Annotated in this window: 100 protein-coding genes, 1 tRNA gene, 7 pseudogenes and 1 riboswitch (1 of these 109 cut by a window edge); of the genes and pseudogenes, 63 read left to right on the top strand and 45 right to left on the bottom strand. The window is 70.9% G+C overall.

The window, feature by feature from the left end; all coding sequences use genetic code 11:
- On the bottom strand, positions 1-274 hold the 5' portion of the coding sequence (locus D581_RS0132845; protein WP_032753457.1) for a hypothetical protein. 86 nt of this gene lie to the left of the window's left edge; only the first 274 of its 360 coding nucleotides appear in the window; its start codon is at positions 272-274; its stop codon lies beyond the left edge, outside the window.
- 144 nt (positions 275-418) lie between these two features.
- On the bottom strand, positions 419-1,096 hold the full coding sequence (locus D581_RS0132840; RefSeq protein WP_018961359.1) for a response regulator transcription factor: 678 nt from the start codon (positions 1,094-1,096) through the stop codon (positions 419-421).
- Between the two features lie 630 nt (positions 1,097-1,726).
- On the opposite strand from D581_RS0132840, the gene mfd reads away from it, so the two are divergent.
- Positions 1,727-5,260: a transcription-repair coupling factor gene (mfd, locus tag D581_RS0132835; RefSeq protein ID WP_018961358.1), complete on the top strand. Its 3,534-nt coding sequence runs from the start codon at positions 1,727-1,729 to the stop codon at positions 5,258-5,260.
- 73 nt (positions 5,261-5,333) lie between these two features.
- On the opposite strand, the gene D581_RS0132830 is transcribed toward mfd, so the two are convergent.
- Positions 5,334-5,726 carry an ATP-binding protein gene (locus tag D581_RS0132830; RefSeq protein ID WP_018961357.1) on the bottom strand — a complete coding sequence of 131 codons (393 nt, stop codon included), beginning with the start codon at positions 5,724-5,726 and terminating at the stop codon, positions 5,334-5,336.
- Between the two features lie 143 nt (positions 5,727-5,869).
- Here D581_RS0132830 and D581_RS0132825 point away from each other — a divergent pair, with 143 nt between their 5' ends.
- Together D581_RS0132825 and D581_RS0132820 are read left to right on the top strand one after the other, a co-directional pair.
- On the top strand, positions 5,870-6,409 hold the full coding sequence (locus D581_RS0132825) for a UTRA domain-containing protein (protein WP_026291116.1): 540 nt from the start codon (positions 5,870-5,872) through the stop codon (positions 6,407-6,409).
- Positions 6,406-7,191: a GntR family transcriptional regulator gene (locus D581_RS0132820; RefSeq protein ID WP_018961355.1), complete on the top strand. Its 786-nt coding sequence runs from the start codon at positions 6,406-6,408 to the stop codon at positions 7,189-7,191. Before D581_RS0132825 ends, D581_RS0132820 begins: the two co-directional genes overlap by 4 nt.
- Before the next feature lie 156 nt (positions 7,192-7,347).
- On the opposite strand, the gene D581_RS0132815 is transcribed toward D581_RS0132820, so the two are convergent.
- From D581_RS0132815 to D581_RS0132810, 3 genes and pseudogenes are all read right to left on the bottom strand, one after another.
- Entirely contained in the window at positions 7,348-7,734 is a 387-nt protein-coding gene (locus tag D581_RS0132815) for a VOC family protein (RefSeq protein WP_018961354.1), read from the bottom strand.
- A 99-nt stretch (positions 7,735-7,833) separates the two neighbouring features.
- Positions 7,834-8,170: pseudogene (locus D581_RS1000000140315) on the bottom strand (ATP-binding protein); the annotation flags it as partial.
- Between the two features lie 9 nt (positions 8,171-8,179).
- Positions 8,180-9,262, bottom strand: a complete 1,083-nt coding sequence (locus tag D581_RS0132810; protein ID WP_018961353.1) for a barstar family protein — start codon at positions 9,260-9,262, stop codon at positions 8,180-8,182.
- Positions 9,263-9,386: 124 nt separating this feature from the next.
- Here D581_RS0132810 and D581_RS1000000142360 point away from each other — a divergent pair.
- The 3 genes and pseudogenes from D581_RS1000000142360 to D581_RS0132795 form a co-directional block, all read left to right on the top strand.
- Positions 9,387-9,573, top strand: a pseudogene (locus tag D581_RS1000000142360) (helix-turn-helix domain-containing protein); the annotation flags it as partial.
- Positions 9,574-9,690: 117 nt separating this feature from the next.
- Positions 9,691-10,110, top strand: a pseudogene (locus D581_RS01000000138070) (HNH endonuclease); the annotation flags it as partial.
- 82 nt (positions 10,111-10,192) lie between these two features.
- Positions 10,193-10,963: an HNH endonuclease family protein gene (locus tag D581_RS0132795; RefSeq protein WP_026291115.1), complete on the top strand. Its 771-nt coding sequence runs from the start codon at positions 10,193-10,195 to the stop codon at positions 10,961-10,963.
- Between the two features lie 44 nt (positions 10,964-11,007).
- Here D581_RS0132795 and D581_RS0132790 read toward each other — a convergent pair whose 3' ends face one another.
- The 4 genes from D581_RS0132790 to D581_RS1000000138755 form a co-directional block, all read right to left on the bottom strand.
- Complete coding sequence (locus D581_RS0132790) at positions 11,008-11,718, bottom strand: N-acyl homoserine lactonase family protein (RefSeq protein WP_018961349.1); 711 nt, start codon at positions 11,716-11,718, stop codon at positions 11,008-11,010.
- A gap of 149 nt (positions 11,719-11,867) precedes the next feature.
- A complete protein-coding gene (locus D581_RS01000000138065; protein ID WP_018961348.1) occupies positions 11,868-12,467 on the bottom strand; it encodes a DUF6262 family protein in 600 nt (199 codons plus the stop codon).
- Positions 12,464-14,491: a site-specific integrase gene (locus D581_RS1000000139065; RefSeq protein ID WP_158688653.1), complete on the bottom strand. Its 2,028-nt coding sequence runs from the start codon at positions 14,489-14,491 to the stop codon at positions 12,464-12,466. The genes D581_RS01000000138065 and D581_RS1000000139065 overlap by 4 nt, the downstream gene beginning before the upstream one ends.
- Positions 14,492-14,664: 173 nt before the next feature.
- Entirely contained in the window at positions 14,665-15,555 is an 891-nt protein-coding gene (locus D581_RS1000000138755) for a tyrosine-type recombinase/integrase (protein ID WP_018961345.1), read from the bottom strand.
- 353 nt (positions 15,556-15,908) lie between these two features.
- Between D581_RS1000000138755 and D581_RS01000000138050 the strand changes: the two are divergent.
- Positions 15,909-16,331, top strand: a pseudogene (locus D581_RS01000000138050) (HNH endonuclease family protein); the annotation flags it as partial.
- Between the two features lie 55 nt (positions 16,332-16,386).
- Here D581_RS01000000138050 and D581_RS0132760 read toward each other — a convergent pair.
- Positions 16,387-17,052 carry a hypothetical protein gene (locus D581_RS0132760; RefSeq protein WP_018961342.1) on the bottom strand — a complete coding sequence of 222 codons (666 nt, stop codon included), beginning with the start codon at positions 17,050-17,052 and terminating at the stop codon, positions 16,387-16,389.
- A 230-nt stretch (positions 17,053-17,282) separates the two neighbouring features.
- Between D581_RS0132760 and D581_RS0132755 the strand changes: the two genes are divergently transcribed.
- The 14 genes and pseudogenes from D581_RS0132755 (at position 17,283) to D581_RS0132690 (ending at position 32,611) form a co-directional block, all read left to right on the top strand.
- Positions 17,283-18,029 (top strand): hypothetical protein, encoded by a 747-nt coding sequence (locus D581_RS0132755; RefSeq protein ID WP_018961341.1) that lies wholly within the window; start codon positions 17,283-17,285, stop codon positions 18,027-18,029.
- 68 nt (positions 18,030-18,097) lie between these two features.
- Positions 18,098-18,412 (top strand): annotated as a pseudogene (locus D581_RS01000000138045) (cysteine hydrolase family protein); the annotation flags it as partial.
- A gap of 123 nt (positions 18,413-18,535) precedes the next feature.
- On the top strand, positions 18,536-19,180 hold the full coding sequence (locus D581_RS0132745; protein ID WP_018961339.1) for a hypothetical protein: 645 nt from the start codon (positions 18,536-18,538) through the stop codon (positions 19,178-19,180).
- Positions 19,177-20,832: a serine/threonine-protein kinase gene (locus D581_RS0132740; RefSeq protein ID WP_018961338.1), complete on the top strand. Its 1,656-nt coding sequence runs from the start codon at positions 19,177-19,179 to the stop codon at positions 20,830-20,832. Before D581_RS0132745 ends, D581_RS0132740 begins: the two co-directional genes overlap by 4 nt.
- 231 nt (positions 20,833-21,063) lie before the next feature.
- Entirely contained in the window at positions 21,064-21,720 is a 657-nt protein-coding gene (locus D581_RS0132735) for a SurA N-terminal domain-containing protein (RefSeq protein WP_018961337.1), read from the top strand.
- Positions 21,721-21,891: 171 nt separating this feature from the next.
- Positions 21,892-22,887: a nucleoside triphosphate pyrophosphohydrolase gene (locus tag D581_RS0132730; RefSeq protein WP_018961336.1), complete on the top strand. Its 996-nt coding sequence runs from the start codon at positions 21,892-21,894 to the stop codon at positions 22,885-22,887.
- A gap of 178 nt (positions 22,888-23,065) precedes the next feature.
- On the top strand, positions 23,066-24,844 hold the full coding sequence (locus D581_RS01000000138040; RefSeq protein WP_158688652.1) for an SEL1-like repeat protein: 1,779 nt from the start codon (positions 23,066-23,068) through the stop codon (positions 24,842-24,844).
- Positions 24,841-26,166 carry a cytochrome P450 gene (locus tag D581_RS0132720; protein ID WP_018961335.1) on the top strand — a complete coding sequence of 442 codons (1,326 nt, stop codon included), beginning with the start codon at positions 24,841-24,843 and terminating at the stop codon, positions 26,164-26,166. The genes D581_RS01000000138040 and D581_RS0132720 overlap by 4 nt, the downstream gene beginning before the upstream one ends.
- 187 nt (positions 26,167-26,353) lie before the next feature.
- A complete protein-coding gene (locus D581_RS0132715) occupies positions 26,354-27,457 on the top strand; it encodes a transglycosylase family protein (protein ID WP_018961334.1) in 1,104 nt (367 codons plus the stop codon).
- Positions 27,458-27,744: 287 nt separating this feature from the next.
- A riboswitch (cyclic di-AMP (ydaO/yuaA leader) is annotated at positions 27,745-27,927 on the top strand.
- A 5-nt stretch (positions 27,928-27,932) separates the two neighbouring features.
- Positions 27,933-28,643, top strand: coding sequence for a LysM peptidoglycan-binding domain-containing protein (locus D581_RS0132710; protein WP_018961333.1), 711 nt, complete (start codon positions 27,933-27,935; stop codon positions 28,641-28,643).
- A 321-nt stretch (positions 28,644-28,964) separates the two neighbouring features.
- On the top strand, positions 28,965-30,245 hold the full coding sequence (eno, locus tag D581_RS0132705; protein ID WP_007456034.1) for a phosphopyruvate hydratase: 1,281 nt from the start codon (positions 28,965-28,967) through the stop codon (positions 30,243-30,245).
- A 264-nt stretch (positions 30,246-30,509) separates the two neighbouring features.
- Entirely contained in the window at positions 30,510-30,992 is a 483-nt protein-coding gene (locus tag D581_RS0132700) for an FtsB family cell division protein (RefSeq protein ID WP_018961332.1), read from the top strand.
- A gap of 72 nt (positions 30,993-31,064) precedes the next feature.
- Positions 31,065-31,673: a DUF501 domain-containing protein gene (locus D581_RS0132695; RefSeq protein WP_018961331.1), complete on the top strand. Its 609-nt coding sequence runs from the start codon at positions 31,065-31,067 to the stop codon at positions 31,671-31,673.
- Complete coding sequence (locus tag D581_RS0132690) at positions 31,670-32,611, top strand: Ppx/GppA phosphatase family protein (RefSeq protein WP_018961330.1); 942 nt, start codon at positions 31,670-31,672, stop codon at positions 32,609-32,611. The genes D581_RS0132695 and D581_RS0132690 overlap by 4 nt, the downstream gene beginning before the upstream one ends.
- A gap of 140 nt (positions 32,612-32,751) precedes the next feature.
- Here the strand turns inward: D581_RS0132690 and D581_RS0132685 are convergent, their stop codons facing one another.
- A complete protein-coding gene (locus D581_RS0132685; protein WP_018961329.1) occupies positions 32,752-33,021 on the bottom strand; it encodes a type II toxin-antitoxin system RelE family toxin in 270 nt (89 codons plus the stop codon).
- Positions 33,018-33,290, bottom strand: a complete 273-nt coding sequence (locus D581_RS0132680) for a type II toxin-antitoxin system Phd/YefM family antitoxin (protein WP_018961328.1) — start codon at positions 33,288-33,290, stop codon at positions 33,018-33,020. The genes D581_RS0132685 and D581_RS0132680 overlap by 4 nt, the downstream gene beginning before the upstream one ends.
- A gap of 536 nt (positions 33,291-33,826) precedes the next feature.
- On the opposite strand from D581_RS0132680, the gene D581_RS0132675 reads away from it, so the two are divergent.
- On the top strand, positions 33,827-35,212 hold the full coding sequence (locus D581_RS0132675; RefSeq protein WP_026291114.1) for an NAD(P)/FAD-dependent oxidoreductase: 1,386 nt from the start codon (positions 33,827-33,829) through the stop codon (positions 35,210-35,212).
- A gap of 336 nt (positions 35,213-35,548) precedes the next feature.
- Positions 35,549-36,862, top strand: a complete 1,314-nt coding sequence (locus D581_RS0132670) for an SAM-dependent methyltransferase (protein ID WP_018961326.1) — start codon at positions 35,549-35,551, stop codon at positions 36,860-36,862.
- A gap of 109 nt (positions 36,863-36,971) precedes the next feature.
- On the opposite strand, the gene D581_RS0132665 is transcribed toward D581_RS0132670, so the two are convergent.
- Both D581_RS0132665 and D581_RS0132660 read right to left on the bottom strand, forming a co-directional pair.
- Positions 36,972-39,506, bottom strand: a complete 2,535-nt coding sequence (locus tag D581_RS0132665) for an ABC transporter permease (protein WP_018961325.1) — start codon at positions 39,504-39,506, stop codon at positions 36,972-36,974.
- Between the two features lie 121 nt (positions 39,507-39,627).
- Positions 39,628-40,398, bottom strand: coding sequence for an ABC transporter ATP-binding protein (locus tag D581_RS0132660; protein ID WP_018961324.1), 771 nt, complete (start codon positions 40,396-40,398; stop codon positions 39,628-39,630).
- Positions 40,399-40,996: 598 nt separating this feature from the next.
- On the opposite strand from D581_RS0132660, the gene D581_RS0132655 reads away from it, so the two are divergent.
- The 3 genes from D581_RS0132655 (at position 40,997) to D581_RS0132645 (ending at position 43,074) form a co-directional block, all read left to right on the top strand.
- A tRNA-Leu gene (locus tag D581_RS0132655) sits at positions 40,997-41,079 on the top strand.
- A gap of 654 nt (positions 41,080-41,733) precedes the next feature.
- Positions 41,734-42,615 (top strand): Bax inhibitor-1/YccA family protein, encoded by an 882-nt coding sequence (locus D581_RS0132650; protein WP_018961323.1) that lies wholly within the window; start codon positions 41,734-41,736, stop codon positions 42,613-42,615.
- Positions 42,616-42,756: 141 nt separating this feature from the next.
- Entirely contained in the window at positions 42,757-43,074 is a 318-nt protein-coding gene (locus D581_RS0132645; RefSeq protein WP_018961322.1) for a hypothetical protein, read from the top strand.
- 27 nt (positions 43,075-43,101) lie between these two features.
- Here the strand turns inward: D581_RS0132645 and D581_RS0132640 are convergent, their stop codons facing one another.
- The 3 genes from D581_RS0132640 to D581_RS0132630 all read right to left on the bottom strand — a co-directional run bounded on the left by D581_RS0132640 (position 43,102) and on the right by D581_RS0132630 (position 46,796).
- Positions 43,102-43,968, bottom strand: coding sequence for a hypothetical protein (locus D581_RS0132640; protein ID WP_486585907.1), 867 nt, complete (start codon positions 43,966-43,968; stop codon positions 43,102-43,104).
- A gap of 421 nt (positions 43,969-44,389) precedes the next feature.
- Positions 44,390-45,610: an acetyl-CoA C-acetyltransferase gene (locus D581_RS0132635; protein WP_018961320.1), complete on the bottom strand. Its 1,221-nt coding sequence runs from the start codon at positions 45,608-45,610 to the stop codon at positions 44,390-44,392.
- A 178-nt stretch (positions 45,611-45,788) separates the two neighbouring features.
- Positions 45,789-46,796, bottom strand: a complete 1,008-nt coding sequence (locus D581_RS0132630) for an SGNH/GDSL hydrolase family protein (RefSeq protein WP_018961319.1) — start codon at positions 46,794-46,796, stop codon at positions 45,789-45,791.
- Between the two features lie 159 nt (positions 46,797-46,955).
- On the opposite strand from D581_RS0132630, the gene D581_RS0132625 reads away from it, so the two are divergent.
- Positions 46,956-48,362 carry a cystathionine beta-synthase gene (locus tag D581_RS0132625; RefSeq protein ID WP_018961318.1) on the top strand — a complete coding sequence of 469 codons (1,407 nt, stop codon included), beginning with the start codon at positions 46,956-46,958 and terminating at the stop codon, positions 48,360-48,362.
- 474 nt (positions 48,363-48,836) lie between these two features.
- Here D581_RS0132625 and D581_RS0132620 read toward each other — a convergent pair whose 3' ends face one another.
- On the bottom strand, positions 48,837-49,253 hold the full coding sequence (locus D581_RS0132620) for a hypothetical protein (RefSeq protein ID WP_018961317.1): 417 nt from the start codon (positions 49,251-49,253) through the stop codon (positions 48,837-48,839).
- Between the two features lie 184 nt (positions 49,254-49,437).
- Here D581_RS0132620 and D581_RS0132615 point away from each other — a divergent pair, with 184 nt between their 5' ends.
- The 3 genes from D581_RS0132615 to D581_RS0132605 all read left to right on the top strand — a co-directional run bounded on the left by D581_RS0132615 (position 49,438) and on the right by D581_RS0132605 (position 51,499).
- On the top strand, positions 49,438-49,776 hold the full coding sequence (locus tag D581_RS0132615) for a hypothetical protein (RefSeq protein ID WP_018961316.1): 339 nt from the start codon (positions 49,438-49,440) through the stop codon (positions 49,774-49,776).
- Positions 49,777-49,914: 138 nt separating this feature from the next.
- Complete coding sequence (locus tag D581_RS0132610) at positions 49,915-50,760, top strand: MurR/RpiR family transcriptional regulator (protein WP_032753441.1); 846 nt, start codon at positions 49,915-49,917, stop codon at positions 50,758-50,760.
- A 199-nt stretch (positions 50,761-50,959) separates the two neighbouring features.
- On the top strand, positions 50,960-51,499 hold the full coding sequence (locus D581_RS0132605) for a hypothetical protein (protein WP_018961314.1): 540 nt from the start codon (positions 50,960-50,962) through the stop codon (positions 51,497-51,499).
- Between the two features lie 101 nt (positions 51,500-51,600).
- Here D581_RS0132605 and D581_RS0132600 read toward each other — a convergent pair whose 3' ends face one another.
- The 5 genes from D581_RS0132600 to D581_RS0132580 all read right to left on the bottom strand — a co-directional run bounded on the left by D581_RS0132600 (position 51,601) and on the right by D581_RS0132580 (position 55,372).
- Positions 51,601-51,975: a hypothetical protein gene (locus D581_RS0132600; RefSeq protein ID WP_018961313.1), complete on the bottom strand. Its 375-nt coding sequence runs from the start codon at positions 51,973-51,975 to the stop codon at positions 51,601-51,603.
- Between the two features lie 140 nt (positions 51,976-52,115).
- Positions 52,116-52,580 (bottom strand): roadblock/LC7 domain-containing protein, encoded by a 465-nt coding sequence (locus D581_RS0132595; protein WP_018961312.1) that lies wholly within the window; start codon positions 52,578-52,580, stop codon positions 52,116-52,118.
- A 38-nt stretch (positions 52,581-52,618) separates the two neighbouring features.
- Positions 52,619-53,428, bottom strand: coding sequence for a helix-turn-helix domain-containing protein (locus tag D581_RS0132590; protein ID WP_018961311.1), 810 nt, complete (start codon positions 53,426-53,428; stop codon positions 52,619-52,621).
- The gene (locus tag D581_RS0132585) at positions 53,425-53,838 is read right to left on the bottom strand and encodes a hypothetical protein (RefSeq protein ID WP_018961310.1); all 414 of its coding nucleotides are present in this window, start codon (positions 53,836-53,838) and stop codon (positions 53,425-53,427) included. The genes D581_RS0132590 and D581_RS0132585 overlap by 4 nt, the downstream gene beginning before the upstream one ends.
- A gap of 151 nt (positions 53,839-53,989) precedes the next feature.
- A complete protein-coding gene (locus D581_RS0132580) occupies positions 53,990-55,372 on the bottom strand; it encodes an APC family permease (protein WP_018961309.1) in 1,383 nt (460 codons plus the stop codon).
- Between the two features lie 134 nt (positions 55,373-55,506).
- Here D581_RS0132580 and hutU point away from each other — a divergent pair, with 134 nt between their 5' ends.
- The 5 genes from hutU to D581_RS0132555 all read left to right on the top strand — a co-directional run bounded on the left by hutU (position 55,507) and on the right by D581_RS0132555 (position 61,844).
- Positions 55,507-57,165: a urocanate hydratase gene (gene hutU, locus D581_RS0132575; RefSeq protein WP_018961308.1), complete on the top strand. Its 1,659-nt coding sequence runs from the start codon at positions 55,507-55,509 to the stop codon at positions 57,163-57,165.
- Between the two features lie 215 nt (positions 57,166-57,380).
- A complete protein-coding gene (locus tag D581_RS0132570) occupies positions 57,381-58,589 on the top strand; it encodes an allantoate amidohydrolase (RefSeq protein WP_026291112.1) in 1,209 nt (402 codons plus the stop codon).
- Positions 58,580-59,947: a formimidoylglutamate deiminase gene (locus tag D581_RS0132565; protein WP_018961306.1), complete on the top strand. Its 1,368-nt coding sequence runs from the start codon at positions 58,580-58,582 to the stop codon at positions 59,945-59,947. Before D581_RS0132570 ends, D581_RS0132565 begins: the two co-directional genes overlap by 10 nt.
- Before the next feature lie 182 nt (positions 59,948-60,129).
- On the top strand, positions 60,130-61,302 hold the full coding sequence (gene hutI / locus D581_RS0132560) for an imidazolonepropionase (protein ID WP_018961305.1): 1,173 nt from the start codon (positions 60,130-60,132) through the stop codon (positions 61,300-61,302).
- A gap of 149 nt (positions 61,303-61,451) precedes the next feature.
- The gene (locus tag D581_RS0132555; protein ID WP_018961304.1) at positions 61,452-61,844 is read left to right on the top strand and encodes a DUF6086 family protein; all 393 of its coding nucleotides are present in this window, start codon (positions 61,452-61,454) and stop codon (positions 61,842-61,844) included.
- A gap of 194 nt (positions 61,845-62,038) precedes the next feature.
- On the opposite strand, the gene D581_RS0132550 is transcribed toward D581_RS0132555, so the two are convergent.
- Positions 62,039-63,043, bottom strand: coding sequence for an RNA polymerase sigma factor SigF (locus D581_RS0132550; protein ID WP_018961303.1), 1,005 nt, complete (start codon positions 63,041-63,043; stop codon positions 62,039-62,041).
- 285 nt (positions 63,044-63,328) lie between these two features.
- Here D581_RS0132550 and D581_RS0132545 point away from each other — a divergent pair, with 285 nt between their 5' ends.
- The 6 genes from D581_RS0132545 (at position 63,329) to D581_RS0132520 (ending at position 69,009) form a co-directional block, all read left to right on the top strand.
- Positions 63,329-63,697, top strand: coding sequence for an STAS domain-containing protein (locus tag D581_RS0132545; RefSeq protein WP_026291111.1), 369 nt, complete (start codon positions 63,329-63,331; stop codon positions 63,695-63,697).
- A 202-nt stretch (positions 63,698-63,899) separates the two neighbouring features.
- Positions 63,900-64,391: an ATP-binding protein gene (locus D581_RS0132540; RefSeq protein ID WP_018961301.1), complete on the top strand. Its 492-nt coding sequence runs from the start codon at positions 63,900-63,902 to the stop codon at positions 64,389-64,391.
- 206 nt (positions 64,392-64,597) lie between these two features.
- Positions 64,598-65,356 (top strand): hypothetical protein, encoded by a 759-nt coding sequence (locus D581_RS0132535; RefSeq protein ID WP_018961300.1) that lies wholly within the window; start codon positions 64,598-64,600, stop codon positions 65,354-65,356.
- Between the two features lie 52 nt (positions 65,357-65,408).
- Positions 65,409-66,449 (top strand): hypothetical protein, encoded by a 1,041-nt coding sequence (locus D581_RS0132530; RefSeq protein ID WP_018961299.1) that lies wholly within the window; start codon positions 65,409-65,411, stop codon positions 66,447-66,449.
- On the top strand, positions 66,446-67,615 hold the full coding sequence (locus D581_RS0132525; RefSeq protein ID WP_018961298.1) for a hypothetical protein: 1,170 nt from the start codon (positions 66,446-66,448) through the stop codon (positions 67,613-67,615). Before D581_RS0132530 ends, D581_RS0132525 begins: the two co-directional genes overlap by 4 nt.
- A gap of 14 nt (positions 67,616-67,629) precedes the next feature.
- Entirely contained in the window at positions 67,630-69,009 is a 1,380-nt protein-coding gene (locus tag D581_RS0132520; protein WP_018961297.1) for a hypothetical protein, read from the top strand.
- 118 nt (positions 69,010-69,127) lie between these two features.
- Here the strand turns inward: D581_RS0132520 and D581_RS0132515 are convergent, their stop codons facing one another.
- Positions 69,128-70,627, bottom strand: coding sequence for a peptide MFS transporter (locus tag D581_RS0132515; protein WP_018961296.1), 1,500 nt, complete (start codon positions 70,625-70,627; stop codon positions 69,128-69,130).
- A 487-nt stretch (positions 70,628-71,114) separates the two neighbouring features.
- On the opposite strand from D581_RS0132515, the gene D581_RS0132510 reads away from it, so the two are divergent.
- Together D581_RS0132510 and D581_RS0132505 are read left to right on the top strand one after the other, a co-directional pair.
- Positions 71,115-71,792, top strand: coding sequence for a response regulator transcription factor (locus D581_RS0132510; RefSeq protein ID WP_007450117.1), 678 nt, complete (start codon positions 71,115-71,117; stop codon positions 71,790-71,792).
- Positions 71,793-71,951: 159 nt separating this feature from the next.
- A complete protein-coding gene (locus D581_RS0132505; RefSeq protein WP_018961295.1) occupies positions 71,952-73,217 on the top strand; it encodes an ATP-binding protein in 1,266 nt (421 codons plus the stop codon).
- A gap of 167 nt (positions 73,218-73,384) precedes the next feature.
- Here the strand turns inward: D581_RS0132505 and D581_RS0132500 are convergent, their stop codons facing one another.
- Positions 73,385-73,906 carry a GtrA family protein gene (locus D581_RS0132500; RefSeq protein WP_018961294.1) on the bottom strand — a complete coding sequence of 174 codons (522 nt, stop codon included), beginning with the start codon at positions 73,904-73,906 and terminating at the stop codon, positions 73,385-73,387.
- A gap of 178 nt (positions 73,907-74,084) precedes the next feature.
- On the opposite strand from D581_RS0132500, the gene D581_RS0132495 reads away from it, so the two are divergent.
- From D581_RS0132495 to D581_RS0132485, 3 genes are read left to right on the top strand one after another with little or no spacing between them, the layout of a single operon-like run.
- On the top strand, positions 74,085-75,236 hold the full coding sequence (locus D581_RS0132495; protein WP_018961293.1) for a 5-(carboxyamino)imidazole ribonucleotide synthase: 1,152 nt from the start codon (positions 74,085-74,087) through the stop codon (positions 75,234-75,236).
- Positions 75,233-75,781 (top strand): 5-(carboxyamino)imidazole ribonucleotide mutase, encoded by a 549-nt coding sequence (purE, locus tag D581_RS0132490; protein ID WP_007450124.1) that lies wholly within the window; start codon positions 75,233-75,235, stop codon positions 75,779-75,781. Before D581_RS0132495 ends, purE begins: the two co-directional genes overlap by 4 nt.
- An 11-nt stretch (positions 75,782-75,792) precedes the next feature.
- Positions 75,793-76,992 carry a dipeptidase gene (locus D581_RS0132485; protein WP_018961292.1) on the top strand — a complete coding sequence of 400 codons (1,200 nt, stop codon included), beginning with the start codon at positions 75,793-75,795 and terminating at the stop codon, positions 76,990-76,992.
- A 99-nt stretch (positions 76,993-77,091) separates the two neighbouring features.
- Here the strand turns inward: D581_RS0132485 and D581_RS0132480 are convergent, their stop codons facing one another.
- The gene (locus D581_RS0132480; RefSeq protein ID WP_018961291.1) at positions 77,092-78,435 is read right to left on the bottom strand and encodes a UDP-glucose dehydrogenase family protein; all 1,344 of its coding nucleotides are present in this window, start codon (positions 78,433-78,435) and stop codon (positions 77,092-77,094) included.
- 207 nt (positions 78,436-78,642) lie between these two features.
- On the opposite strand from D581_RS0132480, the gene D581_RS0132475 reads away from it, so the two are divergent.
- From D581_RS0132475 to D581_RS1000000141460, 3 genes are all read left to right on the top strand, one after another.
- The gene (locus D581_RS0132475) at positions 78,643-79,800 is read left to right on the top strand and encodes an acyl-CoA dehydrogenase (protein WP_018961290.1); all 1,158 of its coding nucleotides are present in this window, start codon (positions 78,643-78,645) and stop codon (positions 79,798-79,800) included.
- Positions 79,801-80,666: 866 nt separating this feature from the next.
- Positions 80,667-82,196, top strand: a complete 1,530-nt coding sequence (locus D581_RS0132465; protein ID WP_018961288.1) for an MFS transporter — start codon at positions 80,667-80,669, stop codon at positions 82,194-82,196.
- The gene (locus D581_RS1000000141460; protein ID WP_018961287.1) at positions 82,193-82,333 is read left to right on the top strand and encodes a hypothetical protein; all 141 of its coding nucleotides are present in this window, start codon (positions 82,193-82,195) and stop codon (positions 82,331-82,333) included. The genes D581_RS0132465 and D581_RS1000000141460 overlap by 4 nt, the downstream gene beginning before the upstream one ends.
- A gap of 83 nt (positions 82,334-82,416) precedes the next feature.
- Here the strand turns inward: D581_RS1000000141460 and D581_RS0132455 are convergent, their stop codons facing one another.
- Positions 82,417-82,989: a dihydrofolate reductase family protein gene (locus tag D581_RS0132455; RefSeq protein ID WP_018961286.1), complete on the bottom strand. Its 573-nt coding sequence runs from the start codon at positions 82,987-82,989 to the stop codon at positions 82,417-82,419.
- Between the two features lie 159 nt (positions 82,990-83,148).
- On the opposite strand from D581_RS0132455, the gene D581_RS0132450 reads away from it, so the two are divergent.
- Positions 83,149-83,619, top strand: coding sequence for a hypothetical protein (locus D581_RS0132450; RefSeq protein ID WP_018961285.1), 471 nt, complete (start codon positions 83,149-83,151; stop codon positions 83,617-83,619).
- Positions 83,620-83,715: 96 nt separating this feature from the next.
- On the opposite strand, the gene D581_RS0132445 is transcribed toward D581_RS0132450, so the two are convergent.
- Positions 83,716-84,345: a class I SAM-dependent methyltransferase gene (locus D581_RS0132445; RefSeq protein WP_018961284.1), complete on the bottom strand. Its 630-nt coding sequence runs from the start codon at positions 84,343-84,345 to the stop codon at positions 83,716-83,718.
- Positions 84,346-84,418: 73 nt separating this feature from the next.
- Positions 84,419-84,919, bottom strand: a complete 501-nt coding sequence (locus D581_RS0132440; RefSeq protein ID WP_486585906.1) for a glycine-rich domain-containing protein — start codon at positions 84,917-84,919, stop codon at positions 84,419-84,421.
- A gap of 321 nt (positions 84,920-85,240) precedes the next feature.
- Between D581_RS0132440 and D581_RS1000000138750 the strand changes: the two are divergent.
- Positions 85,241-86,013 (top strand): annotated as a pseudogene (locus D581_RS1000000138750) (helix-turn-helix domain-containing protein).
- Between the two features lie 265 nt (positions 86,014-86,278).
- On the opposite strand, the gene D581_RS0132430 reads toward D581_RS1000000138750, so the two are convergent.
- Positions 86,279-86,857: a maltokinase N-terminal cap-like domain-containing protein gene (locus tag D581_RS0132430; protein ID WP_018961281.1), complete on the bottom strand. Its 579-nt coding sequence runs from the start codon at positions 86,855-86,857 to the stop codon at positions 86,279-86,281.
- Between the two features lie 134 nt (positions 86,858-86,991).
- On the opposite strand from D581_RS0132430, the gene D581_RS0132425 reads away from it, so the two are divergent.
- Positions 86,992-87,516: a P-loop nucleotide/nucleoside kinase family protein gene (locus D581_RS0132425; protein ID WP_018961280.1), complete on the top strand. Its 525-nt coding sequence runs from the start codon at positions 86,992-86,994 to the stop codon at positions 87,514-87,516.
- Between the two features lie 54 nt (positions 87,517-87,570).
- Here D581_RS0132425 and D581_RS0132420 read toward each other — a convergent pair whose 3' ends face one another.
- Positions 87,571-88,545, bottom strand: a complete 975-nt coding sequence (locus tag D581_RS0132420) for an alpha/beta hydrolase family protein (RefSeq protein WP_018961279.1) — start codon at positions 88,543-88,545, stop codon at positions 87,571-87,573.
- A gap of 103 nt (positions 88,546-88,648) precedes the next feature.
- On the opposite strand from D581_RS0132420, the gene D581_RS0132415 reads away from it, so the two are divergent.
- Positions 88,649-89,218, top strand: a complete 570-nt coding sequence (locus D581_RS0132415; protein WP_018961278.1) for a TetR/AcrR family transcriptional regulator — start codon at positions 88,649-88,651, stop codon at positions 89,216-89,218.
- Positions 89,219-89,303: 85 nt separating this feature from the next.
- Here the strand turns inward: D581_RS0132415 and D581_RS0132410 are convergent, their stop codons facing one another.
- Positions 89,304-89,711, bottom strand: a complete 408-nt coding sequence (locus D581_RS0132410; protein ID WP_018961277.1) for a RidA family protein — start codon at positions 89,709-89,711, stop codon at positions 89,304-89,306.
- A gap of 80 nt (positions 89,712-89,791) precedes the next feature.
- Here D581_RS0132410 and D581_RS0132405 point away from each other — a divergent pair, with 80 nt between their 5' ends.
- Complete coding sequence (locus tag D581_RS0132405) at positions 89,792-90,427, top strand: TetR/AcrR family transcriptional regulator (protein ID WP_078625989.1); 636 nt, start codon at positions 89,792-89,794, stop codon at positions 90,425-90,427.
- Positions 90,428-90,455: 28 nt separating this feature from the next.
- Here D581_RS0132405 and D581_RS0132400 read toward each other — a convergent pair whose 3' ends face one another.
- The gene (locus tag D581_RS0132400) at positions 90,456-91,388 is read right to left on the bottom strand and encodes a hypothetical protein (protein WP_018961275.1); all 933 of its coding nucleotides are present in this window, start codon (positions 91,386-91,388) and stop codon (positions 90,456-90,458) included.
- A gap of 86 nt (positions 91,389-91,474) precedes the next feature.
- Positions 91,475-91,690, bottom strand: coding sequence for a hypothetical protein (locus tag D581_RS1000000141455; protein ID WP_158688651.1), 216 nt, complete (start codon positions 91,688-91,690; stop codon positions 91,475-91,477).
- A 9-nt stretch (positions 91,691-91,699) separates the two neighbouring features.
- On the opposite strand from D581_RS1000000141455, the pseudogene D581_RS0132395 reads away from it, so the two are divergent.
- The 3 genes and pseudogenes from D581_RS0132395 to D581_RS0132385 form a co-directional block, all read left to right on the top strand.
- Positions 91,700-91,999: pseudogene (locus tag D581_RS0132395) on the top strand (Scr1 family TA system antitoxin-like transcriptional regulator); the annotation flags it as partial.
- Positions 91,996-92,214, top strand: coding sequence for a DUF397 domain-containing protein (locus tag D581_RS0132390; protein ID WP_026291108.1), 219 nt, complete (start codon positions 91,996-91,998; stop codon positions 92,212-92,214). The pseudogene D581_RS0132395 and the gene D581_RS0132390, both read left to right, overlap by 4 nt.
- Positions 92,215-92,361: 147 nt before the next feature.
- Positions 92,362-93,408, top strand: coding sequence for a DUF5954 family protein (locus D581_RS0132385; protein ID WP_018961272.1), 1,047 nt, complete (start codon positions 92,362-92,364; stop codon positions 93,406-93,408).
- A 67-nt stretch (positions 93,409-93,475) separates the two neighbouring features.
- Here D581_RS0132385 and D581_RS0132380 read toward each other — a convergent pair whose 3' ends face one another.
- Positions 93,476-94,795, bottom strand: coding sequence for an LCP family protein (locus D581_RS0132380; protein ID WP_078625984.1), 1,320 nt, complete (start codon positions 94,793-94,795; stop codon positions 93,476-93,478).
- Between the two features lie 117 nt (positions 94,796-94,912).
- Here D581_RS0132380 and D581_RS0132375 point away from each other — a divergent pair, with 117 nt between their 5' ends.
- On the top strand, positions 94,913-95,461 hold the full coding sequence (locus D581_RS0132375; RefSeq protein WP_018961270.1) for an acyl-CoA thioesterase: 549 nt from the start codon (positions 94,913-94,915) through the stop codon (positions 95,459-95,461).
- 49 nt (positions 95,462-95,510) lie between these two features.
- Here D581_RS0132375 and D581_RS0132370 read toward each other — a convergent pair whose 3' ends face one another.
- Positions 95,511-97,007: an LCP family protein gene (locus D581_RS0132370; RefSeq protein WP_486585905.1), complete on the bottom strand. Its 1,497-nt coding sequence runs from the start codon at positions 97,005-97,007 to the stop codon at positions 95,511-95,513.
- Between the two features lie 219 nt (positions 97,008-97,226).
- On the opposite strand from D581_RS0132370, the gene D581_RS0132365 reads away from it, so the two are divergent.
- Positions 97,227-98,255: a glycosyltransferase family 2 protein gene (locus D581_RS0132365; protein ID WP_018961268.1), complete on the top strand. Its 1,029-nt coding sequence runs from the start codon at positions 97,227-97,229 to the stop codon at positions 98,253-98,255.
- Positions 98,256-98,336: 81 nt separating this feature from the next.
- Here the strand turns inward: D581_RS0132365 and D581_RS0132360 are convergent, their stop codons facing one another.
- From D581_RS0132360 to D581_RS0132345, 4 genes are all read right to left on the bottom strand, one after another.
- On the bottom strand, positions 98,337-100,127 hold the full coding sequence (locus D581_RS0132360; RefSeq protein WP_486585904.1) for an LCP family protein: 1,791 nt from the start codon (positions 100,125-100,127) through the stop codon (positions 98,337-98,339).
- 37 nt (positions 100,128-100,164) lie between these two features.
- Positions 100,165-101,955: an LCP family protein gene (locus tag D581_RS0132355; protein WP_469226304.1), complete on the bottom strand. Its 1,791-nt coding sequence runs from the start codon at positions 101,953-101,955 to the stop codon at positions 100,165-100,167.
- 224 nt (positions 101,956-102,179) lie between these two features.
- Positions 102,180-103,745, bottom strand: coding sequence for an LCP family protein (locus tag D581_RS0132350; protein WP_032753434.1), 1,566 nt, complete (start codon positions 103,743-103,745; stop codon positions 102,180-102,182).
- A gap of 177 nt (positions 103,746-103,922) precedes the next feature.
- Positions 103,923-104,675: a TIGR03089 family protein gene (locus D581_RS0132345; RefSeq protein ID WP_018961264.1), complete on the bottom strand. Its 753-nt coding sequence runs from the start codon at positions 104,673-104,675 to the stop codon at positions 103,923-103,925.
- Between the two features lie 119 nt (positions 104,676-104,794).
- Here D581_RS0132345 and D581_RS0132340 point away from each other — a divergent pair, with 119 nt between their 5' ends.
- The 3 genes from D581_RS0132340 (at position 104,795) to D581_RS0132330 (ending at position 108,751) form a co-directional block, all read left to right on the top strand.
- Positions 104,795-106,408 (top strand): N-acetylmuramoyl-L-alanine amidase, encoded by a 1,614-nt coding sequence (locus tag D581_RS0132340; protein ID WP_032753433.1) that lies wholly within the window; start codon positions 104,795-104,797, stop codon positions 106,406-106,408.
- 79 nt (positions 106,409-106,487) lie between these two features.
- Positions 106,488-107,579, top strand: a complete 1,092-nt coding sequence (manB, locus tag D581_RS0132335) for a mannose-1-phosphate guanylyltransferase (RefSeq protein WP_018961262.1) — start codon at positions 106,488-106,490, stop codon at positions 107,577-107,579.
- A 164-nt stretch (positions 107,580-107,743) separates the two neighbouring features.
- A complete protein-coding gene (locus tag D581_RS0132330; RefSeq protein WP_018961261.1) occupies positions 107,744-108,751 on the top strand; it encodes a DNA-3-methyladenine glycosylase in 1,008 nt (335 codons plus the stop codon).
- 260 nt (positions 108,752-109,011) lie between these two features.
- On the opposite strand, the gene D581_RS0132325 is transcribed toward D581_RS0132330, so the two are convergent.
- From D581_RS0132325 to D581_RS0132310, 3 genes are all read right to left on the bottom strand, one after another.
- A complete protein-coding gene (locus D581_RS0132325) occupies positions 109,012-110,355 on the bottom strand; it encodes a coenzyme F420-0:L-glutamate ligase (RefSeq protein WP_078625987.1) in 1,344 nt (447 codons plus the stop codon).
- 137 nt (positions 110,356-110,492) lie between these two features.
- The gene (cofD, locus tag D581_RS0132315; protein ID WP_018961258.1) at positions 110,493-111,449 is read right to left on the bottom strand and encodes a 2-phospho-L-lactate transferase; all 957 of its coding nucleotides are present in this window, start codon (positions 111,447-111,449) and stop codon (positions 110,493-110,495) included.
- A gap of 13 nt (positions 111,450-111,462) precedes the next feature.
- Positions 111,463-111,963 (bottom strand): cysteine dioxygenase, encoded by a 501-nt coding sequence (locus D581_RS0132310; RefSeq protein ID WP_018961257.1) that lies wholly within the window; start codon positions 111,961-111,963, stop codon positions 111,463-111,465.
- A 716-nt stretch (positions 111,964-112,679) separates the two neighbouring features.
- On the opposite strand from D581_RS0132310, the gene D581_RS0132305 reads away from it, so the two are divergent.
- Positions 112,680-112,943, top strand: a complete 264-nt coding sequence (locus D581_RS0132305; RefSeq protein ID WP_003968728.1) for a WhiB family transcriptional regulator — start codon at positions 112,680-112,682, stop codon at positions 112,941-112,943.
- Positions 112,944-113,386: the final 443 nt, after the last annotated feature.

Raw genomic sequence — 113,386 nt, 5'->3', positions numbered from 1 at the left:
CGGACATGCGTTTCACCGCCGGCGTCAGGCGGACCGCGACGAGCACGGCCGCACCACCGAACGGGCCGGCGAAGCAGTGCAGGAGGAAGCCCCCCACCGGCATGCCCTCCGCCGCGCTCCACAACGCTGTCATCCCGACCATGAAGCCCAGGAAAGCGAGGGACGACATCGTCAGCACCCACAGCCCTGCGGCAAGGAGCACCACGGGGGTGCGCCGACGCGGCGGAGGGATCCGGGCGGGTCCGTAGAGAGCGTCGTACGTGCGAGGGTCCATGCCCTGATCCTCGCCAGTTCCTCGCCGCCCGAGCATGAGGTGCATTACTCAAACCGAGCGCCACCTCGTGCTTACTCAGTCGTCCCGCTCAGACTGAGCTCAGGTGCAGCCGTGCCAGGTCCAGCCGTGCCAGGTCCAGCCGCGCTAGATCCAGCCGCGCTCCCGGGCCAGCAGTGCGGCCTGCGCCCGACTGGCCGCGCCGAGCGTCTGCAGCAGATCGGCGACGTGCCGCCGATAGGTGCGTACCGACACTCCCAGCTCCCGTGCGCCCGCCTCGTCCTTGCCGACCGTGCACATCGACACCAGTACCCGTCGCTCGATGCCGGAAGGGCGAGGGGCGGCAGCGCCCTCGGCGCTCCCCGGGCCGTCGCCCGCCCGGGGCAGCTCGTCGGCCGCCTGGTCCCAGATTCGTTCGCACAGGGAGACGATGCTGGAGACCAGGCCGCTGCGGTGGGCGAGAAGCGCTCCCCGCGAGGTGTCGGGAGGCGGCGTACCGGCCCCCTGCTCCGCGCGTAGACCGTCAATGACGTGCCGCGACCGGGTGACGCGACGCAGCTCCTGGTGGAGCGCGTGCAGCCGGAGGTCCACCAGCCGGGCGAGGGCCACCTCGGGATCCGCCGGGAAGATCCGCCGCTCGGCGTCCTCGTCGCGCAGCAGCCCCAGCTCCTGGAGCCGGGCGATCCGGGCGTGCGCCTCCCGGGGGCGGGAGTGCGACAGGAGGGGGAGGTCGTCGGCGTGGGTGCCGGGGTTGCGCAGGAAGTGCCGGTAGATCTCTTCCTCGGCCTCCGGGACCCCGAAAGCAGACAGCTCGTTCTCGCCCACGTACGCCCCCGATGCCTGGTGCCGTGGAGGCGTACGCCGAGGGGATCGCCCCGCGCCGCCCGTCCCGGCCGCTGCTCGCTCCGCCCGTGCCCCGTGCCGTTGACCGCGCCCTGTGCCCTGTGCTCCGTGCTCCGTGCTCCGTGCCGTTGACCGTGTCCCGTACCGCATGGGTGGCGCGCCGGTCGATGTATCCGTCCGCGTGTTCGTGCAATGGTCGGGCAAAGACTAGACGCTCGGGACACTCCTGTGAGGGCCCCCGGCAGAACTGCGCCCGGGCCGGAGACGAACGGTGCGCGACCGGCGACGAGCGGCGGTGACGGCGCGACGGGCGGCGGACCGGGCGTGAACCGGGCGCCCCGGACCGGGCGTGAACCGGGCGGCCCGTCCGGGGACACGGGCGGCGGGACGGGGGCGGGACGGCATCCGCACGGCGGTGGCACCGACCGCGGGCTCACCGGTTGCGGGCGCGGCTGTCGTCCCCGGGTCGTACTCTGGAAGCCACCCCGGCCCCCGGGGGTGCCCGGCGGTCCGGGCACTCCTGACGTGTCGGGCCCTTCGCGTTGCCCCGGTAGCAGCCGGCTGCCGGTGAACCCTGAGCCGCACCTGATCTGAACCCCGGACGGAAACTTCATGAGTCTGCACGGTCTGCTGGATGTCGTCGTTACGGACCCGGCGCTCGCCGAGGCGGTGAAGGCCGCCGGGGACGGGCACCGGGCCCACGTCGACCTGGTGGGCCCGCCCGGCGCGCGGCCGTTCGCCGTGGCCGCGCTGGCCCGGCAGACCGGCCGGACCGTGCTGGCCGTCACCGCGACGGGCCGGGAGGCCGAGGACCTGGCCGCCGCCCTGCGCACCCTGCTGCCGCCGGACACCATCGCCGAGTACCCGTCCTGGGAGACCCTGCCCCACGAGCGGCTCTCGCCCCGCTCGGACACCGTGGGTCGCCGCCTCGCCGTGCTGCGGCGCCTGGCGCACCCCCGCGAGGACGACCCGGAGACCGGCCCCGTCTCCGTCGTCGTCGCGCCGATCCGCTCCGTGCTCCAGCCGCAGGTCAAGGGGCTCGGCGAGCTGGAGCCCGTGGCGCTGGCCGGCGGGCAGAGCGCGGATCTGGGGGAGGTCGTCGACGCGCTGGCGGCCGCCGCGTACTCCCGGGTCGAACTGGTCGAGAAGCGCGGCGAGTTCGCCGTACGCGGCGGAATCCTGGACGTCTTCCCGCCCACCGAGGAGCACCCCCTTCGGGTGGAGTTCTGGGGCGACGAGGTCGAGGAGATCCGCTACTTCAAGATCGCCGACCAGCGGTCCCTGGAGGTCGCCGCGCACGGGCTGTGGGCCCCGCCCTGCCGCGAGCTGCTGCTGACCGACCAGGTGCGGGAGCGGGCCGCCGTGCTGGCGGAGGCCCACCCGGAGCTGGGTGAGCTGCTCGGCAAGATCGCGGAGGGCATCGCGGTCGAGGGCATGGAGTCCCTGGCCCCGGTCCTGGTCGACGACATGGAACTGCTGCTCGACGTCCTGCCGCGGGACGCGATGGCGATCGTCTGCGACCCGGAGCGGGTCCGCACCAGGGCGGCCGACCTGGTCGCCACGAGCCAGGAGTTCCTCCAGGCGTCGTGGGCGGCGAGCGCGGGCGGCGGCGAGGCCCCCATCGACGTGGGCGCGGCCTCGCTGTGGGGCATCGCGGACGTCCGGGACCGGGCCCGCGAGCTGGACATGATGTGGTGGTCGATCTCGCCGTTCGCGGCCGACGCCGCCGACCACGACGACGACACCCTCCAGCTCTCCATGCACGCCCCCGAGGCGTACCGGGGCGACACCGCCCGCGCGCTCGCCGACACCAAGGGCTGGCTGGCCGAGGGCTGGCGCACGGTGTACGTGACGGAGGGCCAGGGCCTCGCCACCCGTACGGTCGAGGTGCTGGGCGGCGAGGGCATCGCCGCCCGCCTCGACGCGGACCTGGCCGAGCTCACCCCGTCCCTGGTGCACGTCTCCTGCGGGGCCATCGAGCAGGGGTTCGTCGACCCGGCGCTGAAGCTCGCGGTGCTCACCGAGACGGACCTGACCGGTCAGCGCACCGCCACCAAGGACCTGGGCCGGATGCCGGCCCGCCGCCGCAAGACGATCGACCCCCTGACGCTGGAGGTCGGCGACTACATCGTCCACGAGCAGCACGGTGTCGGCCGGTACGTGGAGATGGTGCAGCGCACGGTCCAGGGCGCGACCCGCGAGTATCTGCTCGTCGAGTACGCCCCCGCCAAGCGCGGCCAGCCGGGCGACCGTCTCTACATCCCGACCGACCAGCTGGAGCAGGTCACCAAGTACGTCGGCGGCGAGGCCCCGACGCTGCACCGGCTCGGCGGCGCGGACTGGACGAAGACGAAGCAGCGGGCGAAGAAGGCGGTCAAGGAGATCGCCGCCGACCTGATCAAGCTCTACTCCGCCCGGATGGCGGCCCCCGGCCACGCCTTCGGCGCGGACACCCCCTGGCAGCGGGAGCTGGAGGACGCCTTCCCGTACGCGGAGACGCCCGACCAGCTGTCCACGATCGCCGAGGTCAAGGAGGACATGGAGAAGACGGTCCCGATGGACCGGCTGATCTGCGGCGACGTCGGCTACGGCAAGACGGAGATCGCGGTCCGGGCGGCGTTCAAGGCGGTCCAGGACGGCAAGCAGGTGGCGGTCCTGGTCCCGACGACTCTCCTGGTCCAGCAGCACTACGGCACGTTCACCGAGCGCTACTCCCAGTTCCCGGTCAACGTCCGCGCCCTGAGCCGCTTCCAGTCGGACACCGAGTCCAAGGCCACCCTCGAAGGCCTCAGGGACGGGGCGGTCGACCTGGTCATCGGCACCCACCGCCTCTTCTCTTCCGAGACGAAGTTCAAGGACCTCGGCCTGGTCATCGTGGACGAGGAACAGCGGTTCGGCGTCGAGCACAAGGAGCAGCTGAAGAAGCTCCGCGCCAACGTGGACGTGCTCACGATGTCAGCGACCCCCATCCCCCGTACGCTCGAAATGGCGGTCACCGGCATCCGCGAGATGTCCACGATCACCACCCCGCCGGAGGAGCGCCACCCGGTCCTCACGTTCGTCGGCCCGTACGAGGAGAAGCAGATCGGCGCGGCGGTCCGCCGTGAACTCCTGCGTGAGGGCCAGGTCTTCTACATCCACAACCGGGTCGAGTCCATCGACCGGGCCGCCGCCCGCCTCCGCGAGATCATCCCGGAGGCCAGGATCGCCACGGCCCACGGCCAGATGTCGGAGGCGTCCCTGGAACAGGTGGTGGTGGACTTCTGGGAGAAGAAGTTCGACGTCCTGGTCTCCACGACGATCGTCGAGTCCGGTATCGACATCTCCAACGCGAACACCCTGATCGTGGAGCGCGGCGACAACTTCGGCCTCTCCCAGCTGCACCAGCTGCGCGGCCGGGTGGGCCGAGGCCGCGACCGGGGCTACGCCTACTTCCTCTACCCGCCCGAGAAGCCCCTGACGGAGACGGCCCACGAACGCCTGGCCACCATCGCCCAGCACACGGAGATGGGCGCGGGCATGTACGTGGCGATGAAGGACCTGGAGATCCGCGGCGCGGGCAATCTGCTCGGCGGCGAGCAGTCCGGCCACATCGCGGGCGTCGGCTTCGACCTGTACGTCCGCATGGTCGGCGAGGCGGTCGCCGACTACCGGGCCCAGATGGAGGGCGGCGAGCAGGAGGAGCCTCCGCTGGAGGTCAAGATCGAGCTCCCGGTCGACGCGCACGTCCCGCACGACTACGCCCCCGGCGAGCGGCTGCGCCTCCAGGCCTACCGCTCGATCGCCGCGGCCTCATCGGAGGACGACATCCGCGCGGTCCGCGAGGAGCTGACCGACCGCTACGGCCCCCTGCCCGAACCGGTCGAGAACCTCCTCCTGGTCGCGGGCCTGCGCATGCTGGCCCGCGCCTGCGGCGTCGGCGAGATCGTCCTCCAGGGCTCCAACATCCGCTTCGCCCCGGTGGAGTTGCGCGAGTCCCAGGAGCTGCGGCTGAAGCGCCTGCACCCCAAGACGGTCATCAAGCCGACCGCCCACCAGATCCTGGTCCCGCGCCCGACCGCCGGGAAGATCGGCGGCAAGCCGGTCATCGGCCGCGAACTGCTGGCGTGGACGGGGGAGTTCCTGACGGCGATCCTGGGGTCGTAGCGCCGGGTGCTGCGTGAACGATCGGGCCCCGCCGGGCTGACCGGCGGGGCCCGATGCGTCTGGCCCGGGGCCGCTACGGCGTCGCGGGCCGCTTGAACGCGGCCCACACCGTCTTGCCCACGACGTGGTGGTCGATGCCGAAGTCTGCGGCGAGTTCACCGACGAGGAACAGCCCGCGTCCTGAGCAACTGCTCTCGTCCGCGTGCTGAATCTCTGGCCGCCCGTCGCCGCTGTCCCGGACCTCCAGTCGTACGAGGTCGTCCGTCAGGTCGAGCCGGACGGCGAATTCCCGTCCCGGTGGGACGCCGTGGAGCAGGGCGTTGGTCGTCAGCTCCGAGGCGCAGAGCTCTATGTCGTCGATCAGGTCCGTGAGCTGCCACTCCCTGAGGACATGGACGACGAAATCGCGTGAGGCACCGACGGATGTGCGCCGTCGGGGGAAGCGCCGTAACTGCGAAGAGGACACGGTGGTTCACCGCCTTGCTCGTGGGCCGTAACGAGATGACCGCACTGCTATTCGCGAAAGGCGGCAAGGTACTCTTTGGGGTGTTCGACGGAGTCGCCTACCGTGTGCACCGGCAAGGTCCGTCGTCGGCGAAGGAGGAGGCCATGGGCGAGGGTGAAGTGATCAGCGCGTCCGCTCACTACCTGACGACGGCGGAGGGCGGAAGCGACGTCTGGAGTGCCGAGGCGGCGTCGGCGGGGCGACGGGGCACGCAGAAGATCGTGAGTGCCGGTCAAGTCGTCGCCCCGGAGCGCGTGGCCGGCCTGCTCGCGGTGGAACAGGGCGGACAGGTCGTCGGGCGGCGGCGGATCATGTATCTCGACGGCGAACCGTGCGAGTTGACCGACACCTACTACCCCCTGGAGATCGCGCGGGGCACAGGGCTGGCCGGCACGACGAAGATCCGGGGAGGAGCCGTTCGGCTGCTCGCCGAACTCGGGCACGTGGGAGTCCGTGCCAGGGAAGACGTGGCCGCTCGCATGCCGTCCGAGAGTGAACGGGCGGAGCTGGCCCTGAGGATCGGTGAGCCGGTCCTCGAACTGACCCGGCTCACACTCGACGCGCACGACCGGCCGATCCAGGCCGATGTGATGGTCATGCCTTCCCGGGGTCAGAGGCTGCGGTACGAGATCAGGATCGGATGACGGTGCACGGACCTGAGGCGGGAGAAGCGGACGGCCGTCCGCTGCACGAGCGGATCGCTGCCGATCTGCGGGACGACATCATGTCCGGGGACCTGGCTCCGGGCGACAGCCTGCCGTCCACCGCGCAGTTGAAGGAGCGGTTCGGAGCGGCGAACGCCACGGTTCAGAAGGCCTTGCAGCTCCTCAAGGGCGAGCATCTCGTGGTCGGCAGGGCAGGCGCGTCGGTGACCGTACGCGAACATCGGCAGCGCACGATACGGCCCGCCGCGTACATGGCGCCGTCACCTTCGGGAGAGCCCTACCGCTGGCTGACCGAGGCGGCGAACTCCGTCACGCGCGCCCGCAGCACGCTCCTGGACGTTACGCAGACCGAACCGCCGGCGGACGTCGCGGACGCGCTGGCGCTCCAGCCGGGCGGCACGGCGATCCTCCGCCACCAACTCCTGTCGATCGACGACGAACCTGCGGAACTTGTCTCCTCGTACTACCCGCCGGACATCGCCGAAGGCACTGCCATCACCGAACGCCGCCGCATTCAGGGAGGCACGCCCACCCTCCTGGCCTCGCTCGGCCACCCTCCCCGGCTCAGCGTGGACCGGGTCTCGGCGCGTGTGGCGACGCAGGAGCAGTACCGGCTGCTCCGGCTTCCCGGGGACCATCCGGTCCTGCGTACGCTGCGGGTGGTGTTCAGCGACGACGACCGGCCCATCGAGGCCACGGTGATGGTCAAGGCGGGTCACCTGTACGAGGTTCAGTACGAGTTCGCGCCCGAAGCCGACTGATACCGCCGGCCCCGTCACCGGCTGTCCGTCCGCCGTCGCCCCGGCCCCTCCGGAGTGAAGATCAGGCCGGTGAGGGACCGGAAGCGGCACCGTACTGGGGTGAGCGCTCCACCCAGTACAGAGGAATGTGCACCAGCTTCAGAGGGACGGTCGTGCTCAGACCAAGGTGGAGATGCAGAACGGGTGGCCTGCGGGATCCAGCAGGACCCGCCACCGGTCGGGGTCCGGCTGGAATTCGGGCTTGACGGCCCCCAGAGCGAGCAGGCGAGCCTGAGCGGAGTCCAGGTCGTCGACACCTAGTTCTATATGGGCCTGCTTCTCCTGAGCGGGGTCCGGCCAAGTGGGGCGGCGGTAGTCGGTGAGCCGGTTGAATCCCAGTCCGGCAGCTCCCTCTTGGCCGAGCAGGGTGAAATCGTCGGTGGAGAAGACCACAGGCAGGCCGAGGGCCTTTCCGTAGAAGTGGGCCAGCTCGGCGGGGTCAGGGCAGTCGAAGGTGACAGCCGAGTAGCGGAACGTGGGTGCTGACGTGTCTTCATGGCTCATGAGGGGGAAGCTATGAGAGATCTAGGACAGGCTGGGTCCTATTCGCGATGGGGTCGGCACGTTCGCTCACCTACTGTGACTGGCCTCCAGGGTGTCCACTCAGGCCATGTCGGTGTCCCGCTCGATAGCTTGAGACGGTTCTTGAGCCGGTAGCTGTTGCCGTTGATGGAGACGACCTCGCAGTGGTGCAGGAGGCGGTCGAGGATCGCGGTGGCGGGACCAGTCGTCCGGCGGCTTCTGCGGTCTTGGGGTTGCGGACCGTGTCGTCGAGGGTCGTGAAGTAGATCGAGTAGCCGGCCCGGCAGGCCGCGACCGCGACCGCGACCGCGACCGCGAGGGCGAGGGCGACGGCGATATGCGTCTTGCCGGACCCGGGCTGCCCCAGCCGAGCCACGTGGGCCTTGGCCTCGACGAAGGAGAGGGTGGCGAGGTCCTTGGCAGCGGCTCAGACCAGGGTGACGTGCATGCCGCCCTGGGCCAGGACATCGAGGACCACGCTGAACAGGTCGTAGGGCCGGCCGTCCGGCGTCAGAGCCTGGGACAGATGCTCGCGTGCTGTCGCGGCTTCGCGCCAGAGCAGGGTTGCGGGGGCGGTGTAGCCGAAGGTGCCGCGCAGGCAGTCGTCGAGGGCGGCCAGGCAGCCGCCGAAGTAGCCGCCCGGACCGTTCACCGCCTCGCCGAGCGCCAGGTAGAGGCCCGGTAGGTCGGTGACGTGTCGGCCGTCGAGTTCGTAGGCCTGACCGGCCGGCCGGTCACGGTGGGTGCGCCGGCAGGCCCGCTCTCGGACGAGGTCGAGCCAGGCTCCGCGGTGCCGGGTGTCGAGGCCGGCCCAGGCACCCTGGGTGTCCGGCGGCCCGGCGAACCACCGTTCCCAGATGGGCCGGGCGTAGGGGGGCACGGGCGTGAAAAGCTCTCCTTCGAGCTCCAGGTCGATCCGGTCCGGCCCGTAGGACGATGGGCCCCAGGCGCTGACTCTGGCCCAGAGCAGGCGTTCGGTGAGCGGCTCGCCCTGGTCGTCCTGTATCTCCAGGGCGGCCATTTCCAGGTCCAACGCCCGCCGGGTGCCCTTCATCAGTGCCGCCCGCAGCTGATCACCCTGGGCGAGCCCCCGCAGGACGAGCGGGGACGCCGACTGTTCGGACGGCAGGACGCGGCCGAACTCTCGGCAGGAGCCCAGCCAGCGGTGCCCATCGTGCACGCGAACCCGGCCCCTGTATCCCTCGGGTGGGCCTTCGTAGTCGTCCAGGCCGGTGAGGACGAGACTGTCCGTCCCCAGGGGCCGGCCTACGCTCTCCGCGTCCTCCAGCAGCCAGGGATCGAGCGTCTCATCGTCCGGCACCAGCCACACGCGGTCGCCGACCCAACCGCGCACGTCCGCCTGTGGAACCCAGCCGAACAGCTCGTAGGTCCCCTGCTGGGGCTCCCCGAACAGCCCTTCCACCTCGGCGCAGAGGCCCCAGGCATGCCCGTGCTCCTCGTTGGCCAGCGTGTACCGCGGGCGCCCGCGACAGCCCTCGTCTTCATGCACAGAGGAATCATGCCGGGAGCAGGTTTCCACGGCGAAGGCATTTCTCGCGTGGACCGGTCGCGATGCCTCAAGGCAGCCTGGTCAGTGACCACCCGTACACACATCAGGAGCGGGGGTGCCGGGGGCCACGGACGCGGGGCGCGAGCTGCGCGTAAAGGTGGAGCTGCGTACCGACGAGGAGGCCGCCGGGCCGTGGCGGGCGCTGGGGGAGCAGGGGCGCGAGCGGCTGGGGGAGCTGCTGGGGGAGCCCTGGGCTGGTGGTCATCGGGTCGGGGATGCTGCCTGCCGAGAACACCCTGGGCATCGGGAAGGGGTCACCGGGCCGGGGCGCACTGCGTGCTGAAGCGCCGTCATGGAAACCCCTCCGGCGGGGAAGGCGCCCATAGGATTCTCGGCGTTCGGCTCTCTCCCCGTCAGGACGGCTTCACGTGATAGCTCCCCGTACGCACCGCCGCCGTACGCACCGCCGCCGTACGCACCGCCGCTGTACGCACCGGGCGGCGGCCCTGCCCGCCATCGGCGCTCTCGTCGCGATCGCCCTGGCGGGAGGCTGCGGCCCCGACGGCCTCGCGGCCGGCGGCGGGGACGGCACGAGCGGCGGGACCAACGGCGGCGCGCGGTCCGCCGAGGGCTTCGGCGCCAGCCCGCTGGACAACCCCGACGGTACGAAGGCGGGCCTGGCCCCCCTCACCACCGACGCGGACCGGGCCACCGCCCGGAGGATCATCGAGAAGGTGGCCACCAAGGGGCGCGGCCCGAAGACCGGCTACGAGCGGAAGAAGTTCGGCTACGCCTGGAAGGACGGGATCGACGGCATCCCGCTCGCCCGCAACGGCTGCGACACCCGCATTATCTCTATGGTTCGCGCTGTGGTGGGGCTGTTCTCGCAGCGTATACAGGGTGTGGTCGGCTGTGCGTACTGAGAGGCACATGAGTCACGGGCTCCTGCGGACGTGCGGGAAGAAAGCCGCGCTTACGGTCATCGTTGTCGCCGCGTTCGTCGCAGGCTGTGATGGGCTGGAGCCGGGAGGAAGCTCCGCAGGATCCGAACCGGACGCAGCTGCCGGCCAGGCGGTGAGCCCGCTGGCGAATCCCGAGGGGACGAAGCCGGGACTTGCGGCGCTCACCTCGGAGGCGGACAAGCTCAACGCGCGCAAGCTCATAGAAGGGCTCACCACGAAGGGCCGTGGTCCGAAGACGGGCTACGAACGGGCCGAGTTCGGCTATGCGTGGATGGACACGGCGGACGGGGTACCGCTCGCGAGGAACGGTTGTGACACGCGGAACGACTTGCTGAAACTCCACGGGCGCAAAGTCGAGTTCCGTACTGGTTCCGACTGCGTAGTCGTTTCGATGGACCTGTACGACCCGTACACCGGCAAGGACATCTCCTGGAAGAAGGCGAAGGCGTCCGAGGTGCAGATCGACCACGTGATCCCGCTGTCCTACAGCTGGCAGATGGGCGCCGCCGGATGGGCGGAGAGCAAACGCGAGCAGCTGGCGAACGACGTGCTCAATCTGCTTCCTGTCGAAGGCCGCGCCAACTCGGCGAAGCGGGACTCCGGGCCCGCGTCCTGGCTGCCGCCGAACAAGAGGATCCGATGTGCGTACGTCGTGCGGTTCGCGCAGGTCGCCGATAAATACGAGCTTCCGGTGACAAGAGCGGACAAGTCGATGATGCTCAACCAGTGTGATGACTGAAGCTGTTGTCCTGGTTGAGTGGGTAATGGTTGGGAGTGGTGGTATTAACCCCTGTGCTCGGGGGGCTCCCAGACTGAGGAGTCGTGGGCGAAAAGCACGCGGCGGGGATCGAATTCAGTGAGCCGCTCCAGCCATGGTTGATAGGTGGGAAGCGGTGGTTCGTCGCCTTGGAGGGCGGCCTGGCGGGCCAGGTGGTCCGAGGCGAAGTGCGACGCGAAGTCGTGGGCCTGGCCGGCGAGGACCAGAGTGCCGTCGCTCTGTTGGATCACGAGCGACTGGTGCCCGGCGGTATGCCCGGGGGTCGGGACGATCCGGACGCCCGGCCAGACCTCGGCTTCTCCAGTGATTTCCTTGTAGGTCGCGCCGGGAAAGTCGACGAGTTCCTCGATCGTGTAGCCGCCCTGGCGGGCGGTGGCGAGCTCCGTGGACTGCACGAGGATGGGCTTACCACCCAGCAGGGGATTCCCACCGCAGTGGTCGAAGTGGAGATGGCAGTTCACCACCAGGGAGATGTCCGTGAGGGTGACTCCTGCTGCCGCGAGGGCTGCCTCAAGCGGCCGGCGGCGAGGGCGATAGTGGGCTTCGGTTTCTGGGTCAGCAGCGCCGACTCCGGTGTCGAAGAGGAGTAGCCCTTCGTCGCGCTGCACGAGATAGGCGAGGACTGGTTCGACCCGTGGCTCCGGGCCGCCGGTTTCCGAAGCCGGCCGGATGAAGTAGCCCAGATCGAGCCGACGTACTGCCGTCTGCTTGTTCATCGGGTCATGCTGGCAGGCCGCGGTGCCCTTGTTAGTCTTTCTGCCGACAGCAGACTCGGTCCGGCCTTGGTCGTCGGCGACCCCGGGGCGCGCCGACGCACCGGAGGGGAAGGTGTCGCCGGAGGTCGGCCCCTGACGACAACTCGGCGTCAGCGGTTCGGAACTGACCGCATCGCTCTGCGGAGGCCTGCGCGGGCAGCGGTGAGTTCGTCCTCTGCGGTGTGCAGACGCTGCTCGAACGCGGTCTGGCGATCCTGGGACTCTGCCAGTTCTTGGACCAAGGCAGCGTTCTGACGCTCCAGCTCCTGAATCCTGTCGATCAGGCGGCTGCGGTTCGCTTCCTCCAGCTCCGCCCCCAGTGAGAGCTGGACGCGCTCCCGTAGCCGGTCGCGTTCCTTCTTGAGGTCCTTGATCTCTTCGCGGGCGAGGGCTAGATCCGTCCGCAGCCCGGCATGGGATACCTGCTGTGCTTCCGGAACGGTGGAGTTCCGACGTCCCTGCTCTCGCTGGGTGGTGATGCCGTCCTGAACGGCCCGGTGCACCTGGGGCTGGTTGTAGACGAACCAGGTGGACACCGCTGCCTCCCGTGCCACCTGGGTGACGGTGATACGCCGTCCCGAGCGGAGAAGGTCGTCCACCGCGTCGAGGGCGCTCCTGGTCTTGGCTTCGCTGTCTTTGGCGCGGCTGACGCGCAGGCGCTCGATCCGTGCGCTCCGGTCATTGGCGCCGGAGGTGGCAGGACGTTTCATTCAGAGCTCCGTGTCGTCAGCGCCTGCAGGGGGACGAAGGCCGCTGCGGAGCGTGCCTTGCGCAGCTCCCGTGAGGCGGATTCGACGGCGGCCCGTTCCTCGACGGGCAGGGCGTCGAGCTTCCGCCGCATCTCGTCGGCCGACTTCGAGTAGGCGCGGATCTGGTCATCGAGATTGCGTACGACCCAGTCGGCGGCCTCCATCGCGAGGGCGGCTTCCTTGTCGGCTCGCAGGTCCGCGACCTGCTGTTCCAGGGCGGGGAGGTAGGAGGGATCGGGGCGGTAGAAGTCGCATCCGGCGCACTGGAAGCGGATGCGGCAGTGCCCGCCGCCGGCCTTGACGTTGCTCGGCTCGGTGCAGCCGCCGTAGGGGACCCCGACGCTTTCCACCTCGTAGGCGAGGGGATCGCCGAATCCGCGGGCTGCTCCGTGCCGGTCGACGGCGAGTGCCGCGACCGTGCGTACGGCCTCCTGCTTTCGGCTGAGGGAGACGTTGTAGTACCCCATGGTCACGTCCAGTGAACGGTGGTCCATGACTTCCCGCAGGACGTCGGGGCGAGTGCCCGCGTCCGCATGCCGCTGGGCGTAAGCGTGGCGGAAGCCGTACGGGACGACCTGGGTCCGGTCGTAAGCGAGCGGGGCGCCGTCCTCGTCGAACCGGTCGTCCACAAGGTCTGGGATCAGTTCGTCGAGCCAGTTCCGGAAGATACGGTTGCAGTAGTGCGAAGTGTTCAGATGCCCGCGGCGCGGACGGTTTCGCTGGCCGGGCGAGGGAAACAGCCACTGGGCGCAGGCCGGTACGGCCGGTAGCGCATCGAGCTCCTTCTGCCAGGTTTCGATCAGCCGGGCGGTGCTCTCCGAGATCGGCAGCCGACGGCCGTGGCGTCGCCGTTTGTGGTTGTCGTAGATCAGCGTCGGTTTGCCGTCGACCCGCTCCAGGCAGTCGCGGCGCAGGCTGGTGGCCTCTCCCGGACGCCGGCCGGTGTCCCGGAGGACCGCGTAGACCACCTGGTACATCCGCGCGAAGTCGGCGGCCGCCCAGCCGTCGCTCGCGTACCCCGTCGAGGTGCCCAGCAGATCGAGGTGCGCGTCGAGTTGGGCGATGACATGCTCGGGGATCGCACGGCCGAGATCGTCCTCGGTCACCTCCACGGCGGCGATGCTGTGGAAGCGGGGGTTGAGCGCGAACCCGCCGGGAACGTGATCCATCATCCCGGCCTGACGGGCGTAGTCCAGGAACGCGCGCCAGTGCCGGAGCAGGGCTCTGCGGTGGCTGGTGGAGTAGTCGTGACCGTCCTCGGGACGCTTGGTGATTCGGAACATGTCCACTACGGCGTTCATGTCAGCCATGGCGAGGAGCCCGGGCTCATCCCCGTGGGGGCGGCCTGCCAGCGCGGAGGACGCGATGGTCGCCGCGTAGACGGTCTGCCGTAGGTCCATGACGTTGGGGCGTGCCGTGCGGCCGTACTCCTTGACCAGCTCCCGCAGCCAGTGCTGCCGTACCGGACGGAAGTCGATGTCGCCGTGGACAGCGGTGTACCTGCGACCGCGCCCTGCCGTCAGCCCGATGAGAGCGCACTCCCAAACGTCGCCCGAGGTCGGATCGGTGCCCTCGAACTCGATGCGTGCGCGTCGGACGTGCTGGAGAACGCCGTTCAGGACGCCGGAGGTCGCGGCTGGAAGCCCGGAGGAGAAGGAGGCGTCCAGATCGAGGAGCGAGCCGAGTCCGGCGGGGAGGCCGGCCACGATGCGGCGTACCCGCTGGGGGACCAGGCTGATTCCGGCGTCGTCGCGCTGTTGCAGTCCGTACAAGAGCTCCTGGCGGACCGCGGAGCCCACACCCGCGAGCGAGAACTGGGAGACGCCGGGCATCGCCCCGTTCGCGGAGGCGTTGGGCCTGCGGCGAGACGGATCCGGGGTGTGCGTGGTGTCGAAGGACGCAGGGTTCCCCAGGAGGTATCGGGCTTTCCGGCAGGCGTCGCAGCGGGAGCCGTTGCTCGCCACATGGGTGGTGCAGGAGGCCACGGAGCAGACGAACACGCTGGTCGTCGGGTTACCAGGATCGGCGGTGAACAGTGCCTGAACGGGGTCCCACTCATCTGTCCGCCAGCCTGACGGAAGGCGCGCCGCGAGCCATGACGACCACTCCGGTTCAACGGAGACGGAGGCAACGACAGCCGAGCGGAGAGGTGCAATGGTCATCGCGGCAGCTCCGAAGCGAGGCTGTCGACGGCCGCGCGGAGATCCTCGTCCTGGGCGTGCACGTACACGGCTGTGCTCGCCGACGAGGCATGGCCCAGGAGTGTCTGCACGACGTCCGGAGCGACCCCGTTGCGAATCCAGCGGGTGGCGGCCGTGTGCCGCATCATGTGCGGCCGGGCGGTCAGACCGCAGCGTCTCCCGATCCGTTCGACCACTTGCTTGGCGTTGGAGTACGACAAGGGCCGTCCCGCGTGCGTGCCGACGAGATTGACGAAGACGTAGTCACAGGCGGCGGAGCCGGCCACCTGTTCACGCTCGGCGAGATGATCGCGATACCGATGGACCGCCTCTGGCGTCAGCGGAACCATGCGAGGGCGCCCGGCCTTGGCCCGTGCCCCGTTGACGTTGTCCTGCCGAGGCCTGACGTGCAGGTGCGCGCCACCGATCCGGCAGCCGAGATGGCTGGAATCGGGGAGTAGATGCATGTCCTCGCGCCGCAGCCCGAGGGCTTCGCCGATGCGGAGGCCGGCTTCCAGGAGGACGATCAGCAGCAGCCGGTCACGCTCGGTGCGAGCGGCGTCGAGGATCTGATCCGTCTGGGCTCGGGTGAGCGTCTGCGGTGCCCGCTCGATCTCCGGTGCCTTCAGGACGCGGGCTTTGATCATCAGGTGTTGGCCGCCCTCACCGGGATCGAAGCCGGCCGGGGTGTGGGCGAGGAAGCGCGGCTCGCTGAGACGCGCGGCGACTTCGTGACCCACATGTCCCTGAACCGCGCAGAAGCGGAGGAACTCACACACCGCAGTGAGCGTGGCGTTGACCGTCTTGCCGGACGGAGGCCGCCCGTACTGGGTCGGTGTCCGCTCGACGTGGAACTTGAACAGACTCATGTCCCCGAGCCGGACGGTCCTCCAGTCGGTGCCCCGCTCTGCGCACCAATTGAGGAAGCGGCCGATTCTGGGGATGTACGCGCGCTGTGTCTGCGGTGACCGCCCGGCTCCGCGCAGCTACAGGGAGAACTCGCGGGCTTCGGGGTGGGGTGCGTACGTCTCCTCGTCGACCAGGAGCCAGGTGGTCTCGCCGGTGGTGGGCGAGACGGCCTTCTCCGTGCGTAACGTCATGGATCTGCTTCCTGTCTCCGTCGTTACTCATGTGCCTCATGGCATGGCTGATAACGATGAGGGCCAGGAGTGGGTTACGGCTGTGCCTCATGTGCATCGCGATCGGGAGAGGGATGGAGATAACCCGCAACGACCTGCTCGCCCGGGACGGCAAGGACATCGAGCACAAGGCGGGATCCGACTGCGTCGTCATGTCGATGACGCTCCAGGACCCCTACACCGGCGAGAGCATCGACTGGCGCAAGCGGCGGGCCACCGAGGTGCAGATCGACCATGTGATGCCGCTGTCCTACAACTGGCAGATGGGCGCCGCCCGCTGGAACGAGGCCAAGCGTGAGCGGATCGCCAACGACCCGCTCAACCTCATCCCGGTGGACGGCCCGGCCAACAACGCCAAACGGGACTCCGGCCCCGCCTCCTGGCTGCCGCCGTACAAGCCGGTCCGCTGCTCCTACGCCGTACGGTTCGCCCAGGTCTCGCTGAAGTACGAACTCCCGGTCACGGCCGCCGACAAGCGGACCATGCTCACCCAGTGCGGCGGCTGAGCGGCAACTGAGCGGCTGCTGGGCGGCAGCCACCGCACCGGGGAGCGGGCGGGTCTCAGACCTTGCCTCCGCAGATCACGTCGTACGGCCGGCCCATCGCCATCATCAGCTGCATCGGCTCCGTGGTCGCCGCCGGGCACTCGGTCTTCTCCTTGACGAGGCCGAGGACCTTGAAGGCGTCCGCCCCGGCCGAGGCGCAGGCGATCTCCTTGGCCGTCGCCGAGATGCAGTCGCCCTCGACCAGCTGGCCGCCGCCGGCGCCCGCGTCGCCGGGGTGGTCGCCGGTCAGGTTGCGGCCGCAGACCGTGTTGGTCGGGATGCCGCCGCCCTTCTTGCCGTCGCCGGAGCCGAAGACCCGGGAGACCTGGATGATCAGGTCCGTTCCGGCCGGGCACTGGATCGCGTTGGGCAGGAAGCTCGCGTCCTCGATCTTCAGGGCCTTGAAGGTCGCGCCCGACTCGTCGCATTCGTAGGCGCGGTAACCGTCCGGCTTGTTCTCCGGGTCGGGGCCTCCGCAGTCACCGATCTCCCACGAGCCGCCCTTGCCGTCCGACGCGGACGAGGAGGAAGAGGACGATTCCGAGGACCTCTTCGAGGAGTCGTCACCGAAGATCTTGGACGCCCCGTAGCCCAGGCCGAGGATCACCGCGAGCACGACGATGCTCTGGAGGCACCCGGCGGCTCTCCGGGGGCGGGGCGGTGTGGTGGCGGGCTGGGTCATGGTTCTGCTCCTCGACGAGTGGCGCCCCGGGTGCGACGTCACGGGCGCGAAGTCACGGGTACGAAGTCACGGGTGGGGACGCGGCATGAACACCTCATGGTTCCGGCTGGTCCCGGTCGGTTCCGGCCGGAACCAGCCGGCGGGCGCGCGGTGGGCGCGTGGTGGGCGCGCGGTGGTTCCGAGCCGATATTCGCTGGTCGGAGATGCTGCGGCTGTTTAGGGTCGCGCGTATGGACCTGAACATCACCACTCTCGCCGAGCGCCCGGAGCTGGCCGACGCCCTGGACCGGATGCCGGACACCTGGCCGGAGTTCATGCTGGAGGACCTGGTCGGCTGGGCGAACTTCCCCCGGATCGCCGTCGAGTTCCCCCAGTACGTGCTGGTCGCCACCGACCCCGAGGGCGTCGTGGTCGCGCGCGCGTTCAGCGTGCCCTTCCTGCTGGACACTCCGGGGCGCGGCGAACTGCCCGTCGGCGGCTGGGACCAGGTGATGCTGTGGGCGTTCTCGGACCTGCGGCGCGGGAACACCCCCGACACGGTCAGCGCGATCGACATCACGGTGGCCACCGGCCATCTGGGCAAGGGGATATCGGGCCGGATGCTCGCCGCGATGCGCGACAACGCGCGACGGCTCGGATTCGGACAGGTCGTCGCCCCGGTGCGGCCGAACGGCAAGCACCTGCGGTCCGGACTGCCGATGGAGGAGTACGCCCGGCTGACCCGCCCCGAGGACGGGCTGCCCGAGGACCCCTGGCTGCGGGTCCACGCCCGGGCGGGCGGCAAGGTGGACTCGGTCGCCACGGTGTCGATGACGGTGAGCGGTTCGCTCGCGCAGTGGCGGGAGTGGACCGGGCTGCCGTTCGACACGGACGGTCCGGTGGAGGTCCCGGGGGCGCTCCTCCCGGTGCACTGCGCGCTCGCGCACGGTTACGCGGTCTACGTCGAGCCCAACGTCTGGGTGCGGCACCAGCTGTGATGCCCGGGCCGGAAGGTCCGGGCACGGTGCCCACCAGCTTCCTCGACACGGAACTGGACGCGGTCCTGTTCCTCGACACGGAACTCGACGCGGTCCTGCGCGCCCGGGGGGTCACCGAGGTCGTCGTCACCGGGTTCGCCACCGAGATCTGCGTCGAGTCCACCGCCCGGCAGGCGCTGAGCCGGGGGTACGACGTGGTACTCGTCGCGGACGGCCACACCACGTCCGTCCGGCCGGGCCCCGGCCCGTACGCCGCACCGGAGGCTTCCGTCGCGCACCACAACGAGATCTACCGCAACCTCCGCTTCCCCGGACGGCGGGTGCGCGTACTGACGGCCGCCGAGGTGGACTTCACGGGCGGAGCCCCGGCACCGGCCGGGTGACCGGGGCCGCGGGGCCGCGGGCGGGGCGAAGCACAACGGTTGGGTACAACCCGGGGTCGGCCGGTCGGTGGAGGTGTATACGCTCACCCCACACGTCCGACATACGCGTCCCAGGAGCAGCACATGCACGGCTACGGCCCGACGCCGCAGCAGCAGACGACATCCCGGCCGTCCTCGGCGACGCTCACGGCGGTGCGCGTGATCCTCGTGACGGTGACCGTGCTGAGCTGCGGCCTGCTGGCCTGGGTGGCGATGCTGCGGCTGGCGATCGTCACCCGCAGGCCGCGGGACTGGTTCCTGCTCGCGGTCGTGATCGTCCTCAACGTCGCGCTGTTCGCCTTCATCATGGCCACACCGGACGACCCCGACGAGATGTCGGACGCGGCGGTGCTGTTCATGCTCCTCTGGATCGTCGCCCTGCTGGCCGGGGTGATCACCTATTACCTGTACGTGGAGATCCGCCACTACGGCTCCCTCGGCTACCCGGCCCCGTACACCGCTCCCGGGCGCCCCGCACCGCTCCTCCCGTACCAGCAACACCCCGCACAACAGCACCAGAACCAGCACCAGAACCAGCACCAGAACCAGCACCAGAACCAGCACCAGAACCAGCACCAGAACCAGCGCCCGCAGCCCAACCCGTACACCGTGCCGACCCCGCCGCCCACGCCCACCCCCGCGCCCCAGCGCCTCGACCAGGTCCGCGCCGAGCTGGACGAGCTGAGCGACTACCTCCGCAAGGAGAACCGGGAGGGCGAGGGCCGGTGAGCGGGCGGATCATCGCCGACCGGTACGAACTGGCGACCATCCTCGGCCAGGGCGGCATGGGACAGGTGTGGACGGCCTACGACCGGCGACTGGACCGCCGCGTCGCCGTGAAGCTGCTCCGCCCCGACCGGGTCGCCGGGCCCGCCGGCAGCGACGCCGCCGACGAACTGCGCCGCCGGTTCGTCCGCGAGTGCCGGGTCACCGCCCAGGTCGACCACCCCGGCCTGGTCACCGTCCACGACGCGGGCAGCGAGGACGACGACCTCTACCTCGTCATGCAGTACGTCGAGGGCGCCGACCTCGCCGACCATCTGGCCGAGCGGAACCCGTACCCCTGGCCGTGGGCCGTCGCGGTCGCCGCCCAGCTCTGTGCCGTCCTCTGCGCGGTGCACGCGGTGCCGATCGTCCACCGCGACCTGAAGCCCCGGAACGTGATGGTCCGGCCCGACGGCACCGTCACCGTTCTCGACCTCGGTGTCGCCTCCGTCCTCGACACGGACACCACCCGCCTCACCCACACCGGCTCACCCATCGGCTCCCCGGCCTACATGGCCCCCGAGCAGGCGATGGGCGGCGCGGTCGGCCCGTACACCGACCTGTACGCCCTCGGGGTGCTCCTGCACGAACTCCTCAGCGGTGACGTGCCGTTCGCCGGGTCCACCGCGCTCGGCGTCCTGCACCGCCACCTCTACGAGCCCCCGCTCCCGGTCCGGAAGACCCGCCCCGAGGTCCCCGCCGCGCTGGAGGCCCTCGTGCTGCGGCTCCTCGCCAAGGACCCCCAGGACCGGCCCGCCTCCGCCCAGGAGGTGTACGAGGACCTCGCCCCGCTGCTGCCCAAGCACGGGACCCCCGCCGAGCCGCTCGACCCGACGCGTCCGTTCCTGCGCCCGCACGCCCCCTGGCCGGACCGGGCGGCCACCCCGGCCTCCGTGCCCGCCCCCGCCACCTTCGCCGCGCCGCCCCCCTCCGCCGGCGCTCCGCCGTCCTTCACCCCGCCCCCGGCCGCCGCACCGGCCCCCGCGCGCCCCGCCCACCTGCCGCCGGGCACCCCGCCGCCGAGCACCCCGCCGCCGCCCGCCCGGCCGGACGTCGCGCGGGCCGTGGACGAGGTCAAGAAGCTGCTCGGCGAGGGCCGCATCACCCAGGCCGTGGACGTCCTCGGCGCCACGCTCCCGGCCGCCGCCGCCGAGCACGGCGAGCACTCACCGGTCGTCCGCATCCTGCGCAAGCAGTACGCCGCGACCCTGATGGACGACGGGCAGTACCGCCGCGCCCTGCCCGAGCTGCGCCGCCTCGCCGAGGACCGCACAGCCGAAGCGGGCCAGGCCGACGCCCAGGCCCTCCAGTTCCGCTACGACGCAGCCCAGTGCCTCGAACAGCTCGGCGAGGCCGGGGCCGCGCTGGTCGAGTACCGCGCGATCCTCCCGTACTACGAGAACGCCTACGGTCCGATCGCCTCCGACCCCGGCCGCGCACTCGACATCCGGCACCGCATCGGGCAACTGCTCCTGGCGGTCGGCGACCACACCGCGGGCCGGGCACAGCTCCAGGCCCTGCTGTACGACGCCGAGCGCACCTACGGGCCGCACCACCCGCTGCCGATGGACCTGCGCCGCCTGCTCAGCCACCAACGGGACGTCCGCGGGGGCTGACAGCGCCCCGTACAACACCCCGTACAACACCCCGTACAACACGCCGTACAGCACCCCGTGAAGACCCGGTGCACACCCGTACCGCCCCCGCACCGGGCCACATTCCCGCCCACATCCCCAACTCCTCCCGAATCGTTGGTCGAATCAGTGGCACCGGCCACCTCCACTGCCTAACATCGATCACCGCAAGGCTTTGTGCACTCATGCACAAACTCTCCCCGGGAGGCTCCTTTGCACCGCCGTCGTCGCACCGCGTTCGCCGTCCTCGCCGCGACACTCGTCGCCGCGCCACTCCTTTCGGCCTGCGGCAACCAGCCCCACCCCGGCGCCGCGGCCGTCGTGGGCGGCGAGCGGATCGAGGTGTCGACGGTCCAGGGCCGGGCCGCGGACGTCCGCAGCGCCCAGGAGAGCTCCCCGGAGGCCGCCCAGCTGGTGAACAAGTCGGGCCAGCTCAGCCGCGCCAAACTGCACGGGCTGATCTTCGGCCGGATCCTCGACCGCGCCGCCGCGGACGCGGGGGTCACGGTCACCCGCAAGGAGATCCAGGAGATGCGGAAGGCCAGCCGCGCCCAGCAGGGCGGCGAGGAGCGGTTCGAGGCGATGATGCTCCAGCAGCGCTGGGTCGCCCCGGACCAGATCGACGCCGACATGCGCCAGGAGGTCCAGCTCCCGAAGCTGGCCGAGGCGCTCGGCGCGGACCTCGGCACACCGGCCGGCCAGCAGGTCGTCGGCGAGGCCCTCACCAAGGCGTCGAAGGCCCTCGACATCGACGTCAACCCGCGCTTCGGCACCTGGGACGACCAGAAGATGCAGCTCGGCAACTACAGCGCGCCCTGGATCACCCAGGTCACCGAGTTCGCGCCGAAGGACGCCCCGGCCGGCGCCTGAACCGGCCGGCGCCTGAACCGGCGGGCGCCTGAACCGGCGGGCGCCTGAACCGGCGGGCGCCTGAGCCGACGGGTGCCCGAAGCGACGGGCGCCTGAACCGGCGAGTGCCCGAAGCGACCGGCGCCTGAACCGGCGGGCCGGGGACCCCGGGGCCGGAGGTAGGTTCGCAGGGTGAACGCCGAAGCCCCCGACGCCCCCGTCGAGACCCCCGCCGACCCCGGCCGCATCGTCCTGCTCACCGCCAGCCACCGGGTCGCGCCCGGCCTGCTGTCCTGGCCGGCCTGGCAGACGCTGCACGCCGCCGACCGGGTCCTCGTCGCCGGCCCGGACCACCCGCAGCTCCCCTACCTCCGCGAGGCGGGCGTAAGCGTCGAACACGCCACGCCCTCCGCCGACGAACTGGTCGCCGACTGCGCGGGCGGCCGGACCGTCGTCGTCCTGGTCGGCGGCGAGGGCGACAGCCGCCTGACGGACGGTCTGGCCCGCCTCGGCGGCTCGGGCCGGGTGGCCATGCCGGACCTGGAACTGCTCCCCGGCTCCTACGACCTGCCCGGCGCTCGCCTGCTGGACCTGGTCCAGGTCATGGACCGGATCCGCCGCGCGTGCCCCTGGACCTCGCGGAAGACACACCGGGGCCTCGCCAAGTACGCCATCGAGGAGGCGTACGAACTGGTCGAGGCGATCGAGGACGGCGACCGGGACGAACTGCGCGAGGAGCTCGGCGACGTCCTGCTCCAGGTCGTCTTCCACGCCAGGATCGCCGAGGAGGATGCCGAGGCGCCCTTCGCCATCGACGACGTCGCGGGCGGCCTGGTCGAGAAGCTGATCCACCGCCACCCGCACGTCTTCGGCGACGAGAGCGCCGAGACCCCCGAGGACGTCCACGCGCACTGGCTGCGCACCAAGGCGATCGAGAAGCAGCGGACCTCGGTCACCGAAGGCGTCCCCCTCGGCCAGCCCGGCCTGGCCCTCGCCGCGAAGCTCGCTAGCCGCGCCCGTACGGCGAACTTGGACGTCCCCCTCCCCACCGGCGACACCATCGGCTACGAACTCCTCGCCCTCGCGGTCTCCGCCGAGGCGAACGGCACCGACCCGGAGGCCGCCCTGCGCGCTGCCGCCCGCGCCTACCGCGACGCGATCCTGGCGGCGGAGGGCGGGGCTGGTTAGTACGGTGACCGTAGGGGTTCGAGGAGGGGCGGGGGCGGACGTGGACGCTGAACTGCATGCACTGGCCGAAATTCTGGGTCGAGCGGTAGCCGCGGGCGATTCCGACGTGCGCGAGCTACTGATCGAGACCTCGCACCGAAGCGCCACGGCCCCTTTGCTGGTGCCACGGTTGGACCAGGTGTTCAAGAGATACCAGGGGAACTCCGTCGCGGGGCCGCTGGTAGCCCGGGACCTGCTCGATGTTCTGAGTGTGACCCGGCGCCAGGACGCCATCGCGTACGAGGAGCTGAAGACGATCGCCGACGTCTTCGCCGAGGACAAGTGGGCACGCACGGGTCTCGTACCGCCACGACGCGCACCCGACGCCACCTCGACCAGCAACGCGATCTCGGGCGGCACGTTCAGCGAACCGGTCGTCCAGGCCGGGACCGTCAACGGTGGCATGCACACCTATTACGGGTCGGCGCAGCACACCGGCCTGCCCCCGGTCACCGACTGGCCGCGACTCGACGCGGCCGATCCGATCGCCTTCGGCGTGAGGCCTGCCCGGCGGATCGGCGACGAGGCGCCGTTGCCGCCGTACGTGGCACGGGACGTCGACGTCGTGCTGAAGGGGAGGGTCCGCACGGCCGCCGAGACGGGCGGACTGGTGCTGGTGACCGGCGAGCCCCTGTCCGGGAAGAGCCGGACCGCCTGGGCGGGGATGCTCACGAGCCTCCCGGGCTCGACCCGCCTCCTCGCCCCCGCGACCGGCACAGATCTGCGCGGTCTGCCTGGCGTGCTGCGGGGCCGGGGCGGGGAGCAGTGCGTGATCTGGCTGGACGAACTGGAGGGCCACCTCGGGGAACACGGCCTGACCCCGGCGCTCCTCGCCGAACTCGTCGGCCTGCGCGTTCCGGTGATCGCCACGATGAGCGACGAGGCCTACGACGGCCACCGCTTCGGCGGACAGGCGCGCGCCCGGGTGCTGGCCGGTGCCGACCCGGTGGAGCTGAGCTCGGACTGGACCGGGTCCGAGCTGCTGCGGCTGGAGGCCGGTTGCGGCGACTCCAGGCTGGAGGATGCCGACACCTGGTGTGAGGGCGCTCGTGTCACCGAGTACCTCGTTGTGGCACCGGAGCTGTGGGACGAGTGGTGGCGCGCCCGCCGCCTGAACGCCCACCCCCACGGGCACCTGCTGGTGCGGGCGGCCATCGACTTCGCCCGGTGCGGGACCGACGATGCTCCGATCCCCTTGGCCGTGCTGCGTGAGGCGTGCGCGCTGTACGAGCAGGAAGTGGCGCGGGCGGCCGGGGAGCCCCTCGAAGACGCGTTGGAGTGGGCGACGGCCCTCCGTCACCGGGTGGCCGGGATGCTGATCCCGGGGGGAGCCCCGGATACCTGGCGCGTCCACACCTCGTTGTTCAGCGAGGCGGAGACCCGGCCGGACACCCCGCCCGTACCGCTCGGCCTCTGGCTGCTCGCAGGGAAAGCGATGCGTGCGGTCCCTTCCTACCTGGGCGCCGTGGTGGCCACGGCAGAGGATGCGCTGGGTCATCTGGCAGACGGAGATCCGGAGGTCGCCCTGGTCCTCGGCCACCTGCACGAAGCGACCGGGCGGACCGAGGTCGCCGAGAAGTGGTACAGCCACTCCGCCGACGCGGGCGGCGTCGAAGCGGCGGGGATCGTGGGCCGGGCTCTCGCGGCCCGGGGGAAGACGGCCGAAGCCGTTCCGTACCTGGAGCGGGCGGCGGAGGTCGGGTACACCGACGCGCGGGACCACCTCGTGACCGTGCTCGTCGACCGGGCGTTGTTCTGGCTCGACCGCAGCGTCGAGGACGGGAGCCCGACGGCGGCGGACTACGCGAGAAGGCTGAGGGAGGCCATCAGGCTGCCGCCCGACCCCGTCACCTTGGAGCATCTCCGAGGAAGGCCGCAGCAAGCCCTTGACGCCGCGCCCGATACCGTCGAGAAGTGAACGACAGCCCTGCCCCCCGCACCCCCGAGCTCCCCGCCTGCCCCCACAGCGGGGCCACCCCGGCCGCCCCCACACTCTTCACCTGGGAGTTCGCCACCGACCCCTACCCCGCCTACGCCTGGCTCCGCGAGCACCGCCCCGTGCACCGCACCGCGCTGCCCAGCGGGGTCGAGGCCTGGCTCGTGACCCGGTACGGGGACGCCAAGGAGGCGCTCGCCGACGCGCGGCTCTCCAAGAACCCGGCCAACCACGCCGAGTCGCCGCACGCCAAGGGGAAGACGGGGATCCCGGGAGAGCGCAAAGCGGAGCTGATGACGCATCTGCTCAACATCGACCCGCCGGACCACACCCGGCTGCGCCGGCTCGTGTCCAAGGCGTTCACCCCGCGCCGGGTCGCGGAGTTCGCGCCCCGCGTGCAGGAGCTGGCGGACCGGCTCATCGACGACTTCGTGGAGAAGGGGAGCGCCGACCTCATCCACGACTTCGCCTTCCCGCTCCCCATCTACGCCATCTGCGACCTGCTCGGCGTCCCCGAGGAGGACCAGGACGACTTCCGTGACTGGGCGGGCATGATGATCCGGCACGGCGGCGGGCCGCGCGGCGGGGTCGCCCGGTCGGTGAAGAAGATGCGCGGCTACCTCGCCGAACTCATCCACCGCAAGAGGGAGAATCCGGGCGACGACCTGATCTCCGGGCTGATCCGGGCCAGCGACCACGGCGAGCACCTCACGGAGAACGAGGCGGCCGCCATGGCGTTCATCCTCTTGTTCGCCGGGTTCGAGACGACGGTCAACCTCATCGGCAACGGGACCTACGCCCTCCTGCGCCACCCCGAGCAGCGCGCCCGGCTGGAGGCCTCCCTGGCGGCGGGGGAGGGCGACCTGCTGGCCACCGGGATCGAGGAGCTGCTCCGGTTCGACGGGCCCGTCGAGATGGCGACCTGGCGGTACGCCACCGAGGCGCTGACCCTGGGCGGCGAGGAGATCGCCGCCGGGGACCCCGTACTCGTGGTGCTGGCGGCGGCCGACCGCGACCCGGAGCGGTTCACGGATCCGGACACCCTGGACCTTGCGCGGCGTGACAATCAGCACCTCGGATACGGGCACGGCATCCACTACTGCCTGGGGGCGCCGCTGGCCCGACTGGAGGGACAGACCGCGCTGACCACCCTGTTGAGGCGCCTTCCTGACCTGCGACTTGCGGGAGAACCGGGCGATTTGCGCTGGCGCGGCGGGCTCATCATGCGTGGACTGCGCACCCTTCCGGTCGCGTTCGAACCGGGTAGTCGATCCGGAAAAAGTGACACAGTGTCAACTCCGTGACTTTCACGTGATCTGCGCTGCATCGACTTGTGACACACGTTCGAGTCCCGCTAGGTTCACGGTTCGACGCGTCGGTCGCACCTTGCTCACGCGTCACCTGTGCGCCGAAGCAGACACGGAGTCCGGCACGGAGTCCGCTGTGCGGCGCTCAGGCCACTCGCTTGTCAGTCGCACGGAAGGCATACCCATGGGCTCCGCGAACGGCAGACACCGCCGCCCTCGTCAGGCACCCGCCATCATCGTCGCCGCAGGCGTGACGGGATCGGCCATCGCCATCCCGCTGCTCGGCGCCGGCGGCGCGCACGCGGCCGAGGCCACCACCTGGGACCGGGTCGCCGAGTGCGAGAGCGGCGGCATGTGGAGCGCCGATCTCGGCAACGGCTACTACGGCGGGCTCCAGTTCTCGCAGGAGACTTGGTCGGCTTACGGCGGCACGGCGTTCGCGCCCCGCGCCGACCTCGCCAGCCGCTCGCAGCAGATCTCCATCGCCGAGAAGGTCCTGGACGACCAGGGCCCGAAGGCGTGGCCCAGCTGTGCGGTCATCTCCGGCCTCGCGGTGGACGGCGGTCTGCCCGGCGTCGACCCGGGCACCTCGCCGTCCGCGGATCCGTCCGCCGAGCCGTCGGCCGACCCGTCCGCCGATCCGTCGGCGGACCCCTCGGCCGACCCGACCTCCACCCCGACCGGCGAAGCGGATGCGACCGGTGAACCCGGTGAGTCCCGTGAAACCGGCACGGGTGAGAAGCGTGATGAGGCGGACAAGGGCGGTAGTGGCGGCGCGGAGAAGGGGAGCGAGGCTCCCGACTCCTCGGTGACGCCCTCCGCCCCGCCCGCCTCCGACGCCCCCGACGCCTCGGACCCCTCCACCGCCCCCGACGCCTCGGCGGACGAGGACGGCAAGGGGGGCAAGCACCGGGGCGCCCCCGCGCCCGAGGAGGCCGACGCGGGTCAGAAGGACGGTCCCCGCGAGTCCGGCCGGCACGCCTCGCGTGGTGAGGGTGACGCGCGGGACGGTGGCGCGGCGACCGCCGACGGGTACACGGTGCGGCCCGGGGACAACCTCTGGGCGATCGCCGACGCCCGGGAGATCCCCGGCGGCTGGACCGGCCTGTACGAGACGAACAAGGACCTCCTGGGCTCCGACCCGGACCTGATCCTGCCCGGCCAGAACCTGGACCTGGGCCTGGACAGGGGTGCGGGCGAGGACGCGGGCCGGGGCGCGGCCAAGAGCGCGGCCCCGGCCGCCCCGGAGGGCGCCGAGACACCCGCCGGGGCGCCCGCCGCCAACTGATCGAATCGGGAAAACACCCCGAAAATCGAGGCAGTTAAGAGACCTATGTCCACTTTTGCGTAAGTGAGACATGGGTCTCTTTGCTTCAACTGGTGCGTCTCGTCCGGCTGGTCCGGGCGAATCGCTCCCCACCTGCGGAAACGCCCTGCTGGCCACGGCGAGTTCGGGTCGATTGCCCCCTATGTCCATCTTTGAATGTCGGGGTTGCCTGTGTTTACGGTCGGACCGCTCGCACCGCGGGCCCCGTCGACCGTCACGCCGAATCCTGCCGTCGGTCGAAGGGAACAGACGCGTAAGCGCCGTAGGCAGGAGCGGGGGACCCAGGTAAGCCGCCGGGTCCGGACGCCTCGTCGAACCGACGAGGACGTACGGGAACGGCTAGGGGTGAAGTCGCGAGCAGCACCGCGCGACCGGGCAACTCATCAGCCCGAACCCGACAGCTCACCTCGTAGGCGTCGGTGAGGAGATTCGTTCCATGCTGCTGAACAGCAAGGGCAAGCACCGCCGCCCGTCCAAGGCCACCCGTATCGCCACCCTCGCGGGTGTCACCGGTGCCGCCGTCGCCATCCCGCTGATGGGCGCGACCAACGCTTCCGCCGCCTCCGTCGAGACCTGGGACGCCGTCGCCCAGTGCGAGTCCGGCGGCAACTGGTCCATCAACACCGGCAACGGCTACTACGGCGGACTGCAGTTCTCGCAGTCCAGCTGGGCCGCCGCCGGCGGTACGCAGTACGCCTCCCGTGCCGACCTGGCCTCCAAGGACCAGCAGATCGCCACCGCCGAGAAGCTCCTCGACCTCCAGGGCCCGGGCGCCTGGGCCTGCGCCGGCGCCGGCGGCCTCACCAACGACGGTGTGGACCCGGGCGTCAACACCGGCTCCGGCTCCGGCTCCGGCGAGAGCAAGCCCGAGCAGGCGCAGCCCGAGCGCCAGGCCGAGCAGCCCACCACGCGCTCCGAGCAGCGCGAGGCCCCCAAGGCCGAGAGCAAGAAGACCGTCACCACCCCGACCGGCGAGAAGGTCCAGAAGGGTGACGGCGAGTACAAGGTCGAGGCCGGCGACACCCTGAGCACCATCGCCGAGGCGGAGGGCGTCAAGGGCGGCTGGAGCAAGCTCTTCAAGCTCAACGACGACATCGTCAAGGACGCCGACCTGATCTTCCCGGGTCAGCAGCTCCACCTGAAGTAATCGCCGTCTCTCCTCCCGGAGGAGAAGCGTCCGGCGGCACTTCTCCTCGCACGGCTCCCCGGCCCGGCGCGCTCGTCCCCCCAGCGCGCCGGGCCGGGTTCTTCGTGAGCGGCGGGCGCTGATGGCCCGCATGCGTTCACCTCTTATTGTTACCGCTCAGTAGATTTCCAGAGTTTTGTCCCGTGATGCAGCTCCTTGGACCCTTTTTCGTCCCAGGAGGCGGGCGGTCGGCCGGTCGACACGGCCGGGCCCGATAGGCTCGTGCCGCAAGGCCACAGTGACCCTGCACAACCAGTGTCAGATCCCAGAAGGAGATGCCTCGTGCCGTCCATCGACGTCGTCGTAGCCAGGGAAATCCTCGACTCCCGGGGCAACCCCACGGTCGAGGTCGAGGTTGGCCTCGACGACGGCAGCACGGGCCGTGCTGCTGTTCCGTCCGGAGCCTCCACCGGTGCGTTCGAGGCCATCGAGCTTCGCGACGGTGACCCCAACCGCTACATGGGCAAGGGCGTCGAGAAGGCCGTCCTCGCCGTCATCGAGCAGATCGGCCCGGAGCTCGTCGGGTACGACGCCACCGAGCAGCGCCTCATCGACCAGGCGATGTTCGACCTCGACGCCACCGAGAACAAGGCGTCGCTCGGCGCGAACGCCATCCTCGGCGTCTCGCTGGCCGTCGCGCACGCCGCCTCCGAGGCGTCCGACCTGCCGCTCTTCCGCTACCTCGGCGGCCCGAACGCGCACCTGCTGCCCGTTCCGATGATGAACATCCTGAACGGCGGCTCGCACGCCGACTCCAACGTGGACGTCCAGGAGTTCATGATCGCCCCGATCGGCGCGGAGTCCTTCTCCGAGGCCCTGCGCTGGGGCGCGGAGGTCTACCACACGCTGAAGAAGGTCCTCAAGACCAAGGGCCTGTCCACCGGACTCGGCGACGAGGGCGGCTTCGCCCCGAACCTGGAGTCCAACCGCGCCGCCCTGGACCTCATCGTCGAGGCCATCAAGGAGGCCGGTTACGTCCCGGGCCGCGACATCGCGCTCGCGCTCGACGTCGCCGCGTCCGAGTTCTACAAGGACGGCGTCTACGAGTTCGAGGGCAAGTCCCGCTCGGCCGCCGAGATGACCGAGTACTACGAGGAGCTCGTCTCCGCGTACCCGCTGGTCTCCATCGAGGACCCGCTGTACGAGGACGACTGGGCCGGCTGGAAGGTCATCACCGACCGCATCGGCGCCAAGGTGCAGATCGTCGGCGACGACCTCTTCGTCACCAACCCCGAGCGGCTGGCCCGCGGCATCGAGGAGGGCTCCGCCAACGCCCTGCTCGTGAAGGTCAACCAGATCGGTTCGCTGACCGAGACCCTGGACGCCGTCGAGCTGGCCCAGCGCAACGGCTTCAAGTGCATGATGTCGCACCGCTCCGGCGAGACCGAGGACGTCACCATCGCCGACCTCGCCGTCGCCGTGAACTGCGGCCAGATCAAGACCGGCGCCCCGGCCCGCTCGGACCGCGTCGCCAAGTACAACCAGCTGCTGCGCATCGAGGAGATCCTCGACGACGCCGCGGTGTACGCGGGCCGTTCCGCCTTCCCGCGCTTCAAGGGCTGACCCGTAGCGTCAAGACGGTAGCCTCCGTCCGTCCCCGCACCCGGTCCCGTACCGTGTGCGGGGACGGACGTGCGTCAGAGCTTGTCGTCAAACTGCCGCCTGCCGGGTGGCGTCTGGCACGCACGCTCGCGGCGTTGCCGAAATGGCCAAGTAGCTCCGCTACGAGACCATCCCGGCGCCTTGCGATCGCACGCACCAGTCGCCGCCCGGCCGCCCTTCGGGCGACGACGGCAGTTTGACGACAAGCTCTGGGAGGCGGGAGACATGGCCGGCAAGGACCGCGACCGGTTCTCCACCGCGACCAGGCTGCGACTGCTCGGCGAGCAGACCGCGGCCCGCGTGTACCGATCCCAGAACCGCCGGCAGGCCCGCCGCTCCCGGCTCACCGGACGGGCCGCGTTCCTGGCGCTGGTGGTCTGCTCCCTGGTGGTGGCGCTCGCCTACCCGATGCGGCAGTACGTCTCCCAGCGCGACGAGATCGCCGAGCAGGAGCGGCTCTCGCAGCAGGCGGAGCGGCGCACCGAGGAGCTGCGGGACGAGAAGGCGCGGCTCCAGGACGACGCGTACATCATGCGGCTGGCCCGCCAGCACCTCCACTACGTCCTCCCCGGGGAGACCGGCTACACCGTGGCCGACCCCGACGCGGCCCGGGACCGCCGCGGCGAGTCGGGCGCGAGCGACCGGCCGTGGCACTCGAACCTCTGGGACGGCGTGGACAGCGCCGACCGTGACGACGACCGCGACTGACACCGACCCCGTACGTTCATCCGTACGCCCACCTCTACGAGCTTCCGACTTCCGAGCAGAACCAAGGCAGGCATGGAAACGCCCCCTCCGCAGACCGAGTCCACCCAGCCCACCGACGCGGACATCGCCGCGTTCGAGCAGCAGCTCGGCCGCCCGCCGCGCGGTCTGCGCGCCATCGCGCACCGCTGCCCCTGCGGCAACCCGGACGTGGTGGAGACCCAGCCCCGTCTGGAGGACGGCACGCCGTTCCCGACGACGTACTACCTGACCTGCCCCCGGGCCGCCTCGGCGATCGGCACGCTGGAGGCCAACGGGGTCATGAAGGAGATGACGGCCCGTCTGGAGACCGATCCGGAGCTGGCCGACGCCTACCGGGCCGCGCACGAGGACTACATCACCCGCCGCGACGCCATCGAGGTCCTGGAGGGCTTCCCGAGCGCCGGCGGCATGCCGGACCGGGTGAAGTGCCTGCACGTCCTGGTCGGCCATTCGCTGGCCGCCGGCCCCGGGGTGAACCCGCTGGGCGACGAGGCCATCGCGATGCTGCCCGAGTGGTGGGCCAAGGGCCCCTGCGTCACGCCCTGCGTGCCGCAGGGCGACGGCTGGACGGTGGACGAGGGCGACGGCGGCCACTTCGCCTTCCGCCCCCTGGACGGCGCCGCCGACGGGAAGGACGCGTGACCCGGGTCGCCGCCGTCGACTGCGGCACGAACTCCATCCGGCTGCTCGTCGCCGACGTGGACCCCGCCACCGGCTCCTTCACCGAGCTGGACCGGCGCATGACCATCGTCCGCCTCGGCCAGGGCGTGGACAGGACCGGCCGGCTCGCCCCCGAGGCGCTGGCGCGGACGTTCGCCGCCTGCCGTGAGTACGCGACGGCCATCGAGGAACTGGGCGCGACACGGATCCGCTTCGTCGCCACCTCCGCCTCCCGGGACGCCGAGAACAGCGCCGACTTCGTGGCCGGGGTACGGGACATCCTCGGCGTCGAGCCCGAGGTGATCACCGGCGACCAGGAGGCGCAGCTCTCCTTCGACGGGGCCACCAAGGAGCTGGCCGGCAGCGACCACCTGGCGAAGCCGTATCTGGTCGTCGACATCGGCGGCGGCTCCACGGAGTTCGTCCTCGGTTCGGACCGGGTGGAGGCGGCCCGGTCCGTCGACATCGGCTGCGTACGGATGACGGAGCGTCATCTGGCCGTGGACGGGGTCGTCATGGACCCGCCCAGCCACGAGCGGGCCGCGGCGATCCGCGCGGACGTCGACGCCGCACTCGACCTCGCCGAGCAGACCGTGGAGCTCAAGGGGGCCGGCACCCTCGTCGGTCTGGCGGGCACCGTCACGACGATCGCCGGAATCGCGCTGGAACTGCCGGAGTACGACTCCGGGGCCATCCACCACTCACGGGTCACCCGCGGCCAGGTCCGCGCGATCACCGAGCACCTGCTCCGCTCCACCCACGAAGAGCGCGCCGCGATCCCCGTGATGCACCCGGGCCGGGTCGACGTGATCGGCGCGGGGGCGCTCGTCCTGCTCGCCGTGATGGAGCGGACGGGGGCCCACGAGGTCGTCGTCAGCGAGCACGACATCCTCGACGGGATCGCCTGGAGCGCCGCGTGACCGAAACCGGGATGCGGGGCGCACTGCCAAGGTCCCGGTCCCGACCAGGTAGCGGATGACATGACGGGGCACCGAATCCAGAAGGGGCCTCGGTTCCAGTCGTGCACCCGGTGACGTAACAAGGCGGGACCTGCCCGCTCTCACATGGTGCGGTAGACGTCCCGCCGGCTGCCCACCTTGACGACAAGGATGATCAACTCGCCGTCCTCCACCTGATAGGCGACTCGGTAGTTGCCCACCCGGAGCCGGTAGAGACCCGAGGGGCCGGTGAGCTTCTTGATGTCGGCGTCTTCACGGTACGGATCCTCGCCGAGAGCCGTCAGCGCGGCGAGGATCCGCATGGCGGCGGGTCGGTCGATGGCGCGGAGTTGCCGTTGTGCCGCAGCGGTGAACCGGAACGCGTATTTCACGCCGCGTCTTCGGCGCGCTCGGTGAACAGGTCTGCCAGTAGTTCCGCCATCGTCACGGTCGGGCCGCCCTCGGCCAGGACCGCTTCCGCCTCCCGGGCGAGCAGTACGTCGGCCGCCGCCTCCAGTGCGTCGAAGTCCGCGATCGGAACGAGCGCCGCGACGGGTTCGCCGTTGCGGGTGATCACCGTGGGGGTGCCCTCCTCTGCGGAGTTGATGTGGTCCGCCAGGCGTGCGCGGGCTTCCCGTACCGTCACAGTGCTCTCGGCCATGGCCCAAGTGTACGCAATTTCGTGTACACGCGGCGGTGGTGGTGGCCGCTGTGACAAGTGGTGTTCGACGGCATCGCCTGGAGCGCCGCGTAGCCCTGCCGTCAGCCACCTTCCGCTGCCCGCTCAATCGCATTGTCACCTGCACCGTTGAGCCCCGACCCGGCCCCTCCGGGTCGTCCGGGGTCCCTCTGGGGGCGCGCCGCGGGAAACTTCGTGAACTTCTTCACAAGGAATGGGGCCCTGTTGGTCGCAGCTGGAGCCCATTAGGCCGGAACCGGTCGCCCGGGAGGGCGTGCGGAGGTGTCGCGCACGCGTTCCGGGAGCGTTGCGACCGCGCGAAGGGGAGGGGTGGTCCACCCGCCGCGACGGGTCAAGGGCCAGCTCACAGGTGGTGAACAACGTTTCCCGCGGTGCTGTGGTTCCCTTTCGTGCCCATGACCTGGGTCACGTGGGCGGCGAAGTGTAGCAGAGGGTGGCCCAATCCTTGTGAAGGGGCTCACGAGCACCCCCCTGGGGCGGGGTGGATACTCGATGGCATGAGCACCACGGAGCGTCCCAGGATCCTCGTTGTAGGCGGTGGGTACGTAGGCCTGTACGCAGCTCGTCGCATTCTGAAGAAGATGCGATACGGAGAGGCGACCGTCACGGTCGTCGACCCGCGGTCGTACATGACGTACCAGCCCTTCCTCCCCGAAGCTGCCGCAGGCAGCATCTCGCCTCGGCATGTCGTCGTCCCGCTGCGACGCGTGCTGCCCAAGGCTGAGGTTCTCACCGGTCGTGTCACGACCATCGATCAGGACCGCAAGGTCGCCACGGTCGCGCCGCTCGTCGGCGAGGCCTACGAGCTGCCCTTCGACTACCTGGTCATCGCGATGGGCGCGGTCTCCCGTACCTTCCCGATCCCCGGCCTCGCCGAGCAGGGCATCGGCATGAAGGGCGTCGAGGAGGCCATCGGGCTGCGCAACCACGTCCTGGAGCAGCTGGACAAGGCCGACTCCACCACCGACGAGGACGTCCGCCGCAAGGCGCTGACGTTCGTCTTCGTGGGCGGCGGCTTCGCCGGCGCGGAGACCATCGGCGAGGTCGAGGACATGGCCCGCGACGCGGCGAAGTACTACACGAACGTGCAGCGCGAGGACATGCGCTTCATCCTCGTCGACGCCGCCGACAAGATCCTTCCCGAGGTCGGCCCGAAGCTGGGCGCCTACGGCAAGGAGCACCTGGAGAGCCGCGGCGTGGAGATCTACCTCTCCACCTCGATGGACTCCTGCGTCGACGGCCGCGTGGTGCTGAAGAACGGCCTGGAGGTCGACTCCAGCACCATCGTGTGGACCGCCGGTGTGAAGCCGAACCCGGCGCTGGCGCGCTTCGGCCTGCCGCTCGGCCCCCGCGGCCACGTGGACACCTCGGAGAAGCTCCAGGTGCAGGGCACCGACTACATCTGGGCCGCGGGCGACAACGCCCAGGTGCCGGACATGGTCGGCCGCCGCGCCGGCAACCCGAACGCCTGGTGCCCGCCCAACGCCCAGCACGCGCTGCGTCAGGCGAAGGTCCTCGGCGACAACGTGATCTCCGGTATGCGGGGCTTCCCGCAGAAGGAGTACAGCCACGCCAACAAGGGTGCGGTCGCCGGTCTCGGCCTGCACAAGGGCGTCGCGATGATCGTCATGGGCAAGGTGAAGATCAAGCTCAAGGGCCGTCTCGCCTGGTACATGCACCGCGGCTACCACGGCATGGCCATGCCGACCTGGAACCGCAAGATCCGGGTCTTCGCCGACTGGACGCTGGCGATGTTCCTCAAGCGCGAGGTCGTCTCGCTCGGCGCCATGGAGACGCCGCGCGAGGAGTTCTACGAGGCCGCCAAGCCGGCCCCGGCTCAGGCCGCCGCCAAGTCCGAGGGCGAGAAGGCCAAGGCCTCCTGACCTCCTGGTGAAGCGCTCCGCGGGGAGCGCACCGTACGACGCCCGAAGGGGCCGTCCGCCATCCGTGGTGCGGACGGCCCCTTCGGCGTATCCGGGCGCGGACCCGGACCGGGCCGACGGCGGGCCGTGGCCGGTTGCCGCCCGTATGGGTGGTGCATGCATGCTTTTTGCCGATTCGTTGCCCGGTAGCGGAATGACGGAGTGTGCGAGGACAGTTGACGCAGGCGTACCTCGCCACGGCACCGGGGTGGCGCGGCGGGGCTACGAGCATGTCTGTTCGCCTGTGCTTGTCGTGCTTGTCGTGCTTGTCGGGGAAACACCACGGAGGTGTGCGCCATGGCAGACGCCGCGTCGCGGCTGACCGCTCTTGCCGAGGAGTTGCTCTCGGAACCCCTGCCGGTCCGTGTCCGGGCCTGGGACGGCAGCGAATCGGGGCCGCCCGGGGCCCCGGTCCTCGTGATCCGCCACCGCCGTGCCCTGCGCCGGTTCCTATGGAAGCCGGGCGAACTGGGCCTGGCCCGCGCCTGGGTGGCGGGGGAGATCGACATCGAGGGCGACCTGTACGAAGCGCTCGGTCATCTGGCCGGGCTGCTCTGGGACCGGGGCGCCGACGCCAAGGACTCCGTCCACCCGGTCCGCGACCCCAAGGTCCGCGCCTTCGCCCGCGGCCTCCTCGACCTCGCCGGCCCCTGGCCGCCCCCGGCCCCGCCCGCCGAGGAGGTGCGCCGCCGCACCGGCCCCCTGCACACCAGACGCCGCGACAAGGAGGCCATCAGCCACCACTACGACGTCGGGAACGACTTCTACGCCCTGGTGCTCGGCCCCTCCATGGTCTACTCCTGCGCCTACTGGCAGGACGGGGGGACCCTGGAGGAGGCCCAGCGCGACAAGCTCGACCTGGTCTGCCGCAAGCTCGGCCTGAAGGACGGCGACCGGCTCCTGGACGTCGGCTGCGGCTGGGGCTCCATGGCCATCCACGCCGCCCGTGCGTACGGGGCACAGGTCACCGGCGTCACCCTCTCCCAGGAGCAGGCCGCCCACGCCCGCAAGCGCATCGCCGAGGAGGGCCTGACCGACCGGATCGAGATCCGGGTCCAGGACTACCGGGACGTCGGCGACGGCCCGTACGACGCGATCTCCTCGATCGGCATGGCCGAGCACGTCGGATCGGTCCGCTACCGGGAGTACGCGGACGACCTCTACGCCCTCCTGAAGCCCGGCGGACGCCTCCTGAACCACCAGATCGCCCGCCGCCCCGAGAAGGACGAGGACGCCTACCGCATCGACGCGTTCATCGACGCCTACGTCTTCCCCGACGGCGAACTGGCCCCGCTCGGCCGCACCCTGTCCATCCTGGAGGAGGCCGGCTTCGAGGCCCGGGATGTCGAGACGCTGCGCGAGCACTACGCGCTGACCCTGCGCCGGTGGGTGGCCAACCTGGAGCAGCACTGGGAGTGGGCGGTACGCGCCACCTCCCCGGGCCGGGCCAGGGTCTGGCGGCTGTACATGGCAGCCTCGGCCCTCTCCTTCGAGCACAACAAGATCGGCGTCAACCAGATCCTCGCGGTGCGCCCGCTGGACGGCGGCGGCTCCCGGATGCCGCTGCGCGCCCGCGCCTGGACGGAGTCCGCCGAGGGCGGGGAGGCCTGACCCGTACGCGTACCTGTACCTGTCTCGTACGGCAATGGGTGAGGGGCCGGGGCACCGCTTTTTAGCGGTGCCCCGGCCCCTCACCCGTTGCCGTACCCCCGGGCCCGGGCTACTCGGTCTTGATCGCCGTCAGCATGTTGAGCTTCGCGGCGCTGCGGGCGGGCCACAGCGAGGCGAGGACGCCCACCAGGCCGGCGAGGAGCAGGAAGAGGCCGAGCCGGTCCCACGGGATGACCAGGGCGTAGCCGGGGATGTCGGCCGACAGCGTCCGGCCGATCGCCCAGCCGAGGAAGACCCCGAGGCCGACCCCGATCACCGCGCCGAAGAGCGAGATGACGACGGCCTCCAGACGGATCATCCGCTTGACGCGGCCCCGGTCGAGGCCGATCGCACGGAGCATGCCGATCTCCTGCTGCCGCTCGAACACCGACATCGCGAGGGTGTTGACGACCCCGAGGACCGCGATCAGCAGGGCCATGGCGAGCAGCCCGTACATGATGTTCAGGGCGGTGTTGATGAAGCCGCCGAACATGTCACGGATGTCCTGCCGGTCCATGACGTTCATCGCCGGGTTGTCGCCGAGCGCGTCCACGATCGACTGCTCGTTGGCCTTGCTCGCGCCGCCGTCCGCCTTGATCCAGATCTCGCGGATGTCGGGGCGGGAAGCCGCGCTGTGCTGGTCCGCGAGCTCCTTCGGGATGAGGAAGGGCGAGAGGAACTCGTTCTCCTCGTAGAGCGCCCCGATCTTCACCTCGCCCTTCTTCTCGTCGTCGAACGTCACCGGGAGGGTGTCGCCGGTCTTCCAGCCGTGGTTCTTGGCGGTCTTGGAGCCGACCGCGACCTGCCCGTCCTCGAGCGAGCCGAGCGAACCGGAGACGGTCGTCAGGGAGAAGACCTTCTCCACGTCGCCCGGGGTGACGCCGGAGGCCGAGTAGCCCCCGCCGTCGACCTCGAGCCAGGCCGCCTGCTGCGGGGAGAGCGCGGCGACGCCGTCGGCCTTCGCCAGTGCCTTGAGGGCGGACTGGTCGAGCGTGTCGCCGCTGGCCATCGTGACCATGTAGTCGGCCTTGATGTTGTCCGTGGTCATCTTGTCGATGGCCTGGCCGAGCGTGACGCCGAGCACTGAGATGCCGGTGACCAGGGTCAGCCCGATGGCCAGCGCGGAGGCGGTGGCTCCGGTACGCCGCGGGTTGCGGACCGCGTTCTGCGAGGCCAGCTTCCCGGAGACGCCGAACAGCTTCTTCAGCAACGGCCGGACCAGCGCGATGACCGGCCGCGACAGCAGCGGGATCAGGATGATGATGCCGATCAGCGCGAAGAACGCGCCGCCCGCGACCAGCTGCCTGCCGGACGTGCCGCCGGACGCCGCGCCGCCGACGATCCCCGCGGCGCCGAGCAGGGCTATCACGCCGCCGATGGAGTTCCGTACGACCAGGGACTTGGTGGAGGCGGTGGCGTGCACGCTGCTCATCGCGGCCACCGGGGCGATCCTCGCGGCCCGGCGGGCCGGCAGCCAGGCGGCCAGCACGGTGATCAGGACGCCGACGGCGAAGGCGGAGAGGACGGCGGTCGGCGAGACGATCAGCGGCCCGGCGGGGATCTTGCCGCCCAGGAGGCCCATCGCGGAGCGCAGGCCGGTGGCGAGGCCGAGACCGAGGGCGAAGCCGATGACGGAGGCGAGCGTGCCGACGACGGCCGCTTCCAGCAGCACCGAGCGCTTGATCTGGCGGCGGGTGGCTCCGATGGCCCGCATCAGGGCCAGTTCACGGGTCCGCTGGGCGATCAGCATGGTGAAGGTGTTGGCGATGAGGAAGACGCCGACGAACAGTGCGATGCCCGCGAAAGCCAGCAGCATGGCGTTGAGGTTGGACAGGCCGCTCTCGATGTCCTTCGCCTGCTGGTCCGCCAGCGCCTTGCCGGTCTGCGCGCTGGCGTCCTTCGGCAGGAGGGGCTCGATCGCGTCCAGCAGCTTCTGGTCGGAGACGCCGCCGACGGCGGAGACGGTGGCGTTCTGGAAGACGCCGGGCTTCAGGTAGAGCTTCTGGGCGGTCGCGGTGTCGAACAGCACGAGGCTGCCGCCCGCGTTGACCGCGCCGTCCTCGGTGGTGAAGATCCCCGAAAGCGTGTACTCCTTCACCGGGCCGTTGGTCGCGACCCGCACCGGGTCGCCGACGCGGTACTCGCCCTTGCTCGCGGTGTCCTTGTCGAGCGCGATCGTGCCGTTCTTCGCCGGGCCCGAGCCGTCGGTGAAGTCGTAGCTCGCGTCCTTGCCGTCCTTGCCGGGGGCGAAGTTCGCGCCGGTGTTGGACCAGCCGTTGCCGATCAGCTTGCCGTCGGGGTCGGCGACCCCGGCGAAGCCGTTGACCCGGCCGGTGGCGGCGGCCACGCCGTCCAGGCCCCGGATCTTCTCCAGGGTGGCCTCGTCGATGCCGGGGGTCTTCTCGTCGTGCCCGCCAGCGTACGTCTCCACGGCGACGGCGACGTTGTCGTAGCTCTTGGCGGACTGGTTGCGGAAGGCGTTGCCGAGGGTGTCGGTGAAGACCAGGGTGCCGGAGACGAACGCTACGCCGAGCATGACGGCGAGCACGGTCATCAGCAGCCTGGCCTTGTGCGCGAGCACATTGCGCAGGGCGGTACGGAACATGTCTGTGTGTCCTGGGATGGGTTCCGGAAGGGGGGCGGGGACGCGCGGGGGCGGCGGCCGGGGTACGGCGGGCGCCCGCGTCAGCCGGTGCGGCGGCCGTGTGGGCCGGCCGCCGACGGCGTCAGCTCGTGCGGCCCTTCGCGTCGAACGCCTTCATCCGGTCGAGGACCCCGTCGGCGGTCGGGTGCATCATCTGGTCGACGACCGCGCCGTCGGCGAGGAAGACGACCCGGTCCGCGTAGGAGGCGGCGACCGGGTCGTGCGTCACCATCACCACGGTCTGGCCCAGCTCGCGCACCGAGTTGCGCAGGAAGCCGAGGACCTCGGCGCCGGAGCGGGAGTCCAGGTTTCCGGTCGGCTCGTCACCGAAGATGATCTCGGGCTGCGAGGCCAGGGCGCGGGCCACGGCGACGCGCTGCTGCTGACCGCCGGAGAGCTCGGTCGGGCGGTGCTTCAGCCGGTCCGAGAGCCCGACCATGTCGATCACCTTCTGGAGCCACGCGGCGTCCGGCTTACGGCCCGCGATGTCCATCGGCAGGGTGATGTTCTCCAGCGCGGTGAGCGTCGGCAGCAGGTTGAACGCCTGGAAGATGAAGCCGATCTTGTCCCGGCGCAACTGCGTGAGCTGCTTGTCCTTCAGCGTGGAGAGCTCGGTCTCGCCGATGCGCACCGAACCGCTGCTGAAGCTGTCGAGTCCGGCGACGCAGTGCATCAGCGTCGACTTGCCGGAGCCCGAGGGGCCCATGATCGCGGTGAACTCGCCCTGCGGGAAGTCCACGGTCACCCGGTCCAGGGCGACGACCTGCGTCTCGCCCTCGCCGTAGACCTTCGACAGCTCCGTGGCGCGGGCAGCCACCGCGGTGGCGCGGTGAACGGTGGGGGTGGTGGTCACAGGGACACTCCTGGTTCGGGTGATGCGGACGCATGGGCCGTGCTGAGGCGGGCGCTGCCGCCATGCCGCGGGGGACTTGGACCCACCGGCGGGTCTTACTCCATCGTTACGTCCCGATCGGCCCCGGTCGTCACTCCCGATGCCCGTTCCCGTGGCCGTCTTGAGTCGCATCAAGGGCGTGGATCCGTCCTCCTCGGGTATGACATCGACCCTGACCGGAGGCGTGGCCACCGCTTCGTGATCACCCACCGTGAGTGCGGCCGGACGTGAGCGGGGAGCGGCCCCGGCGGTGGGCAGGCCCCTCCGGCTCCGCCCCGGCCCCGGGGCAGGGGCGGAGCCGGACCGGAGGGTGGCGGATGCCCTGGCGAAGCATGGCGCGGACCTGGCGCGTTGGGCCGTACGAGTGCGGCGACTTTCCGTCATTCCCGTGCGGTGCGCGGACTGCCCAAGATCGGCCGCAGGCGTGCGGTCAGCTTGGCCTGATGTCCTGACGGACCCTCAAGCGGTCAATAAAATAAGACAACATCGCGCCACGGTTCCGCTGATCGAGGGATGCCCCCGGCTAGGGTCGGTAGCCAAACGCGGAGTCGCGCGGCACGCCCGGATGGTGGAACGTAGACACGGCGAGCTTAAACCTCGCTGCCCCTCGGGGGCGTGCCGGTTCGAGTCCGGCTCCGGGCACTCTTTCGAATACGGCCAGTCACCAGCAGGAACGCTGCGCTACCCCTGGGTAGCCTTCTTGTTGCTGGCGCACGCCTGGCGTGCGGTGACTACGTTGCGTGCGTGGCATACGTGGATCCAGTGAAGAACAAGGTCGGAGAGACCACCAGCTGCCGGGTGCAGTGGCGGCTGGGCGGAGCCCGTGATGGCGACTGGCAAGGCGGGCGGTTCCTCGGCGTGACCTCTGCGGAGGTCTTCCGTGGCGCGGTGAGCGACAACGGTCAGCAGTGGCCCCCGGGCTGGGTGAAGGGCCAGGGGTGCATCGCCCCGGAGTCGGAGGATGAGGCGCCCGGGGGTGCGCCAAGCCGTGCGCCATCTGGCGCACGAGGACCCGACTGGCCCCCTCTGGCTTCCCCTGGATCGGTCTGGCTGGGCCTGGATCGGGGTGGGTTTTTGCAGGTGAGGGCGTTTTCGCTGGTCAGGGCGTCAGGGCGGAGCAGGTTCGAGTCCCGGTGCCCGGTCCGTGATTCCGGCCCCGCACGACAGCTCCCCCAAGCCCTCGGCGGGCATCACTCCACGGCTGCCGCAAAGATCCTCCCCTGGCACTAGGGTGATTCTTTTGCCTACCCATTACTCTTGTGGCAAGGCCACGCAGTGTGGCCATGGAGGAGTGAGATGAGGAGCAGCAACCCGGTCTTCTCGCGACGGGGGTTCAGCCGCGACAACGGCCACGCGGGCTTCAACGCGACGCCGCAGGCCGGGGCCCCCGCGACGGGCAACCCGTACGCGCAGGGCACCGCCGCCAACCCGTACGCCACCAACCCCTACGCGCAGACGGACATCCAGGGCGCCCCGCAGGCGCCCGCCCGTCCCGACGTGATGACCATCGACGACGTGGTGACGCGTACGGCGATGACGCTCGGCACCGTGATCGTCGCCGCGACCGCCGCATGGTGGACGCTGCCGGTCGACAAGGCGAACGTCGGCACGGCGATCGGCGTCGCCATCGGCGCCGCGATCATCGGCTTCGTGCTGTCGCTGGTGAACTCGTTCAAGCGCCGGCCCTCGCCGCCGCTGATCCTGACGTACGCGGCGTTCGAGGGTGTCTTCCTCGGCGTCATCAGCAACATCGTCAGTGTCTACTGGGCACCCGGCGCCGCGATGCAGGCGGTGATCGGCACCATGGCGGTCTTCGCCGGTGTGCTGATCGCCTACCGCACCGGACTGATCCGGGTCACGCGCCGCTTCTACGGCTTCGTGATGGCGGCCGCCATCGGCTTCACGCTGCTGATGATGGTCAACCTCCTGTTCGCCGTGTTCGGCGGCGGTGACGGCCTCGGCTTCCGCAGCGGTGCGCTCGGCATCATCTTCGGCATCGTGGCCATCGTCATCGGCGCGTGCATCCTCGCCCTGAACTTCAAGCAGGTCGAGGACGGCATCGCGTACGGCGCTCCGCGCGAGGAGTCCTGGCTGGCGGCCTTCGGCCTCACCGTGACCCTGGTGTGGATCTACATCGAGATGCTGCGCCTGGTCGCGATCCTCAGCGGCGACGACTGACCGGCCGCGGAGCACCCGTAACACCCGCAGTACCCGCGACACCGGAACGGCCCGCAGGCATCGTGCCTGCGGGCCGTTCCGCGTCTCCTGCCACCCCGGGGCGTTGGCAGCCGGGCGGGAGGGCCGCGTAGGGTCGGCCGGGTGCTCGATACGACGCCCCTGATCCTGGCCGTGGACCGTTTCGCCGACCGGCTGCGCTCGGCCCCGCAGAGCCGCCTCCAGCGCGGAACGGCCGCCGAGGCGCTGGCCGCGGCCCGCGAACTCGCCGGCCGGGCCCAGCGCCTGGAGGACCCGGACGCCGAGCCGCGTGAGCTGCCCGACGCCGGGGTGTTCGCCGTGGGCGACCAACTCGCCGTCGCCGGGCGGGACCTGGCCGTGGCACTGGAAACGGCCCCGTCCCAGAAGCTGGACGAGGCCGTGCGGTATGTCGGGGAAGCGGCGGCGCGGGCGTTCGCGTGATGCGTGTGCGGGGCCCGCGCCCGGCGGTCAGAGCGAGGCGATGACGCGGTCGGCGAGGATGTACACGTTGTCCTCGCCGCAGGAGAAGGTCAGCGCGTAGGCGCCCGAGACTCCCGAACCGCCCAGCAGCACCGGCTGCCGGCCCGCCCGCAGGGCGTCGGCGAGGCGCTCGGCGGTCTCGCGGTGACCGGGGGTCATGCAGAGCGTGGTGCCGTCGGCGAAGACGTACACGTCGAGCGTGCCCAGCGGGCCGGGCCGCACGTCGGTCAGCTCGGTCGCGGTGTCGGCCAGTTCCCCGAGCCGGTTCACCGTGCGCTCGTGGTCGGTGACCACCGGCGTCTGCACGGGGATGAAGTCCGGGTGCGAGGGGTGGCGGCGGCGGGCGGCGGCCAGCTCGGGGGAGTCCTCGGGGAACTCCGCGATCTCCGGGAGGTCGGTCAGCTCGCCGATCTCGTGCTCCGCGAGGGTCCGCTCGCTCAGCTCCGCGAGCTCTTCCATCGCCTCGGCCGCTTCGAGGTCCATCGACTCCAGGCCTGCGAAGTCGGCCTGCCGGGGCAGGTAGTACGGGGCGTCGTCGCCGAGGCCGGACAGGCCGCCCAGCAGGGACGGGGCGTCGGCGGCGTCACGGGCTTCCTGGGCGGCCCAGAAGGCGCGCGCCTCGGCCAGCTCGCGCTCGCGCTCCTCGGCGAGAGCCTCGGAGACGGCCGCGCGTATCTCCTCGGCGGGAGTGGCCGTACCGCGGCTCTGTGGTGGCACGGAAGCATGGAAGGCGTGACCGGCGGCCAGCTCCGTGCGCAGCGCCGCGACCTGCTTGCGCAGCCCGTGAGCGGCGTGCAGTCCGGCGGCGCCGACGGCCGTGGCAGCGGCGGTGGTCAGCAACAGGGCAAATGACATGGCGCTCACTGACATACTCCCGGTTTCTATCGATACCCCCGACTTCCTACATCAGCTTGACCTGTACCGGTACGTGCTGTCAGTGCATTACGTCACGAAATGGACAGGTCTTTCGGTCCGATGGTTAGCCCCATACCGGCGCTGACCTGCGGAAACAACTCTCCCCCGGGACGCAGATCACATCCTGGGGGAGATTCGGTCACGGTCGGGGCTCGGTGGGGTTAGCTCAGCCGCTCGTGCTGGTGGTCGCGCTGGGCTTCGCCTCCGCTGCGGGCAGGTGCCGCACTCGTATCTCGCGCGCCCCCTACCCTCCGCTGCACCTCAGCTCAGCCGCTCGTGTTGGTGGTCGCGCTGAGCTTCGCCTCCGCTGCGGGCAGGTGCCGCACTCGTATCTCGCGCGACCCCTACCCTCCGCTGCACCTCAGCTCAGCCGCTCGATCACCGTCGCCATGCCCTGGCCGCCGCCCACGCACATCGTCTCCAGGCCCCACTGCTTGTCGTGGAACTGGAGGCTGTTGATCAGCGTGCCGGTGATGCGGGCGCCGGTCATGCCGAAGGGGTGGCCGACGGCGATCGCGCCGCCGTTGACGTTGACCTTGTCCAGCGGCAGGCCGAGGTCCCGGTAGGAGGGGATGACCTGGGCCGCGAACGCCTCGTTGATCTCGGCGAGGTCGATGTCGTCGATGGTCAGGCCGGCCCGCTTCAGCGCCTGCTTGCTGGCCTCGACCGGGCCGTACCCCATGATCTCGGGGGAGAGACCGGAGACGCCGGTGGAGACGATCCGGGCCAGCGGGGTCAGGCCCAGCTCGCGCGCCTTGGTGTCGGACATGATCACCAGGGCCGCGGCGCCGTCGTTGAGCGGGCAGCAGTTGCCCGCGGTGACCAGACCGTCGGGGCGGAAGACCGGCTTCAGGCCCTGCACGCCCTCCAGGGTGACGCCCGCGCGCGGGCCGTCGTCCTTGGCGACCACGGTGCCGTCGGGGGTGGTGACCGGGGTGATCTCCCGCTCCCAGAAGCCGTTCTTCAGGGCTTCCTCGGCGAGGTTCTGCGACCGTACGCCGAACTCGTCCATCTCCTGGCGGGTGACGCCCTTGGACCGGGCCAGGTTCTCCGCCGTCTGCCCCATCGAGATGTACGCGTCCGGCACGAGGCCGTCCTCGCGCGGGTCGTGCCAGCTCGCGCCGGACTCCTCGGCGCGGGCGGCGGTGCGGGCCTCGGCGTCGGCGAACAGCGGGTTGTGCGTGTCCGGGAGGCTGTCGGAGTTGCCCTTGGCGAAGCGGGACACCATCTCGACGCCGGCCGAGATGAAGACGTCGCCCTCGCCCGCCTTGATCGCGTGCAGCGCCATGCGGCTCGTCTGCAACGAGGAGGAGCAGTAGCGGGTGACCGTACAGCCGGGAAGGTGGTCCATCCCCATCTGCACGGCGATGATGCGGCCGAGGTTGTTGCCCTGCTCGCCGCCGGGCAGACCGCAGCCCAGCATCAGGTCGTCGATGTCCTTCGGGTCCAGCTCCGGGACCTTGGCCAGCGCGGTCTGGATGATCGTGGCGGTCAGGTCGTCCGAGCGCAGGTCCTTGAGGGACCCCTTGAAGGCGCGGCCGATCGGCGAACGGGCGGCAGAGACGATCACGGCTTCGGGCATCACGCGGCTCCAAGGGGGCTGGAAGGCTGTGTGGACGGACGGAACTCCTCTGGAAGTTACCCGGACGTATCGTCGGGGTCACCCGGCAGGCCGTGTGATGCGGGACTCTTTTCTAAGCGCTTGCTCAGGATGTCCTGCCGCTTGTCCTGCCGAACTCCTGCCGGGTGGCGACGACCCCCTACGTGTGCCCGTGGGCGGCGTCCGGGTGCGGGTGCGGGTGCGGAGCGGGCTCCGTGGAGGCGGGCAGGCGCCGCCGCCGACGGTGCTTGAGGAGAGCCCAGGGAGCGCGCGCCCCCGTGACCTCCGTACCGGCCTCCCGGGCCGCCTGGGACGCGGCCTTCGCCACCGGGAGGATGTCCTCGCGGCGTGCGCCGTCCAGCCGGTCGGTCTCCGGCCACAGGCCCAGCACCGCGCACAGCGTGGGCAGCACCGCCATGGCCGCCGTGGCATAGCCCTCGGCGGAGGGGTGGTAGTTGTCCGGGCCGAACAGCTCGCGCGGGTTCGCCGCGAACTCCGGGCCCAGCAGATCGCCCAGCGACACCGTGCGCCCGCCCTGCTCCACCGCGCCGATGGTCTGCGCGGCCGCCAGCTGCCGGCTCACCCGCCGGGCCACCCAGCGCAACGGCTGGTAGACCGGCTCGATCGTGCCCAGGTCCGGGCAGGTCCCGACGACGACCTCCGCCCCCGCCGTCCGCAGCCTGCGCACCGCCGTCGTCAGACAGCGCACCGACTGGGTCGCGGGCATCCGGTGCGTGACGTCGTTCGCCCCGATCATGATCACGCAGACGTCCGGGACGCGTGCCGGGTCCGCCAGCAGCAGCGACACCTGCCGCTCCAGATCGTCCGACCTGGCCCCCGGCAGGGCCACGTTGCGCAGGTCCACCGGCCGCTCGGCCACCGCCGCGAGCCCCGAGGCCAGCAGCGCGCCCGGGGTCTGCCCGGCCCGCCGCACGCCCTGGCCCGCGGCCGTCGAGTCCCCGAGCATCCCGAGCCGCATCGCGTCGTTCGGCCCGGCGAACGCCACTCCGTACCGCCCGTCCGCGCTCGGCGGGACCGGAGCCGTACCGCCGCCCACCTGCCTCTTCGCGAGCTGGACCTCCGCCAGGAACACGCCCACGGCCGCCGCACCGATCAACCCGATGCTGCCACCGCCGTAGGCCGCGCCCGCCGCGATCCGCCGTGCCACCCTTGCTCTCGACACAGTCCGGTCCACCTCCTCCTCGCCGTACAGCCGTACACGTACCTACTTGCCCCGCTGGGGGCTCGGTGTACTCCTTCCCGTACGCGGAGTGCGTCCCGTACGCATACTCTGGGCCGGACCATCTCGGAGATCCCGGAGTACACGGTGCAATTCCACGATTCGATGATCAGTCTTGTCGGCAACACCCCGCTGGTGAGGCTGCGCAACGTCACGGCAGGCATCCAGGCGACGGTCCTGGCCAAGGTCGAGTACTTCAACCCCGGCGGGTCGGTGAAGGACCGCATCGCGCTGCGCATGATCGAGGCGGCCGAGCAGAGCGGTGAGCTGAAGCCCGGCGGCACGATCGTCGAGCCGACCAGCGGCAACACGGGCGTCGGCCTCGCCATCGTCGCCCAGCAGAAGGGCTACAAGTGCATCTTCGTCTGCCCGGACAAGGTGTCCACGGACAAGATCAACGTGCTGCGCGCGTACGGCGCGGAGGTCGTCGTCTGCCCCACCGCCGTTGACCCCGAGCACCCGGACTCGTACTACAACGTCTCCGACCGGCTGGTCACCGAGACGCCGGGCGCCTGGAAGCCCGACCAGTACTCCAACCCGAACAACCCGCGCTCGCACTACGAGACCACCGGTCCCGAGCTGTGGGAGCAGACGGAGGGGAAGATCACCCACTTCGTCGCGGGCGTCGGCACCGGCGGCACGATCAGCGGCACCGGGCGCTACCTCAAGGAGGTCAGCGAGGGCGCGGTCCAGGTCATCGGCGCGGACCCGGAGGGCTCGGTCTACTCCGGCGGCTCGGGGCGGCCGTATCTGGTCGAGGGCGTCGGCGAGGACTTCTGGCCCAGCGCGTACGACCGCACCGTGACCGACGAGATCGTCGCGGTGTCCGACAAGGACTCCTTCCAGATGACGCGGCGGCTCGCCAAGGAGGAGGGGCTGCTCGTCGGCGGCTCCTGCGGCATGGCGGTCGTCGGGGCTCTGGAGGTCGCCAGGCGGCTCGGCCCCGAGGACGTCGTCGTGGTGCTGCTCCCCGACAGCGGGCGCGGCTACCTGAGCAAGATCTTCAACGACGAGTGGATGGCCGACTACGGCTTCCTGGAGAACACCGGCGCCTCCGCCAACGTCGGCGCGGTCCTGGACTTCAAGGAGGGCCCGATGCCCTCGCTGGTCCACATGCACCCGGAGGAGACGGTCGGCGAGGCCATCGAGGTGCTCCGCGAGTACGGCGTCTCCCAGATGCCGATCGTGAAGCCGGGCGCCGGTCACCCGGACGTGATGGCCGCCGAGGTCATCGGATCGGTTGTGGAGCGGCAGCTGCTGGACGCGCTGTTCACCCAGCGCGCCTCGCTGACCGACCCGCTGGAGAAGCACATGTCGGCCCCGCTGCCGCAGGTCGGCTCCGGCGAACCGGTCGAGGACCTGATGGCCGTGCTCAGTGGCGCGGACGGCGCCGACGCGGCGATCGTGCTCGTCGAGGGCAAGCCCAAGGGCGTCGTGAGCAGGCAGGACCTGCTGGCGTTCCTCGCCAAGGACGCGGGCACCTCGAAGGCCTGACGGGCCGGAAGCAGGGGCCGGGCCGCGGTGTCTGACGGGTCGGCGGCGGGCCTTCGCGGAAGCGGCGGCCCTTCGCGAAAACGGTACGAGCGCGTCACGTCCGCGCAGCACCCGCTTAACACGGCTCCGGCACATTGGTGGGTGTCGGCAGGGAAATCCGCCGGCCCCCAGAACGGCGACACCGGACTACGGAGCGGCTCCCGGACCTCCACCGTCGCCCGGACGCGGGCAACCGGCCCTGACCCGGACCGCGTCCCTCGCGGGGACCGCCGTCGTCCCGCCCCCCGGGTGACCGGGGGTGCGGCGGTCCCCGCGACAGACTTCGCAGGCCCTGCAGGCCCTGCAGATCCCGCAGACGACCGCGTGGCCGGACTCCCCGTGGGTCCGGCCACGCGGTCATGCCCGGGCCTCGGCCGGGCTCCGGGCTCCGGGCTCCGGGAGGCTCGCGCCCGTCGTGGATGATCGTGGCGGCGCTCAGTCCCTCCAGTCGGACGGTGTGCGTTCCTCCCGGCGGCGGAACAGGCCGCCGCCCCGCGCCGCCTGGAACGCGTTGACGCCGACGATGCCGAGCCAGGCCACGACCAGCCCCTCGATCCCGGCGTTCGCGACGCCGATCGCGGACAGGGGGATGGCCAGGATCAGCGAGACGATCCCCAGACCGTGGCGCTCCCCGAAGCTCCACGGCTCCGCCGGACGCGCCCCCCGGGCGACGGACATCTGCTGCTCGGCGAGCTGACGGCGGACCCGGCGGTCGAGCGTGGTGTCGAGCCGCTGCTCGACCTTCTCCAGGAACGAGTCGATGAGCGCGGTCTCGTACTCCGCGCCCAGCTCGCCACGGGCCTGGAGGGTGGCGGCGAGCTCCTTTTTGAGCTCGTGGTCACGGGCTTCCATGACTACGACGGTACGGAGACCGAGGCGCGGTGGCAGTGGGGCTAACCCCCGGGTTTCGTGGGGCTAACCCCCCTCCGAGTCCTACCGGCCCACACGGCTTCGCCTTCGGCCGGTGGCCTACGCTGGAGGACTGCCTCAAGGCGAAAGGCCGGCGAGAGCGCTGACAGGGATGAAAGGCGACTCCATGCCGCAGGACGGCTCCTTGCCGCAGGACGGCTCCATGCCGCAGGACGGCTCCATGCCACAGGACGGCCTCGTTCCCCCCGGTCCGGACGAGGAATCCGCCTGCCGGGTGTGCGGACACGACGACGGCGACCTCTTCTGGGAAGACGGATGGCCCACAGCGCTCATCTGTGTGTGCTGCGGAAACGAGTCAGATGTGTCCGACACCAGCCTCATGGGGGTCCGGAACTACCGCGGCTACTGGACGGGGAGCGGTGCGGCATGGCACTCCCCCTCCCTCAAGCCCCGGGACTGGGACATCCTTGAGCAACTGGCCCGCATCCCAGCGGAATGGCGTTAGTCCGGGCTTCGGCTCTCGAAGCGGAACACCCCTCCCCGCCCGCCCCACCGCACTGCATATGGACATACAACGACCTTCCTGGCTGAATAGAACGGTCGGCGCCGGTCGTGGCGCGACGGATCCAGCAAGGGGACAGGCATGAGTGGGAGCAGCCCCGCCGCACGGTTGCAGCGGCTCTTCGAGGGCCACCGGCTCACGCCCACCCAGCGGCGTATCGCGCACTGCATGGTCCGCCGGGCCGCCGACGCGCCGTTCCTCTCCAGCGTCGAGCTGGCCGAACTGGCCGGGGTCAGCCAGCCCTCCGTCACCCGCTTCGCCGTCGCCCTCGGCTTCGACGGCTACCCGGCGCTGCGCAGGCACCTGCGCGAGGTCGCGCCCGCCGACGGGGAGCAGGACGACCCGGGGGAGACGTACAACGAGTACCAGCAGGCCGTCCGCGCCGAGATCGAGAACCTCCAGCACCTCTGTGACGTGCTCGCCGACCCCGCGCCCGTCGAGCGGGCCGGCCGGCTGCTCGCCGGCTCCAGGTCGCTGCCGGTGCTGGGGCTGCGCGCCGCCTCCTCGCAGGCGCGCGGCTTCGGCTACTTCGCCGCCAAGGTGCACCCCGACGTCCGGGTCCTCGACGAGGGCGGCAGCATGCTGCCCGACCGGATCGACTCCGCCCGGCGGGCCGGGGCCACCGTCCTGATGTGCTTCGCGCTGCCGCGCCACTCCAAGGAGAGCGTGGACGCGCTCGCGTACGCCCGGGACCAGGGGCTGACCGTGGTGACGGTCGCCGACTCCGCCTTCGCGCCCGTCGCCAAGCACAGCGATCTGCTGCTCCCGGCGGCGATCGGCTCCGGGCTCTCCTTCGACACCGTCTGCGCGCCGATGCTCCTCGGCCGGGTGCTGCTGGAGGCGATGTGCGACGGACTTCCCGACGCCCAGGCCCGGTTGGAGGAGTTCGACGCCCGGGCGGCGGCGCGCGGCCTGTTCGTGGAGTGAGGGCCCGCGCCAGGCCCTTCGCGGATTTCTCAGGCATCGCTCATCTGCGGCGGTTAATCTCCGCGCCCAGAAGCACCGCGGCATCGGCGGTGCGCGGGATCATGGATCGCGGAAACCGGGAACGCGGGTTCGCCGCATCGCGGCGTCGTGGAGTGAGAGGGGTACGGACGTGGGGCGCGGAGGGCAGTCGCTGGCGAGAGTGGCCGTGACCGTACGGGCCGGGGCGGCGCCCCTGTGGTGGGCGGGCCTGGTGGCCGCGGCGGCGGGGGCGTTCGTCCCGGGTCTGACCGGGCGTCGGATCGGGCTGCTGGCCGGGGCGGCGCTCTTCGTCGTCACCGTGGCCGTCGTGGCCCTGGCGCGTGGGAAGCGGTACGCGGAACTGGCCCGGAGCGCCTCCCGCGCCGGGCGGGGCGACTTCCTCCAGGACCGGGCCGTGACCGTACGGAGGTGGCGGCGCGGGCGCAGGTGGTGGCTGCTGGGGGCGTTCGTCGTCGCGGTGGCGTCCTCGTTCGCGCTGCCGGGGACCGGCGGGCTGCTGCTCGCCGGGGCGGGTGCGGGCCTGTGGCTGAAGGCCGTGCGCATCGGACAGCGGGAACGCCGTGACGACGTCCTGTACTGGGTGCGCACCGACTGGACCGGGCACGGGGGCGCGGTGGGCAAGCGGGTGAAGGCGTACCGGACGACGGGGCCGGAGGCGGGGGACGCCGCGCCGGGCGGGGCGCGGCGTCGCCGCCGGTGAGGCCGGACCTTTCAGGGGCCGGACCGAAGGCCTCGCAGAGGTCGGGCCCTGCCGGGGTCCGACCTTCAGCCTGACCTCGCAGAGGTCGGGCCGTGCCCGCGTCAGACCTCCAGGCCCGCCTCGATCTTCTTCAGCTGGTGGCGGGCCATCGCCAGGTTCGCCCGGCTCGCGTCCAGCACCAGATACAGGAACAGGCCGTTGTTGCCACGGGTCTTGAGCAGCCGGATCAGGTGGTACTGGGTGCCGAGCGTGATCAGGATGTCCTCGATCTCGTCCTTGATGCCCAGGTGCTCCATGGTGCGGAGCTTGGCGCGGACCACGTCGGTGTTGCCCGCGGCGGCGACCTCCAGGTTGAAGTCCTTGCCGCCGCCGAGCGTGCCCAGGGCCATCCCGCTCGTGTAGTCGACGAGGGCGACACCCGTGGCGCCCTCGATCGAGCTCATCGCTTCCTTCAGTGTCGCTTCGGTGTTCGCCATGGAGGCTCGTTTCCTTTCCCTGGCCGGTCGCGGTGACCGGGTCCGTTTCTGTGGTGGCTGCTGTGGTGGCCGGTGCGCGGGCTTCTGCGTAATGGCGTGGGTCCCGGTGGTGGTGGCGGTGCGGGTGGGGATCGGGCCGCCTACGTGGGGCGTTGCGGCAGGGTGCGGCCGGGCGCGGTGGCGGGGCGCGGGGGTGCGGCGGTGGCGGGGCGCTCCGTGCGTGGCAGCGCGGCGTCGACGAGTTCTCCGATACGGGCGCCCGCGCGGCGGCCCTCCAGATGGAGCCGCCCGACGTTGATGCGGTCCTCGGCCAGCAGGGTCAGGACGGCGGAGGAGCCCGCGGCGTAGGTGGCGATGTAGCCGCTGTCGCCGCGGACGAGCAGTTCGCGGAAGCCGCCCCGGCCGGTGGCGTCGGTCATCCGGATGGAGACGCCGAGGGCGGCCGCGGTGAGGGCGGCGACGCCCTCCGCCTCGACGCCCGGGGTGTCGTGGGCCAGGACGAGACCGTCGGTGGAGGCGGCCAGCGCCCCGGAGAGCAGCGGGACCCGGGCGCGTAACCGCTGGAGCTCGACGCGGACATCACGCACTTCGGCCTCGGGCACCATCAGCTGTCTCCTCCCGGCACGCTGTCTGAGCGCGCGTATCACAGGGCCTCCAATGCGTCTCGGAGCCGGCGCAGCAGGGCGACGTCGGGGTCGGCCGTCACCTCGGGGAGCGCGATCCGGCCGGGTGGGGACGAGGCCGGCAGGGGCTGGACGCGGACCGCCTCCACCAGGCCGGCCGCCGCGAGGCGCCGCAGGTCGACCAGGATGTGGAACGCCGAACGGCCCAGCGCCTGCGCGATGTCCGAGGCGGTACGGACCCCGTCGGCCAGCTCCAGCAGCCGGCGCTGCCGGGCCGGGACCGGGGCGTCGGACGGATGCGCCGCCGTCCGCAGCAGCGGCGCGCCGTCGCAGGCGGGGTCGGGCCAGATCCGGTCCAGGAACTCCCGTCTGCGCAGCGTCTCGCGCTCCACGGCGGCCACCGGGACCGGCCGCACCGGGCCGATCCAGTGCGCCACCCCGTAGCGGAAACGGGCGGGCGTCCCGGTCGGGGCGAGCGCGAAGAACGCGGCGTCGTACAACGCGCCGAGATGGCACAACTCCAGGGCGCCGCCCGGCACATGGCCGCTGTCGACGAGGTAGCGGCCGACCCGGCGGTGCGCTCCGGCCTGGGCCACGGCGTCCCACCAGCCCTCGTGCCGCAGGGTCCCGCCGGCGGTGAGCAGGACGTCGATGCCGGGGGTGGCGGGGCTCTCGGCGTGCACCACCTCGCCGTCGGCGAGGTAGAGCGTGCCCCAGTCGCGCATCAGGGCGCCGGTGGCGCGCTCGGCGGCGAGGCGCTGGAGCATCGGGGAGAGCACCGGGAGCCGGTCCGTACCGGGGGCGTCGGGGTCGGCGGCTATCGCGCTCATGCCAACACCAGGCGCTCGGCCAGCTCGCCCAGGCGCATCCGGGCGAGTGCGAGATTGCCCTCGGAGCGGTCCAGCCACAGATGCAGGAAGACGCTGCTGTCGAAGTCCGTCTCGACGAACCGGAGCATGTGGTAACCGTCGCGGGTGGTGACGATGACGTCCTCGACGGGGGTGCTCGGCGCCTGCCCGGGGTGCCGTTCGCCGCCGTCCGGGGCGAGGTGGGCGAAGGCCGGCTGCTCGGCGGTCATCCGGGCGACCTCCGCCGTCTCGGCGGCGGTCGCCTCGTGGTCGCCGTTGGGGGATTCCCCGATGGTGCCGAGGGCGAGACCGCTCGTCCAGTCGACCACCGAGGCGCCCCGGGCACCGGGCAGCCTCATGACTTCGAGCAGGCACTCGTCGATTCCGGGCACGCGGATCTCCCCTCCCGACGTGGCGTACGGCTGTAACGCAGAGGCTACGCAACGTGCTTACTGCGGGTGGAGGTTCTGGCATTTTCCTTTGGTACATGCGGCCCGCGGTGTAAAGGAGCGGCCGGAACGCGGTGGCGGTGGGCAGCGTCCGTCAGGCGTCCGGGGCGCCGGACCTCTCGCGGGCCGCCATCACCGCCTTGTTGAGCGCCCACAGTCCGATCCCGATGAGCAGCAGGATCCCGGCTCGGACGTACACGTCGGAGCCCCGGTCGGCGAGCGGGCTCGCCAGGATCAGCGAGGTGAGCGCGCCGAGCACCGGAAGCGCCGTGGGCGTACGGAAGTGGTGGTGGTCCACCCGGTCCTTGCGGAGCACCAGCACGGCGACGTTGACGACGGCGAAGACGCAGAGCAGCAGGAACGAGGTCGTGTCGCCGAGCCCCTCGATCTCGCCGGTGGAGACCAGGCCGATGGCCAGGAGGGAGACGAAGACGATCCCGACCCAGGGGGTGCGGCGGCCGGCCAGCACCTTGCCCATCGCGGGCGGCAGGATGCGCTCGTTGGCCATGCCGTAACAGAGCCGTGAGGCCATCATGATGTTGATCAGCGCCGAGTTGGTGACGGCGAACAGGGCGATCAGCGCGAAGAGTTTCGGCGGGAAGTCGACGCCCCCGGCCTTCACCACCTCCAGCAGCGGGCCGCTGGAGCCCGCCAGGGTGCGGGAGTCGACCAGGAGCGAGGAGACCAGGGCGACCAGGACGTAGACGGTGCCGGTGATGCCCACCCCGATGAAGATCGCGCGGGGGAAGGCGCGGGCGGGGTTCTTGGTCTCCTCGGCCATGTTCACCGAGTCCTCGAAGCCTACGAAGGCGAAGAAGCCCAGGGCAGTGGCGCCGAGCACCCCGGTGAGCAGGGCGTACCCGGTGCCGCCGGTCTCGATCTGGGTCAGCCGGGAGGGCTCGCCGTCGCCGCTGAGCACGGCGTACGCGCCGATCGCGAGGATCACCACGAGTCCGCTGACCTCGACCAGGGTCAGGACGACGTTCGCCTTCACCGACTCGGCGACCCCGCGGAGGTTGATCGCGGCGAGGGCGAGGACGAACAGGATCGCGATCAGGGTCGGCGGCACCGCGTCGGTGAACTCCGCCAGATAGTCGCCGCTGAACGCCCGTGCCGCCGCGCTCGCCGAGGAGAGGCCGGAGCACATCACCATGAAGGCGACGACGAAGGTCAGGAACGGGACCTTGAACGCCTTCTGGGTGTAGAGCGCGGCCCCGGCCGCCTTCGGGTACTTGCCGACGAGTTCCACGTACGAGGCCGCCGTGAGCAGGGCGACGGCGAAACCGATCGCGAACGGCAGCCACAGCGCGCCGCCGACCTTGCCCGCCACGTTCCCGGTGGTCGCGTAGATGCCGGTGCCCAGGATGTCACCGATGACGAAGAGGACCAGCAGTTTGGTCCCGAGGGCGCGCTTGAGCGGCGGCGATCCTCCAGGGTTCGTGGGATCGCCGGTCGTGGGGGATTCGGCAGTGCTCATCGACGCCTCCGGTCCATGCTGCGCATCACTGGCAGAACCTGTTCCCGGCCGCGGCGCGAACCGCACCTGTTGACTACGACTATTCAGAGCATCAGGATGTGAATAGATTTTCACCGTCGCGAGGAGGCACCGCCATGTCAGGACCCCGCCCCGTACGGGCACCGCGCGGCAGCGCGCTGACCACCCTGGGATGGCAGCAGGAAGCCGCCCTGCGGATGCTCCAGAACAACCTGGACCCCGAGGTCGCCGAGCACCCCGACAAGCTCGTCGTCTACGGCGGCACCGGGAAGGCCGCCCGCGACTGGCGCTCGTTCGACGCGATGGTCCGCACCCTTCGGACGCTCAAGCAGGACGAGACGATGCTCGTCCAGTCCGGGCGGCCGGTCGGCGTCATGCAGACCCACGAGTGGGCGCCCCGCGTGCTCATCGCCAACTCCAACCTGGTCGGCGACTGGGCCAACTGGGAGGAGTTCCGCCGGCTGGAGGCGCTCGGACTCACCATGTACGGCCAGATGACCGCCGGGTCCTGGATCTACATCGGCACCCAGGGCATCCTCCAGGGCACCTACGAGACCTTCGCCGCCGTCGCCGCGAAGAAGTTCGGCGGGACGCTGGCCGGGACGATCACCCTGACCGCCGGACTCGGCGGCATGGGCGGCGCCCAGCCGCTCGCCGTGACCATGAACGACGGCGTCGCCATCTGTATCGACTGCGACCCGCGAGCCATCGAGCGCCGGATCGAGCACCGCTTCCTGGACGTGAAGGCCGACAGCCTGGAGCACGCCCTCCAGCTCGCCGTCGAAGCCCGCGACGCCCGCCGCCCGCTCTCCATCGGCCTCCTGGGCAACGCCGCCGAACTGCTGCCCCGGATGCTCGCCGAGAGCGCGCCCATCGACATCGTCACCGACCAGACCAGCGCCCACGACCCGCTGGCCTATCTGCCCCTCGGCGTCGACTTCGACGACATGGCCGGCCTCGCCGCCGACAAGCCCGCCGACTTCACCCAGCGCGCCCGCGAGTCGATGGCCCGCCACGTCGAGGCCATGGTCGGCTTCATGGACGCCGGCGCCGAGGTCTTCGACTACGGCAACTCCATCCGCGGCGAGGCCCAGCTCGCCGGGTACGACCGCGCCTTCGACTTCCCCGGCTTCGTCCCCGCCTACATTCGCCCCCTCTTCTGCGAGGGCAAGGGCCCCTTCCGCTGGGCCGCGCTCTCCGGCGAGGCCTCCGACATCCACAAGACCGACAAGGCGATGCTGGAGCTGTTCCCGGAGAACGAGTCGCTGCACCGTTGGATCAAGATGGCCGGCGAGCGCGTCCACTTCCAGGGCCTGCCCGCCCGCATCTGCTGGCTCGGCTACGGCGAGCGCGACAAGGCCGGCGAGCGCTTCAACGACATGGTCGCGAGCGGCGAGCTGGCCGCCCCGCTGGCCATCGGCCGCGACCACCTGGACTGCGGCTCGGTCGCCTCCCCGTACCGCGAGACCGAGGCCATGCTCGACGGCTCCGACGCCATCGCCGACTGGCCGCTGCTCAACGCCATGGTCAACGTCGCCTCGGGCGCCTCCTGGGTCTCCCTCCACCACGGCGGCGGCGTCGGCATGGGCCGCTCCATCCACGCGGGCCAGGTCTCCGTCGCGGACGGCACGAAGCTCGCGGGCGAGAAGATCCGCCGCGTGCTGACGAACGACCCGGGCATGGGCGTCATCCGCCACGTGGACGCCGGGTACGACATCGCCGAGAACGTCGCCGCCGACCAGGGCGTACGTGTCCCCATGACGGAGGGCAACTGATGCCGCCCGGCCTGTCCGGGGGCACGCCCGGCACCCCCGGCACGCCCGGGGAATCTCCCGGCACCCCCGGCACGCCCGGCACCCCCGGGGACACCCCCGGCACCTCCGGGGACACTCCCGGAACGCCCGGGGGCACGCCCGGAACGCCCGGGGGCGAGCCCGCCACCTCCTCCGGCGCCCGGGAGCGGTGGCGCGCGGGTGACTCCTTCCTCTCGATGTGGCGGGAGCTGGCCACCGTCGGGCGCCACTCCGACAGCGGCGGCTACCGGCGCTACGCCTGGTCACCGGCGGACTTCGACTGCCGGGCCTGGTTCCGTGCGCAGGCCGAGGCACGCGGTCTCGCGTACGAGGCCGACCGCAACGGCAACCAGTGGGCCTGGCTCGGCGACCCCCTGGCCGGGGACGCCGTCGTCACCGGGTCCCACCTGGACTCCGTCCCGGACGGCGGCGCCTTCGACGGCCCGCTCGGCGTGGTGTCCTCCTTCGCCGCGCTCGACGAACTCCACCGCAGGGGAGTGGAGTTCACCCGGCCGCTGGCGATCACCAACTTCGGTGACGAGGAGGGCGCCCGCTTCGGCCTGGCCTGCGTCGGGTCCCGGCTCGCCGCCGGGCAGCTCGCCGTCGCCGACGCCCACCGGCTGCGCGACGCGGACGGGACCACCCTGCCCGCCGCCATGGAAGCCGCCGGATACGACCCCGGGACCATCGGCCCCGACCCGGAACGGCTCGCCCGGATCGGCGCGTTCGTCGAACTCCACGTCGAGCAGGGCCGCGCCCTCGACCTGACCGGCGACCCCGTCGGCATCGCCTCCGCCATCTGGCCCCACGGCCGCTGGCGGTTCGACTTCCGGGGCGAGGCCAACCACGCGGGCACCACCCGGCTCGCCGACCGCCGCGACCCGATGCTCACGTACGCCGAGACCGTGCTCGCCGCCCGCCGCGAAGCCGAACTGACCGGCGCTCTCGCCACCTTCGGCAAGATCGCGGTCGAGCCCAACGGCGTCAACGCCATCCCCTCCCTCGTACGCGGCTGGCTCGACTCCCGCGCCGCCGACCAGGCCACCCTCGACGCCGTCGTCACCGGAATCGAGCGGGCCGCCCGGGAGTACGCCGAGCGGGCCGGGATCGACCTCGACGTCGTCCGCGAGTCGTTCACGCCCGTCGTCGCGTTCGAGCACGCCCTGCGCGACGAGCTCGGCAAGATCCTGGAGGCGAGCGGCGACACGGGGCGTCCCCTGCCCGTCCTCGGCACCGGCGCGGGCCACGATGCGGGTATTTTGTCCGCCTCGACCCCCACCGCCATGCTCTTCGTACGCAACCCCACCGGCATCTCGCACTCACCCGCCGAGCACGCCACCGAGGACGACTGCGCGGCCGGGGTCGGGGCGCTCGCCGACGTACTGGAAGGTCTCGCGTGCAGCTGACACACCGGACGGCGGGCGCACCCGTCACCGCGACGTACTGGATGGACCACGCCTGGCTCGGCACCCATGTCGAGCCGGGCGTCACCCTGGACGTCGCGGACGGCCGCATCGCCGGGATCAGGACCGGGGCCGAGACCCCGCCACCCGGCGCGACCGCGCTGCGCGGCCTGACCCTTCCCGGCCTCGCCAACACCCACTCCCACGCCTTCCACCGGGCCCTGCGCGCCACCGTCCAGGTCGGCTCGGGCACCTTCTGGACGTGGCGCGAGCTGATGTACCGGACGGCCTCCCGGCTCACCCCGGACACCTACTTCGACCTGGCCCGCGCCACGTACGCCGAAATGGCCCTGGCCGGGATCACGGCCGTCGGCGAATTCCACTATCTGCACCACGCCCCCGGCGGCGCCCCCTACGCCAACCCGAACGCCATGGGCGAAGCGCTGATCGCGGCCGCCGCCGAGGCCGGGATCCGCATCACGCTGCTGGACACCGCCTATCTCGCCGCCGGATTCGGGGAGAAGCCCAACCGGCACCAGCTGCGCTTCTCCGACACCACCGCCGAGGCCTGGGCGGAGCGCGCCTCCCTCCTCAAGGGCGACGACCACACCCTCATCGGTGCGGCCGTCCACTCCGTCCGGGCGGTCCCGGCCGGACAGCTGGCCACCGTCGTGCGGTGGGCCGAGGAGCGGAACGCCCCGCTCCACGTCCACCTCTCCGAGCAGACGGCGGAGAACGACGCCTGCCGGGCCGCCCACGGCCGCACCCCCACCCGGCTGCTGGCCGACCACGGGGTCCTCGGCCCGCGCACCACCGGCATCCACAACACGCACCTGACCGAGGCGGACATCGAGCTGCTCGGCTCCTCGGCCACCGGCACCTGCATGTGCCCCACCACCGAACGCGACCTGGCCGACGGCATCGGCCCCGCCGCCGCCCTCCAGAAGGCGGGCTCGCCGCTCTCGCTGGGCAGCGACAGCCACGCCGTGATCGACCTCTTCGAGGAGGCGCGCTCGATGGAGCTCAACGAGCGGCTGCGCACGCACATCCGGGGCCACTGGACGGCCGCGGCCCTGCTCCGGGCCGCCTCCGCCGACGGGCACGCCGCACTCGGCCGCCCCGACGCGGGCGTGCTGGAGCCGGGCGCCCCTGCCGATCTGACCACCGTCGCCCTGGACTCCGTCAGGACGGCCGGGCCGGTGCCCCGACTGGCAGCGGAGACCGCCGTATTCGCCGCCTCCGCCGCTGATGTGCGGCACACGGTCGTGGCGGGCCGGCACATCGTCCGGGACGGCCGTCACACCCGCATCGAGAACGTGCCTCGGGCACTCGCCGAGGCCGTGGCCGCCCTGCACCACTGACCCCGGACCCGCCGGAGCCCCCGGACGGGACCCCGCCCGCAGAACCGGACCGGAACCCGCCCGAGCCCCCGGACGGGACCCCGCCCGCAGAACCGGACCGGAACCCGCCCGAGACCCCGGACCGGAACCCGCCCGCAGAACCGGAACCGGACTCCCCGGAACGCAAGGAGAACACTCTCCAGATGACGACCACCGCCGTCACCCACATCGCCAGCCTGGTCACCAATGACCCCTCCCTCGGCAACGGGACCCCCCTGGGCCTGATCCAGGACGCGGCCGTCGTCATCGACGGCGACCGCATCGTCTGGACCGGTGAATCCAGCAAAGCACCCGCCACTGACAACGTCCTCGACGCGGCCGGCCGCGCGGTGATCCCGGGCTTCGTCGACTCCCACTCCCACCTGGTCTTCGCGGGCGACCGCACCCAGGAGTTCAACGCCCGCATGTCCGGGCAGCCCTACCGCGCCGGCGGCATCCGCACCACCGTCGCCGCCACCCGGGCCGCCACCGACGAGGAGCTCTCCGCCAACGTCGCCCGCTACCTCGCCGAGGCCCTGCGCCAGGGCACCACCACCTTCGAGACCAAGTCCGGCTACGGCCTCACGGTCGAGGACGAGGCCCGCGCCCTGCGGATCGCGGCCCGCCACACCGACGAGGTCACCTACCTCGGCGCCCACATCGTCTCCCCCGACTACGCCGACGACCCCGCCGGGTACGTCGACCTGGTGACCGGCCCGATGCTGGAGGCCTGCGCCCCGCACGCCCGCTGGATCGACGTGTTCTGCGAGCAGGGGGCCTTCGACGGCGACCAGGCCCGCGCCATCCTCACGGCGGGCCGCGCCAAGGGGCTGCACCCCCGGATCCACGCCAACCAGCTGACGTACGGCCCCGGCGTCCAGCTCGCCGTCGAGCTCGACGCGGCGTCGGCCGACCACTGCACCCACCTCACCGACGCGGACGTCGACGCGCTCGGCCAGGGCGACACGGTGGCCACGCTGCTCCCGGGCGCGGAGTTCTCCACCCGCGCCACCTGGCCCGACGCCCGCCGGCTCCTCGACGCGGGAGCCACGGTCGCGCTCTCCACGGACTGCAACCCCGGCTCGTCGTTCACCTCGTCCATGCCGTTCTGCGTCGCGCTGGCCGTGCGCGACATGGGGATGACCCCGGACGAGGCGATCTGGTCCGCCACCGCGGGCGGGGCCGCGGCTCTGCGGCGTTCGGACATCGGCCGGATCACCCCCGGCGCCCGCGCCGACCTGGTCCTCCTCGACGCCCCGAGCCACGTCCACCTCGCCTACCGCCCGGGCGTCCCGCTGGTCAGCGCGGTCTGGCGGAGCGGGCAGCGGGTGATGTGACGGCGCCCCGGGGGCCGGGGCCGGGGCGCGTTCATGATCGAACGCTCGACGGGAACGGGCCCCGGCTCGTCTTCCGTGAGGGTCTGACGAGCCGTAAGGTCGGCCCCCGTGGCCAACAGGGAGAGGGTGACGTGAGTCAGTACTACAAAATGGGTGACCGAACCCTGTGGAACCCGTCGAACGGCGCATCGCGGCTGTTCATGCGTCAGGTAGCCCTCTACCAGGCCGAATTGGGTATGGCATCCGGTATCAGCCCTACGGAGGTCGACGAGTGCCGGATCGACCCCACCGTCTTCGCGGCGTTCGCCAACGCTCTGCTCGTCTGGCACGGCGTCACGAGGCACGCCGTCATGGCCACCCTGTCCCAAGGGTTCGTCGCCACGGTGCTGGCCTTGGCCGAGAAGGCGAACATCGAGGTGGACTGGCGGGCCGCCGAGAGTGCCGAGAGCGATCACCTCAAGATCGCGGGACCCCATGCGAAGGAGTGGACGGCCGCGCTGCGCCAGCGGGTGCGCGAACTCACCCGGAGCCTGGCGCCCTGAGGATCGGCTCGTCAGCCGTACCCGGGGCAGCCGGCACCCGGGGCAGGCCGGCACCCGAGGCGGGCTTGCAACCGGCCCCGCGCCCCGCACGCGGAAGGACCCGCTCCCGGCATCCGGGGCGGGTCCTTCCGCGGTGCTGCTCGAACGGCCGTGGAGCCCCATGGGAGGGACTGCGGGCCGCGTCGGGGTCGGGGTCACTCCTCCACGGTCAGTCCCTTGCGGAGCTTGGCCAGAGTCCTGGAGAGCAGCCGGGACACGTGCATCTGCGAGATGTTGAGCTCCTCGCCGATCTCCGACTGCGTCATGTTGCTGACGAAGCGGAGCGAGAGGATCATCCGGTCCCTGGAGGGCAGCGCGGCGATCAGCGGCTTCAGTGACTCGACGTACTCGATGCCTTCGAGACCGTGGTCCTCATAGCCGATGCGGTCCGCGAGGGCGCCCTCGTTGTCGTCCTCCTCGGGTTTGGCGTCCAGCGAGCTCGCGGTGTACGCGTTGCTCGCGGACATGCCCTCGACGACCTCCTCCGGGCTGATGCCGAGGAGTTCGGACAGCTCCGCCACGGTGGGCGCGCGGTCCAGCCGCTGGGAGAGCTCGTCGCCGGCCTTCGCCAGGTCGAGCCGCAGCTCCTGGAGCCGGCGCGGTACGCGCACGGACCAGCTGGTGTCACGGAAGAAGCGCTTGATCTCGCCGACGATCGTCGGCATCGCGAACGTGGGGAACTCCACGCCGCGGCTCAGCTCGAACCGGTCGATCGCCTTGATCAGGCCGATGGTGCCGACCTGGACGATGTCCTCCATCGGCTCGCTGCGGGAGCGGAACCGGGAGGCGGCGAACTTGACGAGCGCGAGGTTGAGCTCGACGAGGGTGTTGCGGACGTAGCTGTACTCGTGGGTGCCCTCTTCGAGGGACTCCAGCCGCTCGAAGAGCGTCTTCGACAGGGCCCTGGCGTCCAGAGCGCCCACTTCGGCGTAGGGCGGGATCTCGGGAAGCCCTTCGAGTCCCTCGCCGGCCGCGCCGGAGAAGTCTGAGGTGGTGCCGGTGGTGCCAGTAACGCCGGTGCTGGTGCTGCTGGTGGTGCTGGTGGTGCTGGTGCGCGGGCCGGGAACGGCGCTCGCGGCGGGGGAGTCGGAATTGGTCGGTCCCTGAGGACATGCCGACGGCGCGTTGTGGGTACGCGCTTCGTCGAGCCGGGGTGACATGGGTCTCCTCCATCGTTCTCGGCATATGGCTGCCGATGCCCATACGTGTTCCTGCGGTGAAGCGGCGCCTCCAAAGCCGGTTGTGTTTCTGGTGTCCCTCTACCCATACCCGGTCCTGGCCAGCAGTGACAAGCGCCAATTGCCGCCATATGTCCGGTTTGTTGAGGTCTCCGACTACCGCGTGGCGAACGGAACGCGTACTGTTTTAGGCACGTCGGCGGCAGCTATGCATATAGCCGCACAGGCAGTGACGCGCACGGTGACGAACGGCGAAGAGGGTCAGGCATGGACCGCGGGACGGTCGGCAGTGCTAACCGGGGTCGACTTCAGGTCGAGGCCCGGACCGAGGGGTGCAGTGAGGTCGTGACGCCGGTGGGTGAGCTCGACCACCACACCGCCGATCTGCTGCGCGAGCCCCTGGAGAAGGCGGTCGAGCAGGGGCGGTCACGCCTGGTGGTCGACTGCTCTCGGCTGGATTTCTGCGATTCCACCGGGCTGAACGTCCTGCTCGGCGCCCGCCTCAAGGCGGAGGCGGCCGGTGGAGGGGTTCATCTGGCCGGAATGCTGCCCGTCGTGGCGAGGGTGTTCGAGATCACCGGCGCGGAGGCGGTCTTCACCGTCCACGCCACGCTCGAAGAGGCCCTGGCCACCTGACCCGGCAGGAGCGTGAGACCGCGGATGTCCTCGATGTCGGCCGTGTCACGCGATCGTGTGCCTCAAGAGGGTGTTGTTGCGACACGGCAGGGCAGGAGACACCCCGGCGGTGCCCCGCAAGGGCTCCGGCACACTCGGTAACTGATCACTATCTGTTGAACGGCGACATGGCGACATGGCGAATCGGTGAGGTGAAGCGCTGATGAGCACCACCCGGCAGCATCCGCCGGGCGACCTCGGTCGCGAGCCGGACGGAGCGGGCGCAGCCTCGACCGTCCCGGCCGAGCGGCAGTGGCGCACGCTCTCACTCGGGCGGGTCGCCGGCATTGTTCCGACGGCCCGTGACTTCGCCCGGCAGGCGCTGCACGACTGGGGCTGGCTCCCGGCGTCCACCGCGGACCGCAGGGCCGCCGCCGAGGACGTCCTGCTGGTCGTCTCCGAGCTGGTGACGAACGCCTGTCTGCACGCGGAGGGCCCCGAGGAGCTCCGTATCGGCCACACGAACAAGGTGCTGCGGGTGGAGGTCGTCGACCGGGGAGCCGGTCAGCCCGCCCCCCGTACGCCGCACCGCGCCGGCCGGCCCGGCGGGCACGGCATGTTCATCGTGCAGCGCCTCTGCCTCGACTGGGGCGTCCTGCGCACTCCGGACGCACCCGGCAAGACCGTCTGGGCGGAGCTCGCCGCCCCCGCCTAGCCGCTCTCCTCACCCGTACACCCCACCGGTACGCCTCGGGCGCACCTCTCACCCGCACCGACAGGAGCGCGCCGGATCGGCGCGCTCTTTGTCTTCCCTCCATCAGACCCCGGGCGTACCTTGGGCGCCCAATCTGATGCGCCGTCAGTAATATGCGCCCGTACGGGTCGTGGCGCGCGGCGGCGTCCGGCTGAGGGGAACACGAGGTGTCGAACCAGAAGCGGACCACTCTCGCGCTGGCGGCTGCGCTGGCGGGCTCGATCGTGGTCGCGGGCGCGCCCGCCGCGCACGCCGAGGTCGTGGACGTCAACTACCAGTGCGTGACGCCCATCGGGCCCAAAGGGGCGGTCTCGCCCATCGATATCAAGGGCGTGAAGAGCGGCGACGGCTACCAGCTCACCATGTCCTTCCAGAAGGGCGTCTCCTCCAGCCCGGTCGAACTGGGCAAAGGGGCCATGAACCCGAGCGCCGTGATCGAACTGGGCGGGGCGGAGCAGGGGAAGGTCCAGGTCACAGGCCCGGCGAACAGCGAGGCGATTCCGGCCAACGCCCCGATCAAGATCAGTGACCTGTCGGGGACGTACACCCCGAAGAAGAGCGGCAAGGTCACCTTCACCGCCGGGGTCCTCGCCATCAAGGCCCTCGGTACGACCACCACGTGTACGCCGAAGAACAGCCCCGGCCCCTCCCTCGAACTCGACGTCCAGGGGGCGGGCGGTTCATCGGACGGCGGCTCCACCGGCGGCGGTTCGACGGGCGGCGCGTCCACCGGCGGTTCGACCGGCGGTTCGACCGGCGGTTCGACCGGCGGTTCCACCGGCGGCGCTTCGGGTGGCGGTGAGCTGCCCCGCACCGGCCCGCTGGACTCGGCGGCGGCGCTCGGCACGCTCGGCGGCACCGTCCTGCTGAGCGGGGCGGCCGGCGTGCTCTGGCTGACCCGGCGAGGACAGCGCTCCGCAGGCTGAGACCGGCACGGTCCAGCGCAGCGTCGCCGCCGGAAGGCAGAGGAGCCGCCCCATGTCGCCACCCACCCCGCGCCTCCGCCGGGCGCTGCTCGTCCTCACGGCGGTGCTCGCCGCGCACCTGTGCGCGCTCACCCCGTTCCCGGCCGCCGCGGACGCCCCGGCCCCTGCGGACACTCCAGCCGAGACCGCGACCCCGCCCGACACCGCCTCCCCGGCCGACACCGCCCCGGCCGCCGCGGACGGCCCGGCGGGCTGGACGGCCCGGCCCGCCGGCGGAGGCGCCGGCCGGGATGCCCGGCCGTACGTCTATCTGGAGGGCACTCCCGGCACGGCCCTCCAGGACCGTCTCGCGGTGACCAACCCGGGCCGCGCCCCGCTGACCGTACGGCTACGGGGCGACGGCCGGGCCGGGTCCTGGATCGGGTTCGCCGCGGACACCGTCACCGTCCCGGCCCGGACCCGCGCCGAGGTGCCGCTCGCCCTCACGGTGCCGCCCGACGCGGTGCCCGGCGACGCTTCCGGGGAGGTCGTGGCCGACGACGGGGACGCGGAGATCCGCGTACCGGTCCGGGTCCGGATCGGCGGTCCGACGCTGGCGGCGCTCACCGTCGAGGACGTCGAGATATCCGGCGGGACCATCCGGTACGCCCTGGTCAACCGAGGCAACGCGATGCTGGAGCCCCGGCTCGCGGTACGCGCCGACGGGATGTTCGGCACGCTGCTGGACCGCTGGGAACGGCCCCTGCCGCTGGAACTGGCCCCCGGCCGACGGGTGGAGCGGGCCGAACCCTGGCCCGACGCCCCGGCCCTGGACGCGGTCACCGTACGGCTGCGGGTCACCGCCCCGGGGGGCGCCCGGGACGAGGCCGAGGCCTCGGCGACGTACGTCCCGGTGGCGCCGGCCGTCGGCACCGGGCTGCTGGCCCTCGGCGGCCTGGCCCTGCTCGGCACCCGCGCGTACCGGCGGCGGCGCGGCGGGCGGGACGACCCCGAACCGGCGGCCGCGGTACCGGCCGACGACGGGCGACCGGCCACAGGGACGAGCCCCTTGGCGAACGCGGGACCCCTGGTGAAGGCGGGAGCGGAATCGTGACGTGGCAGCCCGGCCCCGGAGCCTCCCGGCGCACCGCACCACCCGTCCTCCTGCTCTTGGCGGCTGCCCTCCTGGCCCTCCTGCCCGCCCTGTCCGTCCTGGCGGCGCCGGACGCGCGGGCGGCCGACGGCGATCCCACCGTCAGTCTGTCCAAGAAGGAGGCGGGCAAGGGCGGAGAGATCACCGTCAGCGGCAGCGGCTGGCGCGCCGAGGCGTTGCTGATGCTGCTGATCTGCGGTCAGTCCACGCCGGAGCAGGGCGTGGTCGGCGGCACCAACGCCTGTGCCAACGCCGACGGCCGCGCCGTCACGACCGACGAGAAGGGCGCCTTCAGCAAGAAGCTGCCGGTCACGGAACCGCCGAAGCCGTGCCCCTGCGTGGTGCACGTCGCCACGGTGACCGGTGAACAGGAGCTGGCCGACGCGGTGTTCACGGTGGCGGGCCACCCCACCGCGGATCTGCCGAAGCGGACCGGCGGCGGAAAGCTCGCGGTGCTGGCCACCACCCGCCTGGAGGGCGACAGCTCCCTGCTCACCTGGTTCGGGGCCCCGCCGGCCCGCCGGCTCGTCTTCACCGTGGGCAATCTCGGGTCCGCGCCCGTCAAGGACCCCGTCTTCGAGATCGGTACCGCGCACGGCGTCTACGCGCCGCAGTGGGAGGAGCGACAGTGGCGCGGCACGGTCGCCCCGGGCGCCAAGGCGCAGATCAAGCTGCCGGTCGAACTGTCGGCGGGCGCGCACGGCGACTACCAGGTGTCCCTGCGGTACGGGCAGAAGGTGCTGGCCGAACAGCCGTGGGGGGTCGGCCGCCCCTGGGGCGTCACGCTCTTCTGGGTCCTGCTCTGCCTGGTCGTCCCGGCGGCCGTCTTCCGTATCGGCATGGCGGTCGTGGACAAGGTCCGGCCGCGTCCCGCCGGCTCGCACCGTACGCGTACGCCGGCCACGCGACGGAGGCCGAAGCGGCGCGGGCGCACCGGCGCGAGCGCCGGCCAGAACGCGACCACGGCCCCGGGCGCGACCACTGAAGCGACCACGAACGCCGCCACGACGACAGACGCGCCCACAGACGCGACCACGGCCGTGCTGCCGTGGTTCACCCCGGATTCCGCACCGTCGGAGAACCGACCCCGACCCCGACCCCGACCCACGACGAAGGGACAAGCGTGAGCACGCAACGGAGGATGAGCGCGGCCGGAGTCGCGCTGATGCTCGGCGGCGCGGGCATCCTGATGGCCGCGAGTCCGGTCCAGGCCGCCGAGGTCAGTTACGCGACGGAGTGCGTTCCGCCGCCGATCTCGGGACTGCCCGCGGTGCAGGGCACCACGAAGGTGGAGCTGACCGTGCCGGCCGAGGCGAAGGTGGGCGACGAGATCGAGATCGTCTGGAAGACGGTCGAGGCCGCGTCCAAGAACCCGGACGTGCTGGATCTGGCAGCGGACACCGTCAAACCGACCGGAACCGTCACCCTCGGCGGTTCGGCGAGCGGCGAACTGAAGCTGGAGGGCCCCCGGCAGAACCCGCCGATCCCCAAGAACAGCCCCATGGTGCTGCCCGACATGAAGGGCACGCTCAAGCTGGAGACCGCGGGGGAGATCACCCTGACGCCGGGCGCGTACGACATCAACGTGTCCAAGCCGATCTCCACGGACACCAAGTGCGCGCCGAAGGAAGAGGTGCGGGCGGGCGCCACGATCAAGGTCACCGAGGGCGGCGGCTCTACCACGGGCGGCACGACATCCGGAGGTGCAACATCCGGAGGTGCAACATCCGGAGGTACGACCTCCGGAGGCGCGGACAGCGGCGGCACGGACGCCGGAGGCGCCTCCTCCGGCGGCGCCGACACCGGAGGAACCACGTCCGGCGGCACGACATCCGGCGGCAGCACCGGCGGCGGGGGCGGGGAGACCGACTTCCCCGGCAAGGAGGTGTCCGTCGCCTACGCGTGCAAGACCCCGATCGGGGACAAGAACGCCACCTCACCGGTCAGGATCAGCGCCAGCAAGAGCGGCGGCGACTACGACCTGACGGTGGCGTTCAGCAAGTCCGTGATGGACAGCCCGATCGACATCCCGGCGGGCCAGGTGAAGCCGTCCATGGACGTCGAGCTCGGCGGTGCGGACAAGGGCACGGTCAAGGTCGAAGGACCGGTGAACAAGGAGGTCATCAAGACCGGCGCCCCGATCGAGATCCCCGACCTCACCGGCACGTACAAGCCCGGCGCGAGCGGCACGTCCACGCTCAGCCCCGGCGTCCTCACGGTGATGGCCGCCGGTACGACGACCACCTGCACCCCGCCCGCGGGCGTGGCCGTCTCCCTGGAGCTGGACACCTCCGCCCAGCCGGGCGGCGCGTCCGGAGGCGGCGGGAGCGGCGGCGCGGCGGACTCCGGCGGAGTCGCGGCGTCCGGCGGCGGCACGGACTCCGGCGGCGGCCTGGCCGCCACCGGGGCCGAGGACGACGGCGCGCTGAGGGCGCTCGGCCTGGTCGCCGGCACGGCGATCCTGCTGGGCGGCGCGGTGTTCACGTTCACCCCGTGGCGGAGGCTGCGCGGCGCCCGCTGAGCCGGACCACGAGCGGGGGCCCCGCCCGGAGAACGTTTCTCCGGGCGGGGCCCCCGTCATGCTCAGAACGTGCCCGCATCACCGCTGTCGTGTCCCGAGCGTGAGCGGGACCGGGCAGCTACTTGACGTTGCCCATGAGGGCGCGGATCTTGCGTCCCGCCACGATGAAGGCGATGCCCGCCGCGACGGCCACGGCCGCCTGCAACGTGTAGTACGCGGCGTCGCCCAGCGGGGCGTTGAGCTTCGTGGTCCAGCCGTTCAGGGCGTTGCCCGTCGACGTGGCCAGGAACCACAGGCCCATGATCTGGCCCATGAACATCTTCGGCGCCAGCTTCGTGGACAGCGACAGGCCGACCGGGGAGAGGCACATCTCGCCCATGGTCTGCGCCAGGTAGACGGCGAGCAGCCAGAAGACGGTGACCTTGCCGGTCTCGCTGTTCGCGGCGGCCGCGCCCGCCAGGCCCATGATGCCGAACGAGCCGCCGATGAGGAGCATCGCCAGTGCGAACTTCATCGGGGTGCTGGGTTCACGGTTGCGTGTGGCCAGCTTGACCCAGATCGTGGCGAAGATCGGGGCCAGGATGATGACCAGTGCGGGGTTGACCGACTGCAGCCAGGAGGCCGGGAACTCCCAGCCGCCGATGAAGCGGTCCGTCTTGTTGTCCGCGAAGATCGTCAGCAGAGATCCGGACTGGTCGTAGATCATCCAGAAGAGCACGGCCGTGATGAAGAACCACACGTACGCCTTGATCTTCGGCCGGTCCTCCTTGGTGAGCGCCGGGTCCCGGAAGATCGTGATGAAGTAGACGACCGGCACGACGACGCCCAGCACGGCCAGGACGTTGACGATGTGCTCGATGTCGTACGTGCCCAGGGCCAGGTCGATCAGCAGCGCGGCGACCGCGACGCCGGACCACAGGCCCACCTTGCGCAGCATCGACCGCCGCTCCTCCGGCGAGGCGGGCTTCGCGGGCAGCTTGCCGATGTCACCGAGGTGCTTGGAGCCGAGCACGTACTGGATGACCGCGAAGGTCATACCCACACCGGCGACACCGAAGCCGAGGTGCCAGTTGACGTTCTCGCCGAGGTAGCCGACCAGCAGCGGAGCGGCGAAGCCACCGATGTTGATCGCCATGTAGAAGAGGGTGAAACCGGCGTCACGGCGGGCGCTGGACTGGCCCTCGTAGAGCGCGCCCACCATCGCCGAGATGTTCGGCTTCAGCAGACCCGTACCGACCGCGATCAGCGCGAGACCGAAGAAGAACGCGATGTCGCTCGGCAGCGCGAGCGCGAAGTGGCCGAGTGCGATGACGATCCCGCCGACCAGTACGGCCTTGCGGGCGCCCCAGAGGCGGTCGGCGACCCAGCCGCCGGGCATCGCGGCCATGTAGACGACGGCGTTGTAGACACCGTAGATGGAGGCGGCGAGCGCCTCCCGGTCCTCAAGGGGGCCGTCGAGCACGGCGGCCACCAAGTAAAGGGTGAGGATGGCGCGCATCCCGTAGAAGGAGAAGCGTTCCCACATCTCCGTCATGAACAGGGTGGCCATACCGCGGGGGTGGCCGAAGAAGGTCTTCTCGCCGGAACTGGGCGAGTCCTTCGTCAGGCTGGACGCCATGGTCGATCCTTGCTGGTCGGGACGCGACGCCTCGTGAGCTGTACGCGCCCGGTGGGGGGCAGCCGGCACCGGCGCGGCATACCCCGGCCCCACGCCTGCGGGGGACGTGCTCCGTGCGGCCGGGCTCCTGACGGAGATACGGCGGCGGAGCGGGGAAGAACCGCGTCGGGATCCACGCCCGTCGCGCGTCCTCGCGCTCCGGGCCCGGCTCACAGGTCATTCACTCAGGAGCCGGCGGGAACCGGCCCCGCACACAAAAGAGACCCTTGGCGCTCATGGCTGCCCAAAGGTCCTTGAGTGGTGCAACAGGCGTTGGGACACCATACGACACGACACGGCAGGATATGGAAGGACTTGAGACATGGATCACAGGCCCGGGTGGAACCACACTCCCATATTCAAAGGTCCCCGTCCGCTTTATGGTGCTGACCCGCAGGTGACGTCGTAGGCCTCACCTCGGACCCCCCGTCCGGACTACCATCAGCCCATGACCCGTGTACTGCTCGCCGAGGACGACGCATCCATCTCGGAGCCACTGGCCCGCGCACTGCGTCGGGAGGGCTACGAGGTCGAGGTCCGCCAGGACGGTCCGACCGCGCTCGACGCCGGACTCCAGGGCGGCATCGACCTGGTCGTCCTCGACCTGGGGCTGCCCGGGATGGACGGTCTCGAAGTCGCCCGCAGGCTCCGGGCCGGCGGCCACACCATTCCGATCCTGGTCCTGACGGCCCGCGCCGACGAGGTCGACACGGTCGTCGGCCTGGACGCGGGCGCCGACGACTACGTCACCAAGCCGTTCCGGCTCGCCGAGCTGCTCGCCCGGGTCCGCGCCCTGCTGCGCCGCGGGGCCTCCGAGCCCGTTCCCCAGCCCGCCACCCACGGGGTCAGGATCGACGTCGAGTCGCACCGGGCCTGGATGGGCGAGGAGGAACTGCAGCTCACCGCCAAGGAGTTCGACCTGCTGAGGGTCCTGGTCCGGGACGCCGGCCGGGTCGTCACCCGCGACCAGCTGATGCGCGAGGTCTGGGACACCACCTGGTGGTCCTCCACCAAGACCCTCGACATGCACATCTCCTGGCTGCGCAAGAAGCTCGGCGACGACGCCGCCAATCCGCGCTATATCGCCACCGTCCGGGGCGTCGGCTTCCGGTTCGAGAAGAGCTGACGTACGAAACCCCCATGCACCCGAACCCCGCATGCACCCGAAACCCTCATGCTCCGGAACCCCGCATGCACCCGAAGCCCCCATGCACGCTGAAGACCGCTCCGGACACCACCCCGACGCGGGTGGCCACGTGCGTTCCGACGACCTGAAGAGGCGGGTATGCGCCGCCGGCTGATCAACTCCACGCTCGCCGTGGTGCTCGTCGTCATCGCCGTCTTCGGCGTCTCGCTGGTGATCGTCGAGACGCGCACCATCAGCGCCAGCGCCCAGGAGAGCGTCGAGTCCGAGGCGCTCCGGCTGATCAGCGTGGTCGACAGCCGGCTGCTGGGCGCGGAGCGGATCAATCCCGGGGTGCTGGCCGAGCAGATCGACCCCAAGCGGTACGCCCTGGTCGAGATCCCCGGCCGCGAGCCCATCGCCGTCGGCGAGCGACCCGTCGGCAGCGTCCTGCGCGCCGTCGAGACCGGTGAGCAGGGCGAGACCGTCACCGTCGAGGAGTCCCGCTCGGCCGTCACCCGCGAGGTCGGGCGCACGCTCCTGATCATCGGTGCGGTGGCGCTGCTGGCGATCGTCTCGGCCGTGCTGCTCGCCGTACGCCAGGCGAACCGGCTGGCCTCCCCGCTCACCGACCTCGCCGAGACCGCGGAGCGCCTCGGCTCCGGGGACCCCCGCCCGCGCCACAAGCGGTACGGGGTGCCCGAGCTGGACCGGGTCGCCGACGTCCTGGACTCCTCGGCCGAGCGGATCGCCCGGATGCTGACCGCCGAACGCCGGCTCGCCGCGGACGCCTCGCACCAACTCCGGACGCCGCTGACCGCCCTCTCCATGCGGATCGAGGAGATCTCCGTCACCGACGACCCGGACACGGTGAAGGAGGAGGCGAACATCGCCCTCACCCAGGTCGAGCGTCTCACCGACGTCGTCGAACGGCTCCTGACGAACTCCCGCGACCCGCGCACCGGCTCCGCCGTCGTCTTCGACCTCGACGAGATCGTCAAACAGCAGATCGAGGAGTGGCGCCCCGCCTACCGCAGCGCCGGCCGCGCACTGGTCTGCTCCGGCAAGCACGGGCTGAAGGCCGTCGGCACCCCGGGCGCGGTCGCCCAGGTCCTGGCGGCGCTGATCGAGAACTCCCTCATGCACGGCGGCGGCACCGTCGCCCTGCGCACCCGGGTCACCGGCAACCAGGCGGTCATCGAGGTCACCGACGAGGGCCCCGGCGTCCCCGCCGAACTGGGGGCGCGGATCTTCGAGCGGACCATCAGCGGCCGCAACTCCACCGGCATCGGCCTGGCCGTCGCCCGCGACCTCTCGGAGGCGGACGGCGGCCGGCTGGAGCTGCTCCAGCAGCACCCGGCGGTCTTCGCGCTCTTCCTCAGCCGGGTCCCGGTCGACCGCAGGTCCCCTGAGCGCCCGGTGCGCTGAACAACGACGGACGCGGCGAACCGGTTCCCGTACGGGCGGCGGGTCAGTTTTGTAGAGGTGCCGCCAGTTCCGCAGAGGTGCCGCGGGTCAGTCCAGCAGAGGTGCCGCGGGCCAGTTCCGTACGGGGCCGGGCGCCGGTTCAGTTCCGTACGGGGTCGGGCGCCGGTTCAGTTCCGTACGGCGTCGGGCGTTACCCGCTCTTCCGCCGGCCTGCGCTGCTCCAGAAACCGTTCCGCGTTGAGCACGGCCTCCTTGGCGGGCAGAGTTTTGAAGACCCAGGTCCGGTAGGACCAGAAGCGGAACAGGGTCGCGACCCCGATACCGACGATCTTGAAGACATTGCTCTGCACCGGGGTGTTCCAGCCGAAGCCGTACGTCGCCAGGTACAGCACGCCCGTCTCGATCACCGCGCCCGCCGCGCTGAACAGCAGGAAGAGGGCCAGCTCACGGGTCCGGCCGGTCTTGTCGCGGTCCCGGTAGGTCCAGTAGCGGAAGCCCACGTAGTTGAAGAGGATCGCGACGGACGTCGCCACCACGCTCGCCCGGACCACCTGGAGGTCCGTCGTGTGCCGCAGCAGGTTGAAGACCGCGATGTTGACCAGCAGGCCGAAAGCGCCGACCGCGCCGAACTTGGCGACCTCCCGGGCCAGCAGCTCAAGCCGGGTCCGCAGTGCGCCCCGTTCGCTCATGGTGATCGCTGGCCCCGTCCGTCGGAAGGCGTCTGGAAGACGTGTCGACGCAAGCACGTCAACTCCGCCATGCTAACCAGCCCACCCGTGTGACGCCCGTGAGTCCGCGGGGGTCGTGGCCGCACGGCATCCGTACGGCCGTCCGGGAAGCACCGGCGTGGCGGATATCCTTGGGGACGTGACGTTCCCGGTAGTCGGCATGGTCGGCGGCGGTCAGCTCGCCCGCATGACCCACGAGGCGGGTATCCCCCTCGGCCTGAAATTCAAGCTGCTCAGTGACACCCCCCAGGATTCGGCGGCCCAGGTGGTGAGCGAGGTCGTCATCGGCGACTACCGCGACCTGGACACGCTGCGCGCCTTCGCGCGCGGCTGCGACGTGATCACCTTCGATCACGAGCACGTGCCGACCGAGCATCTGCGGGCCCTGGAGGCGGACGGCATCCCCGTGCGCCCCGGCCCCGATGCCCTGGTGCACGCCCAGGACAAGGGGGTGATGCGCGCCAAGCTCCTGGAGATCGGCGCCCCCTGCCCCCGCCACCGCATCGTGAGCGACCCGGCCGACGCCGCCGCGTTCGCGGAGGAGGCCGGGGGCTTCCCCGTCATCCTCAAGACCGTGCGCGGCGGTTACGACGGCAAGGGCGTGTGGGTGGTCCGCTCCGAGGCGGACGCGGCCGAGCCGTTCCGCGCCGGGGTCCCGGTCCTCGCGGAGGAGAAGGTCGACTTCGTACGGGAGCTGGCGGCGAACATCGTCCGCTCGCCGCACGGACAGGCCGTCGCTTACCCGGTCGTCGAGTCCATCCAGGTGGACGGCGTCTGCGACACGGTGATCGCCCCCGCCCCCGAACTGGACGAGGCACTGGCCGGCGAGGCCCAGCAGCTCGCGCTGCGCATCGCCGCCGAGCTGGGCGTCGTCGGACACCTCGCGGTCGAGCTGTTCGAGACCCGCGGACCCGACGGGAAGCCCGGCATCCTGGTCAACGAGCTGGCGATGCGCCCGCACAACTCGGGCCACTGGACCATGGACGGCGCGATCACCTCCCAGTTCGCCAACCACGTGCGGGCGGTCCTCGACCTCCCCCTCGGCGACCCGCGCCCGCGCGCCCCCTGGACGGTCATGTGCAACGTCCTGGGCGGCGACTACCCGGACATGTACCAGGCGTATCTGCACTGCATGGCCCGCGACCCGCAGCTCAAGATCCACATGTACGGCAAGGACGTGAAGCCCGGCCGCAAGGTCGGACACGTCAACACCTACGGCGATGACCTGGCGGACGTGCGGGAGCGCGCCCGGCACGCGGCCGACTACCTGCGAGGAACGATCACCGAATGACTTCTCCCGGCACCGGATCCCCCGCCGCCCCTCTCGTCGGCATCGTCATGGGCTCGGACTCCGACTGGCCCGTCATGGAGGCCGCCGCCAAGGCGCTCGACGAGTTCGAGATCCCCTACGAGGTCGACGTCGTCTCCGCCCACCGCATGGCGCGCGAGATGATCGCCTACGGTGACGCGGCCGCGGGCCGGGGCCTCAAGGCGATCGTCGCGGGCGCGGGCGGCGCGGCCGCGCTGCCCGGCATGCTGGCCTCGGTCACCCCGCTGCCGGTCATCGGTGTTCCCGTGCCGCTGAAGTACCTGGACGGCATGGACAGTCTGCTCTCCATCGTCCAGATGCCGGCCGGGGTCCCCGTCGCCACGGTCTCCGTCGGCGGCGCGCGCAACGCCGGCCTGCTGGCCGCGCGGATCCTCGCCGCGTCGGACCCCGCGCTCCAGGAGCGGATGCAGGAGTTCCTGCAGGAGCTGAACGACCAGGCCACCGAGAAGGGCAAACGTCTGCGCGCCAAGGTCCAGGGCGCGGACTCCTTCGGCTTCGGAAAGTAGGGGGCGGCCACATGAACGACGCCTACCTGGAGCGGGCCCGCGAGATCCTCGCCGTCCACCCCGTCGTCGACGGCCACAACGACCTCCCCTGGGCCCTGCGCGAACAGGTCGGCTACGACCTCGACGCCCGGGACATCGCCGCCGACCAGCGCGGCCTGCTCCACACCGACCTGAACCGGCTGCGGGCCGGCGGGGTCGGCGGCCAGTTCTGGTCGGTGTACGTCCGCACCGACCTGACCGGCGACGCGGCCGTCAGCGCCACCCTGGAACAGATCGACGTCGTCGGCGAGCTGATCGCCCGCTACCCGACGCGTCTGCGCCGCGCGCTCACCGCCGACGACCTGGAGAAGGCCCGCGCCGAGGGCCGGATCGCCTCCCTGATGGGCGCCGAGGGCGGCCACTCCATCAACAACTCGCTGGGCACCCTGCGCGCCCTGTACGACCTGGGCGTCCGCTACCTGACGCTCACCCACAACGACAACATCGACTGGGCCGACAGCGCCACGGACCTGCCGCGCCTCGGCGGCCTCTCCGCCTTCGGCCACGAGGTCGTCCGCGAGATGAACCGCGTCGGCATGCTGGTCGACCTCAGCCACGTCGCGGACGGCGTCATGCGCGACGCGCTCGCCACCAGCACCGCGCCGGTGATCTTCTCGCACTCCTCGGCCCGCGCCGTCTGCGACCACCCGCGCAACATCCCCGACGACGTGCTCGCGGCCCTCCCGGCCAACGGCGGCGTCGCGATGGCGACCTTCGTCCCGAAGTTCGTGCTGCCCGAGGCGGTCGCCTGGACCCTGGCCGCCGACCGCAACATGCGCGAGCACGGACTGCACCACCTCGACACCACCCCGACCGCGATGCGCGTCCACGAGGACTTCGAGGCGGCGAACCCGCGCCCCGAGGCCACCGTCTCGACCGTCGCGGACCACCTCGACCACCTGCGCGCGGTCGCGGGCGTCGACCACATCGGCATCGGCGGCGACTACGACGGCACGGCGTTCACCCCGCGCGGCCTGGAGGACGTCTCCGGCTACCCGAACCTCATCGCGGAGCTGCTGCGGCGGAAGTGGTCCGAGGGCGACCTCGCCAAGCTGACCTGGCGCAACACCGTACGGGTGCTGCGCGACGCGGAAGCCGTGGCCCGCGACGAGCAGAGCCGGCGCGGCCCGTCCCACGCGACGATCGCGGAGCTGGACGGCCCGCTCGGCTGACGTCGGCAGGCCTCGGCGCCCGGCGTCGTGGGGGTGAGCGCCGTGGGGGTGAGCGCCCCGAAGCGCTCGCCCTCACGGCGGTGGTGGTGGCGCCGGCCTTCAGGCCTTCGGGCGGCCCATCGCCCGGTACGTCCACCCGGCCTCGCGCCACACCGCGCTGTCCAGGGCGTTGCGGCCGTCCAGGATGATCCGGCGGGCGGCCACCTCGCCCAGCTCCGCCGGGTCCAGCTCGCGGAACTCGCGCCACTCGGTGAGGTGCAGCACCACGTCCGCCCCGCGCACCGCCTCCAGCGCGGAGTCCGCGTAGCCGAGCGTCGGGAACAGGCGGCGGGCGTTGTCCATCCCCTTCGGGTCGAACACGGTCACCTGGCCGCCCTGGAGGTGGATCTGCCCGGCGACGTTGAGCGCGGGGGAGTCGCGTACGTCGTCGGAGTCGGGCTTGAACGCCGCGCCCAGCACCGCCACCCGCTTGCCGAGGAACGAGTCGCCGCCGACCGCCTCCCGGGCCAGCTCCACCATGTGGCCGCGGCGGCGCATGTTGATGGAGTCGACCTCGCGGAGGAAGGTGAGCGCCTGGTCCGCGCCCAGCTCGCCGGCGCGCGCCATGAAGGCGCGGATGTCCTTGGGCAGGCAGCCGCCGCCGAAGCCGATCCCGGCCCGCAGGAACTTCTTCCCGATGCGGTCGTCGTGCCCGATGGCCTCCGCGAGCTTCACGACGTCCCCGTCGGCGGCCTCGCACACCTCGGCCATCGCGTTGATGAAGGAGATCTTGGTGGCCAGAAAGGAGTTGGCGGAGGTCTTCACCAGCTCGGCGGTCGGGAAGTCCGTCACCACGAACGGCGAGCCCTCGGCCACCGGCCCGGCGTACACCTCGCGCAGCAGCTTCTCGGCCCCCTCGCTCGCGACGCCGACGACGATCCGGTCGGGGTGCAGGGTGTCCTTCACGGCGAAGCCCTCGCGGAGGAACTCCGGGTTCCAGGCCAGCTCGGCGTCGGCGCCCGCCGGAGCGAGCTCCGCGAGGCGGGCGGCGAGGCGGGCGGCGGAGCCCACCGGGACGGTCGACTTGCCGACGACCAGCGCGGGCCGGGTCAGGTGCGGTGCAAGCGAGTCGAAGGCGCTGTCGACGTAGCTCATGTCGCAGGCGTACTCGCCGTGCTTCTGCGGGGTGTTCACACAGACGAAGTGGACGTCGCCGAACTCCCCGACCTCCTCCCAGGAGGTGGTGAAGCGCAGCCGCCCGGTGGATCCCTCGATACCGGCGACGTGCCGCTGGAGCATCTCCTCAAGACCCGGCTCGTACATCGGCACGCGGCCGGAGGAGAGCAGCTCGATCTTCTCCGGCACGACATCGAGCCCCAGGACCTCGAAGCCCAGCTCGGCCATGGCCGCGGCATGGGTGGCACCGAGATAGCCGGTGCCGATCACAGTGATCCTGAGGGCCATGGAGTGCTCCTGGGAGATGCGGACGGACGTGCGGACCGAGCATAGTCGGGCAGCGGAAGGCCGGAATTCACCGCTCGATCTGTCCGCTGCGCCGGATATGTCCTACCCCTGTCGGCAAGCTCACGTACGCGGAACGTATGCCGTCCGGCGGCCGGCGCACTAAAATTGGGTTACTTAACGGTAGTTAGCATCTGGGGAGTGAGCGTCTTGGCGGGTTCGACCGATTTCGACCTGTACCGTCCGGCCGAGGAGCACGACATGCTCCGCGAGACCATCCGCGCGCTCGCCGAGACGAAGATCGCCCCCTTCGCCGCCGCGGTCGACGAGGAGAGCCGCTTCCCGCAGGAGGCGCTGGACGCCCTGGTCGCCTCGGACCTGCACGCCGTCCACGTCCCGGAGGAGTACGGCGGCGCCGGCGCCGACGCGCTCGCCACGGTCATCGTGATCGAGGAGGTGGCCCGCGCCTGTGCCTCCTCCTCCCTGATCCCGGCGGTCAACAAGCTCGGCTCGCTCCCGGTGATCCTCTCCGGCTCCGAGGAGCTGAAGCGCAAGTACCTGAGCCCGCTCGCCAAGGGCGACGCGATGTTCTCGTACGCCCTCTCCGAGCCGGACGCCGGCTCGGACGCGGCGGGCATGAAGACGAAGGCCGTGCGCGACGGAGACTTCTGGGTCCTCAACGGCGTGAAGCGCTGGATCACCAACGCGGGCGTCTCCGAGTACTACACGGTCATGGCCGTCACCGACCCGGCCAAGCGCTCCAAGGGCATCTCCGCGTTCGTCGTCGAGAAGTCCGACGAGGGCGTCTCCTTCGGCGCCCCGGAGAAGAAGCTCGGCATCAAGGGCTCTCCGACCCGCGAGGTCTACTTCGACAACGTGCGCATCCCCGCCGACCGGATGATCGGCGAGGAGGGCACCGGCTTCGCCACCGCGATGAAGACCCTGGACCACACCCGCATCACCATCGCGGCCCAGGCCCTCGGCATCGCCCAGGGCGCGCTGGACTACGCCAAGGGGTACGTCCAGGAGCGCAAGCAGTTCGGCAAGCCGATCGCGGACTTCCAGGGCATCCAGTTCATGCTCGCCGACATGGCGATGAAGCTGGAGGCGGCCCGTCAGCTCACCTACTCGGCCGCCGCCAAGTCCCAGCGCGTCGACGGCGACCTCACGTTCTTCGGCGCCGCCGCCAAGTGCTTCGCCTCCGACGTCGCCATGGAGGTCACCACGGACGCCGTCCAGCTGCTCGGCGGCTACGGCTACACGCGGGACTACCCGGTGGAGCGCATGATGCGCGACGCCAAGATCACCCAGATCTACGAAGGCACGAACCAGGTCCAGCGCATCGTGATGGCGCGCAACCTGCCGTAACGGTGTTCTCGGCCAGGGCCGGAAACGGCTGCTGACCCGTCGACACGACAAAGCCCCCGGAATCGCTCCGGGGGCTTTGTCGTTGTGGGCGGAAGCGTGCGGCTTATTTCCGCGGTGGGAAGCCTGGAATTAATCTCTGACCGACCTGTTGTTGACGACCGTCACCATGCCCGCACATGTGTTGCGATGCCATTCTATTGCCGTGGTCTCCGCTCGGCCGTTCCGTGGGCCGAACGCCGGGGATCGAGGGGCGAGCCGACTGCTCAAGATATGGCCGATTCTCGAATGGGAGGCGGTCGGATCCGTTCCGCTTTCGCTCTCTCCCTGGGCTGCTGCCTTGTCGGGGCGCCATATCGGTAAAGAAAAACATTCCGTTTCGTGGGAGATGAAGCAATGCACTTGCGCCATTGCCCACAGGGCGGGGTCGCTCCACAGGATTTGCCTTGACAGGCCGACTGGGTTCTTGACAGGGTCCGAGGCGAAGAGCGCCGGTGGGAGTAATGATCTCTGGTCCATGGGGCGGCGCCAAGTGCGCATATTGCTGCGCACCGCTGAAAACGGGGGAGAGGCTTCAGTGAATTTGGCGTCGTCATTATTGCTGGACGCCCCCACGTGGATTACCGACGGCCGGGAAAGCGTGAGCGAGATGGTTTCCGCCGGACGCCTGACGGCCGCTGACCCCGAGGAGCCGGCATCCACGGAGGTGCCGGTCCCGGAAGACCTGGCGGCGCCCGAGATGGCTGTTCGAGCCGTCGGCCGCGTGCTCGCCGACACCGGGTGGGGCCCCGCCCGTATCGGCCTGGTCGCCCATGGGCGGACGTACCACCAGGGGCACGACTTCGGGTCGGCGGACCACCGTCGCCTCGGTGGACTCCGCCGTCTCCCGTCGTGTCACCGGTGACCGGATCGGCGGGGACCGCCGTACCTTCCACGGCGCGCTGTTCCAGGTCGGTCGGGTGCCGGTCGGCGCCACCGGCGCGGCCTCGGCCGCCGGGGAGAGCGTCCAGCACTACGTCTTCCCGGCGCAGCCGGCCGCCGCCCTCGCCACGGACTCCGTCACCGCCGCGACCGTGGTCGTGGACTGCGTACCAGGCGCATCCCGTCCCGCGTGTGAGCGGGCCCCCAAGACGACCGAAGGACTGTTCCTCATGACCACCCCCACATCGGCCCCGGTCCTGCCGGGCCGTGTGCTGGCCGTTGCCGTGTGCAGCGCGTTCCTCGTCGGCCTCGACTCGATGATCACGGTTCCGCTGATTCCCGAGATCGCCGCCGACACGGACACGGCCGCCCGTGCGGGCGGTCTGTTCGTCAGTGCCTACGCGCTGCTCTTCGCCCTCGTGGCACCGCTGTGCGGTGCGATGTCGGACCGTCTGGGACGGCGCCGGATTCTCTGCACCGGCCTGGTGATCTTCGCGCTGGCCAACGTGCTCACCGGCCTGGGCGGCGACTTCACCGTCATCCTGATCAGCCGTGCCGTGGCCGGCCTCGGCTCGGCCATGATCATGCCCAGCGTCTACGCCATGATCGCCGAGAACTTCCCGTTCGAGAAGCGCGGCAAGATCATGGGCATCGTCGTGGCCGGACTGCTCAGCTCCACCGTGCTCGGCGTACCGCTCGGCGCCTACCTCGCCTACCTGATGAGCTGGCGCGCCGCGTTCGTCGCCGTCGCGGTCGTCGCTGCCGCCGTCTACCTGATGGTTCTGGTACGGCTCCCGGTCATGGCCCCCAAGGATCCGCAGGAGCGAGCTCCGGGCAACCCGGTGGCGAGCTACTTCGGCATGATCCGCCGCGCCGTCACCACACCCGCCCTGCTCTGCGTACTGGGCTCGACGCTGCTGTGGAGCGCCGCCCTGTACGGCATGTTCTCCAACATCGGCATCTTCTTCGCCGAGCGCTTCGGCTTCAACGAGGCCCAGACCGGATTCGCGATCATGGGGTCCGGGGCGGGCAGCATGGCCGGCGCCCTCCTCGGCGGACGGATCGCCGACCGGCTGGGCAAGCGCCGCGTGCTCGTCGCCGCCGCGCTGGTCGCCGCCGCGGGGGTGAGCGCCGTACCGTTGATCGGCGAGCACCTCGTCCCCGTGCTCATCGTGTTCATCCTGTGGGGAACCGCTGTCGGCGTGGGCCAGCCGGTCCTCAACACCCTGGTGAGCGAGCTGCGCCCGGAGATGCGCGGCACCGCACTGGCCCTCAACGGCTCGGCCCAGTACGCCGGAATGACGCTGGCCACCAGTATCGCGGCGGCCCTCCTCCAGGGCAGCTTCTCCTTCACCACGATCGGCGTGCTCTGCGGAGTCTGCGCCCTGGCCGTCCTGCCCCTGCTGATCGGGGTACGGGTCACCGCGCCCCCGAAGGCCCCGGCGCAGCCTGCTCCCGGGGCGGAGGCCTCCGCATGAGCGCCCCCGCCGGGCAGGAGACGGATCACGGGGAGGTCCTCTTCGAGAGGTTCGTCGCGTTCAAGATTCCGCGCCGCTGTCCGGTGCTCGACGCCCTGCCTCTGATCCGCAACGGAAAGTCGACCGCAAGGAACTGACGGCCCTCCTGGAGGAGCGGGCCCGCCCCTTCTCCGTGGGCACGGGCTGAGGAGGGCGGGCGGGCCCGGCGGTTGCCGCCACGTCAGCGGACGACCTCGAAGACGTTCTTCTGGATGCCGTTGGCGTACGCCTCGTGCTCGACCAGCTTCAGCTTCTGCGCGTCCTTGTCCGTCGCGCTGAACAGGCGCTTCCCCGCGCCGAGCAGGAGCGGGAAGACGAGCAGGTGGTAACGGTCGATCAGGCCGGCGTCCGCGAGGTTCCGGTTCAGCTCGGTGCTGCCGTGGACGATGATCGGGCCGCCCTCGGTCTCCTTCAGGGCGGCGACCTCGTCGAGCGACCGCAGGATCGTGGTCTCGCCCCAGTCGGACACCAGGTCGCCGTCGGTCAGCTGGGTGGAGACGACGTACTTCGGCATCGCCTTGTACCCCGTGAACTCCTCCATGCCCGGCCACACCGGGCTGAACGCCTCGTAGCTCGCCCGGCCCAGCAGCAGGGCCGTGGCCTCGTCCTGCTCCCGGCTCTTGAGCTCGTACGCCTCCGGCAGGAACTCCACGTCCTTGAACGTCCACCCCGAGTTCCGGTAGCCGGGCTCGCCGCCCGGGGCCTCCATGACGCCGTCGAGCGAAACGAAGGCGGTGCTGATCAGGGTGCGCATCAGGTCTCCTGGCTGTGTCGTTGCGGGGCCCGGTCGGTGCCCGGCGTCGCCTCTCAGTCTTACGGAAGTACAGACCGCACACTCCGCGAAAACTCATCGGCCCCGCACCGCGCACCGCCCCCCGCCACACCCCGGCCTCGGCCGGTAGCCTCCCTCCCCATGACCGAACTCGACAGGCTGACCGCCCTCTTCGCCGCGCTGGGGGCGGATGGCGACGCCCACGACTGGGCCGAGTCCGAGGCGGAGGAGGGGCTGCCGCAGCTTGCCCGCTACCGCCTCCTGCGGACGGTGTGGCAGGACATCGACGCCTGGGGCACGGCGGCCCCGCAATGGGTCGACGCCTACCGCAGCGACGGGGCGGCGGCCGACGCCGTCGACCGGGCCCTCGCGGCCGGGCTCACCCCCGAGGATCTCGGCGCACTGGCCCGCGAGGTCGCCAGGGAGACCGCGTTCGGGGTGCTGCACGCCCTGGCGGACCCGGCGGACGGGTCGCTCCCGGCGGAGGTCGAGGCGCAGCTGCCCGGCTGGCGGCTGGCGGAGCTGAACCCGGCCGGAGCGCCGACGGGCCGCCATCTCGACGCGCTCCACGAGGACTTCGCCGAACTCGAACCGAAGGGGCCTGTCGGATGACGCTGTCTCATTCGTCCAGCCCTGGACACTACTGAAGTACCCGCGTGCCGGTTCGGCGCGTGGGGTGGCACGCCACCCAAGGGCTGTCATGCGCGGTCAGCACGCCAGCGCGCGTACGAGCATCGTGCCCACGGTCATGCCCTGCGGCGGATCGATCAGTGATGCTGACACTGCCGCGAATCCGTGGCCTGTGAGTAGGTGTTCCCATGCGTCGAGGCTGTGGTTGTGACGCAACCCCGCCCCGCCCGGCTTCACATCTTGGCTTCCGGCGGGGAGGTGGGAGAACGCGAGAGTGCCCCCCGAAGCCATACGGGACCGAATCAGCGGTAGCAGGGTGCGCGGATCGACGAACCACACGGCGCCGAAGATGGAGAGCACGACGTCAAAGGTCTCGTCCGTCTCGCTCAGAAATGCCGTCACCTCTGCCGTGCGAAACTCAAGACCCGCCAGGCCGGCCCAACGCTCCTTCGCGACAGTTTCGCGAGCAGGCGCAACGTCCACTCCCAGACCCGTCGCGCCGAGCGTGACCAGATGTGCCAGGTTGCTCCCGCTGCCTGAGCCGAGTTCCAGCACCCGACGTCCGGCGACGGGGCCTAGAACGCTCTCGTTCGGTCCGTGATCGGCGTACTGAGTCCAGTTCAGCCACGTCGTCTCGCCCGTGGCGTTCACTGCCCTGCGCGGCTTGCTTCCGACCGCGTATTTGTCCCAGGACTCAGCCAATGACATGCGGTGATCCTTTCCAGCGGAAGGGGCCTACTCCCAACGTACGGGGTAGGCCCCAACTCAACGGCTATGCAGTCTACTTGGGTGAGTCGTGGCACCCGGCATGGCACTGGTTGCAGTCGGCTGCACTCTCCATGCCCCACAGGTCGGGGGCGATCGCGAACCCGGCCGCCTTGATGGCCTTGATCGTCTGCTCCAGGACCAGCGGGCCGCCGGTCCTGGAGTCGTGCCCGTCCCGCGTCGCCTCGTCGTCGCTGAGGCATTGGACCCCGGCAGCCGTTCCCGGAAGCTCGGGAACGTGGTGGATGTACCGGCCGAAGTGCCGGTTGGTGAAGTGGTGATAGGGGATCGAGTCGAGCATGAACGAGTGCCACGCCTCGTCCACCTGCTCGGACGGACCCGTGAGAAGGTCCGGGTTCTCGCCGCACGTGACCAGGTAGGCGATGGCCTGCCCGAACTTGGCTTCCGCCAGTTCGCGTGTGTTCTCCGGGTTCCGGAGGAGAAGGGCTACCTCCCGCTCCCACACGTCCGGCGTGACGTACGTCTTCGGGTCGCGGATCACTACTGCCGTATTCATGCTGGCTTGCCTCCACGTAGTTGGATGTCCGACGTGCTCCGTTCATGCCGTCCGCGTCTGCACCTGGGACACAGGCACGGGGGCATCACGCCAGTCGCGAGGGGCTCCCCGCCCTCACCCTCGTACAGGGTTCGAGGCTCGGTCTGCGTACCGTCGGCTGTCACCTTGTAGGCGCTGATGCGGATGGACATGTCGACCATGCTCCGGATTAACCTCGACCATCGCGGCGACGTTCGAGGCAACCCTCAGGCGTCATGTCGGTGTCACTCAGAGGGCGTCAAACCGGTGTCATTCGAGGTGCTGCCTGGCTAGCCTCGGACCATGACGACTACGCCCGAGCGTGACCGAGTTCCCAACGACGTACTCACCTCCGTACGCAAGTCGATGAACCTGAGCCAAGACGAGTTCGCCAGGGATTACGTGGCGCGGGGGAAGAACTGGGCGAACCGAACGACGCTTCCAAGCGACTCGTGCAACGCTGGGAGTCCGGGAAGACCAGGACGTGCCGCCCCCTGTACGCGCGAGCGCTGAAACAGTTCACTGGCCGCGCCCCCGAGTCGCTGGGGTTTGCGATCCCTATGACACGCGTCCACTCAGACGGCGCAGGAGGCCACGACATGGAAGCTGGAGAAGTCGGCACGACCAGTGCCGTCACAAGCCCGGAGCCGGAGACGCAAGGCGAGTACGCGGGGATCTGGCTGTCTCGGTACGAGTTCTACTCGTCCAGCCGTGACGAGACGTTCGACTGCAAGCACCATGTCGTCATCGTCCAGCACGGCAACAGGCTGACAGCCCAGAGCTTGCCTGGAGCGTCGACCAACCCGGACAGTCCTCTGTCTCTGGACCTGTCCGTGGACCGGAACATCATCACAGGCACGTGGACGGAACAGACGGCGGTGGACGGCTACTACCACGGCGCCCGTTACCACGGTGCCGTCCAGCTACTGATCGAGCCGACAGGCCGCCGCATGGCAGGCAAGTGGGTCGGCTTCGGGAAGGACTTCGACGTGAACAGTGGACCCTGGGAGCTCCGCCTACTCGACCGCTCCACGGGACGGGCCAGTGTCGAAAGGTACTCGTCTTCCCCAGAGTGAGTGGCAGGCTGGTCACGTAACCAACGTGCCAGAGCACCGCTTCTGGACCGATCCTGGGGGAATCCTGGGCGGCTACCTCACTTGTGGGGTGTTTTGGCAGGTCAGGTGAATGTATGCCATAGAGCACCCAGATCTACGAAGGTACGAATCAGGTCCAGCGCATCGTGATGGCGCGCAACCTGCCGTAACGCCTCCTCCCGACGGCCCCCGGCGCGGCGCCGGGGGCCGTTCGTATGGGCCCCGCCCACGGCGGGAGTGACGGACGCTACTGCGGCGCGACGGCCGCCAGCTCTCCCCGTACGGCTGTTCCGTCCGGCCAGGTCCAGCCGGCGACGAGACTCCCCGGAGACCCCTGCTCGGCTTCCGTCGCCCGCAGGACGCGGTTGATCCGGACGTCGGCGCCCTGGTCGGCACCGACCCCGTACACGATGACGGTCGGGTCGGGGGTGTCGCTCACACTCTGCTGCTGCGGCTTCGCCTCGCCGCGGAGAAGGGCGCGCAGCCGTGCCAGCACCACCGGGTCGTGGGCGCCGTCGTAGATCCACCGGGTGCCGAGCACCCCGTGCTCGGAGGTGCCGATCAGCGCCTCCTCGGGGGCACCCTCCAACGCCGCGCCGCGGTAGCCCAGCGGCACCAGATACGCCACCGGCTCCTGCCCGGCCGTGTCCGCCACGACCATGAACTCGATCCCGACCTCCCCTTCCGGGTCGTCCAGCCGGAACCCGCCGGCCTTGACCAGCTCCGGCGTCTCCCCGGAGCCCGCGTACCAACTCTGCTTCGGCAGCCAGCCGGTGAGCAGCTCCAGCTTGGTGGGCTCCATGGTGGTGCGGTGAACGGTTGCCATGCGGGCTCCCTGATACGTAGGTCGGTCCGTCGTCACGACGGATGTGTCCGAACCTACGGGTAACGGTCGCTCCGGGGCGCGGAGTATTCGGCCGCGCCGGACCCGGAGAGCTCGGCCGCGCCTAGAGTGGAGCGATGATCATCTGGCTGAACGGAACCTTCGGCGCGGGAAAGACCACCACCGCGAAGGAGGTGACCTCGCTCCTCCCGGACTCCCGGCTGTTCGACACCGAGAAGGTCGGCGAGATGCTCTGGCACGTGCTCGGCGTGCCGGAGAAGGACTTCCAGGACTTCCCGCCCTGGCGGGGCCTGGTGGTGGAGACCGCGCGGCAGGTGCTCGACCATGTGGGCGGAACGCTGGTGGTCACGCAGACGGTTCTGGTCGAGCCGTACTGGCAGGAGATCCACGCCGGTCTGACACGGGCCGGTATCCCCGTGCACCACGTCCTGCTGCACACGGACCGGGACACGCTCGTCGAACGCATCGAGACCGACAGCGCACCCGAGAGCGCCGGCGCCCGCCAGTGGCGGCTGGACCATCTGACCGACTACGAGCGGGCCCTGCCGTGGCTCCGCCGGGAGGCCCGGGAGATCGACACGACGGGTGTCGTGCCCGCAGAGGTGGCGGAGACCGTCCTGCGAGGGGTGCGTGCCGGCTGACCGCCGCCGGGTCATGCCGCCAGGCGGCCACAGGCTCACGTGTCGCCCACGGGTTCACTTGGCGACGACGCTCCATGTGCCGTCGTCGGCCGCAGCGGAGTTGTCGAGGGCGCTCCACGCGGCGTGGTCGAGCTTGAGGGCGTCGAGGAGGTAGGCGGAGACCGCGTCGGCGACGAGGGCGACGCGGGCGGGGTCCTCGTCGGTGGTCTCGGCGACCGCCTCGCCGGCGAGGCCGCCCAGGGTGTGCTCGCCCTCGGCGATGGTGAGCAGGCTCTTCGGGGACGGGCTGAGGTGGTAGGCATCGGTGAACCAGTCCGGCCCCCGGGTGGAGAGCTGGGACCGGTCCTTGCCGCCCGCGACGACCAGGGCCGGGGTGGTCATGGTGGAGTAGTCCGGCCTCATGAACGGAAGGTGTGCGGCCGCGAACGGGGTGAGGGTGTCGCCGGTTCCGGTAGCGGCGATCAGCGCGCCGGCCGACACGGCGGGGTGGGAGAAGTCCTCTCCGGGAACCCCGTCGGCGTCCAGCACACGCGCGCCGAGGATTGCCCCGGCGGTCTGCGCGCCCCAGGAGTGGCCGACGACCGCGATGCGCTCATGATCGACGCGGGTCTCCAGGCCGCCGGCCTGGACAAGGATGTCGCCGAGGCCGTCGAGGACCGCGTGGAGGTCGGCGATCCGGACGCGCCAGACGGTGGCGAAGCGCGGATCGTCCCACCCGATGCCGTTGCGGCGGGAGTCCAGGTGGGTGGGCTGTACGACGACGAATCCGGCGGCCGCCCACCGGTCTGCGAGGGGTCCGTATCCGTCCATGGACCAGGCGTTGCCGTGGGAGAAGACGATGACGGGAAGGTGGTGGCCCGACACCGGGGCGGTGACCTTCACCTGGAGGTCGAGGGCGCGGCCGGGCGTGGGAACGGTGATGGGCTTGACCGCGACGATCCGCTGGTCGCGCTGGTCGCGCTGGTCGCGCTGGTCGCGCTGGCCGTCGCGGTCGAGATCGGGGTCTGGGCCGAGGTGGCTGGAAGGCATGGGAGACCTGTGCTTTCTCCACGGGATGGCTCTGCCATACTTTGGCGGAGCACCGTTCCGCCAACTTAGCGGAACATTGTTCCGCGAGTAAAGGGAGAGCCTCGTGCCGGAGTCGGTCGGAGTACGCCAGGCGCAGGCGCAGCGCACCCGCGACGGCGTGCTGGCGGCGGCAGCGGCGGTCTTCGTGGGCCAGGGCGTCCAGGCCCCCATCCGTGACATCGCCGAACGCGCCGGCGTCGGCATCGGCACGATCTACCGGAACTTCCCGACACGGGCGGACCTCGTCACCGCCGTCTACCGGCACCAGATCGACATCTGCGCCGCACTCGCGCCCCGGCTCCTGGATGAATCGGCCTCCCCGTTCACCGCCCTGACCGGCTGGGCGGACGCGTTCGTGGAGTTCCTGGTGACGAAGCACGGCCTCGGCGCCGCCCTGGGATCCGGTGATCCCGGGCTGGAGAACCTCCACGCCCTCATGCTCGACACCCTGGTCCCGGCCTGCGCCACGCTGCTCGACGCCTGCGTCGCCGCCGACGAGATCGCCCCGGACGTCACCGCCTACACGCTCATGCGCGCCATCGGGAACCTCTGCATCACCGGCCCCGACTACGACCGGGCCGACGCCGGGCGCATGGTCGCGACCCTCCTCGCCGGATGCCGTCGCCAGGCGTAGCCGCAGGAAGGACCCGGCCCCGCACCGAGGGCGCGGCGCGGGGCGCGGGGCCGAGCGTGGAGTCTCCCTGCTCGCAGTGCTACGGCTATTCGATGACCGCGGTGGCTTCGACCTCGACCAGGAGGTCCGGTTCTCCCAGCGCCGCGACGCCCAGCAGGGTGATCGGCTTGACCGGGTCGATGCCCAGCTTCGCTGCCGCCCGGCCCACGCCCTCGCCCAGCAGCGGCATCTTCTCGGGGCTCCAGTCGACGACGTAGACGGTCAGTTTCGCCACGTCGTCGAAGGAGCCGCCGATCGCGGCCAGGGCGGTGGCGATGTTGAGGTAGCACTGCTCGACCTGAGCGGCGAGGTCCCCTTGGCCCACGGGCCGGCCGTCGGCGTCGCGCGCGACCTGTCCCGCGAGGAACGCCAGCTTCGAACCGGTGGCGACCGACAACTGCCGGTAGGCCTCGGGCTTCGGCAATCCCTCGGGGTTGAACAGCGTCACCGGCATGAACGGCCTCTTCCTCTTGGGTCAGGAGCAGCAAGATCAGCCCTCATCAAAGCATAGCGATGCTATGTATTGTGTGGCGGATGGCAAGGACGAAAGATCCAGCGGTCCGCTCCCTGCTCCTTGAGAGGGCCGGTCAGATGCTGCGGACGAGGCAACCGGTCACCCTGCGCACCCTGGTCGCCGGAACCGGCGTGTCAACGATGGCCGTCTACACGTACTTCGGCGGTATGGACGGTCTCTGGAAAGCGCTGCGACAAGAAGGCTTCACCCGCCTGGCCACCCGTCTCGCAGCCGTCAAGATGTCGGCGGACCCGGTACGAGACCTCGCCGCCCTGGGTGGCGCCTACGTGGCCAACGCCCTGGAAACCCCTGACCTGTACCGCGTCATGTTCGACGCGGGTTTCGACCTCGAAGACACCGGCGCCGCAGACGAAACCCTCCACCGGCTCGTCGAGGCCATCGAGCGGGCCAAGGCGAGCGGCCGCTTCCGTGACGAGGTCGACCCGCTGGAACTGGCAACACAGAGCTGGACCATCGGCCACGGACTCGCATCCCTCGTCGCCACAGGCCCCCTGCCACACCGGACCCTTGTTCACGGGGTCCCCATGCTGACCGCCCTGTTCACCAGCGCGGGAGACGGGCCCGCCCGATGCCGCCGATCGGTCGAGCGCGGCTGGGGCAGGCCGGCCGGCCCCAGCTCGCCCCAACTCTCGTGACCGGAGGGCGCGACCGGAGAGGCAGGGTCTACGCAGCCTCCCAGTACTGGGCCCGGCAGTCGCGGCAGTGGCCGGGTTCCGGGGAGCGGAAGGCGCGGTCACAGCCCTCGCAGGTCTGGAAGGGGGTGACGGGCGTCCGGTGGACCGGGGCCAGCTCGGCGGCTCCCGGGAGCGGCGGTGGCAGGAGCACGGTGAGGCGGTGTCTGACGATCTTCGCCGGGTACTTGGGCGGCTGCGGGAGCTCGGTCGTCAGAGCGTGGCGGACGGCATCGGGGTGCGAGCCGCGCTCCAGCCAGGCAGCGGCGCCGGGGACCAGCTCCTCGACGTCGTCCTCGGAGAGCACCAGCTCCGGCGCGTGCCGCCGAAGGTCGGCGAGGAGCGCGGACGCGGCCCGGTGCAGCTCCGGGGTCAGCTCGCCGGGCTGCGGGAGCGGCCGGCGCGGAGGCTTGGGCCCGATGCGCGACGGTACGCGGACCGGCGGGGGCGCTTCCTCCGGTACGGGGGTGGGCTCGGGCGAGGATGGGGGCGCGGGCGCAGGTGCGGGCACCGCAGGCGTCACCACCGGCACCGGCATCACCGCCCCGCCCCGTAGCAATGCCGCAGGCTGGTTGCAGAACACCGTACGGGTGATCATCCGGCCGTTCGTCAGCCTCTCGCGGGTCCGGTGCAGATAGCCGTGGGTCGCCAGCTCGCGCAGGGCGGCGGCGATCGTCTTCTCGCCCTCGGCGAAGCGGGCCGCGAGCGCCTTGATGCCGACCCGGGACCCGGCGGGCAGCGACTGGATGTGAACGCCGATCCCGATCGCGGTGAGGGAGAGCTCGGCGTGCTGCGCGAGGTGGTTGCCGACGATCGTGAAGCGGCTCGTGTGCGGGATCGCGAGCTGGATGACGCCGGAGGACGGCAGTGGCCCGGGAATCTCTGCCAGGGCGTGGGCAAGGGCGATATCGTGCTGGGTATCCATGGGGAAGCGTCTCTCTTCCTTGGTGGTCAGGTCCTCGCTCGGGATTGCCGTCCCGGCGGGGGCCGTCTCATGTCTGGGGTTGTGTGTCAGCGCGAGCATATGCCTGCCAACCCGACCGAAATCCCCACCAGTTGGCGAATCTCACCCATGTGGGTGACCAGCCCGTCCCGCAGTTGACCACCGGGATCAGGTGGGGTGGGGTTGGGAATTTTCTCTTGGTTCTTTAGGTAGTTGACGTCGCGATCCACCGGGTCGCGGTGGGCCACGATCCGGTCGGCCCCCACCGGATCGTGGCGCGTCACGACCCGGTGCGTGCCGTGCTGCGTCGCCAGCTCGAACACCTGCTGGAACTGGGCCAGTTGCGAAACGTCGAGATCCAGGTGATGCCGACCGACCGGGAGGACCACGCCGGGATGGGCGGTCAGCTCCAGCTCCTCAAGTTCAAGGACGGAACGGTGGTGGGACACTTGGAAGGACAGTTGTTCAACGGCCTGACCTTCGCCCCCAAAGAGCTGAGGATCCTGGAGCAGCGGCTCGGTTTCGTCCGGACCCAGGCTCTCACTCCCCGGGAGTCGATGGCGTTCGTCGAGAAAGTGCTGGGAGAGACATGACGCGCAACATGTCCGGGGGAGACGGCTCCGCTCTGGAGTGGTTCAAGAGCAGCTACAGCAGCAACGACGGCCCCGAATGCGTCGAGGTCGCCGCCGCCCGCCGCACCGTGCACGTCCGCGACTCCAAGGACCTGGCCGGGCCGCAGCTCGGCTTCACCTCCGCCGCCTGGGCCGACTTCGTCCCGTACGCCTCCGGTGCGGAGGCCGGTAGCTGAGCGCACGCGCCACCCGCCCGGACCCGAGCGCGTTCAGCGGCCCCGGCGGGCGGCGGAACGCGCTCGGCGGCGTGAACTCCGGGCGGAGCAAGCCCTTTGCGGCGGAAACCCCTGACACCGACACCCCCCCTTCGGCACACTGAGTACATGAACGCTCACCCGGAGAAATCGCCGGATCACCTCACGATCAACGTCACCCGTCACGACGACCCGGTCTCCGAGGTCACCGAGGCGGACGCGTTCGCCTCGGTCCGCAAGTACCCGAACATCGTGGTCCGGGGGCCCCTTTTCGGGCTTGCCGAGCAGCGGCGCGGCGACCGGCCGCGCTGGCGGCTGCTGGGCGAACTGGACTGCGGCTTCCCGCAGATGGCCAGGGACGAGCTCAACTCGCTTCTGTGGTTCAGGGCGAGGGACGACACCGACGACCCGGCGGTGCGGAGGTCCCTGCTGGACGCCGTGGCGCGGCTGGAGGTCGAGGCGACCGACGAGGTGTCGGCGGACGGCGTCCGCTACCGGGTCGTGCGCGCCGACGAGTTCGCCCGGATCGGGGGCGACCGTCTGGAGCCGCCCCGGGCCACCGACCCGGACGAGGACAGCTGGGACCTGGACGCACCCGACCCCTGCCGCACCGAGGGCTTCGTGGTCGACCACGCCGCCGCCGTCGGGCTGACCGAGGGGATCGACCGGGCCGGGCTGCTGGGGCTCTCCTACACCGCCGCCCGCTTCCCCGAGGACGTACGGGCCGACTCCCGGCGGGCGTTGGTCACCCACCCCGGGGTCGTGCTCCTCCCGACGACGTTCCGGGTGGTGGAGCGGAAGGAGTTGACCTGGTCGATGGTGACCGGACAGTACTCGACCCCGCAGGGCGCCCGCCGCGCCCTCGTCCACCACCTCACCAGGCCCGTCCCCCAACTGCCGGATCTGCCGGACATGCCGGAGCTGCCCGCCTGGATGAAGGTGGACGAGAAGGAGGCGGCCGTCCACGCGCGGGCCGCGAAGAAGTTCACCGCGCGCCGGAGGCCCAACGAACTCGTGGTGCGGGGGCGTCGGTACGAGGTGGTCCGGGTCGAGCGTGTGATGCGGATCGGGCCGGACGGGCCGGAGAAGTCGCGCCCGTCCGACGTGGACGACTACGGCCCCTCCCAGATCCACCCCCTCATGGACGAGAAGGGGAACATCACCTACGGCTCGTAGACGGCCCCGCAGAGGAGAAGGGCGCCGGGCAACAGCCCGGCGCCCTTCAACGGCTCTTCCCGCAGGCTCAGTTGCCCTTGACCGTGACCTTCTCGTCGTTGTTGAGCTGCTCCACCAGCTGCTTCACCTTGGCCTTGTCCCAGACCAGGTTGCCGCCGACGCTGCCCGAGATCGGCATGTTCATCGACGTGCCGTCGCCGCCCGTGACGCCCTTCATCGCGAAGAACATGTTGCCCAGCGCCCAGAGCGACATGTCCTTGTCCACGATCAGCGTGTCCAGGCCCGCGCCCATCGTCGGGTACAGCTTGAACGGGTTGATGATCGTGGACGGGGTCGCCGTCTGGCTCGCCAGCGCCGCGAGGAACTTCTGCTGGTTCTTCGTACGGTCCAGGTCGCTGTTCTTGAGCGCGTACCGCGTACGGACGAAGGCCAGGGACTGCTCGCCGTTCAGCGTCTGCTTGCCGGCCTGGAAGTCGGCACCGGACTTCTTGTCCTTGAAGGCCTGGGGGATGTCCAGCTCGACCCCGCCGATCGCGTCCACGATCTTCGCGAAGCCGCCGAAGCCGATCTCGACGTAGTGGTCGATGTGCAGACCGGTGTTGAACTCGACCGTACGGACGAGGAGTTCGGGGCCGTCCTCGGCGTAGGCGGCGTTCAGCTTCACCTGCCGGCCGGTGCCCTCGAACTTCTTCCCGGACTCGGACCCCACGAAGGACGGGATCTCGACGTTGGAGTCGCGCGGCAGCGAGATCAGCGTCGGGCCGTTGGAGCCGTCGTGCAGGATCATCATCGAGTCGGTCCGCTTGCCCTCCGCGGAACCGGTGCGCAGCCGCTTCTTCTCCTCCGCCGACATGCCCTCACGGCTGTCCGACCCGACGATCAGGTAGTTCGTGCCGTCGCCGGACTCCGGACGCTCGATGACCTTGGCGAGGTCGACCTCGCGCTTCAGCTTCGAGTCGGCCCAGAAGTACGTCGAGATCGAGACCGCGAGCACCACGACCACCAGGGTCAGCGCGCCGAGCTTGATCCGGCGGCCCCAGTCCGGGGCCGGGCGTCCGTGGACGTAACCCCCGTCACCGCCGCCGCGTCGACCGCCTCCGCCGCCCCGGCCGTCCGATCCGTCGCCCGATCCGTAGACCTGGCCCGTGTTGTAGCCGCTGTCGTACCCGGGGTCGGGGCTGTTGCCGTAGCGGTCGTCGTATCCCTGACCCTGCTGCGGCACCTGAGGCATCTGCTGAGGCCTCTGCGGCGGCGCCGGGGGCCTCTGCGGGGCGGGGCGACGCTGGATGTGCGGCATCGCCCGCGCACTCTCGGGCTGGGGGTTGGCACTGCCCCGTCCGTAGCGCTCGCTGCGGTCGCCGGTCCGTCGATCGGGCCAATCGTTCATCCGCACAGTGTGCCGTCCCGGCCCACAGCTATTACAGGGTGTAAGGGAAATCGCACCAGGGCTGTTGCGAACCTGATGCATTCTGCGGGACGCGGGCCCCCGCATAAGGTGGACTGTATGACAGATCAGGCCACCCGCCCGGAGGGCGAGATTCCGGGCAAGCCGACCGCGGCGTCCCGGACCACCCTCAGCCACATCATGACCGGCAGCGACACCAACCTCCTCGGCACGGTGCACGGCGGCGTGATCATGAAACTGGTCGACGACGCCGCCGGCGCGGTGGCCGGACGGCACTCCGGCGGGCCCGCGGTGACCGCCTCGATGGACGAGATGGTCTTCCTGGAGCCGGTCAGGGTCGGCGACCTCGTCCACGTACGCGCACAGGTCAACTGGACCGGCCGCTCCTCGATGGAGGTCGGCGTCCGCGTGATGGCCGAACGCTGGAACGAGTCGACCCCCGCCCAGCAGGTCGGCAGCGCCTATCTGGTCTTCGCCGCCGTGGACGGTGACGGCAAGCCGCGCCGCGTACCGCCGGTGATCCCCGAGACCGAGCGCGACAACCGGCGCTACCAGGAGGCGCAGATCCGGCGCACCCACCGGCTCGCCCGCCGTCGCGCGATCAAGGAGCTCCGCGAGAAGCGCGCCGCCGACGGCATCGACGACTGAGCCGCCCGTACGGCCACCGGGGCACGGCCACCGGGCTACGGCCACCGGGCTACGGGCAGACCACCTCGTCGCCGCGCACCGTCGAGAACTCGCCCGTCTCCCGGCTCTCCGCCTTCACCCGCTGCACCTTCGTGAAGTCCGAGCCCACCGTCACCTTCAGCTGCGGTCCCTGGCCCTTCACCGCCTTCAGTTCACTCCCGGGCAGCGCCGTGGCCAGGGACTTCGCCGACCGGTCCCAGCGCGGGTCGTACTCCACGAGCGTCCGCTTCAGCTCCCGCACCTCCCCGTTGAGCGGGGCCTCGGTGGTGGTGAAGCCGGTCGCCCGCAGCGCCTCGTCCACCGTCCGGCCGAGACCGGCCTCCGGGGTCCCGTTGTAGACCTGCACCCGGACCTCCTTCGGCGCCACGTCCACGAGCGTGGCCGGAGGCTTCTTCGGACCGGCCGCCGGCTCCGGCTTCGACGGAGCCAGCGGCCGGTCCTCGCGCAGGGCCTGGAACAGCTTCTTCGCCTTCTTCGCGTCCCACTGCACCGTCGAGCCGATGCCCTCGACCGGGAAACTGGGGTTGCCGACGGGCACGGAGGCGAACTCCGACGAGGCCGGCCCGAAGTCCTTCATCGCCTTGCCAAGCGCCAGCATCTGCTCCGTACCGAAGCCCTCGTCGGCCCGGACCGAGCCGAGCGCCGAGGCGGAGACCTGCTGAAACTTCACCGGGTTCAACAGCACCCCGCTGCTCGTCGCCTGCTTGATCAGCGCCGCCACGAACTTCTGCTGGCGCTCCATCCGGCCCAGGTCGGAGGCCACGTCCACATGGCGCGAGCGCACGTACTGGAGCGCCTGGCCGCCGTCCAGCTCATGGGTGCCGGCGGGCAGGTCCAGCCCGGTGTACGCGTCCTTCATCGGCCGCGCCGTACAGATCTTCACCCCGCCCACCGCGTCGACCGTCTTCATGAAGCTGGTGAAGTCGACCTCCAGATAGTGGTCGATCTTGACCTTGGTCATGTTCTCGACGGTCCGCACGGTCAGCGCGGGCCCGCCCTCCGCATAAGCGGCGTTCAGCTTCACCGGGTGGCTCGCGTGGCGCTTGCCCGTGGTGCGGTCGGTGTGGGCGGGCATCTCGGCGTAACTGTCCCGGGGGAGGCTGACCACGCTCGCCCGCTGCCGGTCGGCCGACAGATGGACCAGCATGATCGTGTCGGTGCAGTGGCAGGGCGCACCGCCGAGTTTGTACTTCTTCTTCTCGGCCTTGGTGATCGTGTCCCGGCCGTCGGTGCCGACGAGCAGCAGATTCGTGCCGTGGCCCCCCTGCGGGCGGTTCTTCATGTCCTTGAACGGATCGACCCGGCCGATTCCGCCCTCCAGGCTGGTCACCACGGCGTGCCCGATCCCGCCGGCCCCCAGCACCAGCACCGACAGGCCCGTGGCCACCCGCATGCCCCAGCGCGGCCGTTCGTCCTGCTTGCGGCGGCGGACCGGCCGGGTGCCCGGGGGCGGGCGGCGGCGCGGGGGAGTGGCGCGGGGGCGCGGCGGGCGCTGCGGTGCGGGCACGGGGAGACACCTCCGGGGTGCAAGGGAGACACCTCTGCGGTGCAAGGGGACCATCGCACGGTAGGCCCATACGATCTCCGTTCCGGCCCGCGACCCGGCGGCGCGCACCGGTATCCCCCATTCGCGGTAACGTGGCGGCCGAATAACGCCACCTCCCGGGGCGCCCCGCCACCCGCGGTGCGGCACCCCCGGCGCCCCCGAGGACCACCCGAGGACCACATGTCTGCCGCGCAGTACCCCGCCGTCTCCGTGATCATGCCGGTGCTCGACGAGGAACGTCATCTCAGGAACTCGGTCCGGCACATCCTGGAGCAGGAGTACCCCGGTGAGATGGAGGTCGTGATCGCGCTCGGCCCCTCCGCCGACCGTACGGACGAGATCGCCGCCGAGCTGGTCGCCGAGGACCCCCGGGTCCACACCGTGCCCAACCCCACCGGCCGCACCCCCGCCGCCCTCAACGCGGCGATCAAGGCCTCCCGTCACCCCGTCGTCGTGCGGGTCGACGGCCACGGCATGCTCTCGCCGAACTACATCGCGACCGCCGTCCGCCTCCTGGAGGAGACCGGCGCGCAGAACGTCGGCGGCATCATGCACGCCGAGGGCGAGAACGCCTGGGAGGACGCCGTCGCCGCCGCGATGACCTCCAAGATCGGCGTCGGCAACGCCGCCTTCCACACCGGCGGCCAGGCGGGCCCGGCCGAGACCGTCTACCTCGGCGTCTTCCGCCGCGAGGCCCTGGAGCGGGCCGACGGCTACAACGTCGAGTTCATCCGCGCCCAGGACTGGGAGCTGAACTTCCGCATCCGCGAGGCCGGCGGGCTGATCTGGTTCTCGCCCGAGCTGAAGGTCCAGTACCGCCCGCGCCCCACGGTGAAGGCGCTCGCCAAGCAGTACAAGGACTACGGCCGCTGGCGCCACGTTGTCGCCCGCTACCACTCCGGCTCGATCAACCTCCGCTATCTGGCTCCGCCGACCGCCGTCGTCGCCATCGCGGCGGGTCTGGTCCTGGGCGCGGCCGTCACCCCGTGGGCCCTGATCGTGCCCGGCGGATACGTGGCCGCGATCGTCGCCGGGTCGCTGCCCGCGGGCAAGGGCCTCTCGCTGAAGGCCCGCGCACAGATTCCGGTGGCGCTGGCGACGATGCACATGTGCTGGGGCTTCGGCTTCCTCACCAGCCCCCGGTCGCTGGCCAAGCGGGTCATCGCGAGCCGCCGCCCGGCGATGAACGGCAGCAGCGAGACCGTCTGACACCGGTCCGGTCGCCCGACGCGTACGAAGGGCCGCACCGCTCGGCGGTGGGGCCCTTCGCGTACACGTGTCGTTACGGCGTCACCAGGTGTAGTTCGGGTTTACCTTCATGCAGGCCTTGTCGTCGTCGCCGTTGAGGGCGCCCGCCGACTCAGGGGTCTTCTCCTTGCCCTTGGACACCGGGTAGGCCCCGTCCTCGCGCCAGTCCGCGCCCACGGCGAGCGCGATCCCCGAGACGTCCGTGGACTTCTTCACCTGGGACAGCGGAACCCCGAGCGCCTTGGCGACCGCCTGCGCGTCGCCCTCCAGATCCGCGCTCGGGTACAGGACCGCCGTCCGCGCCGCCCCGGTCACGTTGCCCGGGTCGACGGCGGCCTTCGCGAAGCCCGCGTCCTTCAGCTGCTCCATCACGTCACCGGCGCGCCCCGAGGCGGGCCCGAGCGCGTCCGTGGCGGTCCCGTTCCGCACGGCGACGGCGATCTCGCCGACCGGCGCCGACGGGTCCTTCGTGGCCTCCGGCTTCTTCCGCTTGGAGGCCTTGCCGTCCAGCGGGACGTCGTCGCGGACCATGCGGAACAACTGCTCCGCGTCGCCCGCCTTCGGGTAGACCCGGCCGCTGTTCGTGCCGGTGCCGTACACGTTGGGCATGGTCGACATCGTGATGCGCTTCGTGGGGACCTTCTTGAACTCCTCGGCCAGGTCGTAGAGCTTCTTGACCGTGTCGAGGCCCTTGTCGACCGTCAGCGCCTTCGTGGCCGCCTCGGCGAGGTTCATCAGCTTTGCCGGGTCGGTGAGCTTGGTCCCCTTGCGCAGTTGGCGGACCATCGCGTTCATGTACTGCTGCTGGGCCTTCGCCCGCCCCAGGTCGGTGTTGTCCTCGAAGCCGTACCGGGTGCGCAGCCACTGGAGGGCCTGCTCGCCCTTGACGTAGGTGGTGCCCTTCTCCAGCTTCAGCCCGGAGCCCTTGCCGTCCCGGCCGCGGGAGTTGATGTTGGCGTCGACACAGACCGGGACGCCGCCGATGGCGTCGGCCATGGACACCACACCGGCGAAGTCGATCATCATGAAATGGTCGATCCGGATGCCGGTCAGCTCGTACCAGGTGGCCACCGTGCACCCCGGACCACCGCGGCCCAGGCTCTGGTTGGTCTGCACGTCCGTGGTGCTGGCGGGGAAGACCTCGCCGTCCGGGGCCGTGCACTTGGGCATCTTCAGCATGGTGTCGCGCGGCATGCTGATCACGGAGAGGTTGCTGCGGTCCGCGGAGATGTGGAGCAGCATCTGCACATCGGCCAGCGGCTCCGCGCCGAAGGTCTCCTTCGCCCCGCCCAGCTTCTGGTTGGCCTTGGAGTCCCGGGCGTCGGAACCGATGAGCAGGATGTTGAGCGGGGTCTGACCGGCGGCGTTGACCTTGTGATCGGCCATCTGCTGGTCGCCGAGGGTCAGATCCTCCTTCTTGATGTTGCCGTTGAGGTGCTCGTAGTAGAGATAACCGGCGCCGCCGGTGGCGAGTATCAGCAGGGCGAGTACGGAGGCGCTCCAGCGCAGCACCCGCCGCTTGGCGCTCTTGGGCGCACGTCGGCTGCTGCGCGCCCGGGCGCCGCCGCCGTTCCCGCCCCTGCTTGCGGTCGCCCGGCGGCCGCCCTCCGGCGCCCCACGCCCGCCCTCCGGCGCCCCACGCCCGCCCTCCGGCGCCCCACGCCCGCCCGGCTCTTCAGGGCCCCCCGGCCCGTCGCCGTCCTCCGGCCCGTCGCCGCCGTTCCGTACGCCGCCGCCGTGCGGGCTCCCGTCCCGGCCGAGCCGATCGGCGCGGCGGACGCGTGACCGCGTTCTCTCCCCGGGCGTGCTGCTCCGTCCCACCGGACCCCCCATGCTGTTCAGATTTCCGCTGTGGCGCGGTGACCCGGTGTCACTGGGCGCATACCGCCTTGTCGGCGCTTGCCTTCTCGATGTCCTTCGGCGGCTTCGTCGGCCCCGTGATGAGCTGGCCCGCGCCCTTGAAGTCCGCCCCCAGCGTGAGCACCATCGCCTCCAGCCCTTCGGCGTCGGTGGCGCCCTGCTTCATGGCCGTTGCGGGAAGCCCCATCATCTCGGCGAGCGCCCGGGCCTGATCGGCCTGGTTGGGCGCGTACTCCAGGGTCGTCTTCTTGATCTTCTCGGGTGCGTTGGCCTTGTTGGTGGACTTCAGCACCCCCTGCTCGTTCTGGAGCCAGGTGACGGTCGAGCCCGCCGCGCCGGGGATCTCACCGCCGTTGAGGACGTCCACGCGTACGTCGGCGGCCTCGGCCTTCGGTCCCTTGAGCAGCGCCGCCTGCTTGCCCTTGGCGGCCTTCTCCTTCTGCTTCACCTCGGTCAGCGAGGTGTCGGAGCGCATCATCGCGAAGAGCTGCTCGCCCTTGACCGGGTCCACGACCACGGTGACCGGCTTCGGCTCGGCCGGGTTGTCTATGACCGGCATCGTGAGGAAGCTGATGTTCTTCGTGTCGACCTTGCCGATCTCCTCGGCCAGCGTCATCAGCTTCGTCGCGTCGCCGATGGCCGTGTCGACGGTCAGCGCCTTGGTGGCCGCGTCGGCCAGCGAGTACAGCTTCTTCGGGTTGGTCAGGGTGTCGCTCGACTTCATCTCCCGGATCATGGAGCCGAGGAACTGCTGCTGCACCTTGATCCGGTCGAGGTCGCTCCGGTTGCCGAAGCTGTCCCGGGTGCGCAGCAGGGCCAGCGCCTGCTCGCCCTGCACCTTGGAATCACCCTGGGGCAGCTTCAGGTGCGACTTCGGGTCGTCGACCGGTTTCGCCATGCAGACCTTGACGCCACCGACCGCCGACGTCAGGGACTTGACCGCGTTGAAGTCGACCATCATGAAGTGGTGGGGCTTGACCCCGGTGATGTTCTCGACCGTCTTCATAGTGCAGCCGGGGTTACGGCCGTTCTGGCCGAGGCTGGTGTTGAAGCGTTCGTTCGGGGTGCCGGGGATGACCGTGGAGGTGCCGTCCTCGTTCTTCGACTCGCACTCGGGGATCTCGGTCATCAGGTCGCGCGGGATGCTCATCGCCGTCGCGTTGGTCCGGTCCTCGGAGACGTGGAACAGGATGGTGGTGTCGGCGTGGCCCTCGCTGCCCTTGTCGCCGTACCCCTCGTTGCCCTTGCCGGTGCGCTTGTCGGTGCCGATGATCAGGATGTTCATCGGGCCGTCGGTGACGACGTTCTTGCTGCCGGCGTCACCCACGTCGATGGCGTCGATGTTCCCGTTGAGCTTCTGGTACAGCGCGTACGCTCCGGCCGAGCCCGCGATCACGACGAACGCCATGACCCCGCCCGTCCACAGCAACGCCTTCTTCTTGCGCGACTTCCGGGGCTTGCGCTTCCGGCGGCCGGGCGCGGGCGGTTCGGCGGCCCCACGTCCCTCCTGGGAGCTGCGGCGGCTGCGCTGACCGGGCACCGCGCGGCGCGGCCCGTCCGGGGCGCCCTGGCCCTCGCCCTCGCGCGAACCGGCGCCGCGGCGTCCCGAACCCTCGCGGGACGAACCGGTCCGGGTGCCGTTCCGGCGACCGGTTCCCTCGGCCGTGGCCGTACGTGAAGGGCTGCTCGACTCCCCAGTGGAGTGATCCAGTCGCAATTCGTAATTACCGGTGTGCGGGTTGAGTACCCACTGGTCGGCGGGGTCGATATCGTCCGCCCGTCCACGACTGTGCGCGTCCACGGTTGCCTGCGTCCTCCGTCGGTGCCACGCGAGGCGCCCTCCCCCGGCAAGGCGCTCGTTCCTTCGCTCCAGCAGTGCACGACCTGACGGCCGGAAGCACCGGATCGCGTCACACTATCCGGCCGATTCCGCGTCGAGCGACGTGCGTGACACATTCCACGCCCCTTACAACCGGGCATTCTTCCCATTAGGCGTCGATTGCGCTCTATGTCTTGGCAATTGCTTTACTGCTTGCACAGGTCGTCCGCCGCGCTCGACCCTGAATAGGTGGGTGTGGGCGTAGGGCTCTTGGACCCGGTGTCGTCCGGTTTCCCGTCCTGCTTCGCCTCCTGGTCCCGCTGTGCTTCCTTGAGTTCGTCGGCCGGGACCACGGCGACGGGCCGGTCCTCGCGGAGTTGCTCGAACAGGTCGCCCGCGTCCGGTTCGACGAGTTCGTCCCGGTTCGCGTTGTTGCGGTACGGCTGCCGGGGCACGGTCAGGAACTGCACCTGCTCGGTCGGCACGTTGCGCATCCCGCGCACCAGGTCGTACAGGTCGCGCAGCGAGTCAAGACCCGGGTCCGTGGTCAGCGACTTGGTCGCCGCGTCCAGCACCGGGTAGAGCCGCGTCGGGTTGAGCAGCACGCCGTTGCTCTGCATCTTGTTCACCAGGGCGCCCAGGAACTGCTGCTGGCGCTCCATGCGTTCGGTGTCGCTGCCGTCGCCGAGGGTCTTGCGGGCCCGTACGTAGCCGAGGGCCTCCTCGCCGTCCAGCGTCTGCCGGCCGGCCGGGAGCTCCAGATGCGCGTCCTTGTCGTCGATCGGCTCCTTGAGGCAGATCTCGACCCCGTCCACGGCGTCGACCATGTCCTTGAAGCCGTTGAAGTCGACGACCATGTGGTGATCGACGCGGATGCCCGTCATCCGTTCCACGGTGCGGATCGTGCAGGCGGTGCCGCCGACCTCGAACGCCGTGTTGAACTGGGTGAACCGCTCCCGCGTCGCCTTGCCGTCCGAGGTGCGGCAGCTGGGGATCTCCACCATCAGGTCACGGGGGAGGGACACGGCGGTCGCGCTCTTCCGGTCCGCCGCCAGGTGCAGCAGGATCGTGGTGTCGGAGCGCTGACTGCCGCCGTCGTCGCGGCCGTACTCACGGTTGTCCCCGGCCCGGCTGTCGGACCCGATGAGCAGGATGTTCTGGGCGTCCATGACGACCGGGGTCGGCCGTTCCTTCTCGTACGCCTTGAGCTCGGCGGCGGCGCTCGTGTCGGTGGTGATGTTGCCGTCGAGCTTCTGGTACATCCACCAGCCCACGCCCGCGGCGACCAGCACGAGGAACGAGGCGGCGAGCGCGGTCCAGCGGAGCCAGTGGCCCTTGCGGGCGGAGACCCCGCCGCCCTTGGGCCGGTCGGCCCAGGTCCCCGCGCCGGAGCCGCCGCCGGCCTCGGGTGCGCCGTCACCTTCGCCGGAGCTCTCGCCGCTCCTGGCCTCGGCGGGCTCGGGACCGGGATCGGGGTTGGGGTCGGGCTTGGGCTTGGGGTCGGGCTCATGCTCGGGATCGGGCTTGGCGCCCGCCTCGGGCTCGGGCTCCCCGGCCGACGGGTCCTCCGAAGCCTGAGGGGTTTCCACGCACTCCTGGGCGCCCCCGCCCGCCGGTGCCCCGTCCTCGGGTGCCCTGCCCCCGGGGTTCGCGCCCCCGGGGTTCACGCCCTCGGGTCCGGACTCCTCCTGCGACCTGCCCTGCGGCTTGTCCCCGGCCGGGTGGTCCGGGTCGGACGGCGGGCCAGCACTGTCGGTCACGTCTGCGTCCATCCTTCACGTTCGGCGGCGCGAGGGGCCGCCGGTCGCAGGAGTAGACGGCTGAAACTCACGCTTGGTTGTGCACGGCCAGGAGAGTGGTCTGTACCGCCCGATCATCTACCCGCTCCGGAGCCGATTTCCGAGGACTCGGCCCGCTGTGGGCCGGACGAGTGCACCTCAGGGCGCTTGTCATACCGCGGTGTTGGTGACCCGCTCGCTCTCGGTCCGCTTGGCCAGCCCCTCCGCGTCGAGCTGGCCGAGGTGCCGGCAGAGCACCACGGACCCGCCGGCCGCCAGTGGCGCGAACAGTCCGGCGCTCAGCCCTTCCCAGGTGTCGTACGTACGCCCGGTGAGCAGCCGGGACCCCGGTACGAGTCCGAGGGCGCCGGCGTCCTCGCGGGCCCGGGCGACGAGCTGCGCACCCGTCAGCTCGACCCCGCCGACGGCCAGCGCGGGCGCGTCCGGGTCCACCGCGGCGAAGGGTGCGAAGCGGTCGCCCTGGCTCGGCACCTCCACCGCGTAGTCCGCGAACCCCTCGGGAGCCTGCGGGAACCGGCCACCCAGCGGACGTAGGGCGAGGGCGACGCGCTCGCCACGGCAGGCCCGCGCCCGCTCCAGGCTGTCCGGGCCGGTCACGACGAGATCGGCGGCGGCCGGGTCGCCCTGGACGTCGGCGACGACCCCGACGGAGGAGCAGGCGAGCAGCCAGACCGCGGACTGCCAGTGCGCGGGGAGCAGCAGGGCGAGCCGGTCGCCCGGCTCCGCCGCGAGGTCGCCCTGGAGCAGATTGGCGGTCTTGGCCACCCAATTGGCGAAGGTGGCCACCGACAGTTCGACGCGTTCTCCGGTGGCGTCGTCGTAGAAGGTGACCAGGGGGCGGGCCGGGTCCGCGGCGAGCGCGGATCGCAGCAGGTCGGCAGGGGTGCGGTCGCTGGAGTTCATCCGCGCAAGCGTACGCGGGGCCGCTGTGCGGGGCGGGCTGAACGGGTGTCACGTACACCGGTTCGGCCGACGGCGCGTCATGCCGGGGCCGATGCCCGGGTCGCCGGACTCATGGCTGTATGGCGAGGATCATCCGTATGCGTGCACTATTGGTCACCTCAGTCGGCGTCACCTGCGCGGCAGCCCTCACCCTGCCGCTCGCCGCCCCCGCCCTGTCCGCCCCGGCCGCGCACTCCGCCTCGGCCCGGCCTCCTTCTCTGGCCCCCGAGTCGCCCGGATCCGGCCCGCCGCCGGCCCGGATCGAAGCCGCCCCCCACGAAGCGAACGAAGGAGACGCAGCGAATCCGGGGGTCGAAGCGAATCAGGGGAACGAAGCGAACGAAGCGAACGAAGGGGGCGTGCGTGAAGTCCCCGAAGCGGCCCCGCCGCGCACCGGCGAGACCCGTGCGGCCGCGCTCGCGGGCTCGACGCAGTCCCTGCCCCTGGAACCCCTCGCCGCACCGTCCGACCGTTCCATCGGCCCGGCGACGGCCGGCCAGGGGCTGGACCGGCGGACGGCCCGCCCGTTCTCTATGGTCGGCGTGGTCTGGGACGACGCCGAAGCCGAACTCCACGGCACGGTCCAGGTCCGCACCCGGGCGACCGGCTCCACGAGCTGGTCGGACTGGCAGGACGTCGAGACCCACAACGCCGAGCACGCCCCCGACCTCGGCAGCGCCGAACGGAAGTCCGGCGCCGCGCGCGGAGCGACCGCCCCGCTCTGGGTGGGTGACTCGGACGGCGTGGAGGTACGCGTACGTCCGGAGGCGGCCGATCCACAGCACCGGCCCGCCGCCGTACCGCTCCCCGAGGGACTGCGGCTCGAACTCGTCGACCCCGGTGAGGACCCCGCGCCCGAACCCGCCGACGACGCCCCCGCCGGCGGGATCGTCACCCCGGCGGCGTTCACCGGCAACCCGGTGCCGCCGACGACGACGGGGGCCGTGCCGGAGATGCTCACCGCCGAATCCGCCGCGGCCTCGGCCGTCAACGCGGACCTCGCGCCGCTCGGCGCGGCCGTCATCCCCGCGCTGACCAAGGCGGCGACGGTGGAGGAGGCGGCGATCGTCGCTGCCGGGGCGAAGCCGTACATCGGCCCCCGCCCGAAGATCGTCACCCGCAAGGGATGGGGCGCGGACGAGAAGCTCCGCGAGCGCAACTTCGCGTACACCAAGTCCGTCAAGGCGGCCTTCGTGCACCACAGCGCGACCGGGAACAACTACACCTGCAAGCAGGCCCCTTCGGTGCTCCGCAGCATCTACCGCTACCACGTCAAGAGCAGCGGCTGGCGCGACTTCGGCTACAACTTCGCCGTCGACAAGTGCGGAAACATCTACGAGGGCCGCGCCGGAGGCGTCTCCAAGGCCGTCCTGGGCGCCCACACCCTGGGCTTCAACTCCAACACCATGGGGATCGCCGTGCTCGGCACGTACTCCTCCACCAACCCGCCCGCCGCCGCGGTGACCGCCGTCTCCAAGCTCACCGCCTGGAAGCTCGGACTCTTCGGGGCCAACCCCAAGGGCAAGGTCACCCTCGTCTCCGGCGGAAGCGGCAAGTACGCGAAGGGCAAGAAGGTCAAGATGAACGTCATCTCGGGCCATCGGAACGCCTTCGCAACCGAATGTCCCGGAGCGCGTCTCTACAAGAAGCTCGGCACGGCCCGGACCAGCTCCGCCAAACTGCAGGGCCGCTGACCGGGGCGTTTCCGACCGGTCTGCTTAGACTGGCCAGCCACAACCAGGCCAGGCCCCAGCAGGAAGCAGAGACGGTGCTGTGACAGAGGCAAAAGAAGCGATCCTCCTGGTCGGTGGCAAAGGCACCCGGCTGCGCCCGCTCACGGTGCACACCCCGAAGCCGATGGTTCCGGCGGCGGGGGTCCCCTTCCTCACCCACCAACTGGCGCGGGCCAGGGCGGCCGGGGTGGAGCACATCGTGCTCGCCACGTCCTACCTGGCGGAGGTCTTCGAACCGTACTTCGGCGACGGTTCCTCGCTCGGCCTGCACATCGAGTACGTCACCGAGCAGGAACCGCTCGGCACCGGCGGAGCCATCCGCAACGTCGCGCCGAAGCTGTCCTCGGGGCCCGACGAACCGGTCCTGATCTTCAACGGCGACATCCTGACCGGGCTCGACATCCGGGGCCTGGTCACCTCGCACACCGTCTCCGGGGCGGATGTCTCCCTCCACCTGACCCGGGTCGAGGACCCGCGCGCCTTCGGCCTCGTGCCGACCGACGCGACGGGCCGGGTCACGGCGTTCCTGGAGAAGCCGCAGACGCCGGAAGAGATCGTCACCGACCAGATCAACGCCGGGGCGTACATCTTCCGGCGCTCGGTCATCGACTCCATCCCGGCCGGCCGTCCCGTCTCCGTCGAACGCGAGACCTTCCCCGGACTGCTCGCCTCCGGTGCCCACCTCCAGGGCATGGTCGACTCGACGTACTGGCTGGACCTCGGCACCCCGGGCGCGTTCGTCCGCGGCTCCGCCGACCTCGTCCTCGGCCGCGCCCCGTCCCCGGCGGTCCCCGGCCGCTGCGGCGACCGCCTGGTCCTGCCGACCGCCTCCGTGGCCCCGGACGCCAAGCTCACCGGCGGCACGGTGGTCGGCGCCGGCGCGGTGATCGGCGCGGGCGCGAGGATAGACGGCTCGACGATCCTGGCCGACGCGGTCGTGGAAGCGGGCGCGGTCATCACGGACTCCCTGGTCGGGGCCGGCGCCAGGATCGGCGACCGCACGGTGCTGGTGGGCGCGGTGATCGGCGACGGGGCACGGGTGGGCGCGGACAACGAACTGCGTGACGGGGTCAGGATCTGGTGCGGCGCGGTCCTGCCGGACGCGTCGGTCCGCTTCTCCTCGGACCAGTAGCCCCGTACCCGTGGCCCCGTATCCGTCGCGCCGTCTCCGTAGCCCCGCATCGGTAGCCCCGTACCTGTAGCCCCGTACCCGTACCCTCGAAGGACGCCCCCTCCGCACCGAGAGCACCCAGAACACCAAGAGCACTGAGAACCCCGAAAGCACCGAGGCCATCCGTGGCAGGACGATTCGCCCCCCGCACCGCGCGAGCGGCGCTGCCGCACCAGGCCCCCGCTCCGGCGCGGCGGACGGCTCCGCCCTCGCACGACGGCCCGCCGCTGACCCGGGAGTGGACCCCACCCGGCCCGCTGGACCTCCGCCTCGTTCTCGGCCCCCTGCGCCGGGGCCCGGCGGACCCCACGTTCCGGATGGTCGCGGACGGCACGTTCTGGCGGGCCACCCGCACGCCCGAGGGCCCCGGCACCCTGCGCCTCGCGGCGCGCGGCGACCGGATCGCGGCGGCGGCCTGGGGCCCCGGCGCGGAGTGGCTGCTGGCGGGGCTCCCCGCGCTCCTGGGCGCGGACGACGACCCGGACGCCTTCGCCCCCCGCCACCGCCTGCTGGCCCTGACCCGCCACCGCCGCCCGGGCCTGCGGCTCCTCCGCACGGGCCTGGTCATGGAATCGCTGATCCCGTCGATCCTGGAGCAGAAGGTCACGACGGACGAGGCGTACCGTGCCTGGCGCCACCTGGTCCGCCGCTTCGGCACCCCTGCCCCCGGCCCCACCGCGGAGCTGGGCCTGCACGTCATGCCGGACCCACGGGGCTGGGCGATGATCCCGTCCTGGGAATGGCACAGGGCGAACGTCGACGCCAAGCGGTCGTCGACGATCCTGCGCGCGGTCCGCGTGGCCCGCCGACTGGAGGAGGCGGCGACGATGAACCTCCCCGAGGCGCTGACCCGCCTGGAACTGATCCCCGGCATCGGCCCCTGGACCTCGGCCGAGACCCTCCAGCGCTCGAACGGCGCACCGGACGCGGTCACGGTCGGCGACCTGCACCTCCCGGGCATCGTGGGCCACGCCCTGGCGGACAACCGCGACGCGGACGACGAGGAGATGCTGTCCCTGCTGACCCCGTACGAGGGCCAGCGCCACCGAGCGACCCGCCTGATCCTGCTCTCGGGCCACACCCCGAAACGCCGGTCGCCGAGGATGACCCCGGGCAACATCACCCACCTGTAGCCGTTCGAGGGGCAGCCGTTCCCAGCCCATGTAGGGCGTGGCATTTCCAGCCCCTCCGGCGCTGCTTCCAGCCCCTCCGGCGTTTGAGGAGCGGGGTCCGGGGCGGAGCCCCGAATCCAGCCCGTCCGGCGTTGGAGGACAAGATGGGGTCCGGGGCGGAGCCCCGGTTTCGGGAAGGGGCGGGGAGGGGACAAGGCCCCGCGCAGCGTCACCCCGCGGCCCCCACACACGCGGCCCCCACCACCCGCCCACACCTCACCTCACCGCACGGTGAGAAACGCCTCCGCATCCCGAACGCCCCGCTCCCGAGGCACCCCCGCCGCATGCCCCACAGCCACCGCCCCCAACGGATCCCAGGACGACGGCAGCGACAACACCTCTCGCACCACCGACCGGCAGAACATCGTCGAGGACACCCACGCCGACCCCAGCCGCTCACCCGCCAGCGCCACCAGGAAGTTCTGCACGCCCGCGCCCGCCGCGACGACGAACATCTCGCGCTCCGCGGCATCGCGCCGCTCGTCCCCGTACGTGTGCGAGCCGTCCATCACCAGGCACGGCACCGCCAGATACGGCGCGTGGCGCAGCACATCCCCGCGCCGTACCCGCTTGGCGATCGACTCCTCGCTCTTGCCGTCGCGCCGCAGGTCCTCGATCCACGCGTCCCGCATCGCGTCGAGCAACCGGGTCCGCGACTCGGCGGACTCCAGCAGCACGAACCGCCACGGCGTCGTGTGATGAGGGGCGGGCGCGGTCACCGCCGCGGCCACCGCCCGCCGCACGGCCCCCGGGTCCACCGGCTCATCGGTGAACTCGCGCACCGTACGCCGCAGCGTCACCGCTTCCCGCACGGCCTCGGACGTCCCGAGCCGGAACATGTCGTCGGCGGCGGTCCGCACCAACGCACGGGCACCGGACTCGTCGCCGGACGCCACCACGTGCCGCAGCCCCCGCACCACGGCGACCGGCAGCCCCTCCGCCTTGCCCTTGACCAGGTCACCGGCGGCTGCCAGCTCGTCCGCCGTGGCCACGATGGTGGCGCTGAGCGGATTGCCGTACGCGTCCGTCCCGCCGCGCAGATCGTCCAGCACCCGCACTCCGGCGGCCCCGATCGCGACATCGGTCAGCCCGTTGCGCCAGGGCCGCCCGAAGGTGTCCGTGACGACGACGCCGACCTCCACGCCGAGGGCGTCCCGCAGCCCGTCCCGGATGGCCCCGGCGGAGACGTCGGAGTCCTCGGGCAGCAGCAGTACGGTCCCGGCCGGCGTGTTCGAGGCGTCGACCCCGGCGGCGGCCATGACCAGGCCCTGCCGGTTCTCCACGATCCGCAGCGGCCCGCGCCGGGCCACGACCCGTACGGTCTCGGCGTCTATGGCGGCCTCGCGGTCGGCGGCCCGGACGATCCGGCCCTCGGCCTTGGAAACGATCTTCGAGGTGACGAGCAGGATGTCCCCGTCGACCAGTCCGGGCTCGGCCGCGGCGATCAGCTTGGCGAGATCGTCACCGGCCCGCACCTCGGGAATCCCGCCCAGCGCCCAGACCCGGAAAGAGGGCGCACCCGAAGCCGCACCACCACCGTCACCGGGAGCAGCGCCGCGAGGCAGCTCAGTCCCACCGTCACCGGGAGCAGCGCCGCAAGGCAGCACAGCCCCACCGTCGCCGGGAGCCACAGCCCCACCGCCGCCGGAAGAGGCCGCGCCACCACCGCCACCACCGCCACCACCGCCACCAGGAGAACCGCTCACGCCCGGACCTCCTCGGCCAGCTCCAGCGCCTGCCGGGCCATCGCCGCGGTCGCGTCCACGTCCGTCATCATCAGCGGCACCGCCCGGCAGCGGATCCCCGCCGCCTCGACCTCCCCGACCGCATCCGCGTCCGCCGTGTCCACCAGCCAGCCGTCCAGCAGCCCCGAACCGTAGTGCTGGGCCACCGCGGCGGCGGTCGACTCGACGCCCACCGCGGCGAGCACCTTGTCCGCCATCCCGCGCACGGGCGCGTCCCCGACGATGGGGGAGAGGCCGACGACCGGCACCCCGGCCTCGGCGATGGCCTCCCGGATCCCGGGCACGGCGAGGATCGTGCCGATGGACACCACCGGATTCGACGGCGGGAAGACGATGACATCGGCCGAACCGATGGCCTCCAGCACCCCCGGGGCCGGCTTGGCCTGCTCCGCGCCGACCGGCACGATCGCCTGCGCCTCGACGGAGGCGCGCAGCTTCACCCAGTACTCCTGGAAGTGGATCGCCTTGCTCTCGCCGTCCGTCTCGACGGCGACATGCGTCTCGACCCGGTCGTCGGACATGGGGAGCAGCCGCACGCCCGGCTGCCACCGGGCGCAGAGCGCCTCGGTGACCGCGCTCAGCGGATAGCCCGCGCCCAGCATCTGCGTACGGACGATATGGGTCGCGAAGTCGCGGTCGCCGAGCCCGAACCACCCGGGTCCCACGCCGTACGCCGCGAGCTCCTCCTTGACCTGGAAGGTCTCGTCGGTCCGCCCCCAGCCCTGCTCCTCGTTGATGCCACCGCCGAGGGTGTACATCACGGTGTCGAGGTCGGGACAGACCTTCAGCCCGAACAGATGGATGTCATCACCCGTGTTGCCGATCACCGTGATGTCCGCGTCGGGCGCGGCCTGCTTGAGGCCGCGAAGGAAGCGGGCACCGCCGATGCCACCGGCCAGAACAACAATGCGCATGCGGAGCAGTTTGTCAGGCGGGCACGGCGCCCACGGCCGTCGGGGCGCTCTGCGTGGCGTGCATCGGCATCTCGGTCAGCCCCGGGTAGTAGATGTGCAGGCTCACGGCCGGTTCGAGCGAGTCGTTGACCACTTCGTGGACGTACCCCGGGGCGAAGGCACGCTGCGCGCCCGCGCCGAGAGCTCGCGCCCCGCGCTCGGTGTGCTCGGTCAACTCGCCTTCCAGGACGGTCAGTACGCCGGCGGATAGGCCGTGGTCGTGACGCCCGCTGCCCTGGCCGGGCACCCAGCTGAGCAGCCACACCTCGTAGCCGGGACCCTGGTGCAGGCGGTGGTACCAGCGGGAGGCGGAGTCGTACTGGACGATTCCGGCCCACTGAGCGCGGTCGGCCGCGATGGAGCGTGCGAGGCCGACGAACTCGGAGACGGTGGAGGGGTGCTCGCGGGCCGGCTGCAGGAGGTGCTGGACCTCAAGGATGTCGCCGGCGATCTGAAGGTCGCTGTCGCTGTTCATGGCTGCGGTGGTTCCTCGGCATGGGGGTACACGTGCGGGGAGTCGCGGTGAGCGTCGGCAGCCCGGAAACGAGCCGCGGGGAGTGCCAGGTGTGGGGCAGGCGAGGGAGAAAACGAAGAAGACGCTCGACCGGAGAGGCGGAGAGGCTGGATCAGAGCTGGAGCGCTAGGGCATCAACAGCTGTGACAGCTGGAACAGCAACAGCGGGCCTGGACAGCACTACGGAACCCACGGATGTGGGTGACGCGCATGACTGTGGTCGCTGGCATGGGACCAAGGAGACCGGCTCGGTCGTCCGCTGTCAACCCAATGCCCGAAATGGGGGCAATGTTTCACCCCTTCCGGTCGCCGGGTTTGGAGAAAGGTTTATGCGCGCCCGGGCAGGGACATGTGGCGCATCATCCGCGCCCTCAAACGCGACTGACGTTCCGTGACCTGACTGTGATCTTGATCGCTTCGGTGATCGAATCGCAACACAAGGGCGCCGTCGCTCGTCTCTCAGGGGAGAGGGTGTGGAGCTGTGGAGCCAGTGGCATATGTCAGGTTTTTGCTGATTTCAACACTTTCTGCATACGCTTGGTTCCGCAGAGTGAATCCCTGGGCCAATAGCAGATCCTCGCTTGACTGGCCCGGAGCTACACACTTGTAATTTCACTCGTGTCGTTCAGCCGCAAACGGCTGCATCACGGGACGCAAGAGACAGACGAGGGGCGCACATGACCGAGCTGTTCCAGCAACTGCTGGTCGAGGACGCGGACGAGGAACTCGGCTGGCAGGAGCGCGCACTGTGCGCCCAGACCGATCCCGAGTCCTTCTTTCCCGAAAAGGGCGGATCCACCCGCGAGGCCAAGAAGGTCTGCCTCGCCTGTGAGGTGCGTTCGGAATGCCTTGAGTACGCCCTTTCCAACGACGAACGCTTCGGAATCTGGGGCGGGCTCTCCGAGCGGGAGCGGCGGCGCCTCAAGAAGGCCGCCATCTGACGTCCGCCCCCCCCGGTCGGCCCCGCCACAGGACGCGTCGGCCATCGATCACCGCACCCGGCCCAGCCCCGCACCCGGAACCACCCGGACCGGACCCGCCCCCGGGCGCACCCGAACACCCCCCCACCAGACCGGGCGCATCCGACCCCCCCGTTATGTTTTCTGTGGTTCCGCAACGGAGCCGCTGGCCTCCGGGCTCGGCATGACTGTGTCCCCCTGTCGAAGGAATGACCTGGGGGGTGGTGTCACCGGGCCCGGGGGTGTTCGTCGGAGACGCTGATCAGAGGTCCGGCCACCGTCCGGTCCGGCGCAATGCCGGACAGTTCGCGGGCGGCAGGTCTGCATAACGTGGATGCGCGAGCACGACACCCGAGCCGAGGCCGGCACCGTCAACACCCCTGAAGGGGAGCGATGTTCGAGATCGAAGACGTGGGCGTGTTCCT

It is taken from the genome of Streptomyces sp. CNB091, assembly GCF_000377965.1.
This window is presented reverse-complemented; position numbering and strand designations above follow the sequence as displayed.

Coding starts and splice junctions, on each gene's coding strand:
- D581_RS0132430 (WP_018961281.1), bottom strand. CDS start 86,857: ATGGCAACCGTTCACCGCACCACCATGGAGCCCACCAAGCTGGAGCTG.
- D581_RS0132310 (WP_018961257.1), bottom strand. CDS start 111,963: ATGAACAGCGACAGCGACCTTCAGATCGCCGGCGACATCCTTGAGGTC.
- D581_RS0132405 (WP_078625989.1), top strand. CDS start 89,792: ATGGCAAGGACGAAAGATCCAGCGGTCCGCTCCCTGCTCCTTGAGAGG.
- D581_RS0132390 (WP_026291108.1), top strand. CDS start 91,996: ATGACGCGCAACATGTCCGGGGGAGACGGCTCCGCTCTGGAGTGGTTC.
- D581_RS0132820 (WP_018961355.1), top strand. CDS start 6,406: ATGACGGTGCACGGACCTGAGGCGGGAGAAGCGGACGGCCGTCCGCTG.
- D581_RS0132825 (WP_026291116.1), top strand. CDS start 5,870: ATGGGCGAGGGTGAAGTGATCAGCGCGTCCGCTCACTACCTGACGACG.
- D581_RS0132505 (WP_018961295.1), top strand. CDS start 71,952: ATGCGCCGCCGGCTGATCAACTCCACGCTCGCCGTGGTGCTCGTCGTC.
- D581_RS0132550 (WP_018961303.1), bottom strand. CDS start 63,043: ATGTCACCCCGGCTCGACGAAGCGCGTACCCACAACGCGCCGTCGGCA.
- D581_RS0132365 (WP_018961268.1), top strand. CDS start 97,227: ATGTCTGCCGCGCAGTACCCCGCCGTCTCCGTGATCATGCCGGTGCTC.
- D581_RS0132795 (WP_026291115.1), top strand. CDS start 10,193: ATGAGTCACGGGCTCCTGCGGACGTGCGGGAAGAAAGCCGCGCTTACG.
- D581_RS0132540 (WP_018961301.1), top strand. CDS start 63,900: ATGAGCACCACCCGGCAGCATCCGCCGGGCGACCTCGGTCGCGAGCCG.
- D581_RS0132555 (WP_018961304.1), top strand. CDS start 61,452: ATGGGTGACCGAACCCTGTGGAACCCGTCGAACGGCGCATCGCGGCTG.
- D581_RS0132710 (WP_018961333.1), top strand. CDS start 27,933: ATGCTGCTGAACAGCAAGGGCAAGCACCGCCGCCCGTCCAAGGCCACC.
- D581_RS0132340 (WP_032753433.1), top strand. CDS start 104,795: ATGGCGAGGATCATCCGTATGCGTGCACTATTGGTCACCTCAGTCGGC.
- D581_RS0132680 (WP_018961328.1), bottom strand. CDS start 33,290: ATGGCCGAGAGCACTGTGACGGTACGGGAAGCCCGCGCACGCCTGGCG.
- D581_RS0132760 (WP_018961342.1), bottom strand. CDS start 17,052: ATGACCCAGCCCGCCACCACACCGCCCCGCCCCCGGAGAGCCGCCGGG.
- D581_RS0132375 (WP_018961270.1), top strand. CDS start 94,913: ATGACAGATCAGGCCACCCGCCCGGAGGGCGAGATTCCGGGCAAGCCG.
- D581_RS0132615 (WP_018961316.1), top strand. CDS start 49,438: ATGCCGCAGGACGGCTCCTTGCCGCAGGACGGCTCCATGCCGCAGGAC.
- D581_RS0132620 (WP_018961317.1), bottom strand. CDS start 49,253: ATGGAAGCCCGTGACCACGAGCTCAAAAAGGAGCTCGCCGCCACCCTC.
- D581_RS0132670 (WP_018961326.1), top strand. CDS start 35,549: ATGGCAGACGCCGCGTCGCGGCTGACCGCTCTTGCCGAGGAGTTGCTC.
- D581_RS0132635 (WP_018961320.1), bottom strand. CDS start 45,610: ATGCCCGAAGCCGTGATCGTCTCTGCCGCCCGTTCGCCGATCGGCCGC.
- D581_RS0132700 (WP_018961332.1), top strand. CDS start 30,510: ATGGCCGGCAAGGACCGCGACCGGTTCTCCACCGCGACCAGGCTGCGA.
- D581_RS0132345 (WP_018961264.1), bottom strand. CDS start 104,675: ATGAACTCCAGCGACCGCACCCCTGCCGACCTGCTGCGATCCGCGCTC.
- mfd (WP_018961358.1), top strand. CDS start 1,727: ATGAGTCTGCACGGTCTGCTGGATGTCGTCGTTACGGACCCGGCGCTC.
- D581_RS0132650 (WP_018961323.1), top strand. CDS start 41,734: ATGAGGAGCAGCAACCCGGTCTTCTCGCGACGGGGGTTCAGCCGCGAC.
- D581_RS01000000138065 (WP_018961348.1), bottom strand. CDS start 12,467: ATGAAACGTCCTGCCACCTCCGGCGCCAATGACCGGAGCGCACGGATC.
- D581_RS0132715 (WP_018961334.1), top strand. CDS start 26,354: ATGGGCTCCGCGAACGGCAGACACCGCCGCCCTCGTCAGGCACCCGCC.
- D581_RS0132570 (WP_026291112.1), top strand. CDS start 57,381: ATGTGGCGGGAGCTGGCCACCGTCGGGCGCCACTCCGACAGCGGCGGC.
- D581_RS0132640 (WP_486585907.1), bottom strand. CDS start 43,968: ATGTCATTTGCCCTGTTGCTGACCACCGCCGCTGCCACGGCCGTCGGC.
- D581_RS0132360 (WP_486585904.1), bottom strand. CDS start 100,127: ATGGGGGGTCCGGTGGGACGGAGCAGCACGCCCGGGGAGAGAACGCGG.
- purE (WP_007450124.1), top strand. CDS start 75,233: ATGACTTCTCCCGGCACCGGATCCCCCGCCGCCCCTCTCGTCGGCATC.
- cofD (WP_018961258.1), bottom strand. CDS start 111,449: ATGCGCATTGTTGTTCTGGCCGGTGGCATCGGCGGTGCCCGCTTCCTT.
- D581_RS1000000141460 (WP_018961287.1), top strand. CDS start 82,193: ATGAGCGCCCCCGCCGGGCAGGAGACGGATCACGGGGAGGTCCTCTTC.
- D581_RS0132600 (WP_018961313.1), bottom strand. CDS start 51,975: ATGGCGAACACCGAAGCGACACTGAAGGAAGCGATGAGCTCGATCGAG.
- D581_RS0132485 (WP_018961292.1), top strand. CDS start 75,793: ATGAACGACGCCTACCTGGAGCGGGCCCGCGAGATCCTCGCCGTCCAC.
- D581_RS0132665 (WP_018961325.1), bottom strand. CDS start 39,506: ATGTTCCGTACCGCCCTGCGCAATGTGCTCGCGCACAAGGCCAGGCTG.
- D581_RS0132815 (WP_018961354.1), bottom strand. CDS start 7,734: ATGAGCCATGAAGACACGTCAGCACCCACGTTCCGCTACTCGGCTGTC.
- D581_RS0132480 (WP_018961291.1), bottom strand. CDS start 78,435: ATGGCCCTCAGGATCACTGTGATCGGCACCGGCTATCTCGGTGCCACC.
- D581_RS0132410 (WP_018961277.1), bottom strand. CDS start 89,711: ATGCCGGTGACGCTGTTCAACCCCGAGGGATTGCCGAAGCCCGAGGCC.
- D581_RS0132440 (WP_486585906.1), bottom strand. CDS start 84,919: ATGAATACGGCAGTAGTGATCCGCGACCCGAAGACGTACGTCACGCCG.
- D581_RS0132400 (WP_018961275.1), bottom strand. CDS start 91,388: ATGGATACCCAGCACGATATCGCCCTTGCCCACGCCCTGGCAGAGATT.
- D581_RS0132545 (WP_026291111.1), top strand. CDS start 63,329: ATGGACCGCGGGACGGTCGGCAGTGCTAACCGGGGTCGACTTCAGGTC.
- D581_RS0132695 (WP_018961331.1), top strand. CDS start 31,065: ATGGAAACGCCCCCTCCGCAGACCGAGTCCACCCAGCCCACCGACGCG.
- D581_RS0132515 (WP_018961296.1), bottom strand. CDS start 70,627: ATGGCGTCCAGCCTGACGAAGGACTCGCCCAGTTCCGGCGAGAAGACC.
- D581_RS0132610 (WP_032753441.1), top strand. CDS start 49,915: ATGAGTGGGAGCAGCCCCGCCGCACGGTTGCAGCGGCTCTTCGAGGGC.
- hutI (WP_018961305.1), top strand. CDS start 60,130: ATGACGACCACCGCCGTCACCCACATCGCCAGCCTGGTCACCAATGAC.
- D581_RS0132590 (WP_018961311.1), bottom strand. CDS start 53,428: ATGAGCGCGATAGCCGCCGACCCCGACGCCCCCGGTACGGACCGGCTC.
- D581_RS0132420 (WP_018961279.1), bottom strand. CDS start 88,545: ATGCCTTCCAGCCACCTCGGCCCAGACCCCGATCTCGACCGCGACGGC.
- D581_RS0132580 (WP_018961309.1), bottom strand. CDS start 55,372: ATGAGCACTGCCGAATCCCCCACGACCGGCGATCCCACGAACCCTGGA.
- D581_RS0132530 (WP_018961299.1), top strand. CDS start 65,409: ATGTCGCCACCCACCCCGCGCCTCCGCCGGGCGCTGCTCGTCCTCACG.
- D581_RS0132445 (WP_018961284.1), bottom strand. CDS start 84,345: ATGTCATTGGCTGAGTCCTGGGACAAATACGCGGTCGGAAGCAAGCCG.
- D581_RS1000000138755 (WP_018961345.1), bottom strand. CDS start 15,555: ATGAGTCTGTTCAAGTTCCACGTCGAGCGGACACCGACCCAGTACGGG.
- D581_RS0132595 (WP_018961312.1), bottom strand. CDS start 52,580: ATGGTGCCCGAGGCCGAAGTGCGTGATGTCCGCGTCGAGCTCCAGCGG.
- D581_RS0132385 (WP_018961272.1), top strand. CDS start 92,362: ATGAACGCTCACCCGGAGAAATCGCCGGATCACCTCACGATCAACGTC.
- D581_RS0132425 (WP_018961280.1), top strand. CDS start 86,992: ATGATCATCTGGCTGAACGGAACCTTCGGCGCGGGAAAGACCACCACC.
- D581_RS0132350 (WP_032753434.1), bottom strand. CDS start 103,745: ATGGACGCAGACGTGACCGACAGTGCTGGCCCGCCGTCCGACCCGGAC.
- D581_RS0132790 (WP_018961349.1), bottom strand. CDS start 11,718: ATGAACAAGCAGACGGCAGTACGTCGGCTCGATCTGGGCTACTTCATC.
- D581_RS0132500 (WP_018961294.1), bottom strand. CDS start 73,906: ATGAGCGAACGGGGCGCACTGCGGACCCGGCTTGAGCTGCTGGCCCGG.
- D581_RS0132510 (WP_007450117.1), top strand. CDS start 71,115: ATGACCCGTGTACTGCTCGCCGAGGACGACGCATCCATCTCGGAGCCA.
- D581_RS0132675 (WP_026291114.1), top strand. CDS start 33,827: ATGAGCACCACGGAGCGTCCCAGGATCCTCGTTGTAGGCGGTGGGTAC.
- hutU (WP_018961308.1), top strand. CDS start 55,507: ATGTCAGGACCCCGCCCCGTACGGGCACCGCGCGGCAGCGCGCTGACC.
- D581_RS0132745 (WP_018961339.1), top strand. CDS start 18,536: ATGCACGGCTACGGCCCGACGCCGCAGCAGCAGACGACATCCCGGCCG.
- D581_RS0132380 (WP_078625984.1), bottom strand. CDS start 94,795: ATGAACGATTGGCCCGATCGACGGACCGGCGACCGCAGCGAGCGCTAC.
- D581_RS0132450 (WP_018961285.1), top strand. CDS start 83,149: ATGACCGAACTCGACAGGCTGACCGCCCTCTTCGCCGCGCTGGGGGCG.
- D581_RS0132755 (WP_018961341.1), top strand. CDS start 17,283: ATGGACCTGAACATCACCACTCTCGCCGAGCGCCCGGAGCTGGCCGAC.
- D581_RS0132455 (WP_018961286.1), bottom strand. CDS start 82,989: ATGCGCACCCTGATCAGCACCGCCTTCGTTTCGCTCGACGGCGTCATG.
- D581_RS0132520 (WP_018961297.1), top strand. CDS start 67,630: ATGAGCGCGGCCGGAGTCGCGCTGATGCTCGGCGGCGCGGGCATCCTG.
- D581_RS0132305 (WP_003968728.1), top strand. CDS start 112,680: ATGACCGAGCTGTTCCAGCAACTGCTGGTCGAGGACGCGGACGAGGAA.